This window comes from Mesorhizobium sp. RCC_202 (genome assembly GCF_041355295.1).
Lineage (GTDB): Bacteria > Pseudomonadota > Alphaproteobacteria > Rhizobiales > Rhizobiaceae > Mesorhizobium.
In genome coordinates this window covers 105,349-215,873 of record NZ_JBFUPO010000003.1, presented here as the reverse complement: position 1 = coordinate 215,873, position 110,525 = coordinate 105,349, and the positions used below count along the sequence as shown (strand labels likewise).

Below are 110,525 nucleotides of genomic sequence, written 5' to 3'. Positions count from 1 at the left end.
GCGAATGGCGCTCCGCCGTCAAAGGCCGGCGGACGGAGAGCGAGATTGTCGGAGCGCAGCGGCGGTGCGGCGATGCTTCGATTCTCGCCCGACCAGTGCCGACCACGCGAGCGAAGATTCAAAGACTTGTCCGCCGCAGCAACCCGCTGGCTAGACTGCCGGCGTACCTTCGCCATGGAGCCAGCGCTCCATGGTGCTGAAGGCGCGATCGCCGACCAGATCGGTTTCGTACAACTCGCCGCCTAGCGCGGCGGCGCGCAATTCTGTCGGCGACATTGCGTAGGCCTGGCGAAAGGCGCGGTTGAAAGCCGAAACATTGCTGAAGCCGCATCGAAGGGCGATGGCGCTGATGCGCTCCTGGGCAAAGGCCGGGTCGACGATGAACCGATAGGCGCGCATCAGCCGCCGGCGTTCGATATAGAGGATGACGCCGCCCAGTTGGTCGAACAGGCGATAGAGCTTGGCCCGCGACACGCCGAGCTGGTCGCACAGGAACTCCGGCCCCAGCCGCGGATCATGGAGATTGGCGTCGATCAGCTTCCGGCAAGTTTTCAGGGAGGCATCGGCCGCGACCTCAGCGATCAAGCCTCGTCCGTCGCTCGATGCCCCGGCGAATGCCGCGATCATCGCCGCCGTTGCGTGAGCGGCCGCATGAATCTCGGATGGCGTGAGCGCGGGGGCTTGCTCGTAAAGCAAGCGCATATGGGCGGCAAGCATCGTGTTCAGCGCGCTGCCCCTTGGCAAAATCCTGCCGTGCAGCGCGTCGAGATCGGCGACATGCGGTTCCAGCAGCGTTCTCGGCAAAACCAGTGAGAAGCTTTTGTAGTCGGTCGAGCGCAGCGTGCTGCGGCGTGTCATGTCGAGGACGCATATATCTCCGGTGTGCACCTCCGTCGTGCGTCCCTCGGCGTCGAGGCCGAACCCGCCCTGCGAGCGGACCGTCAGGCTGGTGTGGTCGATGCTGCTGCGCGCGATGGTGCGCGCCGTGCGCTGCAGCGTCTCGGCTGAAGAGTAACCGTCGATCATCACGAGGGGCGCCAGGTTATAGCTCGTCAACCCGGCGCTGAACGACGAACGGGCCGCCGGGCTTTCGGCGTCCATGTCATAGAGCGGCGCATAACCCGACCGCCAAAGCTCGAACTCGCGCGTATTGCCGGCCTGGGTGGACAGGTTCAAGCGGTTCGGCGCGCGGCGGGCGGTTTGTGGCGCTGGCGAATCCATGGGGCGGCTTGCTCCAGAAGCTGGCGAGCCAGCGTGCCTAACATGCCCTGTTTTTGCAAGGCATCCATCATTCAGTCTGTCTTGGCCGTCTGTTCTTGGGCCGTCTGTTCTTGGGCCATATGTTCCCTGGTCGCATGTTCCTGGGTCGTGCTCCTGGGCGGAGCGCGACGCCTTGAATCCCGGCGACGGTAAGCGAGATCTCCGCCGACCGGCTGATGAACGAGGCCACATGCGACCCTTAATTCCGCGCCAGGCTGAATATCTCGGACGCACCCGGCGTGCGAGCCGGCAGCTCTACCCCGGCACGCCGGTCGAGGCCTTCATCAGCACCGGCTGCCGGACTTTCCTCGACCATCTGGCGCGGTCGATGCTGGATTCTTTTGCAAGGGCGTTCACGGAGCGGCAGCGGGTGCCGACGCGAGCAAACGCTTCAGCTTGGAGAGCCTGGCACGCGCCAGTCGCCGCGCCGGATGCTGGAATGCTTCCAGACCAGCCTCGACGAGGAAGGCCACCGTCATCAGGTCGACGAGGAAATCGTCCACGGCCTCGACGGTGGCGCATGACCGGCCTTCAACATGCCGCAGCAACGCCCGCGCCTCGACCACCGCATCCGCGCCGCCGGCCTCGATCAATGCTTCCAGCCGATTGATGAATTCCAAATGAGACTCTCCCCGCCATTCGCGGGGATACGTCCATCTTTCGAGACAAACAGCTACATATGTTAATCGACTTTTTTTGGTATCGCCTGGGCGGGCGTTGCAGTCGGACCGTCAACTCTATGGCTGTGCCCTGACATTTGCATTAGCGCAGGCGAATATTTGCCTGCTCGCGAATGGCGAGCGGCTCACGCGTTACAAACGCTGGCTTCGGCACAGATCGGGTCCGGTCTATATCCGCCCCGCGACCGCGCTGGGCTTCATCAGCGTCGCCAGCACGATGCCCGCGATGATGAAGGCCGCGCCGACCAGGTCGTAGTCGTGCAGGCTCTCGCCGAGCAGCAGATAGGCGAGCACGGCGACAAACAGGGTCTGCAGGTAGAGCAGCATGCTTGCCCGGCTGGCGCCGAGCATCTCCACGCTTTTGTTGTAGAGGTAATACATCAGGGCGCCGCCGGGACCTGCCAGATAGGCGAGCGCGAGCAGGCCGTGGAAGTTCATGGCCGAGCGCTCGTCGTTGAAGATTTCCCAGAGATGGAAGGGCAGCGCCACCAGCGCGCCGGCGCCGAGCAAAAGCACGACCAGCGGCAGGAGCTCGAGGCCGAATTTGGAGCGGCGCAAAAGCACCGTGTAGAGCGCCCAGCAGAAGGCGCTGCCGACGATCCACAATTCGCCGGCATTGAACCGCAGGTGAATGAGCGCGGTCAGGTCACCATGCGCGACGATCACCAGCATGCCCGCGAGCGCGGCAACCGCGCCAAGCGCCTTCCACAAGCCCAGCGCCTCGCCAAGCACGAGACGCGCCAGCACCATGGTCATGATCGGCGACATCGCCATGATGATGCCGGCCGTGGTCGCGTCGGTGTCGTTCAAGCCGTGATAGATCATGCCCTGGCAAAGCGTCAGGCCGATCGCGCCGACGGCGACGAGCTCCAGCGGCCGCGATTTGAGCAGCGAAAGCATTGCGCCGTGATGGCGGTGCACGATCGGCAACAGGATGGCGCAGGCGAGCGCCAGCCGCCAGAAGCAGAGGCCCCAGGGCGGCATCTCGGGCGCCACCCATTTGGCCGCGATGTAGACGCCGGCCGAAAGCAGCCAGCACAGCACCGCGGCCGGATAGCCGGAAAGCGACGCCATCGCTGCGGCCGCCGGCGTTTCCGGCCGATGCGTTATCGGTATAGCCTGCATCGCCTGCTCCCGTTCTTATGACCTCCAGACACGGGGCGAATCTACCTCATATTGCCGGCGTTACCTATCCGTGGCCGGACGCCGCTGAGCTCAATGCGCGGTGTCGGACATGTGCAGCAGATCCCAGGCCGAGCCGAGACGACCGCTGAACTGGGAGACGCAGTGTTCGGCCTCGCTGTCGTCCAGCCCATCGTCGACCAGCGCCTCGATGCTTCGCTGCATCAAAGCAAGCTGCATTTGCCGCGCATGGCTCTTGTCGGGTTCGCGCATGATGGCGGTGACGTGATAGGCGACGACAGGCTGGCCAAGACAGGACAGAAGCGCACCCGACTCCGCCGTCGCTGCAGTGACTGCTTCCTCGATTTTCATTGCGGCGCTCCTCATCAAAGATGCTGGGGCGCCTCCCCGGCAGACCGCGACGTTTCCCGCCGCTTCTTTTCCCGGCCGCGCTTGATCGCGACCAAAATCAGTATCCTCCAGAACCCTATTAAAGGCGAGCGGATAGTTAATCGATGGTTAACGAGAACGATCGTGTTTTAAAGCAATTCCAGGAAAAGTGTGAGCGGTTTTCCGTCCGGAATTGCGTCAAAACAAAGAGTTAGAGCGCTTCGCCGTTTCCATGAAACGGTGAAACGCTCTAGTCGTTCAGCGGCCGGGTCTGTTTCGCTCGGCCGAGGGCGCCAGGGCCTCCGCACCGGCCACGGAGACCGGCGCGCCCTGGAGAACCCAGTCGGCGGCGATCTGGCCGATCACCGGGGCGAGCTGGATGCCGTAGCCGCCGGCGCCGGCTGCGGTGATCAGCGACGGTTGCGACGCATCGATCGGTCCGACGAACGGGCGATGGTCCGCCGTGACCGGATAGAGGCCGGCCCAGCCCCGGCCGAGCCGCGCGCCCGGAAGATCGGGCACGCGCTCCAGCAGGAGTTCGGCCAGATCGACCTTAGACTGCTCCTCGCACTGGTCGTTGTAATTGTCCGGATCCTCCGGCGCGATCGCATCGACCTTGTGGACCTCGGCGATCAGCTCGCCCGGCTTTTCGTGGCGGAAATTGAGGCCGCTGCCTTCGCCGTTCACCAGGTCCATCACCATCGGCATCGTGTAGGCGAGCGGCTCGTCGAGATGGATGACGATCGCCTCATGGCGCTCGGGCCAGATATGCAGGCGCTGTCCAAGGAGCTCGGCCACTTGCGGCGCCCAGGCGCCGCCGGCATTGACCACGACATCGCAATCGACAAGTCGTCGCTCGCGATCGACAGGGTCACCATTGGTTTCCAGCCGGTAGCCGCCCGGCCGCCTCTGCACGCCAAGCAGCTTGCGGTACTGGCGCACTTCGCCGCCCTTGGCGCGGACCATGCCTGCCAGCAGATTGCACATGTCGTGCGGGTCGAGGAACCCGTCGTCGGGCCCGAATAACCCGCCTTCGAGGCCGTCGGGATTGATGTGCGGCACGAGCTCCCGGAGTTCGTTGGCGCGGACAAGCCGTGACCGCAAACCCACCTCGCGCTGGATCTCGACCGATCGCGCGAAAAGCGCCATCTGCGCCGATGTGCGCGCCAGCCGCAGATAGCCGATATGGTTGAAGCGCAGCCCCTCGCCTTCCCACTGTCGGAAGCGGCGCAGCGAGTGCACGCGCAACGCAACCTCGAACGGATCGGTCAATTGCGATCCGACAACGCCGACCGATCTGCCGCTCGAGCCCGAAGCAATCGACCCCGCATCGAGCACCGTCACGCGCGCACCCTGCTCGACCAGGTTGAGCGCCGTGCACATGCCCAACGTGCCGGCGCCGATCACCACGACATGTGGAGAAGCTGTCATCCTATCGTCCACCCCAATCAGGATTGCGCGGCGATCTCGCCCAGGGTCTCGTCGATGGCCTGCAGAATGGCGCCGGCGTCCGCCTCGGTCATCGGCGTCGACAGCGCGAACAGGCCGTAGCTGGCCGAAAGCACACCACGACCGAGCAGGCCCTTGTGGAAGGCATCGAGCTTCCCGCGCTCGGCCTGGCCTGGATAGACGGAGCGGTAATCCGTGACCGGGTGGGATGTGAAATGGACCTTGAACAGCGAGCCCAGGCCGACGCATTGGCCGGCAAGGCGATGCTTCTCGAACGAGGCGGCGATGCCTTCGCGCAACAGACCGCCGAGACGGTCGAGATGGGCAAAGCTTTCCCTGGTCAGCGCCTGCATCGCGGCAAGGCCGGCGCGCATCGTCACCGGATTGGCGGTGAAGGTGCCGCCATGCGGAAGCGCCGGCTTGCCGGCGGTCGGATCGAACACCGCCATGATATCGGCGCGCCCGCCAACGGCGCCCACAGGGAAGCCGCCGCCGATGATCTTGCCGAGCGCCGTCAGGTCGGGCGCGATGCCCCACAAGCCTTGCGCCCCCGACCATCCGAGGCGAAACGAGATGACCTCGTCGAAGATGACGAGCGAGCCCGCCGCATGGGCGATCTCGACCATGGCGTCGAGATAGTCACGCCGCGCCGGGATCAGGCCCGCGCGGTTGGGCATCGGGTCGATCAAAACGCCGGCAATGGTCTCGCCTTGCGCGGCAAAGACCGCGCGCAGCGCCTCGATGTCGTTGAAGGGCACGGCGATCACGTCGTCCAGCACGCCGCGCGGCGTGCCCTTGGCATAGGCGGTCGACCTTGGCAGATCGCCCCAATTGGCGGGCGAGGAGTCCAGGCTCACTTCGGCGAAATCGTAGGATCCATGGTAGGCGCCCTCGATCTTGACGATCTTCGGCCGCCCGGTGAAGGCGCGCGAGGCCTTGATCGCCATCATCACGCCCTCGGTGCCGGAGTTGGCGAAGCGGATCTGCTCGACGGATGGCAGGCGGCCGACCAGGAGCTCGGCAAGCTCGATCTCGCTCAGCGTCGGGGCGCCGAAGGCGGTGCCGAACGGCAGTTGCTCGACCACCGCCGCCGCGACATCGGGATGCGTATAGCCATGGATCATCGAAGTGAAATTGTTGATGCAGTCGTAATAGACATTGCCGTCGACATCCCACACGCGGCAGCCCTCGCCACGCGCGGCGTAGATCGGGAACGGATCGACAAAGACCGTGGTGCGGGTATTGCCGCCCGGCATCACCTTCCTGGCGCGCTCGAAGAGGGTTTTCGATCCGGGCATGGCGTCGGGATAATGCGGCATGGATTTTCCAGGCGGTTTTGAGCGTTGAGAGAGCGGCGGCGGGAACCACCGCTCACCACGATGCTACGATCCGTTTGCACAGCAGCGCAATCGGCCAGGCAAGGCATCGGAGGCGACCACGATCGTCGCTGGCCACTATCCCCTCCCGACGGCTCCAGCCATGCGGTTGGGGTGCCGCAGATGCGTCGGCGTTATCCCGGTCTGCTGGCGGAAGACGCGGCTGAAATGGCCGGCATTGGTGAAGCCGCAGCGATAGGCGATGTCGCCGATCTGCAGGTCGCTGCCTTCGAGCAGCGATTTCGCGTGATGTACTCTTAACGCCAGATAGGCGGCCATCGGACCGATGCCGAGCTCGGCGCCGAACAGGCGCTCGAGCTGGCGGCGCGAGGCGTTGAGGCGGCTGGCGATCTCGGTGATCGACAGTGTCTCCTGCAGATTGCTTTCCATCAAAAGCAGCGCCCGCTTCACCGCGCGGCTGGCTGCGGCGGGAAAGAGGTCGCCGACCGGCTGCACGTCGCGGCTGGAGCGGATGCGGTCGAGCACGAGGATCTTGGCGGCCTTCTCGGCTGCCTTGCTGCCGATGAATTGCGAGACGAAATAGCCGGCTAGGTCGGCCGCCCCGGTGCCGCCGGCGCAGGTGGCGCGGCCACGGTCGACGGTATAGAGGCTGTCGGCGTGGGCGTTGACCTCGGGAAACCGGTTGCGGAAATCCTTGATGTGGAACCAACTGACGGCAGCTGAGTAGCCGTCGAGCAGGCCGTAGCGCGCCAGCGTGAAGGACCCGGTGCAGAGCGCCGTCAGCGGCACGCCCTTCTCGGCCGCGCGCAACAGGAACGCCTCCTTCTCGGAGCTCAGCGCCCGGTTGGTGTCGAGCAGACCGCCGACCACGACGATGTTGTCGAAATCCTCAGGATTGCCGATCGCCTTGGTCGGCAGCAATTCGACGCCGCAGCTCGCCCGGATCGGCAGGCCGCGCTCGCCCACGACATCCCAGTCGAACTCGATGCGGCGGCTGCGGTCGCCCTCGTCGCCGGCCAGCCTGAGCGTGTCGATGAACAGCGACAGCGGCGACAGCGTGAAGTCGCGCACAAGAAGAAACGCAAACCGCCTGGCCATGGTCTATCGCAGCCGTCCGTGAGGTTGTGGTGGCGAGAAGATTATCGCGCACAGTTGCAGTCTGGAACGAGAACCGGGTGGCGCGCGTGTCTGCAAAAGGCGCAAGACGTCGGAGATGAACAACGCGATGTCAGGCCACCCCTGCCCGTCCCGGATGCGTGGCGCGCGGGTCGGGTATCGGCACGGCGGCGATCAGCTCGCGCGTGTAGGCCTCGCGGGGCGAGGACAGCACTCTGCGGCGCGGACCTGCCTCGACGATGCGGCCGGCGCGCATGACGGCGACGTTGTGGCTCATGCGCTCGACCACGGCCATGTCGTGCGAGATGAACAGATAGGAGAGCCCGAGGGTCTCCTGCAGCTCCAGCATCAGGTCGAGCACGCGCGCCCTGACCGACACGTCGAGCGCGGCGACGCTCTCGTCGGCGACGATCAGTTTCGGCTCCAGCGCCAGCGCCCGGGCGATGCAGATGCGCTGGCGCTGGCCGCCGGAAAATTCATGCGGATAGCGGGTGGCATGATCGGCGGCGAGGCCGACGCGCTTGAGAAGCGAGGCCACCCGGTCGCTGCGGTCGCGCCTTTCGCCGATGCCGTGGATGACGAGCGGCTCGGCTATGGCCGCCCCCACGGTCATGCGCGGGTCGAGCGAGGCGTAAGGATCCTGGAAGATCATCTGCGCGGCGCGCCTTACCGGCCGCATGGCGCTCGCCGAGAGGCCCTGGATGGCCGTGCCGCCGATCGCCACCGCACCCGTGAACGGGACAAGGCCGAGCACGGCCTTGCCGGTGGTCGATTTGCCGGAACCGCTTTCGCCGACGAGGCCGAGCGTCTCCCCCGGCTTGATGTCGAAGGAGACGTCCTGCACCGCCGGCGCCTCGGCGGCGCGGCGGCTGAAAAGGTTGGCGGACGCGCCGTAGTCGACGACGAGGTTCTTGACCGACAGCACCGGAGCGCTGCCCTGTGGCGCGGGCGGCCGAACGGTGGCGGTGACCCTGGGCGGCGCGTCGGTCGCGGCCAACGCGCCGAGGCGTGGCACGGCGGCGAGCAGTTCACGCGTGTAGTCGGCTTGCGGCCGCTCGAAAATGTCGAGCACGGGGCCAGCCTCGACGATGCGCCCATCGCGCATGACGGCCACACGGTCGGCCATCTCGGCGACGACGCCCATATCGTGGGTGATGAGGATGATGGCGGTGCCGAATTCCTGCTTCAGCTCGCGCATCAGCTTCAGGATCTGCGCCTGCACGGTCACGTCGAGCGCCGTCGTCGGCTCATCGGCCAGAAGCACTTTCGGCCGGCAGGACAGCGCCATGGCGATCATGACGCGCTGGCGCATGCCGCCGGAGAGCTCGTGCGGATATTGCTTCATGCGCCGCGCCGGATCGCTGATGTGGACGACGTCGAGCATGGCGAGGGCACGGCTTTCGACGCTTGAACCCTCCGCGCCCTGATGCGTCCGGATCGCCTCGGTGAGCTGCGCGCCGATCGAGTGCACCGGGTTGAGCGACGTCATCGGCTCCTGGAAGATCATGGCGATCTCGCCGCCACGCACGTCGCGCATGGCGCGCTCGGACAGGCGCGGCAAGCTTTGCCGTTCGAGCCTGATGTCGCCGCCAGCGATGCGCAGCGAGGCGCGCGGCAACAGCCGCATGATCGAAAGCGCCGTCACCGACTTGCCCGAACCGGACTCGCCGGCGATGCACAATGTCTCGCCCGGCGCCAAGGCAAAGCTGATGCCGTCGATGACGCGCCTGGCGCCCTCAGGCGTCAGCGCGTCCACCGACAATTTGTCGACGGTCAGGACGGCATCGTGAACTTGCCGAGAATCGTCCGGCATCAAATCGTCCGGCATCAATTGAAGACGATTCTTGGGAAGTAGAACGAGACCACCCAGTTCGGCATGTCGACGATCTCGCTGATGCGCAGGTCGCCGCAGACCGAGCAGAGCAGGTAGGCGTCGACCGGCTTCAACCCATGCTCCGCGGTAAGCAGGTCGACCATGCGCATGACGCTTTCGCGCGCCGCGGTCATCAGGTCCGGCCCGATGCCGGTGGTGGCCTCATAGCCGGCCGCGTCGAGATGGCGCGTCACCGGCCCCGGCGTGGTGAAACGCGGGCTTTGCAGCCGCGCGTCCTTGACCAGCTCGATCGTCGCCTCGACATCCATGCGGCTCTCGATGGCGGTGCCGCAGACCTCGCCGTCGCCTTGAGCGGCATGGGTGTCGCCGATCGAAAACAGCGCGCCCTCGACCTCGACCGGCAGATAGAGCGTGGTACCGGCCGCAAGGTCGCGGATATCGAGATTGCCGCCGACACGGCGCGGCGGCACCACCGAGTGCAGGCCGGGTTCGGCAGGTGCAACGCCGATCGTGCCGGCGAAAGGTTTCAGCGGCACGCGGCCACCCGGACCATAGAGAGCCGGCGTCATCGCGGCGGCGTCATATTTCCAGATGTGCAGCGCCGGCTCCTCGAACTGGTCGGCAAGCAGGCCGAAGCCCGGAATGTTGGCCGTCCAGCCGAGGCCAGACGGCTCGAAATGGCGCAGCGTGATCTTCAGCGCATCGCCGGGCTTCGCGCCCTCGACATAGACCGGTCCGGTCACCGGATTGACCTTGCCGAAATCCATCGTCTTGACGTCCTCGACTGTGGAGCTGGCGTTGAACTGCCCGCCCGAGGAATCGAGACATTCGAAATGGATGGTCGAACCGGGCCTCGCCGTCAGCGCCGGCGCGAAATCGCGGTTCCAGCCGAAATGGTGGCTGGCGCGATGGATGGTGTAGTCGCACTTCACGCACATGGTTGCTTCTCGTTTTTCTTGGGCAAGCCGCCTCCCGTTTGGGCGGCATCATGGGAAGGTCCCGGCGGCGGGCCGAACGCGCGCCGCCGGGGCAGCGGCCTATTTGTTCACATAGATCGCTTCGTAATCGATGACGCGGGTGGGATCGATGTAGATCTCGTCCGGGCCGCCCATGCGCTTGGACTTGGCCACCACGCGGCGCTCGTTGAAGACCGGGATCCAGGGCGCGTCATTGGTCTGGATGTCGGTGAAGATCTGCGCCCAGGCCTTGTTGCGCTCCTCGGCCTTGGCCGGCACCGGCATGGCGTCGGCGGCCTGGCCACGGGCGTCGATGTCCTTGTTGCAATACCACGACCAGTTCCAGCCGCCGGCAACCGCGCTGCCGCAGCCCAGGATCGGCCCGTAGAAGTCGGACGGATCCGGGAAGTCGGCGATCCAGCCGAGGCCGCCCGACCAGACCATCGGCGCCTGCCCCTGCGTGCCGCCGGCGGCGATCACGTTCGGGTTGGCCACCGCCTTGATCTCGGCCTTGACGCCGATCGCAGCCAGATCCTGCTGGATCGCCTGGGTGATGCGCGGCTGCGGGTCGGTGTTGGAGGTGTAGATCTGCGTCGAGAAGCCGTCCTTCAAGCCGGCCTCGGCAAGCAGAGCCTTGGCCTTTTCGGGATCGTAGGCATAGCCCTTGTAGGCCTGGTCATAGCCCGGCATCAGCGGCGGCAGCACCTGGCTGGCGGGCGTGGCGCGGCCATTGATGATGCGCACGATGCGGTCCTTGTTGATGGCCATGTTGACGGCCTGCCGCACCTTGGCGTTGTCGAACGGCTTCACCTGCGTGTTCAAGGTGACGTAGCTGGTTTCGAGCTGCTGGCGGTCGACGATCATGCCCTCGAACTCGGCCGACTTCTTCATCTCCAGATATTTCGCCGGCGGGATACCGTCGCCGGCGATATCGACCTCGCCCTTCTGCAGGCGCAACAGCGCCACCAGCGGTTCCTGGCCGACCTCGACGGTGAAGCTGTCGACATGCGGCCGGTCCTTGATGAAATAGTCGGGGTTCTTCTGGAAGACGAGGCGCTGGCCGATCGTCCATTCCTTCAGCGTGAAGGCGCCGGAGCCGACCGGGTGCTTGCCGAAATCGCCATTGGCGGCTTCCACCGCTTCCTTCGGCACGACCGAAGCGAAGTTCAGCGCCAGCACGTTGAGGAAGGTGGCGTCGGGCTGCGACAGCGTGAACTTGACCGTGTGGTCGTCTATCGCCGTGATGCCCTCCAGCGTGTCGGCGGTGCCGGCGGTCATCTTGTCGGCGCCGACGATCGAGTGGAAGAATCCGGCGCCGGGGCCTTGCGTCTTCGGATTGACCGCGCGCTCGATCGACCATTTCACATCCGCCGCCGTCACCTCGCGGCCGTTGGTGAACTTGACGCCGGAGTGCAGCTTGAAGGTGTAGATCTTGCCGTCGTCGGAGACGTCGTAGCTGTCGGCAAGTGCTGGGCCCAGCTCCGTCGTGCCCGGCGTGTAGTCGACCAGGCGCGAGAACAGCGCGTTGATCATCGACCAGTTCTGCCAGTCATAGCCGACGGCCGGATCGAGCGTGGCGATGTCGTCCTTGTAGGTGACGATGATGTCGCCGCCGTTGGTCGGCGTGTCGGCGAAGGCGAGCTTGGCCGGCACCAGCGCCGAGGTGGCGAGCAAGGCCACCATGCTGATTCTCTTGGCGAATTTGTTCATTCCAGTTCACTCCTCTGTTGGTCTTGTTGTTTATTGGCTGCGGATGCGGGGATCGACGAACGGGGCGACGAAGTCGGCGAGCAGATTGCCGAGCACGATGGCCAGCGCCGAAACCAGGGTGACGCCCATGATGATGGGCACGTCGACCTGCTGGATGGCCTGCCAGGCAAGCTGGCCGATGCCGGGCCAGCCATAGACGGCCTCGACCACCACCACGCCGCTCATGAACTGGCCGATGTCGATGCCGACCATGGCGATGATCGGCAACAGCGCGTTGGGCAGCGCGTGGCTGAGCACGACGCGGCGGCCGCTGAGACCCTTGGCATGGGCCGTGCGCACATAGTCCTGGCGCAGCACCTCGATCATGGCCGAGCGCACCATGCGCGCATACCAGCCGGCGCCGAGCACGCCGAGTGTGAGGGCCGGCAGCACGACATGCCTTGCGGTGCCGAAGCCGGACATCGGGAACCAGCCAAGCGTGGCGGCAAAGACGTATAAAAGCAGCAATGCCACAACGAATTGCGGCGACGAGACGCCGACAAAAGACAGCATCATGATCGAGCGGTCGACGAAGCCGCCGCGCCAGACCGCCGCGATGATGCCGAAGGTCAGGCCCAGCGCCACCTCGACGACGATGCCGGCGGCCATCAGCACCAATGTCGCCGGCAAGCGCGCCAGGATCAGCGGCAGCACCTCGGTCTTCTGCGTGTAGGAGCGGCCGAGATCGCCATGCAGCAACGAGCCGACATAATGCAGGAACTGCATGACCAGAGGTTGGTCGAGGCCGAGTTCGTGGCGGATGGCGGCCACCATCTGCGGCGTCGCCGAGCGGCCGGCGATCAGCACGGCGGGATCAGCCGGCAGGTAATAGAGCAAAAGGAAGGTGATGGCGGCGACGCCGAGCAGGATCAGCACGGCCTGGACGAGACGGCGGGCGAGAAAGACGGCCATGGTCACAGCCTCCCGCGCTGGGTCGGGTCGAGGATGTCGCGCAACGCATCGCCGATCAGGTTGAACGACAAGGCGGTGGCCAGGATGATCGCGCCGGGGATGAACACCAGCCAGGGCGCATCCTGGAAATAGCTTTGGCTCTCGAAGATGATGTTGCCCCAGGAGGGCTGCGGCGGCTGCACGCCGATGCCGAGGAAGGACAAGGTCGCTTCCAGAAGCACCGTGGTGGCGATGCCAAGCGTGCCCCAGACGATCGCCGTCGGCATCAGATGCGGCAGGATGTGGAGAAAGATGATGCGGCCGTTGCCGGCGCCCAGCGAACGCTCGGCGACGATGAAGTCGCGTTCCACCAGGCCGCGCGTTTCGGTGTAGACGATGCGGGCGACCTGCACCCAGTTGACCAGCGCGATCACCATGGCGACGATCCACAGGCTGGGCTTGAGCAACGCCGCGAGCGCGATGGCGAGCAGCAGCGCCGGGAACGCCATCATCAAGTCGGTGAAGCGCATCAGGAGATTGCCGATCGCGCCGCGCAGATAGCCGGCGAGCAGCCCGACGAGAAGCCCGATGGCGACGGCGACGCCATTGGCGACGAGACCGATGATCAGCGACGTGCGGGCGCCGAACAGCACGCGCGAGAACAGGTCGCGTCCAAGCGTGTCGGTGCCGAACAGATGCTCGCCGCTGGGTGGCAGCGGCGCGCCTTCGAGCGACAGGCCGTCGGTGAGCTGGTTGTCCGGCGAGAAGTGCACGATCCACGGCGCGAACAGCGCCGCCAGCAAAACGATCGCGACCACGATCAGCCCGAACAGGGCGGAAGGCCGTCTGACAAGTTCGCGCAGGACCCGCATGCCTACATCGCCCGCGGCACGGGCTCATGCCCGGCGACGATGGCAGCCGCGACATGCTCGACGGTGAGCCGGCGCTGCATGGCGAGCCGGCACAGGGTGCGGTAGGCGCCGTCCTCGTCGCCGCCTTGGGCCGCCATGATGCTCCGCATCGCGTCATGGACGATCGGCCGCAGCCGCAGGCGCTCCTCCAGGCCGGCGATGCGTGCCTTGACCGCCGTGCGTTCGTGATGGGCGTGCGTGGCAAGCACCAGCGCCGGGTAGACCGAGGCGGCGACGACCGGCTTGGCCATGATCGCGCCGGCGCCCTTGGCCAGCGCCCAGGCAATGCGGCCCGGCGCTTCGGAACCGAGGAGTGCCACCACCGGAACCGGCGCGTCGTCGCCATCCCAGGGCAACAGATCGTCCCAACCCTGGTCGGCATCGACCAGGACGATATCGGCCGGCGTCTCGGCAAGGTCGAGCGGCTTCCACTGCACCAGGACGGTGACGCCGAGGCGTTCGAGCTGCCGCTTCAGGCGCTCGATGCTGTCGTCGGAGCGATGCAGGATCGCGGCGCGCCAGGAAACGAAATTGGGCGTGCGCGTCATTGCACCACCCTCAGATGCGGGGCGTGCTGGATGGGCAGCGTGCCGACGAGATAAGGGTCGGCGGCGATGGCGCCATGCGAGGCGATGATGTCGAAACCCGCCCGAGCATTGATGCGGCCGAGATGGAACGGCAAGGCGGCATGGTTGGTGCGCGGATCGATGGCGAGCGTGCCTAGCACAGTCTGCCGCGGTCGGGCATGCAGGAAGCCGCGCACGCTGGCGGGGTCGTCGCGGTCGGCCTCCGACACCGCCTCGGCCCACAGCTTCACGGCGGCGTAGGCGCCGGCAAAGAAGCTGGAGACGCGGCGCCCGGCGCCGAAGCGAGCGGCGACGCGTTGCTTGAAGGCGCGGTTCTCGAACGACGCCAGGCTTTCGAAATAAGAGGCCGTCGAGAGCTGGCCGACGGCCACGCCCGGCTCGATCTCGCCGAGCTCGCACTCCGTCAGGTCGCAGCTCAGCACCGGGCAGCGTTCCGGCGCGAAGGCAGGATCGCGCGCGGCGAGCTGCTTGACGGCGGCCAGGAAAGCATAGCTCGACGGGCCGATCATGTTGTTGAGGATGAAGTCCGGCCGATGCCGCTCCAGATCGGCGATCAGCAGGCCGACATCGGTCTCCTCGATCGGCAGGCAGCGCTCGCCCAGCACTTCGCCGCCGGCGCGCATGAGAAGCTCGCGCGCCAGCCGGTTCATCTCCCAGCCCCAGACGTAATTGGCGCCGGCGAGATAGACCCGCTTGCCGTGGCGCGGCAGCATATAGTCGAACAGCGGGATCAGATGCTGGTTGGGACAGGCGCCGGTGTAGATGACGTTCTCGTTGGCCTCGAAACCTTCATAGGGGCAGATGTACCAGAGCAGCCCGTCATATTTCTCGACCAGCGGGATGACGTCCTTGCGCGACAGCGAGGTGATGGTGCCGATCACATTGCGGCAGCCCTCGTCGCGCAGCATCGAACGGATCAGGTCGAGATAGCGTTCCGGCTGCCCGGCCGGATCGCCGAACACCGGCTCGATGCGCACGGGGCTGCCGGCCTTCTCCAGTTCCTCGATGGCGAATTCGGCGCCGGCGCGGCAATCGCGCCCGATCGCCCCGTAGGGACCGGTGGTCGAATAGAGGATACCGACCCTGAAAATCTTCACCCCGACCTCAAAAAACAAAGGCCCCACACGCACCCCATGCTCGATGAGACGCGGCGGGGCCATGCTGCCCTTGTCCGGCCTTGCCGGACGCGATGTGCTACGCGGAAAATTGTGCGCTTGCGAAATAGAACACGAGCAAACGCACGCTTGTCAACGGTCAGGCGCTTGAATCATGGGTTCCAGCGGTTGGCGGCCTATCCCCCTGCCCGCAGGGTTATGAGGTTCTTGCGAAGATTGCCGCCTAACCGTCCCCGGCCTTTTCGGCCCTGGCGCAGGCGCTCGGCAACGCGATCTTCGCCGCGACCGGAGAGCGCGTGCGACGGCCGCCATTGCGCGGGCGGTCTGACGGCCGGCAGGCCGCGCCCGCCGACCACGTACAGGTCGAGCTCGATCCTGCGACGGCGCAGTTCTGTCCTGGACACCGACAGCCTCGAAAGCGGCCATCCCGTGCCAGGCATGATTGTGATCCATGCGCCTTGAGATTCAGAACCTTCCTCGCGCTCGGGCGTTGGTGGAACGAACCAAACGCCGAACACCGCCATGACGCACTCGACAATTATCGCAATCGGTACCTCGGCGGGTGGGGTCGATGCGTTGCGCGGTCTGGTCGCCGCGCTGCCGCAAGCGTTTTCGGCCCCGATCCTGATCGTTTTGCATATCGGTGCGCATCGAAGCGAACTGCCCGGTATATTGAATGCCGCCGGACGCTTGCCGGCAAAACACCCCGACAACTCCGAAACGATCGCCGCCGGCCACATCTATGTCGCGCTGCCCGATCACCACATGGTCGTCTCGGATGGCAAGCTGCGTCTGTTGAGAACCCCGAAGGAGAACTGGGCGCGGCCGGCCATCGATCCGTTGTTCCGGAGCGTGGCCGAGGACTATGGTCCAAACGCGATCGGCGTGATCCTGACCGGGCTTCTCAACGATGGCTCGCTGGGGCTCGGCGAAATAAAGCGCCGCGGCGGTATTGCGATTGTCCAGGATCCCGACGACGCGGCATATCCGGAGATGCCGGGCAGCGCGGCAGCGCATGTGGCGCCGGACCGACTGGTGCCGTTGTCCGAAATGCCCGGATTGCTTGTGGAACTGGTCAACGGAAAGGATGGAAAGGATGCGCCCATGCCGAACAAGCCTTCTCAACCCGGGCCCGGGCTGACGTCTCCGACGATCGACCGCGAAAAATTCGATCGGCCGACGGCGCTAACCTGTCCGGAATGCGGCGGCGCGCTGCACAGATCCGAAGACGGAACGATCATCAAGTTCGACTGCCATATCGGTCACAGCTATACCGGCGAGGTGCTGGCCTCGGCTCAATTCGACGAAATGGAGCGGGTCATGCGGGCCGCCGTCAGATTTCTGAACGAGCGGGCCGAATTCTGCCTGGAAATGGCAGAACAAGCCCGCCTGCACGAGCCTGGCGCGGCTCCGCAATGGGAAGCCGCCAGCAAGCAGGCGCTCGACCGGGCCTACAAGCTTCGCGCTCTGGTCGAGCAAGACTGGCTCATGCCGGAAGCCTTCGGCGCAATGTCGGGACGGATGCGTAAAGTCAGCGGCTGAGCGTCAAGGTCGCCGCCATCACCCGTTCCAACTCCCGCGGGTCGTAGGGTTTGCGCAAAGTGGTGACGTGACGATATTTGTCGACAAGACCTTCGCTGCCGTACCCGCTCGCAAATATGAAAGGGATGCCGCGCTCGTGAAGAATATCGGCAACCGGGAAGGATTGGCTGCCGGCCAGATTGATATCGAGAACCGCGAAATCGATGTTTCCCTCGCGAGCGAATTTTATCGCTTCGGCCACGCTGGCGGCAGTGCCGACGACGTGGTGACCCATTTCGTCCAGCAAACTCTCAAGATGCATGGCGATGAGGAATTCATCCTCGACGACCAGAACGTTCCATGTCTTCCGGCTTGTCACTCTTGTCCCCCAAGAGATCTCGCCCGGCAGGCATAGGTGCGTCTATCACGCAGACGACGCCAGCGGATTCGTAAGCAACGCTTACGTTGCCGCCAAGTTCCATTGCGAGCGCCCGTTCGATCAGACGCGAGCCGAAGCCCTTGCGCTTTGGCTTGCCGACCGGCGGTCCGCCGCTTTCCTCCCAACGCAAGGTCAAGCGGCGCTTATCCCCCTCGCCTTCAAGTCGCCAGACGATGACGACACGGCCCCTGTCGTTGGAGAGCGCGCCATATTTGGCGGCGTTGGTCGACAACTCGTGCAATGCCATGGAAATTGCGAGTGCCACGCTGGGCGTCAGATGGACGTCGGGTCCCTCGATCCGAAAGCGGTTTTCTCCGGCGTGAGGCTTGACCGTATCGGCGACAATCTCGACGAGCCGCGCACTGGCCCAGCTTTCACGGGTAAGGACGTCGTGCGCCTTGGCCAGATTGATAAGCCGGGATCCGAATGCCTCTCGCGCCTCCGCCATCGTCGCGGAGCTGTTCAAGGTCTGGGAGGCAATGGACTGGATGACCGCCAACGTGTTCTTGACGCGATGATTGAGTTCGCCGATCAGGATTTTGCGGTGCTCGTCGGCGCGCCGGCGCTCGGTCATGTCACGCGCGATCTTGGATGCGCCGATGACCTTGCCCCGGTCATCCTTCAGCGGCGAAATCGTCAGGGAGACCCAGACCAGGCTGCCATCCTTGCGCCGCCGGACGGTTTCATAGTGGTCGATATGCTCCCCGCGACCAACACGTTCAAGAATACCTGCCTCTTCGCCGTGGCGACTGGGCGGGATCAAGGTCAAGATGGATTTGCCGATGATTTCGTCGGGCGCGTAGCCGAACAGGCGTTCCGCGCCCTTGTTCCAGCTCGTTATGATATCGTCGAGATCCTTGCTGATGATGGCGTCATCGGAGGATTGGACGATCGCCGCGAGCCGCTCCGCAAGCGCCTCGGCCTGCTTTCGCTCGGTGATGTCCACCAGCATGTTGACCGCGCCGGTGACTTCGCCTGAGGCATCGCGAAGCAGGGTCGGATAGGAGATGTAGGGGATGCGAACGCCATCCGGCCGCTCGCACACCGCCTCCGCTCCGCGCTTTACCTGCCGCTTTTCCCTCAGGGCTATGGCCAATGGGGTCTCGTCGTGCGGCAGCAGCTTTCCGTCGGGTGTGTATATCCGCCAGGAACCGTTCCATCGATCCGAACCGAGCTTCGGCTCGCGGCCCCAGAGTTCGGCCGCGGCCGGGTTGTAAAAAGTGATCCGGCCCGCGGCGTCGGTTGTATAGACCGCGCCCGGCAGCGCTTCGATCAGGTCCTTGAGGCGCTGCTGGTTGCGCAGGGTCTCCCTTTCGCTTTCCTTGCGCTCGGTGATATCCTCGATGGCGAGCAGGATCAGGTGACTGCGCCCGTTATTATGCCTCAGCTTGCTGGCGTTCAGCAGCATCCATCGCCGCCCTGTGTCCCGGAATTCGTGTTCGACTTCGAAATCGACGACCGCGGAACTCTTCGACAAGACTTCGTCCAGCAGCGTCCGCAGGGTGGGAATGTTCCATTGGCCATTGCCGAGCTCATAGATGAGCTTGCCTTCGGTTTCTGGCTTGCGGACATGGAACTGGTCGTAGAAGGCGCGGTTGGCTGACTTTACTTGCAGCGAGCCATCCAGGACCAGCAAGGGCTGCCGCGTCGTCTCGACGATGGTTTCGGCATAGACGCGCGCTTCATCGCTCGCGTCGGCGGCGTGCTTGCGTTCCGTGATGTCGTTGAACGTGACGACCACGCCAGCGATCCGGTTGTCGCGGGTGCGGTAAGGCAGCATGCGCCGCAAGAACCAGCGCCCGGCATCGCTGGGCACCTCGGCCTCGATGGGTGTAAGCTTCTTCAATACCGTTTCGGCATCGGTTATCAGGTTTTCGTCGGCGAACTTGCGGGCGAAGTGGGCGATCGGACGGCCGATGTCGGCCGAAACAAGATCGAAGAGCTCCCTGGTCGTGGGAGCGAACCATTTTACGCGCAACTTTTCATCCAGGAAAAGCGTCGCGGTTTCCGATCCGGTCAGCAGGTTGTTGAGATCGTTGGTGACCGCTTCCAACTCGCTGATCTTGTGTTGAAGCTGGTTGTTGACGGTGTTCAGTTCCTCGTTGAACGATTGCAGCTCTTCCTTGGAGGTTTCCAGTTCCTCGTTAGTGGACTGAAGCTCCTCATTCATCGAGGTTGCTTCCTCGTTGGAAGCCTTCAACTCCTCGTTGGCGGTTTCGAGGTGCTCGACGGTGCTGCGCAACTCGGCGCGCGTCGCTTTCAGTTCTTCCTGCAGCGCGCGCTCGCTGGAAGCGGCCTCCGTCGTTTCGTCACGCGCGGCCGGCGGACCCGCACTGACTTCAGTTCCAAGCGGCGTGAAGCTGACGAGCAGGTGGCCATCTTCTCCGGGCCGGCCGCTAAGCGGTATGACCGTCATCGCGACCGCGCCGCCGGTCTTGCTGGGCCGGATGCGGGCATTGACCGTTATGCTTCTGTTTTCCCTGGAAGCGTCGCGGATCGCGGACCGAAGTTTGAGAGCCAGCCCTTCGCGGACCATGCTCAGCAGGTCCCGTGTCGGCTCGCCGGGCGGCTGCTCCAGATAATCCCTCGTCGTTCCATGGAAATAGAGCGCGCGGCCTTTGCGATCGATCAGGACGGATGCCGGAGCGTAGCGCTCAAGCAGGGCGCGCCGCGCTGTTTCGGCGGCCGGCGCGGCCTGCTCGGCGGGGGTCAGCGCTGTATTGCCGGTCTGGTCTGGTCCCACGGGTGTGCGGTGCTCCCGATAGTCGATAAGGTCGTGCCGCGTCGGTCCGACACGGCGATATATGCGCCATTTTTTCGAGCGGGTCTCAAACAGATCGTCGTGGCGGCCAACCGTTTCGGCATTGCCAAGGAACAGATGCCCACCGCGATGCAGCGCAAAATGGCAGAGCGCGATAACGCGCTGCTGCGCCTCGGGTTCGAGATAGATCAGGAAATTGCGGCACGAGACCAGATCCAGCCGTGAGAAGGGCGGATCGCGCAGCAGGTTCTGTTGCGCGAAGACGATCGTGTCGCGAAGTTCCTTGGTGACCTGATAGTTGCCATCCAGCCTTTCGAAGAAGTGCTGGACGCGCTCCGGCGGGAATCCGACCAGGGCAGCAGCCGGATAAACGCCATCCCGCCCCTTGCGAAGATTGTCCTCCTGCGCGTCGGTGGCAAACACCTTGAGATCGAACCGCTTTCCAACCGCCGCCGCCTGCTCCATGACCAGCATGGCAATGGAATAGGCTTCCTCGCCCGTCGAGCAGGCGGGAACCCAGACCCGGATCGTGTCGCCAGACTCTCTTTTGGCGACCAGCGGAGCGATCACCAGATCCGACAGCGTCTTCCACGCCTCGGCGTCGCGGAAGAACCCGGTCACGTTGATCATCAGGTCCGAGACAAGCGTGGCGATTTCCTCGGGGTTGGCCCGCAACTCGGTCAGGTATTCACTCAGCGTCTGGATGTTCCTGAGACCCAGGCGGCGATGAATGCGCCGCCGCTGGGTGCTGCGCTTGTAATTGCCGAAATCATATCCGGTACGGGCGCGCAGCAGCTCGCGAACCTGCTCGATCTTCGCCTCGCCGCCGCCCAATGCGGTGGGGGCAGCTTCCGCGGGCACGGCGACGTAGTCGTGGCGCGTGTAGGCAACTACGATTTCCGGCATCTGTTCGGGAGCCAGGACGTGGTCGGCCAAATTCGCGACTATTGCGCTCCTCGGCATGCCGTCGAATTTCGCGGTTTCGGGAGCCTGGATGAGGCTCATCCCGCCTTCTGCCCGGATTTCCTTCAAGCCATCGGTGCCGTTGCTGCCGGTTCCAGACAACACGATGGCGACGGCCCGTTCGCGCTGATCCCTCGCAAGCGAGCGGAACAGCGCATCGACCGGGTGGCGATGACCGCGCGCATCCGCCGGCCGTGAGACGTGCAGCAGGCCGTCGCGAACGGTCAGTTCGGTGTCGGGAGCAATGACGAAGACATGATCGGCAACGATGCGCATGCCGTCCTTGACCTGCGCGACCCGCATCCTGGTATGCGACGCCAGCACGCGCGCCATCTCGCTTTCGTGCTTCGGGTCGAGATGCAGAACCACCACGAAAGCGCAACCGCTGTCCGACGGCATGGCGTCGAAGAAACGGCCAAGCGCCTCGATGCCGCCGGCCGACGCACCGATGCCGACGACGGAAAGGGCAGGACGCTCAACACTGCCTTCCCTGAGCGTGTCGAGGCCACTCCGGTCGGACGTCTCCGGTTTGGTGGCTGCGTCAGCTTCCGGTCTTGAACGCCGTGAGGGCTTCCCAGTCTTTTTGCCTGCCATCGATCCCCACGTGCCACACCCGCAACGCGACCACGGACCCTGTCCGGAGCGTCGATTTTCGCACTCCACCCCACCCTCGGCAACTTCTATTTGGACCGCCGGCGCGATCGCTCGCCAAGCCACCTGCCGATCGCCGCCAGGGCCATCGCATAGGGATTCATGTGAAGAGCACCCCACCCTAACCTTCCCCAAAAGGGAACGCTGCCGCGCCAGTCGCTCTTGACGGTCATGGTCGAAACTTCGGTAATCCTGCCGAGACCGGCGCCGGCGGAGTCTCCCTGCCCCTCCCGATCGCCGGGTGGCGAATGGCCTTTCGGCTATTTCCCGCGCGGCGCCTCCGGGCGGGAGCCACTGCCCCATAGCGCGCGCTGCAACAGGCCGCGCTTCTTCTTGCCCGGTATGAGGTCGACGTCGCTGACCAGCCTGGCGCCGCCCTTTTGCCGCTCCAGCGTGATCTTGCGGGTGTGGAAGGCTTCGAGCTCGGCGCGGTGCGCGACGCTGACGATGGTGACGTTGGGCAGTTCGCGGATCACCGTCTGCATCATCTGGTCCTGGCTCTTCTCGTCCAGCGCCGAGGTCGCCTCGTCGAGCACGACGATGTCGGGAGCGTGCAGCAGCAGGCGCGCGAAGGCCAGGCGCTGCTTTTCGCCGCCCGACAGCGTCTGGTCCCAGGGGGCTGCCTTCTCCAACTGGTCCTTCAGGTGGCCAAGGCCAACCTTGTCCAGCGCCGCCTTGATGTCGGCCTTCTTCCACTTGTCGGCGGCGGCGGGATAGGCTGTGGCGCGGCGCAGCGTGCCGGACGGGATGTAGGGGCGCTGCGGCAGCATGAAGAGCCGCCTGTCGGGATGGAAATCGACGCTGCCGCTGCCCCATGGCCACAGACCCGCAATGGCGCGGACAAGCGTCGACTTGCCGGAGCCGGATTCGCCCGAGACCAGCACGCGCTCCCCGGGTTCGATCACCACCTCGGTTTCCTTGACCACGGAAGTGCCGTCGTCGAGGGTGACGGACAGATCGTCGAGAACAAGCATCGCGCTGCCTTTGGTCTCGCCATGCTTGATACGGCCGAGCTCTTGCGATTGCTCGGCGCGCTCCAGCCCGTCGAGCGACATCATCAGCGAGGCGATACGATGGGCCGACGCATTCCAGTCGGCGAGCCGCGGATAATTGTCGACCAGCCAGCCGAAGGCGCCCTGCACGATGGCGAAGGCGGACGCGGCCTGCATGACCTGGCCGAGCGACATCGAGCCATCGAGGAATTTCGGCGCGCACAAAAGCACCGGTACGACAGGCGCGAACAGGCTGGAGCCCTGTGAGACCAGCGCGGTACGCATGTGCTGGCCGGTGAGGCTCGCCCAACGCTTCAACACGCCGGAAAAGGTGCGGTCGATGCCGGCGTTCTCCTCCTCCTCGCCGCCGAGCAGCGCGATGCTCTCGCCATTTTCACGCACACGCGTCAGCACGTAGCGGAACTCGGCTTCCGCCTGGTTCTTGTCCTCCGAGAGGCGGACGAAATGGCGGCCGATAAAGAACATCGAGGTCGAGGTGATCGCGGCGTAGATCACCGCGGTGACGACCAGAAAGCCGGGAATGGTGATTGCCCGGCCGCCCAGCGTGATGCTCAGCGCCCCGCCGATGGTCCACAGCACCACGATGAAGGTCGAGGCCGCGAGGAAGGCGTTGAGGACGCCGGCGACGAAATCGACCGGCGACTCGGTGGCGATACGCAAATCCTCCGTCAGGCGAGCTTCCGGGTTTGCGTGGTCGCCCTTGACAAGGTTGAGTTGGTAGTAGCGGCCATGGTCGAGCCAGCGCGCGATGACCGAGGTGGTGACCCAGGAGCGCCAGCGCCGCTGCATGGTCATGCGCATATAGACCTGCGCGACCACAAGGCTGATGCTGCCGGCGACCAGCGGCAGGAAGACGGCGCTCAGCCAGTAGACTGTGTGGGCGTCGCGCTGTTCGATGGCGTCGAAGATGGCGCGATTCCAGCGGTTGATGCCGTATTGGAAGCCGACATTGGTGACGATCATGACCAGCAGCCCGATCGTCAGCGGCCAGGCGAGTTTGTCGCCATGCAAGCCCCAGTAGCCGCGACCGCTGATCCAGAAACGCCTGAGCAGATACTTCTTGCGCGCCCGCTCGGCCTCTTCGGGGGTCAACTCGGGATCGGGCTCGATGGACTCCGGCGGCGGCGGCGCTGCCTGGCCGACGACTTCCGAGGCGGCTTCGAGAGTTGATGGCTGCCCCTCAAGCTTGTTTTCGGACGGCGGGTGCGCGCTCTTACGTTGCGCCTTGCTGTTTGGCGCGTTGTTGTCCTGCGCCTTTTCTTCTGGCGCTTCGTCTCGTGCCAGCCGGCGCGGCTTCGCGGCGCCAGGCTGCTTCACCTGGCGCGGTTTCTGATGACGCGCCTTCGGGCGCGGCTTATTTGCACCGCGCGGCGTGGCGCTATCGGCCGGTTTGGGTTTGGGCTTGGCCGGGGGCATCGCGCGACAACGGCCAGCAGGTCAAAAAGTTTCATGGAGGCGGCTCATCCAACCATGAGACGTAAAGCCGCCATCCGGTTCGGTCCTGTTGCGGCTGGTACCTGTCGATGCATCTCAAACCGCAAGATCGGTCGATCACGCGGGCGTAATCCCCGGCGGGCGCTGCGCGGCGCTGCGCGTCAACGGCGCATCCCACAATCTGGGAACTCCCGCGCTCTACCTTAATCGCGACCGGCTTCCGGCCAGCGGCGAGGAAGCGCGCGACTTCCCGATTTATTGCTAGCGACGGCTCTCCCTGGGCGCCCGCTCCACGACGTGGTCGCGGAACTGTTCCTGCCGCTGAAATAGCATTTCCTGACGGTGGCTTGTTCGATCGCGCCGCCAGTCAGGCGGCGCTGCCACTGCGGGGGCTGGGCAGCGGCTCGAAGAAGGCGTCGGCGGCGCTGCCGCCAGCCGCTTCGAAAGCCAGCGCTTCACGCATCGGGAGTGCCGCCGAGAAGAGAAAGCCCTGTGCGATCATGCAGCCCAGCGAGCGCAGGATCATGCGGTCGGCGTCGGTCTCGACGCCTTCGGCCATCACCTCGATGCCGAGCGTGCGGCCAAGGCCGATGACCGCCTCGACGAGCGCCTGGTCCTCGACCGACTTCGCCAGGTCGCGGACGAAATCCTTGTCGATCTTGATCTTGCGGATGCGGCTGTCCTTCAGCGACACCAGCGTCGAAAAGCCGGTGCCGAAATCGTCGAGCACGATCGAAATGTCGGCGTCGGCCAGGCGGCCGACCTTTTCGTCGACCCGGTCGCGGTCGACCGGCGCTTCTTCCGTGATCTCTATCTCGAGCATGGCGGCGGGCACGCCCCTCGCCTTCAGCCCGTCCAGGATCATGTCGTCGACATTGCCTGCTTCGAGCTCGCGCGGCGACAGGTTCATCGCCACCCGGATATCCTGACGCCCGTTCTTCACCAGTTCCGTGATCATCGAGCAGCAATTGAGGAACACTGTCTCGGTGAGCAAGGACAGCAGGCCGGTCTCGCGTGCAGCGGTGACGATCTCGGGTGGGGAAATCGACCCATGGACGCCATGCTGCCAGCGCAGCAGCGCTTCGAAGCCGACCACCGCATTGCTGTCCAGCCGCACGACGGGCTGGAACCAGGAGCAGAGCGCGCCGGCCTCGATGGCGCCGCGCAGGTCGCGCTCGATGCACTGCTTGCGTTCGAGCGCCTGGTCGAGCTCGGCATCGAACAGACAATATTCGTTCCTGCCGCTGCGCTTGGCCGCGTAGAGCGCGAAATCGGCCCGCAGCAGCATCTCGGTCAAGCGCGGTTTCTCCGACACATAGATGCCGATCGACGCGCCGACACGCACCGATTTCAACGCCGGATCCGGGCTGGCAATGGCGGCGATGATCGCGGAGGCAAGCGCGCTGGTCGATTGCAGGAACCCGCCGGTCGGGAAAAGCAGGACGAACTCGTCGCCGCCGATGCGCGCGATCGTCGCGCCTTGCGGGGCATGGTCCTCGATCCGGCGCGCAACCTTGACCAGCAGGTCGTCGCCGATGTTGTGGCCATAGGTGTCGTTGACCGATTTGAAGCCGTCGAGGTCGATCAGCATGGCCACGAACGGGCCGTCGGCAAGTCCGAGCCGGCCAATCGCCTGATCGAGCCCATGCCGGTTGAGCAGGTTGGTCAGCGGATCGCGCCTGGAATTGCGCTCCATCTCGGCGGCGAACTCCCGCGCCTCGTATTTGAGACGGCTGGTCTCGCGAAAACGGTCCTGTCCGATAAGCGCGCTTCTGATCATGCCGCCGAGGAAAAGCGCGACCGTGAAGGCGAGCACATAGTTTTCGAGACCGCCTTTCGCAGCCAGGCATCCGGCGGCGATCAAAAGCGGCAGCACGGTGAAGTTGATCGAAGCCCGCGCGTAGGACGGGCTGTAGGTCACCGAACCGGCCGATATGCCGGCAAGCACGATCAGATAAAGCGGCGCCTCAAGCGTGGTGTAGCCGTCCGACAGCATGGCCAGGAAAGACCAGGCAACGCCCGACGCCAGCGCCAGCAGGCCATAAAGCGAAAGCCGGGCGCCGACGGCTCGCGGGCTCATGTCGGCGGTGTCCGGTTGGGTCGCGGCCAGCGCCACGCGCATGATATTGATCGCGCTGATCGCGGCGAACCACGGCACCGCGGCAAGGCCGCCGCCCGAAAGCAGTTGCACGGCCAGGATCAGTGCCGAGAGCACCGTGCCGATGGGCATCGAGATAAAGATGCCCTTGCGCAGATCAGCGAGTTGATCCCTTGAAATTCCGGCGGCCACGGTTTCGCTTTGCTCCCGAGGATCGGGGCCAGCGACCTGCCGCTCATAGTGTCTCGCCATGCCATAGTGGTTAGGCGAGCGGGATGAAAATCGTGTTAAGGATTTCAGCGCTTTACGGCGGATTTCCGCGATCGGGGGCAACGCGCGGCCCGATGTCAGGCGAACACCTCTCGATAATGTGTATGGCCGCCGTTTAAGAATTCGCTTATGAATGATGCAACATTGCTCATCCATAGCTCTCGGACAGCATCGTCCGGGAAGAATTGTTATTGACGAATTGCGGGAGGGGATGCTTCAGGGCGGCACATTGACGCTCCGGAGCGAGTGACGGCGATCTCAACATCTTGAATCCGGCAATCAACACGGGCCACTTCGTGGGTTCGGGTTTTTATCTTTTGCCTTATATTCCGATTTGATCAGGTTTCCATGTCGCATCTCATATTTATACTTGCCCTCGCATTCATAGCCTGGCGTTGGAGCAGGCGCCTACGCCCGAAGAACGACATTCGACCGAATGTCGACCGGCCTGGGTCGCCGCGGGCCGCATCCAACGACGATGACGACGATGATGTCGAAGACATCGCCACCGATGTCGCCGGGGTGGTCTCGACCCTGTTTGGCGGGAAAAGCCCAGAGCTGATCGAACAGGCCGTCGAACGGGTCATACGCGAGTCCAGAACTGGCTCCAGCCGCGCATACCCCGAGGCGATCGCGCCGATCGTGAAAGCAGTTTCATCGACGAGATCGGCGTCCAAGGCGCGCGACAAGAAGCGGGTCAAATATCTGCTCGACAGCGATGCAGGCTACCGGCAGCGCACCGACCGCACCGCGCGGCTCGAGCAATCCTTCAGGGGCAAAGGCCTCTGTTCACCGCGCTAAGCGCAATCCACGGGTTTTGGATACAACGGAGGGGAATTCAAAATGGCTATCACCAGGCAGGTCATCACGTCGCTGCAGCGCGACGGCACCGACGCGCTCGGCACCAGGACGGTGGCGATGAAGATCGTCGACGAAAGCATCGTTTCAGGCTCGCTGCTGACCGTGGAAAGCAACCATTTCTGCATCCTGAAATCGCGCGGCGCGGTGCTCAATGTCTACGAGACCGGCCAGTATGCGCTGCAGACGCCCGACAAGCCGTTGATCGGATCGGTGGTGCAAGGGTTCTTCGGCGGTTCGTCGCCCTGGGTCTACGAAGTCATCTACATCAACCGCTCCAAGCTTCTGGTGCGCAACGAGGGCATCGCCACCAGCGCCGAGATGGCCGAGATGTCCTATGTCGTGGACTATTATATCCACATCGACAGCAAGGAAGAGGCGCTCGATCTCATCACCCACATGCCGTTCGCCGGCGCGGTGATCGATACCAAGGAGATCGCCGACTATGCCGGGCCGGCCATCGAGCAGGCGATCAACCAGATCATCCAGGTCACCAAGATGGAGCACATCAACGAGCGCATCAGCGATGTGCGCGAGGCCGTGAAGGTGCATCTCACCGATTTCCTCGCGGTCTACGGCATCATGCTCAACGACCTCAAAGTGCTGATCACGCCGCGCGACGAACGCATGCGCGAGCTGATCTCGCTGCAGGCGATCGGCCTCAGCCCGATCGAGGCGGTGCGCTATTACCTGGCGTTGCGCATGGCCGACAAAGGCTTGGTTTCCGCGCCCAACGCGGCGGCCGGCGTGCCGTTCCAGATCGGCGGCCAGCCGACGGGCTTCTATCCGCTCGGCGACGAAGTGGGGGCGACCAGATGAGCCGCTTCTACGATGCCGGACCGCTCGCCAAGGTCGGCATCAACCTTTTCTACGGCTACGGCTACAATTTCTACCGCCTGGAGAACCAGTTCCGCGCCGACGATCAGCGCGTGCGCCAGATGGCGTGCACGCTGCTCGGGCGGGCGCGAGCGGGCATCGACGCGGCCGAGAGCCGCTACCGGCGCGAGAACATCCAGGCGCCCACCCGCGCCAACCCGTTCCCCGACGCGGCAATCGTCGCCAACGCCCAGGCGCTCGAGCGGCTGGGCGGCGAGATCGGCAGGCTCGAAGGGCTGATCCGCCACCAGCCGGTGCCGGAGAACGACCGCATGACCCAACGCTACCGGCAGGAGGGCAACACGCTTGCAGCACTTGCCGAGAAGGACGCGGTGCTCGTCGGGCAGGCGGAGCTTTTGCGCTCGATCGTCGAGGGTGCCGCCAGCGACAAGATCCTGGCCAGCAAAGGCGAGATCGAGGAAGGCATTGCCGCAATCACGGCGACATTGCGTGAGAGGCAAACCTTCTTGTCGTGAGCCGTTGATGGAGGTGCCGTCCCTTTCCTATGGCGCACCAGGCCTTCACGATGCGGACGCAGCGACCTTGGGGGACACACCGCGTCCGAACTCCACATCCCAGCTGCGCTCTGCCAGCGCGGCTTCACCGCTCAGTCCGAGTTTCGGGAAAAGCAGTTCGGCGACGTTGAACGCCTCTTCCAGGTGTGGATAGGCGGAGGCGATGATCGTTTCGATGCCGATCCCCTGATATTCTCGAATGCGTGCTGCCACATTGTCGGGATTGCCAACAAGGGCCGTTCCCGCGCCGCCACGCACCAGCCCCGGTCCCGCCCACAGGTTCGGACCGACAACCAGTCTGTCGCGCCGACCCTGATGCAGTGCCGACATGCGCTTTTGGCCAACCGATTCCGAGATGTGGACAAATCCGTTCTGGGCTTCGGCGATCAAGTCGTCGGTGACGTGGCTGATCAGCCGGTCGGCCGCGGCCCACGCCTCGTCCTCCGTTTCGCGCACGATCAGATGAATGCGCAGGCCGAAGCGCATCGTGCGGCCTTGCGCCGCCGCGGCCACCTTGACGCGGCCGATCTTCTCGGCAAGCTGGTCCACCGGCTCGCCCCAGCTCAGATAGGTGTCGACGTGCTTGGCGGCGATCGCGATGCCGGCGTCTGAAGAACCTCCGAACCACAGCGGTGGATGAGGCTGCTGAACCGGCGGGAAGGAGATGTCAATGCCGTGCGCGGATAGGTACTTGCCCTCGAAATCCGCCGGCTGGCCTGAAAGGATGCGCCGCCAGATGGTCAGGAACTCGTCGGTCTGCGCATAGCGCTCGTCATGGCTGAGCTTGTTGCCGTCGCCGGCGAGGTCGGCCGGATCGGCTCCGGTGACGACATTGAGCAGCACACGGCCGCCGGAAATGCGGTCCAGCGTGGCCGCATGACGGGCGAACAGCGCCGGTGTGCCGCTGCCCGGCCGCAGCGCCACGAGGAATTTCAGCCGTTCGGTGAGCGGGATCAGCCCCGCCGCCACGATCCAGGCGTCCTCGCACCGCGTGCCGGTCGGCAGGAGCACGCCCTTGAAGCCAAGCCGGTCGGCGGCCTGGGCGATCTCCTTAAGGTAACCGAAGGTCGCCGGGCGGTGCCGTTCGTCCGTACCGAGATACGGTCCGTCGCCATGGGTCGGCAGGTACCAGTAGAGGTCGAGCGGGTTGCTTGACATCGGTTTGTTCCTTCAGCGATTGCGGAATTGGGCAAGCGTCAGATCTTGCCCTTCCAGGGGATGAGGCGGTGCTCCAGCCAGCGCATGCCGCTGGTGAAGGCGAAGGCAAGGACGGCGATGACGATGAGGCCAACGAAGACGACGTCGGTGGCGAGGAAGTTGGCGGCCGACATGATCATGTAGCCGAGGCCGGACTGGGCCGCGATCAGCTCGGCCGCGACCAGCGTCGACAATCCGGCGCCGATGGCAATCTTCAGGCCGGTCATGATTTCCGGCAATGCGGACGGTAGGATGATGCTGGTGAACAGTTGCAGTCGGCTGGCGCCAAGCGACAGCGCGGCATTGATCCGTTCAACGGGCACCGACCGGACACCGGCCTGTGCGGCAAAGCAGATCGGGGCAAAGGTCGACAGCGACAGGAGCACGATCTTGGAGGTCTCGCCGATACCCAGCCAGATAATCAGCAGCGGCAGGTAGGCCAGCGGCGGCAAGCCCCAGTAGAGGTCGATCGGCACGCTGAAGATGCCCTTGACCCAGCGATTGAGGCCCATCAGCAGGCCGAGCGGAATGCCCAGGAAGACACCAACGCTGAGCGCCGCGGCGATGCGGCCAAGGCTGGCCAGTGTGTGCTCGAGAAGCGTGCCGTTGGCATAACCGTCGACCCAGACGGCGCTGAACTGGGTCAGCACCTCGGCCGGCGACGGCAGGAACAGTGGCGATGCCCATTCGAAATGCGCGGCGAGGAACCACAACGCGATCAGCGCAGCCAGCGTGACCAGGCTGATGGCGAGCGTGCTTGTCGATGCTGACCGGCGCCGCCGGGACGTCGCGCGATTGGCTGTCGAAGAAAATGAAGTACCCGAATTGGCGGCAAGCGTCATTGCAAGGTTCCTGTGCGGGCGCCTTCCGGCTGATGGATGAGCGAGCGGATTTCCTGACGCAGTTCGATGAAACGCGGATGGGACTGGATCGGCCCGATGTCGCCACTCTCAGCAAACTCCCGAACGAAATCGACGTCGAACCGGGCGACGATGCGGCCCGGCCGGGGCGACATCACGACGATGGTCGTGCCGAGCGTCAGGGCCTCCTCGATGGAATGGGTGATGAACAGGATCTGCTTGCCGGTCTTGGCCCAGACCGAGGCCAAAAGCTGCTGCATCGTCTCGCGCGTCAGGCTGTCGAGGGCGCCGAACGGTTCGTCCATCAGCAGGATCTTCGGATCGGTGGCCAGAGCCCGCGCGATACCGACGCGCTGGCGCATGCCGCCGGAGAGTTCATAGGGCGGCTTTTCGGCGAAATCGGCGAGCCCTACCAGTTCCAGCAGACGCCGCGACCGCTCATGGCGCTCGCCACGCGGCACGCCCCGGTATTTCAGCCCGAGAGCAACATTGTCCAGGACATTGGCCCAGGGCAGCAAGGTATCCTTCTGGAACACGACGCCACGATCGCCGCCCGGCGCGACGATCTCCTTTCCGTCGAGCGTGATCGAGCCTTCGCTAAGCGGCAGGAAGCCGGCGATCGCGTTTAGCAAGGTCGACTTGCCGCATCCGGAGGCACCGACGGCGACGACGATTGAATCCGGAGCGATGTCGAGCGAGACGTGATCGAGCGCGTGTACCTCCTGGCCGTCCGAGGCTGGAAAGGTGACGCTGGCGTCGCGAATTCGAAGCATGGTGGCCTCCAAGCAGTCTGGCCGGCGGGATTGCCGCCAGCCAGAACCGAATGTCGTTCAAGGATTTCTAGTTGGACGCCTTGGCGGCCTCCGCATATTGCGGATCGGCGGCCACGGCGTAGCTGTCCTTGATGGCGGTGATCTTCTTCTGGTCCTTCAGGAAGCCGGCGGTGTCCTTGAGGATTTTCGCAACGGCGCTCTTGTCGCCACCGCCCAGCCATTTGTCGGAAACCTGTTCCTCCAGCGGCGGAACCACCGTGGTCTTCAGCTGCTCCGAATTCTCGGCCGCCGTGCCGCCCTGCAATTTGGCGATCGCCTTAGCGTTCTCGGAATCCGGTCCCCAGGCAGCCGGATTGCCCAGGTAGGACGTGGTGTAGCCGTCGATCAACCGGACATACTGGCCCAGGAAGTCGGGATTGGCCTTGGCGAAATCGCCGGTCGCCACCAGCGCGCTGAAGGTCGGCGCGCCACGATCGGCAACCTGGCCGGCCGTGAGCAGCACCTTGCCGTTCTTCTTGAGTTCGGAGAGTGCCGGATCCCAGACGAACGCCCCATCAATGTCGCCGCGCTTCCAGGCAGCGACGATCTCGGGCTGCGGAATTGCGATGACCTGGGTTTCCTTTTCGGAAATGCCTTCCTGCTTCAAGACTGCGAGAAGCTGGTAGTGGTCGGTGGAGACTGGTGCGGCGGCGAGCTTCTTGCCGCGCAGGTCGGCCGGCGTCTTGATCTCGGGCCGCACCACCAGGGCTTCGCCGTCACGCGAGACTGACGAGATGTAGAACGCCTTGACGTCGATACCCCTGCTGACGGCCGCAGCGAACGGGCTCGATCCGACATCACCGATCTGGACGTCGCCGGATGCGATTGCCGCAAAGATGTCGGCGCCGGAATTGAAGCGGCGGAATTCGATGTCCCAGCCGGTCTTCTTGGCAAGATCGCCATTGGCGATGCCGAGATTATAAGGGTTGGCGCCGGTCTGGTAGGCGATGACGACTTTCTTGTCAGCGGCAAGCGCCGCGGCGGAGGAGGCCGCCAGGGCAAGCCCGACAAGGGCAACGGAAATGAGTTTTCGCATGGCATTCAATCCTTTTGAACAGAGGGCACAGCCTCGATTGCCAGCCCTGATCGAGGGGCCGACAATTAAAGTCCACTAATATTATAGACTTAGACAGGAATGAAATTCCGAAAGGCTGGTCCGCGATAAAATAGAATTTGGCTTCAACACGAACCGACCCCAAAGGATAATCCCCAGGCAGATACCCGAGGGTCGGCCGCGTCACGGCGACCTTGCACGATCGGCAGACCTTCTTGTCGTGAGCAGCATTTTGCGTCCACCATCCGACTCGCCTCGTCACGGTCGTCCCGCGACCGGATTTGGTTCGCCTGCCTGGAACCAATGACGGGCCATAACTGTTTACGCTGACCTGCCTGGACGACCGGGCATGCGGCCATCTTGAGGAGTTGCCATTATGAACCTTTCGTCCGGATTTCGTTCCATCGCTGTTGCAGCCATCGCCGCCGCGGGCGTCAGCCTTGCCAGCGCCGCGCATGCCGATTCAGGCACGATCCGTTTCGCCGTCTACAAGGCGGCCTTCTTCATCGGCGGCTCCGGCGGCGAAGGCACGCTGACCTTCCACGGCAAACGCTATCCGATCTCGGTCGGGGGCATCTCCGGCGGCCTCGCCTTCGGCGCTTCCAAGACCTATTTCCAGGGCACCGTGCGCCATATCCGTCGCGCCAGCGATGTGACCGGTGTTTATGGCGCGGCCGGCGGCGGCGGCACGATCGGCAAAGGCGCGCAGGTCATCGTCATGACCAATGACAAGGGCGCGCAGCTCGAGCTCTCCGGCCGCCAGGTCGGCCTGCAGGTCAACGCCGATCTCAGCGGCATCAGCATCGCGCTGAAGCGGTAATTCGCTTTAACGGTGGGGGTGGCCGGCATTTGTACAGCCGGCCCCCTTCACTCGTCTTCCGTAGCTTTGAACACCGCGAATTGGGCCTCGTACGCGCGTTTGAACGCTGGCCGCGCCTCGCCGCGGGCCACATAAGCGGCGAGGTTCGGATATTCTTCCAGCAGGCCTGACACGTTCAACCTGCGCAGCACCGTCACCATCATGACGTCTCCGGCGCTGAAGCCGCCGTCGAGCCATTCGGCATCGCCGAGGCGCGTGGAAAGCGGACCGAGCCTGTCGCGGATGCGGTCCTTGACCAGGGGCATGCGCTGCGCGGCCCGGCTCTCATTGGCCTCCGCGAATTTTGCGACCTGCAGTTCGAGGATCGGCGCCTCGATGGTGTTGACCGCGCAGAACATCCAGCTGATCGCGCGTGCCCGGGCGTTAATGTCTTGCGGCAGCAGACCGGGGTGTCGCTCGGCGATATGCAAGACGATCGCACCTGTCTCGAACAGGACGAGGTCGTCCTCCTCATAGGTCGGGATTTGCCCGAAAGGCTGGAGCGCCAGATGCGCCGGTTCCTTCATCTGCCTGAACGAAAGCAGCCGGACATCGTAGGGCTGGCGCACCTCCTCCAGCGCCCAGCGGACGCGCATGTCGCGCGCCTGCCCCTTGCCGCGATCGGGCGAACGTTCGAAGGCGGTGATGGTCGGGGTCATGGGAAGCTCCGTCTTGGCGATCTGGTCGGCGGCTTGCGCCGTTCGTGCCCAAGGACGGGCGAGCGTAGGCGATCCCGACAAATCCAGCTCCACTATTTTCGGCCGCGCGGTCCGGACTGCCGCGCTGATTTGGACTACCGGCCCAGAACAGCAACGCCCGGGCGTTGGGAGGATTGTGTATCATTTCCCCGCAGCCTGCTCGATCGGGTCGGCGTGGGGCCGGCGCCGGAGATCGCCGATGAGGTGACCGGCGCGAAGCGGCTGGCGGGGCTGCCGCAGTAGCGTGACAAGCGCCCGGCGGACCGCCCTGTTAATGGTGCATTAGCCCGCGCCGCCCAGAATAGGCGGATGAAGGCTTCCGACCCGTCCAATGCCGCGTTCGGTCGACGCGGGCGCCCTGTCGGCGCGCCGGCGACGACGCCTGTCCGCGCGCCGGAGAAAGCGCGCGGCAACGGCTTTGTGCTCAGCCTGGCCGGCCTGGCGGGCATTGCGGTTGCGGTTGTGTTCGCTTTTTTATGGACGCTGCCGCATATCGAGGCGCTCGATGGTGAAACCGCGCAGGCGCAACAAAAGATACTCGCGATCGTCAATCAGCCAATCACGCATCTCGCCCGCTCGGGGCCGGTGACGGTGTTCTCGCCGGGCTGGTTCCACGAAGGGGCGATCAAACCTGACTTCAACACTGTCGATATCCGCGCCACGCAGGAACTGAGCTACCAGGGCAATGTCTCCTCGGACATCGACCCCAAGGAGATGTTCATCGGCAGCGAGCTCGAATTCAATGCGATGACCAAATATTTCTACATCGACCGCGGCCTGCCGAAGAAGCGGCTATCCGAGCGGGAGATGGTCGAGATCAACAGCCTCTACCGCGTGCTCGGCCACAATGAGCGGTCCGTGATGATCCAATGGCTGATGCTTGGAGGCCTGCTCGTGTTCGCCATCCTCGGCCTGGCTTTACCGCTGGTGGCGCGCCAACGGCCGGAAAACCCTAGGCCGATGGCCTAGCGGAATTGATCGGCATGGCACGGCGCGAGAAAAACCCTGTCGTGTTTGTGTGATCGGCAAGCGAATTGGAGTCCCGCCTATGACCCTCACCAACCGAGACCTTGTCGAGTTGACGCAATGGCGGCGCAAGCTGCACCGGCGGCCGGAGATTTCCAATGAGGAGGAGAAGACGGCCAAGGAGGTCGTCGCCTTTCTCGCCGATACCGGACCGGACAAGGTGCTGACGGGGCTCGGCGGCCATGGCGTGGCGGCGGTCTATGACAGCGGCCAGGCAGGGCCGACCGTGCTGTTCCGCTCGGAGCTCGACGCGCTGCCGATCGAGGAGCTTTCGGGCGTCGAGCATTCCTCGCAAGTGCCGGGGAAGTCGCATATGTGCGGCCATGACGGGCACACCGCGATCCTGGCGGCGCTCGGCCGCCAATTCGGACGCGAGCGGCCGGCGCGCGGGCGCGTGGTGCTGATGTTCCAGCCGGCGGAGGAGACGGCAACGGTGCCGCCGGCGTCGTCGCCGATCCGCGTTATTCGGAGATCGCGCCCGACTTCGCCTTTTCGCTGCACAATATGCCGGGCGTGCCGTTCGGCGAGGCGCGGCTGAAGGACGGCGTGGTCAACTGCGCCTCGCGCGGCATGCGCATCAGGCTGCAAGGCAAGACCGCGCATTCCTCGATGCCGGAAACCGGCGTCTCGCCGATGCCGGCGATAAGCGAGCTGATGCCGGCGCTGCCCGCGCTCGGCCGCGGCACCTTCGCCGACGACGATTTCGGCATGGTTACCGTCACCCACTGCTCGATGGGCGAAGCCGTGTTCGGCATCGCGCCCGGCTACGCGGAAGTCTGGGCGACGCTGCGCACCCGCCGCGACGAACGGATGGCCGAACAGGTCGCCGCAGCCGAAGCGCTGGCGAAAGAAATCGCGACGAAGCATGGCCTGAAGGTCGCCTTCGACTATCACGAAATATTCGTCGCCAGCGTCAATGCGCCGGACGCGGTCGAGCACCTCAACCAGGCGCTCGACGAGGAAGGCGTTTCTCGCAGCGAGGCGGCGCTGCCGATGCGCGCTTCCGAGGATTTCGGCATTTTCGGCCACAGCGCCAAGTCGGCGATGTTCTTCCTCGGCGCCGGCGAAAAATATCCATCGCTGCACAATCCCGACTATGATTTCCCCGACGACCTGATCCCGATCGGCGCGCGCATCTTCATGCGTACGGCGCGCAATCTGTTGGGATGAATGGCTTCCAACGATAATCGTCCGTCCCCAAGGGACCGGTAGCCTCAAGGCAGGCGTATGCCGGCGGCGGTTGGACCGCTCTTTGCCGCCTCTGGCCCAATCGCGCCATGCCACGTAGCGGGTGGCCATTATAAACAGAGGCTTTATAACGGTCGCTATAACCCGGCCCCTCATAACGGTCGGCGACATTGCAGATACCTAAGGGGAGACGATGCGTTACATACGTCCGCTTTCAATCGAAGATGCCGTTGGCGAGCTTGCCAAGGCGGTTGGGCCAGCCGCGATCCTTGCCGGCGGCAGCGATCTTCTGGTCCGCATGAAGGGCGGCTTCATCGAGCCGGAGCTGATCGTCGACATCAAGCGCATCGGCGGCTTCAGCGACATCACCGAGACGGCCGAGGGTTTCAGGATCGGCGCCGCCGTGCCCTGCGCTGTATTGGGCGAGAACGCGGCGCTTAAGAAGGCCTGGCCGGGCGTCGTCGAGGCTGCCAAGCTGATCGGCTCCAAGCAGGTGCAGGGTCGTTGTACGATAACCGGCAATCTGTGCAACGCCTCGCCCGCCGCCGACAGCGTGCCGGCTTTGGTGGCCGCCGGCGCCAGGGCGATCGTCGCCGGGCCATCGGGCAAGCGCACCATTGCGGTGGAGGCTGTGCCGACGGCGCCCGGCCGCACCTCGCTCGCCAAGGGCGAGATCGTCGAGGCGATCCTGCTCGACAAGCGGCCGGCGCATGCCGGCGACGCCTATCTGCGCTTCATTCCGCGCACCGAAATGGACATTGCGGTGGTCAGCGCCGGCATCAACCTGACGCTGGACGAGCAAGGCGCGATCAAGACCGCCCGCGTGGCGTTGGGCGCCGCCGCACCGACCGTGCTGCTGGTCGAGGAAGCGGGAGAAGTGCTGATCGGCTCCAGGCTCGACGAAGCGACGCTGGAGCGGCTGGCCAAGATCTGCGCCGGCGCCTGCCGTCCGATCGACGACAAGCGCGGTACCATCGAATTCAGACGAAAAGTCGCGGGTGTGCTGGCGAAACGCGTCGCCGCTACCGCTTACAAGCGCGCGGGAGGCAAATGATGGCCGGCATAGCGGTTTCAACGACGATCAACGGCGACACGGTGGAGTATCTCTGCCAGCCCGACGAGACCCTGCTCGACGTGCTGCGCGACCGCCTGGGCCTGACCGGCGCCAAGGAGGGCTGCGGCACCGGCGACTGCGGCGCCTGCAGCGTCATCCTCGACAACCGGCTGGTCTGCTCCTGCCTGGTGCTCGGCGCGGAAGCCGAGGGCCGCAAGATCGAGACCATCGAAGGCATGGCGCATGGCGAGCAGTTGCATCCGCTGCAGCAGAAGTTTCTCGAGCATGCGGCGCTGCAATGCGGCATCTGCACGCCGGGCTTTTTGATCGCGGCCAAGGACCTCTTGGAAAAGAACCCCTCGCCCACCGAGGAGGAAATCCGCTTCGGGCTCGCCGGGAACCTGTGCCGCTGCACCGGCTATGACAAGATCGTGCGCGCCGTCCAGGACGCGGCCACCATGATGAAGGGAGCCTGAGATGAATTTCGATCCGCGCTTTTCAGGCCGCAAATTCGCCTCCGTCGGCACAAGGCCGATTCGCCCCGACGGCGTCGACAAAGTCACGGGACGCGCCCGCTACGGCGCCGATTTCAACATGGCCGGCCAGCTGGTCGGCCGCGTGCTCAGAAGCCCGCATGCCCATGCGATCATCAGGAAGATCGACACGTCGAAGGCTGAAAAGCTCAACGGCGTGAAGGCGGTGATCACGGCGAAAGACCTGCCCGACCTCACCGACGGCGATGCCGGGATGTACGACATCCTCGACAATTGCATGGCGCGCACCAAGGCGCTCTATGACGGCCATGCGGTGGCTGCGGTCGCCGCCGTCGATGCCCGTACCGCCCGCCAGGCGCTGAAGCTGATCGAGGTCGAGTACGAGGTGCTGCCGCATGTCACCGATGTCGACGAGGCGATGCAGCACCACGCCCCCCTGATCAACGACACGGTATATACCGAAGGCCTCGAGCAGAAGCCGGCAAAGCCCTCCAACGTCACCAAGCGCAGCCAGTTCGGCCATGGCGACGTGCATGCCGGCTTCGGCCACGCCGACCACATCATCGAGCGCTCGTATAAAACCGAGCAGACGCATCAGGGCTATATCGAGCCGCATGCCTGCGTGGCGAACGTCAATCTCGACGGCACGGCGGAACTGTGGGTGTGCACGCAGGGCCATTTCGTCTACCGCCAGCATTGCGCCCAGTTGCTCGGGCTGGAGGCTTCCAAGCTGCGCGTCACCTCGTCGGAGATCGGCGGCGGTTTTGGTGGCAAGACGCATGTCTGGGCCGAGCCGGTGGCGCTGGCGCTGTCGCGCAAGGCCGGCCGTCCGGTGAAACTGGTGATGACCCGCGACGAGGTGTTCCGTGCCTCGGGCCCGACCAGCGCCACCTCGATCGACATCAAGATCGGCGCCCGCAAGGACGGCACGATCACGGCCGCAGAGGCGACGCTGCGCTACACCAGCGGCCCTTATGCCGGCACCTGGGCCGAGATCGGCGCCATGACGGCGTTTGCCTGCTACAAGCTCGATAACGTCAAGACGGTCGGCTACGAGGTGCTGGTCAACCGGCCGAAGACCGCGGCCTATCGCGCGCCCTCGGCGCCGATGGCGGCCTTCGCGGTGGAAAGCGCTGTCGACGAGCTCGCCGATGAGCTCGGCATCGACCCGGTCGAGTTCCGCATCAAGAACGCCGCGCAGGAAGGCACCCGCTCCTCCTACGGCCCGGTCTATGGCCCGATCGGTATCGGCCCGACGCTGGAGGCGGCAAAGCACCATCCGCACATGAAGGCGCCGCTGAAGGCCAACCAGGGGCGCGGCATGGCCTGCGGCTTCTGGTTCAATTTCGGCGGCCAGACCTGCGTGGATCTGAACATCGGCATGGACGGCTCGGTGTCGCTGGCCGTCGGCACGGTGGACGTCGGCGGTTCGCGCGCGTCGCTGTCGTTGGTGGCGGCGGAGGAGCTCGGCATCGACTATTCCCAGCTCAAGGCGATCGTCGCCGACACTTCTTCCCTCGGCTACAACGACATGACCGACGGCAGCCGCGGCACCTTCTCGTCCTCGATGGCGACCATCTCGGCCGCCCGCAACGCGATCAAAATCCTGCGCGACCGCGCCGCGCAGATGTGGGACATCCCGGTGGACGACGTGGTCTGGGAAAAGGGCCATGCGATCGCCAAGGGCGACAAATACGGCAACCTCTCGCCGCTGTCGCTCAAGGAGATCGCCGCCCAATCCGGCAAGACCGGCGGGCCGATCGCCGGCCATAGCGAGCTGGTCGCCGACGGCGCCGGCGTCTCCTTCGCCACCCATATCTGCGACATCGAGATCGACCCCGAGACCGGCGCGACAAGGGTGATCCGCTACACGGTGATCCAGGACGCCGGCAAGGCGGTGCACCCGACCTATGTCGAGGGCCAGTACCAGGGCGGTGCCGCGCAAGGCATCGGCTGGGCGCTCAACGAGGAGTATATCTACGGCAAGGACGGACGGCTGCAGAACGCCGGCTTCCTCGACTACCGCATCCCGGTCTGCTCCGACCTGCCGATGATCGACACGCAGATCCTGGAAATCCCCAACCCCAATCACCCCTATGGCGTGCGCGGCGTCGGCGAAACCTCGATCGTGCCGCCGCTGGCGGCGATCGCCAACGCGGTGTCCAACGCCGCTGGCGTGCGCATGACCCACATCCCGATGTCGCCGCCGAGGATCCTCGCGGCCATCGAGGCGGAACGGGAAGGCTGAGGCTGAAAGGTGCGCAGCAGCTTTCGGCTCACGCCACTGCCGTATGGGAATTGTCCCCCATGGTCCAGGTGACACTTTGGGGCGCGCTCGGCCAGCTTGCCGGGGGGCAAAGCAAGGTCGAGGTCGAGGCCCGGGATATCAGGGAGCTGTTCAGGAAACTGGCTGAGCAGTATCCGGGGATCGAGCCGTGGATCGACAAGGGCATTGCCGTTTCGATCGATGGGGTGATTTATCGCGATACTTGGGGGAAGGAATTGCCGGAGGGGGCGGAGGTGTTTCTGCTGCCGAGACTGGCTGGGGGGTGAGTGGGGGGCTTCACTCGACGCCGGACACCCTCGATTGCGCTGATTAATCGTTGTGAGAGAATTTGGGGATGTTTGGTCTGGCATTCCCAGACCGTGATAGTTTGCCAACCTCTCTCTTCGAGAGCGTGAAGCGCCCGAGCGTCCCTCGTTATATTGGCCTCAAATTTCGCGCTCCAGAAATCCTTCCGGGTCTTTGGCATAGTGGTTTTTGGACACCCTTCGTGCCGATGCGAGAAGCATCCGTGGACGAATATTGCCACGCCATACCTAGGTAGCACAATGTCTGGTCGGCCCGGCAAATCCTGACGTTGAAGCCGAAACCGATGACCAAGAGCGTGCAGGGCACGACGAACCGCCATCTCTGGCTTTGTGTCCGCGCGCCTCACAGCTCGCATGTTAGCCGATCTTCGGAGGCTGATCTCACCCGCTTCTGTCACAGGCATCTATATCCATATCCATTCAATTTTTTAGTGGCAAGGATGCCACAACTCGATACATGTTGTTCCCGGCAGCTAAAGGAGCCGCGAAATGGCGGATCAACAGCTAGCACTTCATTCACTGGCTTGCGATAATGATTCTAAACTGATTGCTTTGTGTTCATAATTTATGATCCTCACCGAAATCACTTCAGTTGGTCAGCAGCTAAGGGCCGTAGATTTCTTCTGCGGCGCCGGGGGGATGTCCCTGGGGCTTACACAGGCTGGAATTCGGGTCCTAGGCGGAATCGACAACTCCGTCGATTGCAAGCGTACATATGAGGCCAACGTTCCAGGCGCAAAATACATTCGACGAGACATTACCCGCCTATCGGCCAAGGAACTGGGGAAGCGATTGGGCATCGAGCCCAACGATCCAAATCTCGTTTTTTGTGGCTGCTCGCCATGTCAATTTTGGTCGAAAATCCGGACGGATCGGAGCCGCTCGGTTCGGACGGCTTTTCTTTTGAAGCAGTTCCAGAAGTTCCTTCGGGCCTTCCGCCCGGGCTTTGTCGTAGTAGAGAATGTACCGGGCCTGTACCGTCGAAAAGACAACGCTATCTTGCGTGACTTTATCGCGTTTCTAGCAGACGAAGGCTACAATTTTGCCGATGGCATAGTAAATGCCAACCACTATGGCGTGCCTCAGAATCGCATGCGCTACTTGCTCATAGCGTCCCGGGTAAAGACAGTGACGACATTGCCCGCGCCCAGCGAGAGCGGAAGTCTCAATGTTCGCGACTTTCTAGGGCTTCATAATGGTTTTCCATCTATTGCTGCCGGGCACCGTGACCAAACGAAGTTCTTGCACACGACGCTTGGATTGTCCGAGAAGAACCTACGTCGCATTCAGATGACGCCTCCAGACGGCGGCGATCGCAGCTCGTGGGCCGATGACCCCAACCTTCAAATCGATGCTTATCGCGGACGCGACAAGATCTTCAGAGATGTATACGGCCGCATGTCATGGAGCCGGCCGGCACCAACTATAACGACAAGGTTCACCAGTCTTAGCAACGGTCGCTTCGGCCACCCTGACGAACCGAGGGCCATTTCAGTACGGGAAGGAGCAACGCTACAAACATTCCCGAAAGATTATCGATTTGTTTCTAGTAGCCTGGAAGGTCTTGCGCGGCAAATTGGTAATGCCGTTCCTCCCGCTCTCGCGCGCCATATAGGGGAGCATCTTCGCGCGGTAAACGATGGCTAGGATACAGACCCGCGCACGTGCGGTTGACATGTTGGGCCGGCAGCAGATCGCCGGCGTTCAGAACGCCTTGGTCGAACTATTCAAGAACGCCCACGATGCCTATGCAAACCGTGTTGCCGTCGACCATTTTGAAGACTTCGGCGCCGAGGGCGAAGGCTTCCTGATCGTCCGCGATGATGGCGTTGGGATGACACAAGCCGACTTTATCAACAAATGGCTCGTGCTTGGCACGGAAAGCAAGGCGATCACGGGGTCTTTGCCATACAAGCCTGCGGACGTCGAACTTCGTCCTATCACCGGTGAGAAAGGTATCGGACGCTTGGCGATCGCTCTGCTGGGTGAACAGACACTGGTCCTCACCCGTGCTGTCAGGGCCGAAGGCGTGCATGACCTTGTCATCGGTCTTGTTCACTGGGGCCTGTTTGAAATACCAGGCCTGAATCTGGAAGAGATCGAGATACCTGTAGAGACAGTCGCCGATGGAGCGCTACCTGGCGCGGAGATTTTGGAGCGAATGCGCGGACAGCTCAAGGCATGTGCCGCAAGGATCCATGCCGATCACCCAGAGGCCAATGTTGACCGTATCATTGCGCAGATAGACGCTTTCGAGCCGGACCTGGCCAGCATTTACGGCTTCCTTAAGGGAACCGAAGAGGAACACCTTGCGCTCGATGGCAGCGGCATCGGTACTCACTTCCTAATCGCTCCCAGTAACCCGGTTATCAAGCTGGATCTGGCGAACGAGGATAGGGAAGACGACTACGGGTTCCGTAAGCAACTCCTCGGGTTTTCCGACGCGGTCTTTGGCGAAGACAGTTCCCCTCGACTGACGACCTCATTCCGCCGTTGGAGAAGCGGCGACACCATCGGAGAGGAATTACTCGATCCCGCAACATTCTTCTCCAGAAAGGAGTTGATAGAACAGTCTGATCATCTTCTAGACGGAGGTGTCGACGAGTTCGGGCAATTCGCCGGCAAGTTGCGCGTTTATGATAAGGATTATGATCTCGTCATTCCCTGGGGCGGCGCCAACGGCAAGCAGACGAAATGTGGTCCTTTTACCATCAATTTCGGTTACCTGATGGGACGATCGACCGAGTCTCTACTTCCACCGGACATGTATCACCCGCTTAATGACAAGCTGGACCATATTGGTGGACTGTACGTGTACCGTGACGGCGTCCGAATATTACCTTATGGCGATTACTCCTTCGACTGGATCGACGTCGAAAAACGTCGCAACAAGGGTGCAGGCTACTACTTCTTCTCGTTTAGGCGCATGTTTGGTGCCGTGCTTCTCACGCGCGCGAGCAATGGAGAGCTCCAGGAAAAAGCGGGGCGCGAGGGTTTCCAGCAAAACGAAGCTTACCGGCAGATCCGCGATATCCTCATCAACCTGTTGGTGCAACTGGCAGCCGAGTTCTTCCGGAAATCTGGTGCCAACACGGAGGCGTTCGAGACTGCCCAGGCAGAGATCCGGAAGCGGTCTGCGGCTTTGGAACGCCAACAGAAGCAATCCGCGACTAAGAGACGAAACTTCGCAGCGTCGCTGGACTCATTTGGGGAAGATCTCCGGGCCGGGTTGCCGACGACGGAAGTAGCCAACCTGATGCGTCTTACGCAGTCGCGGATGGATTCTGCCGCCAAGCTCCCGGACCAGGATAAGGCCGCCGCTGCCCTCATCCGGGCCGAACAGGAGGCAATTAGCGCGATCGCCGGGCTTCGGCAAAAGTATACTAAGAAACGTCCTTCCGGCGTTGCATTGGGTAAGGAGCTTCAACGCGACTGGGACGCGTACGTTCTTGAACGGCAGCGCCTGGAGAATGACGTTTTCACTCCGTTTGAACACCAGGTGGCTACCACACTCGGTACGGTGGCCGAGCAGGCCCGCGTGTATGTCGACCAGCGGAGGCGGCTGGAGGAGCGCATCAAGTCCCTCGCCAACGAACGCAAGAAGGATTTGGCAGAGGCGGGTCGCCAAGCGAACGCCACGGCTGCCGATACGAGGCAGACAGTTTTCACGATCACGGAACGGGCAAGGCTTGCGCTGGACGAAACCGTCAAGTCGATTCAGGCAGACCTCAACCGAACCGACCTAGCCGGTATGGATCCCGACAAGATCGATGGAATGCGACGGCGATGGGAAGACCAGCTCACTGAAATCGAGAGTCGCCATCGCGAAGCGTTGATGGCGGCGCGCGACATGCTTGCCTCGCTGGCAGAGAACCTTCGTGCGTCCGACGGTGACGGGCCTGCGCAGATCATGCAAGCCATGGAAGAGCGCATGATGGCGCTCGAAGAGCAAGCCGACGAGGACTTCGAGATGGTACAGCTCGGGCTTGCGGTCGCGATCATCAATCACGAGTTTGCCGCTTCCATAAAGCGTGTCCGGAGGAGCATTCAGGAGCTTGGCCAGATATCTCGAAGGAGCGACGGATTGCGCCCGCTCTACGAGTCGATACGTGCCAATTTCGAGCACCTGGACGGACACCTCAACCTGTTCACGCCATTGCAGCGTCGCCTTCACCGCTCCGCGCTCAAAATCGATGGCCGCGAAATACTTAACTACTGCGGTGACCTGTTCTCCAATCGGTTCGAGCGTCACAAGGTAGACTTGCTGGCGACCGACGATTTCATCGAGGCCGTGGTCGAATGCTATCCGTCCACTCTGTTCCCTGCTGTCATCAATATTGTCGACAATGCCCTGCATTGGCTCAACACGGTGCCGTCTGATCGACGGATCGAGCTGCACGCCGACCGGGAGGGACTCTACATTTCGAACAACGGACCAGGGATCGAGCCGTTCGATGCCCAGCGCATTTTCGAGCGTGGTTTCAGTCGGAAGACCGGCGGGCGCGGCCTTGGGTTGTTTATCTCCGCCAAGGCGCTTGAGGCGGAAGGTTTGTCCCTCACTCTCGGGATGCCGCCGCGCCCTGGCTTTGCGGTGACCTTCGCGATCCTGATCCAGAATATCGGAGCACAAAAGTGACGTCAGTCCAGGAATTTGCTCTGACCGCGGCGCGCAAGTACCTGCAGAGCGTGGTTTTTGTTGATGACGAAATCTACCAGCAAGTTCCGGTAACGGCGGTCAAGGCGAATGTCGGCGGCGCGGTCACAGCGATGCGAGTGTATGCGAAGCCCCGCGAGCCCAAAGTAGAGGAAGTGATTGAGCCGCTGGCCGCAGGCGCGCCTGACGAGCAGAATGAGGAGGGAGACAGCGGCGCGCTCTATCACCCCAAACATTTGGTCGAGAGCTTCGCTCGGGAGCGGATGGTCTGTGCGCTGTACGAGCCCAAAAAGGATTTCTCGACGGGGCCCGATTCGGAGCTGTTCAAGCTTTGCGAGAGGGCGGATGTGGTCATCCTCGATTGGGAGTTTCATCGCGAGCCAGGCAAGAAGGTCATGGAACTGGTGACCAACCTAGTTACTGCCGCTCAAACGACAGTGCCACATCACGTCAGGCTCTGCGCGATCTACACGTCCACGCCAAACCTCAAGCACGTGGCCTCTCAATTGTTCGACCATCTCAAGGGTCAGCAGCTGGAGATAGAGGCCGACGGCGACTACAACATCAGTGCAGGCTCTTCCCGTATCATCGTTCTAGGAAAGCCTTCGACCGGCCGGCCCAAGGACCAGGAAACGACCGCCGGCGTCGCCGAAGCCCACCTGGCTGAGCGGATTATCAAGGAGTTTGCGACCATGCATGAGGGCATACTGCCCTCAATGGCACTGCACGGGTTGGCCAGCGTCCGGACCAACACCAAAAAGATCCTCGACAAGTTTCGCAAGGAGATGGATGGCGCATTCTTGGCCCATCGGGGCCTGATTCTGCCGGGTGACGATGCCTTCGAGCAAGTGCCGGAGTTGTTGGCGGAAGAAGCGTTTGCCGTCATGGTCGACAACAGGATCAAGACGGACCAAGCCAAAAAGCTGGCGGAAAAGGCGATCGATGCGCTTGACGTGAAAACCGCATGGCCGACCAAGGGGAACGCCGCAGTTCAGCCCGGCGAACTTGCGGTCAAGCTGCTGAAGGAGGGGCCAGCCAAAGTCAGCAAAAAGGTTGACCTAAACGGCAAAGCCCTAGGTGACCTCTATAATGACCTGGACAAGGGCAAGGCGTCGGCCAAGGAGCGGCTTGCCGCACTTTATACGTCAAGAACTCAGTATGGCCATGAGCGCGCACTCGAATTCGGCACCATAGTTCGGTACGCTCCGGCGGCCGCGCCGCCAGAATATGCAATCTGCCTCATGCCACTTTGTGATTGCGTACGGCTCAAGCAAGCAGACTGGTATCAATTTCCTTTTTGGAAGTTGCGCGTCGACAATAGCGGCGCCTCCGCAAAAGGGCTTGTGGTCGAGTTGCCGGCAAAGGCAGGCTTCGCTGAGCTATTCAGCATGGGGAAGCCGCGAGACCAGTTGTGGCTAGAGGAATTTCAGGCGGGCGCTGCTAAGATGGTCATGGCGGAAAAGGACGGCGACGGATTCGTCTTCAAGGGCAAGTCCAAGCCGGTTGAGTGGATCGCTCAGCTCAAACCCAGTCACGCCCAACGTATTGCCCAGGATATTGGCACCTCTTTTTCCCGTATCGGTGTCCTTGAGGCCGAGTGGCTTCGCCTAAAGGCGGACCGTCAGTCCTAGCTCGATCAGGTCGGGAGGGACTAACCTTGAACAAGGAACCGGCGGCGAGAAGGTGTGGCGAAGATCTCCGTAGCGACGGGTGTCTGGCCTTGCTCATGCGGTCCGACCGGCGCGCGGCGCCAACTGCCCAGGCGCATGCGCAAACGCTCACCGTCGCGTGTCGCCGAACCGAACCGCCCCAGCCTCTCACCTCATCCCTCGGTCGCGTCTTCATAGATGCCGGTGACCAACAACCAGGCGCCTGAGATGAGGAAGGCGAACAGGACGATGGTGGCGATCGCTGCGATGTAAAGTCCCGTGCCGCGTCCGAGAATGAGGAACAGCGCGCCGAGAACTTCGGCGAGGTAACACAGCGTGCCGCCGGCAAGTCGCGGCAGGGTCAGGCCGATGTAGCTCATCCCCGACGATAGCGCGACGACATAGCCTCTGATGAAGATATATGTCGCTATCAGCCAGAGGAAGAACCATTCGAAGCCGAGTGCGGGAAGATATTGATTCCCCAAAAGCGCAAGGCTGCAGGCCATGAAGATCGCGCTGAAGCCCGACAGCATGTTGATGGCCCGGTTCTTATGCGTCGTGTTGCGGACGATACGTTCGGGATTGATCGAGATCGCGACGAAAATCAACCCGGCAAGTGCTGCCGCGCCGCCGCCCACCATGACGAAAAAGTCATGCCACTGATCCAACATAAGATGCCCCTCCGGTCCTGTTCATCCAAGCGCCTCAATCGCACAGGTGGTTCCCCCACTCCGTCTCGGCTTCGCCGAGCCACCTCTCCCCCCTCCGGAGGGAGAGGAAATGCCAGTTGTCGAGGTCGCGGCCCGGTTAGCGTTTCCGCGACGCGAACGGTGGGGGCGCCACGGTAGGCGATGGCCCTGCCTCACACCGCCAGCGTCGGCTCCGTGTTCACCTCCAGCGCTTCTTCCGCCTCGTCCTCCTCGCCCAGCACCTCGCCATGCACTTCCAGCGCGCGGCCGATCCAGATCGGGTCGATCAGATGGTCGCGTTTGGGGTTGGTGGTGTTGGGGTGGATGAGGATGCTCAAGCCGCCATGGTTCAGCATCAGCCAGGGCACCAGCGTGGCGAAGATCTCGGTGGCGAAGGAGACCTGGTACATGGCCTTGGCATGCGGGCCGACCGGCTCGTCGCGCCAATTGCCCAGGCGCACGCGGAAACGCTCCGCGATGCACTGGCGCAGCCATTCGGCGCGCCGCCGCTCGGCCGGCCCGTCGTAATAGATATGGGCGTGGTAGCTGGCGATTTGCGAAAGCGGTCTCGGGCTGGCTTCGGTCATGGTGCTCATCCCCTGCTTGCCATCCAGGGATATTCGCGCCGGGCGCGGCCGTTGCCTAGAGCAATTCCGGCAAAGGCGGTTCGTCGGGGAAAGAAAAGTCCGCCGAGCGGCGGGCTGTCGATCTTCAAGCGGCCGGGCTTCTCGTGTTGGTCGGTTGGCGCCGGCCGCTAGCCAGGCCGGCATTGGCGCTGCTGCTTCAGGCATTGGTAGCCGATGTCATCGGCAACGCAATTGGACAGTACCTGGAAGGGCGGAAATTTTGCGCCGTGGACGTATTGCAGGCACCACCGTCTTTTGTCCGGCGGCACGGTCGCCCAGTATCTGCCCAGGCTCGCCTTGCGCTTGTTTTCCGCATCGATGCAGTCGCGAATTTCATTGGCCTTGCCGCCGAATTTCACGGAACAGAAGTCGTCGCTCCGCAGGGCCGCAAACAGGCGTTCCGCCGTCGGCTCGCCGGGGCTGCAGGAGACGCGGCCGTCGGCGCAGGCCTTTCCCAGGGCCGAGGCAACGAAGGAGCCGACGGTGAAATAGGTCTGGTACCGGACCTCCTTCATGTAATCGCGCAGCAGCCTCTGGTTTTCCTCCGGCGCGACGAGATACCAGTAGGGCTCGAGACTGGCCCGCATCGCGGTTTCATCCGCCAGGCATTTTTGCCGCTCGACCTGCTGCTCGGCCTTGACCAGCATGGCCGAGACAAGCGCGGTGCAATATCCGGGCGTATCCAGTTGCGGAAACGGCGGGCCTTGCCCTGCATGGGCAAGTCGCGACGCCAGAACCATTGCTACGATCAGGAAAAACCGCACCGCGCCCCGCTTTGCTTGACGGCAACGAACCGGCGGCAGCCTATACGCTATCGCGCTGCCCGGCCAAGTGGCTCGGCGCGCCGCCTCTTCCCCTCGGAGGGAAAAGGTTGCCGCCTAGCCCCATCCGATTACGCAATTCCGGACCGAAACCGCTCACACTTTTCCTGGAATTGCCGTAGGCGATTGTCCTGCACGAGGATGCGATGACAACTGACCCCCTGCACGACTTCTTCGCCCGCAACGCGCTGGTGGTGGCGCGCGAGCTGATCGGCGCGCGGCTTGCGCTCTCCGGCGTCGGCGGCATCATTGTCGAGACCGAGGCCTATCGTCCGGACGATCCGGCATCGCACGCCTTTCGCGGGATCACCCCGCGCAACGCGCCGATGTTCGGCGAACCCGGCAGCGCCTATGTCTATCGCAGCTACGGCCTGCACTGGTGCCTGAACGCGGTGTGCCTGCCGGGCAGCGCGGTGCTGATCCGCGCGCTGCAGCCGACCACCGGCATCGCCACGATGCGGGAGCGGCGCGGTGGCGAGGACGAGCGGCTTTACTGCTCCGGCCCGGGCAAACTCTGCCAGGCGCTCGGCATAGACGGCTCGCACAACAGGCTCTCGCTTTTCGCCCCGCCCTTCGCCTTCGCACGTTCCGAGATCGATCCGGCGGCGGTGGTCAGCGGGCGGCGGATCGGGCTGACCAAGGCGGTGGAGCTGGAATGGCGGTTCGGGCTTGCCGGGTCGCGCTATCTCAGCCGGAGGTTTTGAAGCGAAGTCATATCCGCTCCCGCCGATGGATCAATCGACCGCCGCGCGCGTTGGGGGAGATGTCGGAGGAGCAGACGATGGCAGACGACAAATACGAACGCATCCAGCGCCGCGCCTATGAGATCTGGCAGCGCAGCGGCGCGGCGCACGGCCAGCACGAAGCGCATTGGCACGAGGCCAGCGCGGAGATCGAGCGCGAGGATAACGGCCTCGGCGAACAGCCGGGCGCCGCGATGCCCGGCGCGGTGACGATCCCGGCCGGCGTGCCCCACCCGCTGGCGGCCGAGGCGCTGGCGCGCAGGGCGACCGGCGTTGAAAATGCCGACGTCGAAGCGCTCAGGAAGCGCGGCAAGCGCAAGAGCTGAACGGCATGGTCGTCACCGTCGAACAGGCGCTGGGCGACGCGCTGCTCGCCATGCGCATGGTGCGCAAGTCGATCGTCGATCACGGCCATCTGGAAGCGATGGCCGACCTCGACGCGGCGATGGAAACCGCGATCGCCGTGGCGGAGCGAAAGCTTACCGAGATCGAGCGCGAAAAGCCCGCGTGAGCGTTGCCACGGTAGATCAGACCTCAATCATGGTCCGGGTGCTAGCGGCTGGCGTAGGTCTTCAGCGCTTCCGCCGGCGTCGTCGCCTCGGTGGTCGAGCGCGGCAGGGTGCCCAATCGGTCCAGCCAGGAGAGCCGGCTCTCGCAGCCGAACTCCTGTTGCGGCGCGATCGCCTCCGGGTCGTCGAGGCTCACCAGCGCCACGTCGATCCGGTCGACGCCGACATAACGGAAATGCAGCGAGGTGCCACATTGAGCGCAAAAGCCGCGCTCGACCGCGGCTGAGGAGCGGAACCAGGCCGGTGCGCCGCGTGTCCACTCGAAGGATGCCATATCGGTTTCCGCCAGCGCGAAGAACGGCGCGCCGACCGCCTTCTGGCACATGCGACAATGGCAGACATGCGGCTTGGTCAGCCGCCCCGAGACGCGATAGCGGATGGCGCCGCACTGGCAGCCGCCGGTCAGGCCGTTGTCGTCATTCGCCAAAGTCATTCCTCTCACCGGATCCACCGTTGCGGGCAAACTAAGCTGTCGGTGGTGACGGGCAAGGTCCAGCGGAGCCGAGCGGTGGGCCACGTCCCTATACGGCATCCATACCAAAGCGTAAGCTTTACGCCACAATTCCGGGAGGATTCCCGCCCAAATTCGCCACCATTTCCCGGCCTATTCAATATTGCGAGGCGTGGGACGCCGCTTATTCAGGGGAATGTTTATGACTGATACCAGAGTTGGATATTCAACTTATCAAATAGCGCTGCACTGGATCATCGCCGCGCTGGTGTTGTTTCAGCTTCTCTTCGGCGAGAGCATGAAAATGGTTGTCGATGCGGCCGAAAACGGGCAACAGCTTTCGGCGACGGACCAGACGATGGGCTCGGCCCATTACTGGGTTGGCATCGCGATACTTGCGCTCGTCGTGCTGCGGCTCGCCCTGCGGCTTGCGACCGGCGCGGCGGCGCCAGCAAGCGAAAGCCCAAAGTGGATGCATCTCGCCGCCAAGGCCTCGCATGCCCTGTTCTATGTGCTGTTGCTGGCCACGCCGGTGCTGGGGCTGCTGGCCTTCTATGTCGGAGACCCCTGGGGCGACATCCATTCGCTGAGCAAGCCGGCGTTCATCGTGCTGATCGCCGTCCACGCGCTGGCGGCGTTCTACCACCAGTTCTGGCTGCGCGACGGAACGCTGCGACGGATGCTTTCGCCGGCGCGCTAAACCTTGCCGCTTCAGGGCGATCTGGTGCTTTAGCGTCCAACCTTGATCCGCGGCAGGTCGCGGCCGATCGGACGGAAGCCGACGCCGAGATAGAGGTTGCGCGCCACGGGATGCGCCGGCGCACCGAGGCAGGCGACCAGCATGCTTATGGCGCCGGCGGCTTTTGCCCGTTGCATTCCGTGCAGCAGCAAGGCGGTGCCGAGGCCCTGCCGGCGGAAGGCGCCATGCGTGCCGACCGGCTCGAACTCGGCGGTGCGCGTCGCCTCGTCCAGCCAGATGATCGCGCCTGCGGCCAGCGTGCCATCCGCCGCTTCGACCAGCACATGCAGGTCGGCCCGGTAGGGCCAGGTCCGGCGGACCCGCTCAAAGGCCGTCTGGGTGAAGGCGGAGGTCGGCCAGGCGTCGCGATGCGCCCTCACCGCCCGCGCCGCCGAGACCTCCGCCGCCGTGCGGAAGCGGAAGCCCTCGGGCAGCGCCGGGTCGGGCAATTCGGTCAACGCACGCGCGTTGAACTGCACCCAGGAACCATCGTCGGCGCCGGCTTGCGTATCGAATGCATAGCCATGCGCGGTGACGATTGCCTGCGCCGGCGTGTCGGCGGATTGCACGGTCAGCAGGCGGTCGATGCCGGGCGCGGTTTCGTCGTACCAGTCGAGGATCTCGTGCAGCAGCTCCGGTCGTTCGGGATGTGCCTGCCAGGTCAGGTTGGCGCGATCGCTCTCGCGAAACGTGCCATCGCCGCGCGGGATCAGATAAGGCAGGCACGCCCAACCCCAGGCGGCAAGCGCGCCATCGGCGAACCACAGCCGGTGGCGCCAGAACGGATGCAGCGCGTCGTAATCCTTGGCCCACACCCAGGCCAGCTCGCCGATGGTGGCGTCACCGTTGAGCAGCTCCGGCCGCCAGGCTGTCACCTGCTGCGCCAGCCCCTGCATCAGCCGCAAATCGGTGATCTCGAGAGTCGCCATCAAGACACCTTGGCAAGGCCGGGCGGCGCTGTCGAGCGCGGGCCGGCCGTTGTCGAAGGCGACCACCCGTCGCGGTTGCGGGACGGCGCGTTCCGTGTAGTGTGCGGCCTAATTTAGCGGGAACTTGAAGATGCGAGTCGCAATGATCGTCGCGCTCGGCGCTGTACTGGCGGGATGCGTTGCATCTCCGGTCGACTATGCCGGGTCGCTCTCGCAGCAAGACCCGAAATGGGCGACGCCGCAATGCCAGCAGGCCCGCGTGGCCGCCGTCGACTACGAACAGCGCGAGAAGCAGCATCCCGGCTGGGGAATGGGCGTGCTGCTCGGCCCCTACAGCATGGGGATGGTGGCGGCCATCAAGCAGCATGAGCAGGACCAGCGCCGGCTGCTTGCCCGCCAGGTGCATCTGCAATGTTCGAGCCGGCCGCTGCCCAAGGACCTGGACTTCGACCCGGCGACCTACGCGCCGAAGAAGACGCAGTATCCGTAGCATTCGCTTTCGGTTCAAGTCTGCGCCGCCTGGATGTCGAAGCCGTAGGTCAGGATGGCGACGCCGGTCGCGGTCACGACCTGGCTCGCCAGTTTCAACCGCGAGAACCCCTGCCCGGCCTCGAAAAGGCGTGCGCCATCGCCCAGCACCAGCGGGTGGATCATCAGCACCAACCCGTCGACCAGCCCGTGCCGCATCAACCCGCGCAGCAACGCGCCGCTGCCGAACATGATGAGCGACTTGTCATGGCGCTGCTTGAGCTCACGCACAGTCTGCGCTGCCTCACCGGCAAGCAGCGTCGAATTTTCCCATCAAGGCGCGTAGGCGCGATCACGAGAAATGACGAACTTGCGCACACCGGTCAATGCCTTCGTCATCGGGCTGGCAGGCTGGCGGACAACCCAGCCTTCATAAAGGTCTTCATACGTCGTGCGGCCGGCGAGCAGCGACCATCCGCCAGCCATGGCGCTGCCGATAACCTCCTGCATCCTGGGGTCGTCGCCGGCATTGCCCCAACCGCCATGCCGAAAACCATTGCGCGTGTCTTCATCGGCGCGCGCCGGCGCCTGGAACACACCGTCCAGGGTCAGATGCTCGATCGCGATGATCCTGGCCATTCAGCCTTTCTCCCAAGCCTTGAGCAGCGGACCATCGCCGCCATAGACCGGATCCGTGTCGGGTCGGTCAACCTTCGGAACGGTGCGTAACGCTCCGGCGTGGTCGGCGGCACTTCGGCAGAGATCATACGTGCCGAAGGGCGGATAGGCGCCGACAACCAGCAGATCGGCGGAAGCGGACAGACGCTGGTGGCCGGTGCCGGCCGGCAGGACCGCGACGTCGCCGGCCTTGACCTCGAGCACCTTGCCTTTGTCGCCGCCGAAGCGGACCTCGGCGCCGCCACGCGCGATGCCCAGCACCTCGTGGATGCGCGAGTGGTAGTGGACATAGTCGAAGATGCCGTTGCGCCAGCCGTCACCCCAGCCATTGGCGCTGAAGATCTCCTCGAAAACGGCGGCCGGATCGACATCATCCGGCAGCTTTACCGCGCCGGGATAGACGAGCATCGGCCAGCGCGGATGGTTGGGCACCAGCCCGTCATCGGCGAAGCGGAAGGCGAGCGGCTCGATCTGTCTTGCGCGCATCGTTGTCACCGTTCCGCTCCTTCGAGGTCAGCCTGTTAAACGCCCTCGTGCCGATTTTGCTCCGGCCCGTTGCGCGTGGCGACGGCGCCTGGTTCGGCGAAAGCCCGGCCACCCTGCGCCTCGGCTTCGGCTATCTGCCGATCGATGTGCTTGCGGCCGCGCTCGACCCGCTGTCGCGGGCGATAGAGACGGCGCTACTTAGACGGTGATGAAGGCGCATGGCGGATTGCTGTGCCCGCTCAAACCAACCGCTGCCCGCCGTCGATGTGGATGGTCTCGCCGGTCATGAATTCGTTCTGCATCAGATAGAGATAGGCCGGCGCGATGTCGGCGGGCTTTGCCACCTTGCCGGCAGGCAGCCGGGCGGCCATCTGGTCGAAGTAACCGGTCTTGGCCTCGCCAACGATCTCGTCCCACATCTCGGTGTCGACCCAGCCTGGCGAGACGATGTTGACGCGCGTCGGCGCCAGCTCCAGCGCCAGCGCGCGGGCAAAGTAGGTGAAGGAACCGGCGACCGCCGCGACGACCGAGCCGCCGGGGACCGGTGGGCGGTCCTTGTTGATGCCGGAGGTAAAGATCATCGAGCCGCCCTTGTTCAGCGTCCGCACGGCATGCTTGGCCAGCATCACAGCGCCGGTGAACTTCGAGTCGATAAAGCCGCGCACGAACGCCATGTCGGCCTCGCCGATCGGATAATTGGGCGGCGGCGTGCCGGCGGTCGCCACGAGATGATCGAAGGCGCCGGCCTGATCGAACAGGCGCGCGACATCGGCCTCGTTGGCCATGTCGGCTACGATGCTCCGCGCTGCGCCGCCAAGCCGCTTTTCGGCGGCCTTGAGTTTTTCCGCCGAGCGGCCGGCAATCACCACCTCGGCGCCGCTCTCGAGCGCGGCGGCCGCGACACCGAAACCAATGCCGGAGCTGCCGCCGACGACGATGATCTTTTTACCGGTAAGCGTGGTCATGGAATCCTCCTCGCAGGTTTCAAGTGAGCCTTGATCACAAATGCTGTGAGGATTTTTGGCTGGCAAACGCTCGACAGACAAACCAAAATTTGGCAAGTATTTGTTACCAACACTCACAAATCGATCTTGGCCATGGTCCGCAGACTGCCGCCGCTCAACGCCTTGCCGGCCTTCGAGGCCGCCGCTCGCCACTTGAATTTTTCGAGGGCCGCGGACGAGCTCAACCTCACCCATGGCGCCATCAGCCGGGCGGTGAAGCATCTGGAGGAGCAGCTTGGCGTGCAGCTGTTCGAGCGCGCCACGCGTTCGGTGCGGCTGACGCCTGTCGGCGAGCCTTATGCGCTGGTGGTGCGCGAGGTGCTCGACCAGCTGGCCGTCGCCACCCAGTCGGCTACGTCACGCCATTCCAACGCGACGTTGAATGTCAGCACTTCGGACGGATTCGCCGGCAAGTGGCTGGTGCCGAGGCTCTACCGTTTTCATCGCGCGCATGGCGACATCGACGTGCGCGTCTCGACCACCGGCAAGCTGACCAATTTCCTCGGCGACGGCATCGATGTCGCGATCCGCTATGGCGGCGGAAACTATGCGGGGCTGACGTCGGAATTCCTCACCGGCGAGGAAGTGTTTCCGGTCTGCAGCCCGCGCCTGCTCGAAGGGCCGCATCCGCTGAAGCGGCCTGAAGACCTCAAGCATCACACGCTGATCCGCGACGGCTACCGCATCGACTGGGGGGCGTGGCTGGCGAGCGCCGGCGTCGAGGGCATCGATCCGAACAGCGGGCTGACCTTCGATTCCGCCACCTTCGCGGTCGAGTCGGCCGTGCAAGGCGAAGGCGTGGTGCTCGGCCGCACCATGCTGGTGTCGGCGGACCTTGCCACCGGCCGGCTGGTGCGGCCGTTCGACCATGCGCTCAAAGCCGTCTCCAGCTTCTATCTCGTCTATCCGCCCGAAGCGATCCGCCAGCGCAAGGTCAAGGCGTTTCGCGACTGGCTGTTTGCGGAGATGGGGGCGGGCTGACAGGGCAGGATTGCGTCCGTACCCGCCAAGCGCGACAGCTACTTCACCTTGACGACGACCTTTCCTTTTGCGCGGCCCGCCTGCATGAATTCCAACGCCTCGTTGGTTTGCTCGAATGGAAAGATCCGATCGATCACCGGGCGGATTGTTCTCGATTCCAGTAGAGGCGTGATCTTGTCCAACTGATCGCCCTGCGCCCGCATGAAAAGAAACGAGTAGCCGACGCCGGCCTGTCGAGCCTTCTTCCGGATACCACGGCTGAGCGCGCGCATGACCAGCCTGAGCACCATGTTCAGGCCCAGCTTTTCAGCGAATTCCGGATCCGGCGGACCGGAGATGGAGATGAGCTGCCCACCGGGTTTCAGCACGCGCAGCGATTTCTCAAGTGTCCTGGCGTCCTGGCTGTTCACCACGACATCGTAGTTGGCGAGCACCTTCTCGAAGTCCTCGGTCCGGTAGTCGATCACGATATCAGCGCCAAGGCCCTCGACCAGACCGGTGCTCGCCGCGCTCGCCGTCGTCGCAACCATCGCGCCGAGATGCTTGGCCAACTGGATGGCGAATGTGCCGAAACCGCCCGACCCGGCCTGGATAAAGACTTTTTGGCCTTTCTTCAGCCTGGCTTTTTCGATGAGCACCTGCCACGCGGTCAAGCCAACGAGCGGGATCGAGGCGGCTTCTTCCATGCTGAGGTTTTTTGGCTTCGGGGCCACGTCGGCTTCGTTCATCGCGATGAACTCGGCGAATGTCCCGATCCGGCCGTCGCGCGGCCGTGCATAGACCGCATCGCCGGGTTTGAACTTGCGGACTTTCGATCCGGTACGAACGACGATGCCGGCAACGTCGTGCCCGAGGATGAAGGGCGGACGATAGCGCAGGAAGGGCTTGAACTCGCCGTCCCGGATCTTGGCATCCAGAAGGTTCACGCCGGCCGCATGGATTTCGACGAGGACATCATCGTCCCGCAGATCAGGAGCCGGTACTTCGGCAAGCCGCAGAGCTTTCTTCTTCCCGTACTTATCAACGATAAAGGCTTTCATCAGACGCGCTTTCTGAATTGTTTTGCTGCCCGGCAAACCGGCTGGGCTTTCGGACAGGCATTGAACCCGCGGACTGTTCAGACCGGCAGGCGGAACTGCTTGCGCAAGGCCTTGTCGAACATTTCGGCAGGCGCGAAGCGGCGCAGCAAGCTCACCTGCCGTGCCGCCCTGCCGGCCGTGTAGCGCCGTCTTGGGTGCTTGTCGGTCGTCGCCTTGAGGACAATTTTCGCCACGATTTCCGGCGGATCGGCCTTGGGCATCACATCACGCAGGAGCGCGGCGACGCCGGCCCTGGCCCGATCGTATTCCGTCTTCAGCAAATCCGGCTCGATCCCGTTCTGGTCGAAGACCGTGCGGACGAATGCCGGTTCGATGACCGAAACACGGATGCCGAAGGCACGGACTTCGTGGTCGAGCGACTCCGAATAGCCTTCGATGGCGTGCTTGGACGCCGAGTAATGAGCGGAGTACGGCGCCGGGATCACCCCCAGGATCGAGCCGATGTTGATGATGCGGCCGCCACCCTGTCGCCGCATCGCCGGCAACACCGCGTTCGTCACCCGCATGGTCCCGAACAGGTTTACGTCGAACAGGGCCTGAACCTGCCCGATCGACGATTCCTCGGCGCCGGCCTGCAGCCCGATACCGGCATTGTTGACCAAGAGGTCGACCCGGCCGGTTTGTGCGAGCACGGCTGAAACGAGGGCGTCGACGGACCCGCCATCGGTCACGTCGCAGGCCAGCATGGTTACCTGGCCCGGGCCGGTGCCGGTCGCCCGCCGGTTCGTTCCGAAGACCGTGAATCCCGCGCGCGCCAGGGCCTCGGCGGTGGCCAGACCGATACCCGAGGAGGCACCAGTCACGATAGCGGTCTTTCCAGAATGTGCGTTCACTTGTTCCAACTCGGCTAGCTTTCTTCCAATAATTAAATTATGATCATACTATCACATTATGATCATAATGCAATACCGAGTCCGAAAGGAGAATTCATGCGTTACGAAAAAGGCCGCAAGGATGCGTCGCGCGGCCGGATCATGGAGGTTGCCGCCGATCGTTTTCGGGGTGACGGCATCGCGGCGTCCGGCCTCGCAAGCATCATGAGCGACGCCGGGCTGACGAACGGCGCATTCTATTCGCATTTTCAATCCAAGGCGGCGCTGGTGCGGGAATGCGTGGCGGCGGCTCTGGAGGGGCAGTCAGGCCAGATCGCGGAGGCCTTGGCCTCCGGTGGCCTGACGATGGCGATCGATGCGTATCTGTCGGCCGGTCACCGGGACAATCCCGAGAAAGGCTGCGCTTCAGCCGCGCTTTTGCCGGAAATCGCGCGTGAGCCGGATGAAACGCGGCAAATCTACACAGAGCGCTTCATGGCTCTGGTACGCCAGGTGTCGGCGGCTCTTCCGCCGCGGACCAAGGACCCGGAGAGCGTCGCGCTCGGCATTTTCGCCACCCTCATCGGCGCCCTGCAAATGGCTCGCGCCGTGGATGGGGCGGAATTGTCGGATCGTATCCTTGCGGCGGGAGCAGACGCGGCGCGGGCGTTGATCCCGCGGCAATAAACGAAGGCGCAGGATCCGGAGGCGGATTGCTCCGGCTTCTGCCTCGTCCAGACGCCCGAGGCGATCCGCCAAGGCAAGGTCAAGGCGTTTCGGATTGGCTGTTAGCGGAGATGGAGCCAAGCTGAGGCGAGGGCTTGTCGAAGTTTCTAACTTGCGAAGCCGTACCGATTGCGCGATGGTTCGCAACCATGGCCGGCGAGTATCTGAATCACAAACTGGAGTGCCCATTCTGCGGCACCATCCGTTTACAGGTTCCGGCCGATGCTCAACCCACAACGGCGATCCACTGCGCCGAGTGCGGCAAATATCTCGGCACATGGGATGAGCTTCAGACTGATTTCGAGATGCAAGGCGGCACTGACGGGGTGTTCCGTTTGGACAAGGGACGCATTCAGAAGCTTAGTTCCAGCTGATGATGAGCGGCCGCGCCTCAGGGCCGGCCAGGTCTGATGCGGCAATTCCATGCGCCAGAAACGAAGGTGCTGCCGCGCAAGCAGTAGCCTGGTCCGTCCCAATCGAGCTGCGGATCCATCCGTTTCAAAGACATGGATGGTCGACAGCAATTGGAGGCAAAAAGCACTCCTTGGCCGGTTGCAGGCCACGCTTTCGCGGGTCTTCAGTTACCGCGCGGTCGGCATGCGCATCCGGTCTTGACGGCTTTGATTCATAAACCCATATCGCAAGGAGGCGCGGGCCGTCGTCGGTCCCGCCTATCCCAAAACTCAAATTGTTCGTTCGACTTGGAGGATCTCATGAACGATCGGATGTTTGACAGCCCTGTTTTCGTGAAGAGCGGAAACAGCCTCATCCAGGAAATCGCCTGCCTCGAGGACGCCCTGGAATTTCTGTATGAGTGGCCCCGGAACCGACGTGGCGCCATTTATGAAACAGCCCTGCGTGCCTGCCAGCGGGCATTCGATAGCAACTATCCGCTTACGGCCGCCAGGGGTGCCTTTTGCGGGTTCGCAAAGTCGGCCAAAATCCTTGAGGAAGTCACCACCATCTTGCCGTGGATGCTCGGCAAAGGCGGCCGCGGCGGCGGGCTGGTTGCATAGCGTCTTCAGGCAAGGAGGCAATTTGCAATGCTCGCAAAACCGTTCGAAACGCCCATCCGCGTCTGGGTCGGACTTGGATTCCCGCGCCAATTGAACACTGTCGTCGACGCGTATCAGTTCGCCGTCGACTGGTGTGGCAACAGCCCCGAGCAGAAGGCGGCAATCCGTGCCTGCAAGGCGGCGTTGGCCGGAGATATCGATGCGGAGACGGCGAAAGGCATCTTCCTCGCCTTTGCGCGCAGGAAGGACATTCTGATGGAGGATGGGGCAATTCCCCGACACATGGGAACAGCCCAGCCGAACCATGCCTGAGCAGGCGTGCTGACAAGGAAGAGGCGGCGGCCGGCGCCGCCACCTCTTCATAGCGTCCCCCGAATCTGTGCTGTTCGACCTCTTCCTCGCTGCGCTGGCCGACAGGAACCAGATCGATGCTGCCGCGTCATAGAGGCAGGCTCTCGTCTGGCTTCGGAGTGACGTGATGGTCAGGTTGCTTTTCGTGCTTGTGGTCGCGGCCTCATTCGCATGCGGCGCGAGCCAGGCTGCCAGACTGGACGTCGCCGCCGTCAACCAAGCACAATTCAGCGACGGCGAACCGAAAAGTGTCAGCCCGCTGCTGCTCAAGGCGCAGATCCTGCTGGATCGCGCCCGCTTCTCTCCCGGCCTGATCGACGGCCGCCTTTCCGACAATTTTTCGAAGGCAGTCGCGGCGTTTCAGGCGGCGAACGGACTGCCGTCGGACGGCAAGCTGACGCGCGAAACCTGGGACAAGCTCTCGGCAACCTTCGCCGGCCCGGTGCTGACCACCTATGAGGTCACGGCGAAAGATGTGCGCGGCCCCTTCACGCGGCGTATCCCCAGCCGCATGGAAAGCATGGCGCATCTGAAGCGGCTTGGATACCACAACACGCAGGAGAAGCTGGCGGAGCGTTTCCATGTCAGCGAACAATTGCTGCGAATGCTCAATCCTCGAACCGCGTTCAGGAAGGCCGATACGAGTCTGGTGGTGCCCGATGTCCCCCGGGGCGATCCTCCAGTGGCCGTCGCCAGTATCGAGGTCGACAAGAGCGCCCGGCTGGTGCGCGCGCTCGATCCGTCAGGCAAGCCGGTGGCGGTCTATCCGGCCTCGATCGGCAGCGACGAAAAGCCGGCGCCGAGCGGCGCGGCTGAGGTCAAGCGCGTGGTGCGCAACCCGACCTATCGCTACAATCCGAAATTCGCCTTCAAGGGCGTCAGGAGCAAGCGGCCGTTCACCATCGCCGCCGGGCCAAATAATCCAGTCGGGGCCGTCTGGATCGATCTCTCCATCGAGAGCTACGGCATCCATGGCACGCCCGACCCCGGCAAGATCGGCACGACCTTCTCGCATGGCTGCATCCGGCTGACGAATTGGGATGCCGAAGACCTTGCCGCCATGGTCAAGCCGGGCACGAAAGTCGACTTCAAGGACGAGACGGCGCAGGACGGGCAAGCCCAGTGAATGCCGGCAGGGCGGCTGCATAAATCCAGCTTATCATGACCCCCAGTTTTTGAAGACGTTACACGGCGTTTTGCCGCTTGTAGCTTCGACGGCAATCTTCCTCGGAACAGTACGGAATTGGTGGCTTATGCAGGCACATGCGCGGGTGGTGGTCGTTGGCGGCGGGTGCGTTGGCGCGGGCATCCTCTATGGCCTCGCCAAGCGCGGCTGGACCGATGTGGCGCTGCTCGAACGCACCCAACTGACCGCGGGCTCGACCTGGCACGCGGCCGGGCTGATCCCGTCCTATGCCCGCAACGTCAACATCGGGCGGATGATCAACAAGACGATCGAGATCTATGAGGGTCTGGAGGCAGAGACTGGCCAACCTGTGAGCTGGCACAAATGTGGTCAGCTGCGCATCGCTAACAGCCGCGCCCGGCTCGACGAATACAAGAGCTACATGAGCGTCGCCGAGGTGCAAGGCATGCGGGCGCAATTGCTGACGCCGGATGAAGCGCGCAAACTTTGGCCGCTGCTCGACAACAGGGAGATGCTGGGCGCGCTCTATCATCCCGATGACGGCCATATCGCGCCGGCCGACGTGACACACGCCATGGCCAAAGGCGCGCGGGACCTTGGCGCAAAAGTCTATCTCAACACCGAGGTCATCGGCTTCAGCCGGACGCCGGGGGGCGAGTGGCGGGTCGCGACCAACCAGGGCGAGATCACCTGCGAGCATCTTGTCTGCGCGACCGGCAATTACGCGCGCCAGACCGGTGCGCTGCTTGGCCTCGACATCCCGGCGATCCCGATCCTGCACCAGTACTGGATCACCGAAGCGGTGCCCGAGGTGATCGAGCGCAAGCGCGCGGGACGGCCAGAAATGCCGATCCTGCGCGACGAAGGTTTCGAAGGCTATCTGCGCGAGGAAGGCGATGGCTTCATGTTCGGGCCTTATGAGCGCACCGAGCATTTGAAACTGTTCGCCGAGGACGGCGTTCCGGCATGGTTCGGCGCCGATCTGCTCGAAGAGGATTTCGACGCGGTGGCGTGGAACTGGGAGCAGGCGTTGCGGCTGGTGCCGGCGCTCGGACAGGTCGGCATCAAGGCCAATGTGCGCGGGCCGTTCCAGATGACGGCGGACGAACTGCCCTTGATGGGACCGGCCTGGGGCCTGCCAAATGTCTGGCTGGCCGAAGGCGTGCCGGGCGGCATCCTGTGGGGCGGGACGATCGGCTACTATCTGTCGGAGCGCATCGTCGAAGGCGCCAACAGCATCGACACCTCCGATCTCGACCCGCGCCGCTTCGGCGACTACGCCAACAAGGAATGGATGCGCGCGAAAGTCCGCGAGGCCTGGGGCACCCATGCCGAGCAGAAATATCCGGGGCAGGACATGCCCGCCGCCCGGCCGCAGAAGACCGCGCCTTCCTATGACCGGCTGACGGAGTTGGGTGCGGTCTGGGGCGTGCTCAATGGCTGGGAGATGCCCAATTGGTTCGCGCCGAAGGGCGTCGAAGCCAAGGATCAGTATAGCTGGCGCTGGACCGCCAAGGGTGTGTTCGTCGGCGAGGAAGTGCAAGCGGTGCGCAACGCCGTCGGCTTGGTCGAGATGACGCCGATGACCAAGTTCGAAGTGTTGGGGCCAGGCGCTGCCGCGTGGCTGGACGGCATCCTGGCCAATCGCCTGCCGGCGGTCGGCAAAGCGGTTCTGGCGCATCACCTGACAGCCGCCGGCGGCGTGCAGGCCGAATACATGGTGGCGCGGCTGGCGGAGGACATTTTCTACCTGATCTCGACGCCGCGCGCGGAACGCTGGAATTTCGACGACCTCTCAAGACTGCTGCCCGCCGATGGCAGCGTAACCCTGAAGAATGTCACCAACGAGCGCGGCTGCTTCACCGTCGTCGGGCCGAAGGCGCGAGACGTGCTGCAACCCCTTACCGAGATCGATCTCTCCAACGAGGCCTTTCCTTGGTTCGGCGTCAAAACCGGCAGCGTGGCTCTGGCCAGCGACGTGCAGCTGCTGCGCGTCAACTATGAAGGCGAGCTCGGCTGGGAGCTCTACCATCCCCTCGCCTACCAGCGGCAATTGCTCGACGCGATTCTCAAGCAGGGCGAGAAGCACGGCATGCGGCTGGTCGGGCTGCATGCGCTGGAGTCGCTCAGGCTCGAAAAATCCTACCGCACCATGTATCGCGACATGAACCCGGAGCTCAACGCGCTGGAGAGCGGGCTGGAGCGCTTCATCCGCCTCGACAAGGGCGAGTTCGTCGGCCGCGACGCGGTTCTGAAATACCGGGAGCGCAACGACCAGCGCCGCTCGGTGACGCTCAGGATCGACACCGATGGCGCGAGCACGCTCGCCAATGAAGGGCTCTATGTCGACGGCGCGCTGGTCGGGCGCATCACGTCCGGCGGCTATGGCTACACCCTTGGGCACGACATCGCGCTGGCGCTGCTGCCGCGGCATCTGAGCAAGCCCGGCACGAAGCTCGACGTCGCCATCCTCGGCGAATGGAAAATTGCGGAAGTGATCGCGGATTCGCCTTACGATCCGACGTCGGCCAGGGCGCGAAGCTGAGCGATGCGCGTCGACCGGATCAACGTCTACAGCGCGCGACTGCCCGTCAAAGGCGGCGCCTACCGGATGGCGAGCGACGACGTGCGGTCGCTGGACTCGACGCTGGTCGAGATCGTCACCGATGACGGGGTGACCGGCTGGGGCGAGACCTGCCCGATCGGCCCGGTCTACCAGCCGCATCACGCGCTCGGCGCCCGCGCGGCAATCGCCGAAATCGCGCCGGGGCTGATCGGCGCGGAGATCGCCTCGATCCGGCTCTTGGCCAAGCGCATGGACGAGCGGCTGAACGGCCATGGCTACGCCAAGGCCGCGTTCGACATGGCCTTCCTCGACCTGCTTGGACAAAAGCTCGGCGTTCCCATCTCGACCCTGCTCGGCGGCGCGCTGACCGACCGCGTGCCGAGCTATTATTCGCTGATCGTCGGGGCACCGGACGAGACTGCCAGGATAGCGGCCGACAAGGTCCGGGACGGCTATCCGCGCCTGCAGGTCAAGATCGGCGGGCGCAATCTCGAAGAGGATGTCGCCACGGTCCACAAGGTCTGGGAAGCGGTCGGCTACAAGGCTCGGCTGGCGGTCGACGGCAACCGGGGGCTGACGGTCGCCGCCGCGATCCAGCTCGACCGGCTTTGCCAGGCGATTCCCTTCGTCTTCGAGCAGCCCTGCAACACCATGGACGAGATCGCGACGCTGAAGGGCCGCGTCACGCATCCGGTCTATCTCGACGAGAGCACCGAGGACCAGAATGCGGTGCTGCGGGCCATCTCGCTCGGCATCGCCGACGGCTTCGGCTTCAAGGTCACCCGCCTCGGCGGCCTGACCAAGATGACGACCGTGCGCGACCTCTGCGCCATCCGCTCGCTGCCGCACAGCTGCGACGACGCCTGGGGCGGCGACATCATCGCCGCCGCCTGCGTGCATCTTGCCGCCACCGTCGAGCCACGCCGCATGGAAGGCGCCTGGATCGCGCAGGAATATATCGACGGGCATTTCGATGCGAAGCACCCGGTCGTCATCGAAAAGGGGCATATCGCGGTGCCGCAAGGACCGGGGCTGGGTGTGAAGCCGGAGCCCGGCATGTTCGGCGAGCCGCTGGCGATATACGGACGCTGAACGGGAGCGGCCGGGACAAGGGGGTAATTTGGGATCTGAGTGGTGTAGCCGATAATCACCAGCGCCGCCCCCCACTCCGATTGGTCTTCAGCCAAATGCTTCAATCAACTGGCCCACGCCGATCACTTCGCCGACACCGTGGATCGTTCCGCCCTGCCTCGCGTTGGTTTTCGAAACCCACGGAGGAACGACAATGAGCGAAGAGCGGCACGAGAAAATCCAGCAACGAGCCTATGAGATCTGGCAGCGCGAAGGCGGCCTCGACGGCGACCACGAGCGGCACTGGCACCAGGCGGAAATGGAGATCGACCGCGAGGCCGCGCTGCCGCTGACGGCGGACGATGCGCTGCCCGAAACCCGCGAGGTCGCCAGTCCGGACGTATTGACGGTCGAGGCTTTGGCGGTGCGTACGGGCATTTCCGGCGACGAGGCGCAGGGGCTGCTCGACCGGCTGGGCGATGACCGCGCGGCGGTTGAGGATGCGGCGCGAAGCTTGAAGGCGAAGAAGCTGAGCTGATCCAAGACATCCTTGGCGGATCGATGACGTCGCTTGGCGGCATGCATTGCCGAGCTTCAGTCGGCCTGAGCAGAAAGCGGTGACCAGACCACTTCCCATTCCCGAACCAGACTGGCGGCAAGGTCTTCTTGGCCGGGCATTCTGCGGAATTCGGCCCGGTAAAGCGATGGCAATGCGAGAAGCTGCGCTATCTGCTCGTCGAGCCATGCGTTGAGTTCATCGTGTTCAGCATCGACCCCACCGTGACCGGGATGAGATTTAAGATCTGCTTCGCCGGCGCGGTACTTACGCTCCCAAGCACGATAGATGGACCAATTGCGCTTGGCGCGACGCATGAATTCCGGCCCGACAGGTATCAGCTTGAAATTATCGGGCCACTCGTCGGCCTCATGGTCAAACTGGGACGCGAAATAGTGCGGGCTTCCGTTCAGATCCGCGATGCCGGTCCGAACCCCGTCCCAGCAATCCCAGACGATGTGTACCGCATCACGTCGCATGGCCGATGATAGCTGGTGCCGGGACAAACTCCATCCCCGGCCGCTCGATCCGGCTTTGTCGACGCGCCCGCATGCATCCAGGAGGTTGACAGGGAAAGCACCTCGCCCTAGTTTCGCGTTAGTGGCCACTAACGCGAAATACTGGACGGCGCTTGGCGATCCGACGCGGCGCGCGATCTTCGAACTGCTCGTCGAGCGGCCCAGCTCGGTCAGCGGGCTGGCCAGTGTGCTGCCCGTGACCCGGCCGGCGGTCTCGCAGCACCTGAAGGTCCTCAAGGAGGCCGGGCTGGTGGCCGATACGCCGTCGGGCAAGGAGCGCATCTACCGCATCGACCCGGATGGGCTCGCGGCGTTTCGGGCCGAGATCGACCAGTTCTGGATGAAGACGCTCGCCGCCTACAAGCTGGCGGTCGAACAACCGACGAAGGACGAGACATGATCAAGCAGCCAAGACCCGCGCCCGTAAAACATTCCATCGTTGTCGAAGCGCCGATCGCGCGCGCCTTCAAGGTGTTCAGCGAGGATTTTGGCAGCTTCAAGCCGCGCGAGCACAATCTGCTTGCCGTCCCGATCGCCGAGACGATCTTCGAACCGCGGGTCGGCGGTCATGTCTACGATCGCGGCGTCGACGGCAGCGAATGCCATTGGGCCCGCGTACTCGCCTACGAGCCGCCGAACCGGCTACTTGTGAGCTGGGATATCGGCCCGCGCTGGCAGATCGAAACAGACCCGGCCAGGACCAGCGAATGGGAGGTCCGCTTCACGGCTGAGACAGAAGAGCGGACCCGGGTCGAGATCGAGCACCGCAACCTCGAACGGCACGGCGAAGGCTGGGAAGGCATGCGCGGCGCGGTCGACAGCGACCAGGGCTGGCCGCTCTATCTGCGGCGGTTCGAGGATCTTTTTGCCAAGGCGGCCTGACAACGACAAGGAGCGGAGACCATGGACGCCTATTGGGTGAGCATTCTCGGCATGCTTGCGCTCTGTTTCCTGTCGGTGGCACTGGCAATCCTCTCAGGCTCGTCGAAAGGATTTGCCGGCGCGTTGTCGGGCCCGGTGGTGCCTGCCGACGACAACAACCGGCTCTACCGGATCGACCGCGTCCACATGAATTCGGTCGAGGCGCTTGCCCCCTTTGCCGTGCCGGCGGTGCTGGCCATGATGGTCGGCGTCGGGCCGGTCACGCTCGGCATGCTGGTCTGGGCCCACCTGGCGATCCGCCTTGTCCATTTGGCAGTCTACCTGCGCGGCGGCAATGCCGCCAAGGGCGGCAACATCAGGACGATCCTGTATGTCTCAGGCGCGCTGATCACGACCATCCTCATCCTCGTGACGGGATGGGCGGCGTTACATTGAGCAGCACCGGCTTTTCAACCTGTCGGCGGAACCCTCGCCCCCACCAGCGGTTTGTTCCTGATAGCAACAGGAGACCGATCATGGACCACACCAGCCACGTCAGACTGACCAACGCCGAACTCACCCCCGACATCCTCGACGGCGCCACCATCTACGGCCCCGACAATGAGAAGATCGGCTCGGTCGACCACCTGCACGGCAGCCAGGTCGTCATCGATGTCGGCGGCTTCCTCGGCATCGGCGCCAAGCCGGTCGCGGTCGCTGCCAGCCAGCTCGATTTCATGCGCGACGAGGACGGCGACGTGCATGCCGTCACCAGCTGGACCAAGGACCAGTTGAAGGCGATGCCGGAGCATCGCGACTGAGGCTGGAAGCGCATCGCTCACTCTCGACGAAAAACGGCCCGGCGATCTGCCGGGCCGATTATTTCCGGATTACACGCCAAGCCGAACAAACGCGTGAGCGGTTGGACCTCTATCCTTGCGCGGAGCGCCTTGGAATATGGCCGCCGCCATCGTCTGCGGACCAATTGGCGCGGAGGCGATCGCTCGCTTCGAGGTAGGCCATGTCGATCAGGTCAAAAGCGTCTCGCCATCGGCTTCCGCCTTCTGGCGAAGCTCCCGCAACATGGCCTGCGTGAACCTCAGGTTGCGTCGTTTGCTGTCCATTCTGCGAAACTCCCGAACCCGGAAAAAGTTCGACAGCCTGGTGGCTGGGGCGAAATCGTTCTCCAAACATGAGCTCCTTCATGTTTGCGTCACACGCTTCCATTGTACTTGCCTGTCGAGACTTCTGCTCGCGAGGAGGCAAGGCGATGACTTGGAAGACAGCGACGGCTTCTTTTCTGCTGAGTGCGGCGATGTGCGGCCAGGCGCTGGCCTGGGGCCAGGAGGGCCATGCCGTCATCGCCGAGATCGCGCAGCATCGGCTGAGCAAGGATGCCTATGAGGTGATCGAGCGGCTGTTGCGCAGCCATCTCAAGCTCGATGAGCCGGCGACCGTGTCGCTGGCATCGGTGGCAAGCTGGGCCGACGATTATCGGCCCGCCCACAAGGAAACGTCGAACTGGCATTTCATCGACATTCCGCTCGCCTCCAAGCCCGGCGACGCCACGGCCAACACCACCACTTACGATCCAACGCGCGACTGCAAGGACAATACGACCTTCGGCTTTTGCCTGATGAAGGCATTGCCGGCGCAGGAGAAGATCCTCGCCGATCCGAAGAAGAGCGACGAGGAGCGCTGGATGGCGCTCGCCTTCGTCACCCACCTGGTCGGCGACCTGTCGCAGCCGCTGCACTGCGTCGAGCGGCTGGACGGCGCCCAGGGCGACCAGGGCGGCAACACGCTGACGGTGACCTTCAACGTCTACCGGCCGAAGCCCGACGGCTCGACCTATCGCGACCTCACCACTTTCCACGCGGTCTGGGATTCAAGCCTGATCCTGTTCAAATATTACGACTGGGGCAATGTGGCGTCGGACATCGAGACCGACGTGATCCCGAACTTGCCGCCGATGCCCGCCGCCGACCAGACGCCGGAGAAATGGCTGGCGGAATGTCACGGCAAGGCCGAGGACGCCTATCGTGCGCTGCCAGCGGGCACGGTGATCAAATCCGACAACCCGCATGCGGTGATCCTGGACCAGGCCTATTTCGAGCGGTTCTCGCCGGTGGCGGTCGAACAGCTTGCGCTCGGCGGCCTGCATCTGGCCGCCGTGCTCAACGAGACGCTGGCGGTGGACAAATAAGCAAAGTCAGCGGCGCAGAATCGACACCAGGCCAGCGCAGAGCGCCACGTTACCTATCGCCGCTATGGCCAGGACTTGCAGGAGAAGATTGCCGCCGCCGGCGTGCAAAAGCAGGGCTCCAATCGATGGCGCCGCCGCCTGGACGATCAGGCTTGGCATGGCAAGCCTGCCCATCAGCGCCGCGTATTGTTGCGGGTCGAACAGCACCAGCGGCAGCGCGCCGCGCGCGATCGTATAAATGCCGTTGCCCGCACCGTAGAGGATCAGTCCTACGGCGATGAAAGTCTGGCTCACGAAGAGCAGGCCGACGCCGGCCGTGAGCAGCGAAACGGAGGTCATCATCGTCCAGATCGGATGATGCCGGTTGCGCCCGATCAGCATCTCGGCGACCCGGGCGCCCACCTGCGACGGGCCGATCAAAGCTCCAAACCCCACGGCAACCGTCAAGCCCACTCCGCGTAATTGCAGCAAGGTGAGCAGATGCACCGACAGCATCGACGAGATCAGCGCGGCCACCGTCTGGATGGATGCAAGGAGGATGAAGCGCGTCCGCATTTGGCCTGAGGCGGATTCCCGTTTCTGTTCGCCTGTCGCCGGTCGCGGCGCTGCAGCCGGCGGCGGCGGGAGGACCCAAAGGTGGATCGGCAGACAGACCAGCAGATGGATCGCCGCATAGGCCAAACAAGCAAAGCGCCATCCTTCGTGCTCGACGAGAAAGGCGCTGAGCGGCCAGCAGACCGTGCTGGCAAAACCGCCGAACAATGTCAGGCTGGTGATAGCGCCACGCGCGTCGCGCCCATAGAGCCGGCCAAGCGTGGCGAAGCCGGCATCGTAGAGGCCGCTCGACATTCCAAGCCCCATCAACAGCCAGGCCAGCAGATAGATCGGGTACGCCGTGGCAGTTGCCATCAGGCCATGCGCGGACGCCAGGAGGAGCGAACTTGCCGCAAGAATGGGCCGGCCACCGTGGCGCTGGATCAGCCGTCCGGTGATCGGCGACACCAGCCCGGCCAACAGAAGCCCGCAGGACAGCCCGGCCACGACCGACGCCAGCGACCATCCCGTCTGCGCCGCGATCGGCGCGGCGAGCACGGCGGGCAGATAGAAGGACGATCCCCAGGCAATAATTTGGGTGATGCCGAGGGCAGAGACGAGGACATGGCGACTTCGAGCGACCGGCGCGGGCGCTTCCACTCAGGCCTGCCCGGGTCCGTAAGCCACCCGCTCACCGTCCTCCTTGATGAATTCACGCACAGGATTGTCGAGCAAAGGCAACACCGCTTCCGAGGGACGACAAAGCTGCGTCCCTTTGGGTGTCTCGACAATCGGCCGGTTGATCAGGATCGGATGGGCCAGCATGAAATCGACGAGTTCCTCATCCGACCATTTGGCATTGCCTAGATCGAGCTCGGCGTAGGGTGTTCCCTTCTCGCGCAGCAGATCGCGAACCGGGATTGCCATCGCGGCGATCAGCTGCTCCAGGCGATCGCGGCTTGGTGGCGTCTTCAGATATTCGATCACGACAGGCTCCTCGCCGCTGGCGCGGATCATTGCCAGCGTGTTGCGGGACGTGCCGCAGGCCGGGTTGTGATAGATGGTGATGGTCATGACTGCGCCTTCGCTGACTGAGACTGGTGAGCAGGTTGCGGCCGCAGCAGCCAACCGATGAGCATCATGGCGATCAGTGCGCCCGCCAATTCCGCGCCGATGAAGCCAGGAACATCGACCGGCCGTATGCCGGAGAAGCTGTTGGTGAATGCGCGGGCGACTGCAACGGCCGGATTGGCGAACGACGTGGAGGCCGTGAACCAATAGGCGGCTGTTATGTAGAGGCCGACCAGCCACGGCACGGCCTTTTGCTCGAACCGGACGCCGGCAAGAATGACGGCGACAAGGCCGAACGTCGCGACCGCTTCGGAGAACCACTGCGCGGGCCCGGCGCGGACTTTCATGGCCATGTCGAGAACCGGCAGGGAAAACATCAGATGCGCGGCCATCGTGCCGGCAATGCCGCCGACAAATTGCGCGGCGAGATACGGCGCAAGATCGGCGGCCGCGAGCGTCCTGCCGAGACACGAGGCCAGCGACACGGCCGGATTGAAATGCGCGCCGGAGATCGGCCCCAGGATGGTGATCAGAACCACCAGCATGGCGCCGGTCGCCAGGCTGTTGGCGAGCAGCGCCAGCGCGATGTCATGCGTCAGCGTCTCAGCCATAATGCCCGAGCCGACCACCGTTGCGACCAGCAGGCCGGTGCCCAGGGCTTCGGCAACGAGGCGCCGCGAAAGCGTGTAGGCGGTCACTGGCGGCCGCCAATGGCAGGCTGGCAGCAAGGCGCCGCAAGCGCCGGCGCGCAAATCTCCGGCAGACCGGAACAGCAATCTTCCATCAGGAAGCGGATAAGGCCGGACAGCGCATCGTATTCGGCGCTGTAGACGATCGAGCGCGCATCGCGCCTGGTCGTCACCAGGCCGGCGCGCTCCAGCTCCTTGAGATGGAAGCTGACATTGGACGGCGAGACATCGACTTTCTCGGCCAGAATTCCGGCGGCGATGCCGTCCGGTCCGGCAATGACCAACAATCTCAGCAAGCGCAGCCGGGTTTCCTGCGACAGCGCGCCAAAGGCGATGAGGGCTTGACGTTCATCCATATTTCAACAATCCTTGAAATGTTGAAATGAGGAATAACCGACATGCTCTCCAGTGACAACCAGAAAATCTCGCCTGTCCTGCCGTTGGATTCCTCCGACCTGACCATCGGCGAGTTGCTCGAGGCTTTAGCCGACCACAAGGAGAAGCCGCTCGTGTTCCGTTACGACGGCCGTCCGGTGAAGCCGGGCTATCACGTCACCGAGGTCAAGGCCGGCCATTTCTCGGCGCTGGATTGCGGCGCCAATCCCGAATCGTGGACGGAGATCTTCATCCAGCTGTGGGACGTCACCGACGGTGGACCCGTCCATATGCCAGCCGGCAAATTCGCGGCAATCGTCCGCAAGGTCGCCGACCATCTGGCGCTCGACCGGTCGGCCAAACTGACCTTCGAAGTCAGCGACGGTGTACGGCCGATGGAACTGCACCGCGCGGCTCAGCCGACCCTTGCCGGCGATGCCATCGAGGTCGAGCTTTCGCCACGGCCGGCAAGCTGCAAGCCGCGCGACCGCTGGCTGGAAGACCAGAAAGCGGCGGGTGCGGCCTGTTGCGGCGGCAACCGCCCGTGCTGAGGCAGCGCCCCCTCACCCGCGCCAATGCGACGGGCGCATGATGTCGGGCTTGTCGCGGCGTGATCAGAGTAAGCTGCTGAGACAGGCACTCTAGAAGCGAATGATGCCCTGCGCCTGCAACAGGTAAAGAGCCACGAGAACGATGGCGACGATCGCCACCCATACGGCAGTCCTGCTCATGCGCGAAACCCGGTGTCTTGTTAATCGGCACAATGTAACGCGCACGCCGCGGTTGCGTTCCACGTGTATTGGATTGCAAGCAAATGGCGCGTCTTTTCGAAGCGTCAACCCAGGCAGCGCAGCACCGCGATCCAGGGCAGGACGCCGACGCTGTCGCTTCGCGTCTTCAGCGTGCCGTCGCCATTGAGCTTCAGCCGCTTCTGCGACACCGATTGGCTGACATTGCCGCCAAGGGTTATCGCCACGCCCTTGGCGAGGTCCACCTGCACAACCAGGTCGGAATGCGAAGCGTAGCGCTTGTCGGCCTTGAAGGCCGCCCGAGCGGCGTCGAAATCGTAGCGCTTGGCGCCTTCGCGTCCGGCATGAACGAGATCGCCAGGCTGAGGCGCGTAGTGCTCGGGACGCATCGCCTCATAGAGCCCGCCTGGATGTCCGGCGACGAAATCCTGGACGTAGATCGAATGCGCCTGGGCATAGAGGAAGCGGTCGCCGCCGCCCGATATTTTGACGATGTAGGAGATGAAGGCCGCCGACCAGGCGGGGTTGATCAATTCGCCCGGCTTGCTGCCGGGGATCAGCGACCTGCCGTCAAAATTCTCCCCGACAGCCTGCCAATAGGTACCGATGCGGCGGAACTGCGGATCGTCGGTCTCCACGCGCTTGCCTTGCTCGAAGAAATTCCATTCCGCGATGGCGTTCTCGATCATGCGCGCCTGGATGGTCGCCGCCTGCGAGGCGCCGGTGGCGGTAAACGCGCCAACGGCGGCAAAGGCAGTCGATGACGCCGCGGCGGCGGCCGGCGTGACCCGCCGTCCGTCGGGTGCGAACTGGGACGATTGTGCCCCCCGCTTCAGCACATATTCCCGCGGCTGGCCGTAGCCAGGCGCCGTGCCGTGAAAATGGACGTCGTGCTTTGCCGCGTTGCCGAATTCGGCGACGGCGTGATCGACAACGAACTGTCCCCATTCCTTCATCGATTTGGCGCTGGAAAAGAACGGATTGAGGAAATTGACGGCGCCCTTGATGATGCTGACCTGGCCGCCGGCGCGCGCCTCCACATGCTGGCGCACGATATCGGAGTTTGCCGGCGCCGCCATCGGCAGCTTCATCCATGTGCCGAGCTTGTTGATCGCCGAAAACTGGTTCTTCTGATCGATCACCTGCTGGATGCTGCCCGGAAACGAGGCATGGGCGACGCGGTTGAAAATGGTGTCGACAACCGCCGCGAGCCCGCCCTGCAACTGGTCCTGGCCATATTTGCCGAAATGGCCGACCTCGCTCTGGGCGACGCGCGCCAGCGCATCGAGGTCGGCGTCGGAGATGTCGATCAGCTTGCCCGTGCCGGTAGCCGTGCCGGCGTTCGCCGGGTCGCCGCTGTCGTTCACCGTCGAAGATCCGGACCCATTGTCGGGCACCAGCGCCTGGATCAGGGCGCGCGTCGCATCGGCCGAGGCCTGCAGTTTGACGGCGATCTTCTCGGTCGCGCTTGCGGCGGTCTGGCCATCGACGAATTCGGAAAACCGCGCCGCGATATTGGCGACGTCGACGCCGGCGGCATCAGCGGCAACGGCACCGGTGACCTTGCTTGCCGGCGCCTTGATGGCGGCGGCGACGGCGTCCGGTCCGCACATCAAAGCCAGCGCGACCTCGGCCCAGCTCGGCGCACGGCCGGCGGCGTCGGTCAACTGGTTCTGCACCAGCATCAGGCGCGCCGCGGACACCAGGCTCTGCGAGCGCCATTCGGTCAGCGCTTCGGCGGGAAGCTCAATGCCGAGATCGTCGCGGGCGCCATAATAGGCCCACTCCACGGCGCTGAGGCCGAAAGGCCCCTGCTCGCCGCCGGGAAAACTGCTTGGCTCGAAGCCGCTGCGCATATGCGCATAGGCGACAAGGAAGTGGGCGTTGACGCCAAAGGCGTCGGCATGGGTGATGACGACGCTTGCCAGTGTGGCGCCATCGACCGGCGGCAATTCGCCGGCATTCTTGTCGACGGCACTGTCAGTGACCCAGCCGGTCGGCTGGCCCGCCATGTCCAGCACCTTGATTTCAAGGAAGCGCGGCGGAAGTTCGCTCAGGACCTGCACCTTGGCGCCCGTTTTCACGAATATGCCCAGTGACGGGCCGGCCAAATTACCCACCGGCTTGCCGCCCAGCGTGCGCGAGTCGATCATGACAGCCATGCGTGTTCCCCCCGTGGGATGCGTGTCGTGTCTCAAATTTCAGGCGATCGGCACGAAGCCGGTCACATAAACTGTCTGCCGATTTCAAAGGCGCTGGTGTCACGTGACGGAACACAGGTTCCCACTGTCTTTTCCGCTTTCAGCAGCATCGCATCGTGCACACTGCGGATGCCATTCTGGCGTGCGCTGGGATAGGTAACGCCACTGGCGCCCTGCTGAACGCCGCGGAAGAATTCGTCGACCGCCGCCCGCGTGGCGTCATTGAGGATACCGTCGGCCGGCGAGACGCAGAGCGCGCGCTGGATGCTTGCCACGCGAACATGGCTTAGCTTCGGCTCAAAGGACCCGATCGTATTGGTCTGCTCCACTACACGCTTGATTACGGGCTTGGCGGGCTGGCGCACTTCCTGGATGATTTCCGGCTTGCGCGGCAACGGGGAGTTGGTCCTCACGTCGATCTCGATGTTCGAGATCGAGCCGCCCTTGACCGGGGTCGCCGCCGCGTCCGCCACATGCTCGACGAGCTTCGCCTCGATCACCGGCGGCAGGCACAAAGAGAGATAGTCCTGGATCAGATGGTACGAGGCGGTCGGTGTGTCGATCTGGCTGGCCTTGGCGGCAACCGCGTCGCGATAGGCGCCCTGCAGCTTGCGCACGAAGGTCAGCGTCGTGGCGGGCGGCAGCTGGTAGAGATAGGTGCCGGCGGCGATGTCGGTGAGGTTGGAAGCGAGCCCGAAGGCCTGCGTCACGGCGACCATCGAAAGGCTCGAGGCGCCTGTCGCCGCGAGAATGGCGTTGGTGGTCTGGCTGAAAGCGCCGAGGCCGGCCTTCGTCGCTTCGCGGCGGCGATCCAGGTAGTAGAGCTCGCTGAAATACTCCATGCAGCGATCGTCGACATAGTTGAACCCAGCTTCGGTCAGGTCATAATAGGTGCCGCCGCCAGTATCGCGCGCCAGGGCATTCATGATCCGGCTGATGCGATTGCTCGACTGCTCGACGCTTGCCGCATCGATGACCGGCGGAACGCCGACATAGTGCTTTGTCGGATCGGCCATGCAGCCTTGAAGCGCGGCCATGAAAACAATGAAAAGCGAACGAATCCAAAGGAATCGCTTCACAGGCCAGCCCCCCGGCAATTATTGTATTTTTACCCTCTCAATAAGGATAACCTAACCTTAGAGGAAAACCTATAGGCATCATTGAATTGTCAACTGAGAAGTATTTCACACTTCGCGGCAATTGTTTCGTTCAGCCGGCGACGATCCCGCTCGCGCGCAAGACCCAGCGGCGGCCGTCGCTGCGTAAATCGGTGAGCGACAGCGGCTCGATGTCGATCTTCCACACCGACGACGACGGCGCGCCCAGGACATGGACGATGGCCGCGCGGATCACCACCGCATGGGTCACCGCGATGGTGTGACCGCCCTCGCCGGCCAGACGCTCGACCAGCGCGGCGCCACGTTGCGCCACGGCACTGAGCGTTTCGCCGCCATGCGGTGCCGCGTCCGGGTCGGCAAACCACGCCGCCATGCCATCGGGGTTCTCGGCCTGGACTTCCTCGAAGCTCCGGCCTGCCCAGCGGGCAAAATCCTGTTCGGCAAGCAGGGGCTCGACGCCCGCCTGGAGGCCAAGCGCTTGCGCCGTCTGCCGGGCGGCAAGCGCGGGGCTCGTCCAGACGCGGTCGGCGCGGCGAAGCGAAGCGGCCATCGTCCGGGCGCGCTCCACGGCTTGTGGCTCCAGCGCCTCGTCGTTCGGGAAACGGCCCTTGCGCATGCCGGGCGTAGCGCCGCTTGCGATCATCGTCAGGCGTGCGACCATGCGAAAAAGCCTCTGTGGATAGGCGTGGACCAGTGAAATTCGGGCTCACGAAGCCGTGCCGACAGCACATGTCGTTGACAGGCGAACGAAGTGCTGACAAGTGTTTTAGTGTGATACGAGATTGGAAGCCGGTGCGAATCCGGCACGGTCGCGCCACTGTGATCGGCGAAAGCCGAAAGTCAGGCCTTGTCTCGTAGCCATTTGTCGATCAACGGGACGCAGGATCCCAGGGGAGGTCAATATGTCCAACACCACTTTCGCACCCGGTTACGGCGCAACGCCAATTCCGGTCCGCGAACTTCTGCCCTGGGCCATCTTCGGCGGGCTGCTCTTGATGCTGGCGATCTACTTCGTCGGCGCGGAAGAAGGCGCGACATCGCTGATCCGCGGCATGTATGTGCACGAATTCGTGCATGACGGCCGCCACCTGCTCGGCTTCCCCTGCCACTAAAGCGGTTCAGCATCGCTGAAGGGGATTTGACATGGTTGGAAAACTTTTGCTGCGCGGCATGCTCGTCGGGCTTGTCGCGGGGCTGATCGCGTTTGCCTTCGCGCGCGTCTATGGCGAGCCGCAAGTCGACAAAGCCATCGCCTTCGAAGAATCGCAGGCCAAGGCCGCCAACGAGGCGCCCGAAGAAGAACTGGTCAGCCGGCCGACGCAGGCGGGCATCGGCCTTGCCACCGGCGTGCTGATCTATGGCGCGGCGCTTGGCGGGTTGTTCTCGCTGGTCTTCGCCTACGCCAACGGACGGCTGGGCTCGCTCGGCCCGCGCGGCACCTCGGCATTGCTGGCCGTGCTCGGCTTCCTCGCCGTGATCGTGGTGCCTCAGCTCAAATACCCGGCCAACCCGCCGGCGGTCGGCAACCCCGAAACGATTGCCTACCGGACGGAATTGTTCTTCATCATGATCGCGATCTCGATCGCGGCCATGGTGGCCGCGGTCGGCCTGGCGCAGCGGCTGTGGAGCCGGCTCGGCGGTTGGAACGCTTCGATCGTCGCGGCGCTCGCCTTCCTCGTCGTCTTCATGCTGGTCAAGGCGGCCCTTCCCGACATCAACGAGGTGCCGGAGAACTTCTCGGCGATCGTGCTGTGGCAGTTCCGCATCGCGTCGCTCGGCATCCAGCTCATCCTGTGGGCCGTGGTCGGACTTGTCTTCGGGGCCGTCGCCGAGCGTCAGCTTTCGGCCGGCAAGCAAGGCGGCGCCGCGCGCCGCTACGCCTGATATCCCGATGTATCGGCCGCCATGGTTTCGCGCCCTGGCGGCCGTTTTGTTTTTAACGGTCTGGCCCTCGCTTGCGGCTGTTTCGCCGGCGCAAGCCCATAGCGGTTCCTCGGCGCCGCCTCCTCCCGGCATCCAGATCCCCAGCCTGACGCATGGCCAGATGGCGGTGATCGCGCGTTATCGCAGCGACATCCTCGCGCTGGCGCGAGCGCAGACCGTGACCGACCCGACCTTCCGGCGGCTCTACAATCACGGCAATCTGCAATTCACCTATTGCCTGTGGGGCCTGATGCCGGGCAGCCTCGGCGACGAGCAGAGCCCGTTCAACGAGTGCAGCCACGCTTATCTCGCCACCGCCAAGGCGCTGCTCGCCTATATGGCGACGATGCCCGCCGCCGAGCGCGACGCCAAGGCGCTGATCTCCGACATCGACGCCGACATGGTGCGCAGCGGCGCCTCCTGGATCCTGTGCCAGTTCAGCGGCGAGAGCTTCAGCACCGGCGGGATCATCGAGCCACGCTGGAGCGACATGGTCTTCCACCTGCCGAGCCTTGCCGTGCTGATCGCCATGGGCGCAGCGCTCATCGCCACCGGGTGGTCGATTTTCGGTTCGCCCTTATCGCGCACGCGCGCGGTCTGAGCGACGGCCGGCCAGCCCAGGGCCTACCAGCGGCGCCACCGCGTCGGGAATTTCAGAGATTGCGGACGCGCGTCGGCCCGGCGCTGGTGCCGGCGACGACGGCCAGTAAGGTGCGCAGCCGCTGCACGTCGGGATGCAGCGAGCCGCAGCGGTCGATCAGCGCGACCTTGCTCAGCGCCGCCGCTTCCAGATCGGCCTCATGCGGCACCGACAGCAGCCAGTCGGCGAACACTTCTTCCGGCGGCGGCAATGGCGAAACGGCGCGCATCGTCGCCGCGTTGGCCCGGCGCATCCTGCGCGGGCGTTCCGGCCTGCCGGGCGCGAGCCCGGGTATTTCATTGTGCGAATCCATGTTCGTCCTTCTTTCGCAAGGACTGAACCTGGTGGTGATGGAGGAAAGTCACGGGCGGCACTGAGGCCGATCCGTATCCGCCTCTTGACCGCCCACCGCGATCAGTCGAGTTCAACTCTGCTCGAGGCTGGTTTCCGGGCTCCGAAGCTGTCCGTTGCGGGACCTGTCCCGACACCTTCCCAGGCTTGTCACCCAGTGGCTTGTTGTCGGAACGCAAGCTTCGCTACCGTTGCGGGGGCAGCGCCGGAATCGCACCGGCTTCCCAATTATCCCCCAGGCCGACTCAGGCCAAAGGGCACCTTGAACGTGATGATCTAACCATCCGCCGATGACAGGCGTCCACATGAAAGCGACGCGAGCAAAGCGCAAAGGCGACAACTGGCCCAGAGCGCTTCACCGTTTCGCGGAAACGGCGAACCGCTCCGGCTTTTTGTCTACGCAATTCCGGACGGAAAACCGCTGCCACTTTTCCTGGAATTGCTCTAGCGGCGATCGTGCCAGCGCCGCCTATCGGAGCGCGGCAGGCTGGCGTAAGGATCGGGAAATCGCCCGGCCTCCGGATTCGCAACGGCCAACCATGCTCCTCCCCGAAGCCCTCGCCGTCACCGCCGCCTGCTGCAGCGCGCTGAGCTCGATGTTCCTCAGCGAGCTCAAGGGCCGCGTTCCCCTCCTCCAGCTTGCCCGCTGGCAGATGCTCGCGACCTTCGTGATGACCGGCTCGGTGTCGCTGGTGATCGGCGGCTGGCATACGATCGGGCCGAGGGAGTTCTGGCTGCTTGCCGGATCGAGCTTCGCCGGCATCAGCATCGCCAGCACGGCCTATTTCGCCACCATCTATTCGGTCGGCCCGCGCATCACGGCACTGCTGTTCTCGCTTACCTCGCCTTTCGCCCTGGCGCTCGGCTATCTCGTGCTCGGCGAAACGATCAACCACTGGCAGGCGCTGGGCGTTCTCCTGGTGCTTTGCGGCATCGTGCTGGCCATCGGCATGCCAAGACGCTTCCTGAAAGGCGGCGACAAGGCGCCGCCGATGCCGGCGGTGACACCAGGCACGGTGCCGATCAGCACGGCGCCTGCCCCGCCGCTTACCGGACGATTGTGGCCCGGCATCCTGCTTGGCGTGATCACGGCGATCGGCCAGGCGATCGGCACCCTTTTGGCGCGGCCGGCGATGGCTGCCGGCGTCGAGCCGTTCACGGCCATGGCGCTGCGCTCCGGCCTCGCCGTGATCCTGTTCATGGCGCTTGCGACGACGCCGTTCGGCAGGGGCAAGCGCGAGGCCGTCCAGTTCGGCACGGTCGGGCTTGCCGTCCTTTCCGCCTTCGTCGGCACCTCGCTTGGCATGTCATGCCTGATGGCGGCGCTACGCACCGGCAATGTCGGCATCATCTCGACGCTGTCCTCGGTGACGCCGATCATCATCCTGCCGTTGGTGTGGCTGCGCAGCGGGCAAAGGCCGACCACCGCCGCCTGGGCCGGCGCGCTGCTGGCGATCGTCGGCACGGCGCTGATCAGCGTGAGGTGAGGCAGGCCTGGTTCTTCGCTGGCGACCAGGGCAGATCATTGCCCCAGCAGCAGACTTAGGCTCGGCGGGTAGCTGCGCCTACAACAACCGGAACAAGCTTAGCCCATGCCCCGATCCAATAGCTGACCAGTTGCCGTGAGGGCTGACATTCCTTCGGCGGCAGCTTCGTGTCAGGCAAAGGTCAGGCAAACAGCTCGCGATCGCGGATCTTGACCGGATCGGTGTAGTCTTCCAGCCACCAAGGCTGCTCGCCGGCATTGGCCGGCGGCCGGGCGAGCGACAAGGTTTTCTTCGCCTTCGCGGCGTCCTGCTGCAGGACACGGAAATGATAGGTGTCGAAGATCCGCAGGCCTTCGACCATATAGGCTGTGGCGACCGCACGGTCGCGGATGAGCAGCAGGTTCTCGCCGTTCTTGGTGTCGGCGGTAGGGCTGAAATTGTAGGATCCCGTCCAGACCCGCGCGTCGTCGGTGTTGAAATCGAGCACAATGAACTTGTGATGCAGGTTCGTGCCGCTGCCCGAATAGGGCTCGGGCTTGAAAGGCGCCGGCAGGTTCTTGGAGAGGCGCGAGAAATAGACGGGCGCAAGATTGCCGTCGGGCTTCTGGACGATGATGCCGGTCTTCTTGTCGGAGATGCCATAGGTGAAGATATCGCTGTTGGTAGCCTCGATGACGGCATCGGTGACCGGGCCCGTAACCTGGTACAGGAAAGCCAGCGAATAGAGCACGCTCGACTGCGCCTTGCCTATGTCCTGGCCGATCTCGGCAAGCCGCGCGCGGGCGCCGTCATGGGGCGAGAAGCTGACCTTGGCGTCGATGCCCTGCAGGCCGAGATCGTGCCAGTCCGGTGATTCACCGGCGCTGAACCCGTTCTTCGTCCAATAGGCCTGGAAAGCCGACTTGAGCGGGGCGACGGCGTTCTGTCCGGTCAGCACGACCGCGTTGTTGGACTGGACATAAAGCCCGCGCCAGCTGAAATTCGTCGATCCGCAAATGCCGCGCGTCTCGGCCCCCTCGACGATGATCATCTTGTTGTGCTGAAGCTGGCCCATATGCTCGCGCTTCACATTGCCTGCCCCGGCCGAGGCCGCGAGCAATTCAGCGGCCTTGTTCTCGGCGCTCTCCGCTTTGCCGTGGTCGGCGCTGTCGTCGATGATGATTTTGAGGCGCGGACCGAGCGCCACCAGCCGGTCGACGACCTCCTTGGCGTTCAGGTCGTAGGCGACGACGCTGACGGCGGCGCCGGGATCGGCGAGCGCTGCATCCAGCATGCCGAGCACTTCCTTGCGTGCCTCGAAACCCATCCACTCATAGGCTTCCGTCGCCTTGGGATGAGTGGCCACGAAACTCAGCCCGCTATCGGCGTCGGCCGGCAGCAGGGTGCTGATGGGCCCTGCGCTCTGATAGCTGTCGACGAATGCCTGCGAGGAGATGTAGCCGCGGGTGAAGGCGATGTTGAGCTGGCCGGGATAGGTTTCGGCACCGAGATCAACCGTGGCGGTCTGCGCCTCCTCCCCGAGCGACAAGGCGCCGGCGGCGTCCATGAACACGGCGCTGACCTTGACGTCAAATGGACCGGCGGCCGGCGCGTCATGCGGGAACACCACCCAGCGAAATTTCTGGATCGGCGCGGTTGTGGTTGGGAAGGTCGGGTAGGCCTTGGGGTTGGGCACGCCGACGAAGTTGAGCCGATTGTAGACGGTCGAGAAATGTGTCGCGCCGGGCGCTTGATATTGGATGGCGAAGCCCACGAAATTGTCCGGCGGCCGCCCGTCGCGCCAGTTCATGGCGGCCAGCGCCATGCGTTCGCCTCGATGCACCTTGAGCGTAAACGGCGCGTTGGCGTTGGTGCCGACTGCCTGATAAACAATTGCCATTGGCTGCCTCCCCCGAGACGCAATAGTCTTACGCTCTATCTAGCCCACAGCATCTCCAGCTTTGTCAATGGTGAACGACAAATATATATTCGGAATCGCTGAAATCACTATTTCGTTACATATGACAATATGATGACGATGTTTTGCCGCGAAATAACTCCGGCTCGGACCGAGTGTATCGCCGGTCGAATGCTCCGGCGTGGGTGTATCCGGTGGAACACATCGCTGTCTCAGTTCGGCCGGTGCACGGTCTTCGAATAAGCCCGGCGGCTGGCCGACATGGCCCTGCGGCCTATGCCGATTTCGCCAAGGCGATCTTCGGCGACCTCGACAAGCCGGCCATGACCGTGCCGCTGACCACGAAAGAAATCGACGTCGCCCGAAGGCGTGTGGCGCGCCGTCAACGACACCACCGGCACGATGCGCTTTCCCGCCGGCGCGGATGCGGTGGCGCTGGCGGCTGCGGCTTAGGATTTATCGTCGCCTTGGACCATACGCGAGCCACCAGCGCCAATGCCGATATTGGTAAATCGCGTCTTGGTGACGCGACGGAGGTCGGGGCGTTTCCCGACCTATGTGTGGATAGCCATGAGAACCAATCCGGCCAGCGCGGTCCCGGCCAAGGTCGGCAACATGCCGATTTTCAATCTGAAAATGGCAATCATGGCGGCTACCGACAGCAGTGCGGCCCGCCAGTCGAGCGAGGACAATACCGGTACGTTCATTCCCCAACCGACGTTGCGCACCTGATGGAACACAACGTGGAGCGCAAACCAGAGCGCCAGATTCAGCACAACGCCGACGACCGCCGCCGTGATGGCCGTGAGGGCGGCCGACAGAGCCTTGTTCCCGCGCAGGGCTTCGATGTAGGGCGCGCCGAGGAATATCCAGAAGAAGCACGGCGTGAACGTCACCCATAGTGTCAGCAGGGCGCCGAGAGCGCCTGCCAGCAGCGGATCAAGCACGCCAGGTGCGCGGAAGGCGGCGATGAAGCCGACGAATTGCAGCACCAGGATCAATGGTCCCGGCGTGGTCTCGGCGAGGCCGAGCCCGTCGACCATCTCGCCGGGAGCCAGCCAGGCGAAAGATTGCACGGCCGCTTGCGCGACATAGGCGAGAACGGCATAGGCGCCGCCAAAGGTGACGACCGCCATCAGGCTGAAAAAGCCGCCGATATGCGTCCAGACACTCGTCAAGCCTGTAGCCAGCCCTATCAGCAGCACCGGGCCGAGCCAGATCGGCAGCCACAGAGCGATCGTGCGCGGCGCGTGCCATTTTGTCGGTCTTGTATGGGCGAGTTCACCACGCTCGTACATCAGGTCGACCGTGCCCTTGAAATCTGCAGCGCTGCCCTTGCCATGACCGGCGCCGGAAAACAGCGCCGGCGCCATACGGTTGCCCACCCAGCCTGCAATGCCGGCGATGAGCACGATCAGGGGAAACGGCAAGTTGGCAACGTAGATGGCCAGGAAAGCGATGGCGGCGATCGCCACCATCGCCTGATTCTTGAGAGCCCGCCGGCCAATGCGGATCACCGCCTCGACCACGATCGCAAGCACCGCGGCCTTGATGCCGAAGAACAGCGCCTCCACCGCCGGAACACCGCCGTAAAGCGCATAGAAGGTGCTGAGTATCAGCATGACGATCGCACCAGGCACGACGAACAGAACGCCGGCGACGAGGCCGCCGGCGGTCTTGTGCAGCAGCCAGCCGATGTAGATGGCGAGTTGCTGGGCTTCGGGACCGGGCAGCAGCATGCAGTAGTTGAGGGCATGCAAGAATCGCTGCTCACCGATCCAGCGCCGCTCCTCGACCAACTCCTTGTGCATGAGCGCAATTTGCCCGGCCGGTCCGCCAAAACTCAGCAGACCGATTTTGGCCCAGAGCCGCGCCGCCTCCTTGAACGTCGGCGGTGGCGGGGGAGCGGTCGCCGTGTCGGCCGCGATGGTCGATGCGGGGATGGCGCTCATGACGGCTTGCCGCCGGCCGGCCAGTTGTGCGTTTCTTCGACCGCGTCACGGCACCAGCGGAAAAACGCATCGTAGAGCAGCATCCCTGCGTCGAGCTGTTCGAGGTCGTTGCGGTACATGCGCGAGAGGCCCAGTGACGCCGCCAGGAATCCGGCCGCCTGCGGCACCAGGTCGAGGCTTGCCGTGTCGGCCGCCCGCACGATCAACGCAAGGCGGTCGAGCGGTTCGGAGGCAAGCCCGAACTCCTCGATCATCGTATCGAAGGTGCAGCGCCCTCCCCGGTGGCTCCAGAACACGCCGTCGATGTCGAACGGTGTCGCCTTGAAGCGATCAGCGACGGCCGGTACCTCGGCCGCCTCGACAAACAGGAACACGGCATGCGGGTCGACGAAGCGCCGGATGAGCCACGGGCAAGCGATCCGGTCGACCTTCGGCCGGGCCCGCGTGACCCATATGGTGCGGCCTTTGTCGTCTGCGATCGGCATGCTTTCGGTTTTGACCAGCAGCGCGCTGGCATCGCGCCAGGCTTCAAAACCGCCTTCCAGGGATTCGGCGGCGATTCCCGCGTATCGCAACCAAGCGGCGACGCCCTGGGAAAGTTTTTGACCCTTCTGGCAGATGACGACGACCTGCTGGCCGGCGAACTCCCCGGCCCAGTCGGAGACTGTCTTGAAATCGCGCCGGCACGAGGCCGGCACCAACCGGGCGTCTTGCTGGTAGTCGTCCGGGATCCGGACATCTATTAGCGTCGGCGCGCTGGGCAGGCCGACGAGACGAGAAAGCTGGGCAACTGTGATTGTTGACGGCATGGCGTCCACCTCATGAAACAGTGAGTTTGGACGCGACCATTGGGCTGACGCCTCACGGGGTCGTCGCGAATGAACCCCTGCCGGAATGCTTGTCTTCAACAGGGGTCTTTGTCAATCCGAAACCGGCAAGGCTTCGTCGACCGCGATGGCGATGCCTGCGTGAAGTTTGTGGCCAATCCAACGAGCCTCGGGCGAGACCCAAATCTTTCACCGCTGGGCACAGGGAGCGGAACTATTTCGGCCGCACGCCATAGGCGGCAAGGAACGCTTCGACCGAGGCATCGGCGTGGCGCTCGAGGTCGGCCTTCGAGCGCGGGTTGCGCCCGGTGAACATGGCTTCGTTCATGGGGATCCAGAGCACCATTCCGAAGAGATGGCTGGCGGCCATGCGGGGATCGCTGGTCTGCAGCAGGCCTCGATCGGTGAGCTTTTGAAAACATGACGCCACCGAGGCAAGCATGCGCTCAAAGCCTTTCTCGTACCAGCTGCGGCCAAGTTGCGGCATTCGGTCCGCATTAGCGATGATCAGGCGGCGCAGCCTCAGAAGCTCATCGTCCATCAGCGCCGCTATCATGCGCCGGGCGAGCTGCTGCAGGCCGCCCTCCATGAACTTCGCCTCGGAAAGCAGCATTGTCACGGCTTCGACAATGTCGTTGGTCTGGCTCGCGGTCGCTTCGACGACTTCGGTAAAAAGCGTCTCCTTGTCCTTGAAATGCTTGTAGACGGTCTGCTTGGAAGCCCCCGCCTTGGTGGCGATCTCCTCCATGCTGGTGCCGTCATAGCCTTTGGCGATGAAAGCAGCCGTGGCCGCTTCGATGATCTCGCGATCCTTACGGGCCGACCTGGTCTCGACATTATTTTCCATAGCGCTTCTCGATCAGTACTAGACGGTACCGTTCCCGTATGATAGCCATCGCCACAGTACTAGACTGACTAGTACCCGTCAACGAAACAAGGCTCCAACCCAATGCTCAAGATGGTCTTTCTCAATCTGCCGGTACGCGATCTGCAGGCGGCGACCAAGTTCTATCTCGCGATCGGCGGCACGCTGAACCCGCAATTCTCCAACGACCAGGCCAGCTCGATCATGTTCTCCGACGCGATCGGGGTCATGCTGCTGACCCACCAGCATTACAGCCAGTTCACGGGCCGCCCGATCGGCGACGCCAGGCGCGACAGCCAGATGTTGATCGCACTCACCGTCGACAGCAAGGACGAGGTCAATGCCGTCATCGACAAGGGTGTGGCAGCAGGCGGCCGCGCCGATCCCAACCCGGCGCAGGACCTCGGCTTCATGTTCAACCGCCACATCGAGGATCCGGACGGCAATGTGTGGGAGTTTCTGTGGATGAACCCCGCCGCGATGCAGTAACGCATCGAAGCACCCGATGCAGCGGTCACCAGAGAGAAGCGATCGGCGCATGCCTGTCGCTTTCATCAGGCGCGCTTGCGTTCCTTGTCTTTCGCAAGGTGGTAAGGTCGCACAAGAACCTCCGCCGGGATATGCCATTCCTTGTTGAGCTTGAAGACCATGTCCATGGTGAGGGCGCGCTTCCGGCTCAACACCTCGGTCGCGCGAGGCGAGGACCCGATTACATCGGCCAGGGCTTTGCGCGGAAGGTTGAACAGGTCCATGTGAGAACGAATGGCTTCGACAGGATCCGGCGCCTCGATCGGATAGTGCTTGTCCTCATAAGCCTCGATCAGGGTTGCAAGGACGTCGAACCGATCGCCGTCGGCGGAGCCCACCTCGGGTTCATTCTCAAAGTATTTGGTGATCTCGGCAATCGCCCAATCGTAGTCGGCTTCGGTCTTAATGGGTCGAATGTTTTCCATCACACCTTCTCCGGATCGTTCCGGTCATCATCCTTGTGCGTCGCGGCCTTTGGCTTCGTCAAGCCACCAGAGCATCAAGTCCTACTCCGCCGCCTCCGCATAGTGCGCCGGCACATAGTTGAGGATAGGCCCGAGCCAGCGCTCGACCTCGGACAAGGGCATGCCCTTGCGGCGCGCATAGTCCTCGACCTGGTCGCGCTCGACCTTGGCGACGCCGAAATAATAGCTTTCGGGATGCGCGAGATAGATGCCGGAGACCGACGATCCAGGCCACATCGCGTAGCTTTCGGTCAGGCTCACACCTGCACTGCGCTCGCCGTCGAGCAGCCTGAACAGCGTCGCCTTTTCGGTGTGGTCGGGTTGCGCTGGATAGCCGGGGGCCGGGCGGATGCCGCGATAGGGTTCGCCGATCAGCTCGTCAGGCGCCAGGTTTTCGTCAGCCGCGTAACCCCAGAATTCCTTGCGCACCTTCTCGTGCATGCGCTCGGCGAAGGCTTCGGCGAAACGGTCGGCCAGCGCCTTGACCATGATCGAGGAATAGTCGTCATTGGCGCGCTCGAAACGCTCCGATATCGCCACTTCCTCGATGCCTGATGTGACGATGAAGCCGCCGATATAATCGGGCTTGCCGCTGTCGACAGGCGCGACGAAATCCGCCAGCGCGACATTGGCCTTGCCGTCGCGCTTGGTCAGTTGCTGGCGCAGCGTGAAGAAGATCGCGAGTTCCCGCGAGCGCGCCTCGTCGGTGAACAGCCTGATGTCGTCGCCGACGGCGTTGGCCGGCCAGAAGCCGATGACACCGCGCGGCGCGAACCATTTCTCCGCGATGATTTTTTTCAGCATCGCCTGCGCATCCTCGAACAGCTGGCGCGCTGCCGGTCCCTGCGCCTCGTCCTCGAGGATTTTCGGATAACGACCCTTCAGTTCCCAGGTCTGGAAGAACGGCGTCCAGTCGATGTAGCGCGAGAGATCGGCCAGGTCCCAGTCCTGGAAAACCTTGACGCCGGTGAAGGACGGCTGCGGCGGCTGGTATACCGACCAGTCTACCTTATGCGCATTGGCCCTCGCCTTGGCCAGCGGCAGGCGCTGCTTGTCGGCCTCGGAGCGGGTATGCGCGTCGGCGACCTTCTTGTACTCGGCGCGCACGGAGTCGACATAATCGCCCTTGGCCTCGTTGGACAGCAAAGCCGAGACCACGCCAACCGCCCGGCTGGCGTCGTTGACATAGACCGTCTGCCCCTTGGAATAACGCGGGTGGATTTTTACCGCGGTGTGGACGCGGCTGGTCGTCGCGCCACCGATCAAGAGCGGAATATCAAAACCTTCTCGCTCCATCTCGGCGGCCATGTGCACCATCTCGTCGAGCGATGGCGTGATCAGGCCGGACAGGCCGATGATGTCGACTTGTTTGTCGCGCGCCGTCTGCAGGATTTTTGCCGCCGGCACCATGACGCCGAGATCGATGATCTCGTAATTGTTGCAGGCCAGAACCACGCCGACGATGTTCTTGCCAATGTCGTGGACGTCGCCCTTGACCGTCGCCATCAGGATTTTGCCCGCCGTCTGGCGCTCGCCATTGTCGACGCCGTTGGCGGCGTTGGCCAGCTTCTCGGCCTCCATATGCGGCAACAGCCCGGCCACCGCCTGCTTCATCACCCGCGCCGACTTCACCACTTGCGGCAGGAACATCTTGCCCGCGCCGAACAGGTCGCCGACGACATTCATGCCGGCCATCAGCGGGCCTTCGATGACATGCAGCGGGCGCTCGGCGGCGAGCCGCGCTTCCTCGGTATCGGCGTCGATGAATTCGGTGATGCCGTTGACCAGCGCATGCGAAATCCGCTGCTCGACCGTCCATTCGCGCCAGGCAAGGTCGCGCTCCTTGCCTTCCTTGCCGGCCGCGCCCTTGAAGCGCTCGGCGATCTCCAGCAAGCGTTCAGTGGCGGTACCGCCGGCCCTGGGCGCGCGGTTGAGCACGACATCCTCGCAGGCCTCGCGCAGCTCCGGCTCGATCGTGTCGTAGACGGCAAGCTGGCCGGCATTGACGATGCCCATATCCATGCCGCGCTGGATGGCGTGGTAGAGGAACACGGCGTGCATGGCCTCGCGCACCGGCTCGTTGCCGCGAAACGAGAAGGACAGGTTGGAGACGCCGCCGGAAATATGGACATGCGGCAACGTCGAGGTGATCTCGCCGGTCGCCTCGATGAAGTCGACGCCGTAATTGTCATGCTCCTCGATGCCGGTGGCGACCGCGAAGACATTGGGGTCGAAGACGATGTCTTCGGGCGGGAAGCCGGCCTGTTCGGTGAGCAGCTTGTAGGCGCGGGTGCAGATCTCGACCTTGCGTGCCTTGGTGTCGGCCTGGCCCGCCTCATCGAAGGCCATGACGACCACGGCGGCGCCATAGGCGCGCACCAGCCTGGCGTGATGCAGGAACGCTTCCTCGCCTTCCTTCATCGAGATGGAATTGACCAGCGGCTTGCCCTGCACGCATTTGAGGCCGGCCTCGATGATCTCCCATTTCGAGCTATCGACCATGACCGGCACCCGGGCGATATCAGGCTCAGCGGCGATCAGGTTGAGATAACAGACCATCGCCTTCTTCGAATCAATCAGGCCTTCATCCATGTTGATGTCGATGATCTGCGCACCATTTGCCACCTGGTCGCGCGCCACGTCGAGCGCGGGTACATAATCGCCCGCCGTGATCAGTTTTCGGAACTTGGCCGAGCCGGTGACATTGGTGCGCTCGCCGACATTGACGAAGGGAATCTCGTCGGTGAGCGTGAACGGCTCCAGCCCGGACAGGCGCATCTTGCGCTCGATCTCGGGAATGGCGCGCGGCGGATATTTTTTCACGGCCTCGGCAATCGCCCGGATGTGCTCCGGCGTCGAGCCGCAACAGCCGCCGACGACATTGACCAGCCCTTCCCTGGCAAAATCCTCGATCTGCGCGGCCATGAATTCGGGGCTCTCGTCATAGCGGCCGAATTCATTGGGCAGACCGGCGTTCGGATAGGCGCAGACGAAGGTGTCGGCGGCGCCCGATATCTCGGCCAGGTGCGCGCGCATGGCGTTGGCGCCGAGCGCGCAGTTGAGACCGATGGTGAAGGGGCTGGCGTGGCGCACCGAGTGCCAGAAGGCCGTCGGCGTCTGGCCAGACAGCGTGCGGCCGGAGAGATCGGTGATGGTGCCGGAAATCATCACCGGCAAATGCACGCCCTTCTCAAGAAAAATCTCGTTGCAAGCGAAGATCGCCGCCTTGGCGTTCAGCGTATCGAAGATGGTCTCGATCAGGATGATGTCGGCGCCGCCATCGATCAGGCCGCGCAGCTGCTCGCCATAGGCAAGGCGCAATTCGTCGAAGGTCACGGCGCGATAGCCGGGATTGTTGACGTCGGGCGACATCGAGGCGGTGCGGTTGGTCGGCCCCAGCCCGCCGGCGACGAAGCGGCGCTTGCCGTCCTCCTGCGCGGCACGAATGGCGGCGCGCCTGACCAGCCGCGCACCGTCGCGGTTCAGCGCGTAGACGGCATCCTCCATGCCGTAATCGGCTTGCGCGATCGAGGTCGAGGAAAAGGTGTTGGTCTCGAGAATATCCGCACCGGCAATGGCATATTGATAGTGGATTTCCTCGATCGCCGCAGGCTGGGTCAGGATCAGCAGGTCGTTGTTTCCCTGCTGATGGCAGGCGCAGCCGGCGAAGACCTCACCGCGGAAATGGTCCTCGTCGAAGCCAAGCCCCTGGATCTGCGTGCCCATGGCGCCGTCAAGGATCAGGATGCGCTCGCGCGCTGCGGCGGTGAGCGCGGCAAGCACTTCCGAACCATCGGGCTTTGCCGTGACAGGGCCGAACAAGGCGTCCAGCGATGCGGAATCCTGCGACATTTTTTATCCTCGGAGCGACAACCTTCTCCAGGTCACATAAAGACATCTTTATGTCAACATACGCCTTGATGGCGTTCTTGTCACGCCCCATGCAAGCGGGCGACGGCTTCGCCCGCTTGATGCAGTTTCCGGTCGGTTGGATGCCTCGGCGCGATCATGTCAACGGTCGTATGTCGCTTCAGCAGCCTGAGAACATTCCCCGGGCGCGCAGCGGGATTTCCAGCAGCCGGTTGATCGCCCGGCTCTGCCAGCTTCGGCCGAGCGTCGTTGGCAAGCAGGGCTCGCGGCCGCGCTGACGATTTCGTGGCGATGCTGATAGTCAAAGTCCTTCCGCGTTGATCACGCCCCGCCCGACCTGCCGAAAAGGGCTGCGACCATGACGAGCGGAAGCGCTGGCTTGTGATATCGCTGTCCAGGCTTTTGCGCCCGGCAATGCTGCGCGCGGCCACGACCGCAACCAAATGTTTGTTTTCGCGTTTGTTTTAGCGGTGCCGGCGTCCCGCTACGCGGCAGTTCCTTTTTTGTCTTTGCAGTGACTGTCGCTTGACGCGGAAAGGAGCTCGCCATGACACATGAAACAGTGGGGATCGGAGACAGGGTCGCAATCGTTGCTACAGTGATCGAGCGTGTGCAGAACCGCGTGATCCTGTCGCTTGCCAGCGACACCCACAGCTATTCGATGGTCGAACCCAATGCCAAGCCGGGCGACAAGCTGCGGCTCGAAGGCGAGGTCGTCCATGTCGACGAAGATCTCGGGCGCACGACCGTGCAGGTGCTGGGACGGGTGACCGTCGATACCAGATCAGTCGAGATCGTGACGAGGCGTTGCGACCGCGACATGAGCGGATCGATCATAAAGACGGCCCTACCGGGCCACGCTCGGCCAAACACACCACGCAAACCGCAAGGCGGCCGGCATCACTGAAGGTCACGACGAAGTCGCCGAGCCTAGCCGCTACCCACTTGCGTGGAATTGCGCTAGTGCCGCTTGAAATACTGCACTTCGCGCTCGTGCTTTTCGGCCGCCTCGCGCGATTTGAAGGTGCCGAGGTTGCGCCGCTTGCCGGTCCTCGGATCGAGCTTGCGGGAATAGAGCCGGTATTCGCCGGTTTTCAGCTTGCGGATCATGGCGATCTCCTTCGCGGTTCCGAAACTTTAACCTGCTTGAAGCGTCGGGGTTCCAAGCTCGAGGTCAAACGACCCGGATGACAAAAGCCATCAATGTGTCCGGGCCGGTGAATCTGCGGAGATCAAAAAAGCACCACCCTCGGTGAACCATTTCACGGACGGGAACGACCCAATGTCGGAAGCGATGAGGCAACGACACAATTCGGTCGGATTATTTGCACTCAAATGACTTTCGCGACGTTATCAAAGGTTGCGAGCATGCGGACTGAGGAGGGTGAGATGGTTAAGGCGAAGCTTCACGGTGTTGAGCTCGTCAGCGGCCAGAAGTGGACGGTGCGCGTCACCGCCTACGGCACCACGCTGATCTTCCCGTTCGAGGCCGAGCAATATGCCCGCTCTTATGCCGACGGCCAGGCCTTTCGCCTCGGCGTCGAGGTGGTCGAGCTGAAGGGTTACGCCTGAGGGCGTTCTTGCAAGGAAGACCTTCCATCAGCTATCCCTTCCCCTGCGGCCGGACCAAGGTCCATGTCGCCATACTGTCGCCGGCCCGGTAGTCTCACCAATCGGCAAAGCGGGGAGATGTTGAAGCGTCTGGTTGAAATCTGGAGCGGGCTGTCGCTGGCGCTGCAGTTCCTGATCGCCGGCGGCATCGGACTGCTGGCGGTCATGCTGGTGGTCGGCCTATGGGTGACCGCGCAGATCCGTGAGGGCGTGATGCACAACGCCGCAGCCACCACCGCGCTCTATGTCGACAGCGTGATCGCGCCGTTGCTGCCCGACATGCGCAAGAGCCGCGAGCTCGACAGCACGGTCAAGCGGGCGCTGGACGAGACGCTAGGCCAGGGCGCGCTCGGCGAGAAACTGCTGTCGTTCAAGCTGTGGCGACCCGACGGCACGGTCCTTTACGCCAAGGACGCTGCCGAGATCGGCAGGCAGTACAAGATCAATCCCAATCTCAAAGCCGCCTTCGCCGGCAATGTGGTGGCTGAATACAACAGTCTCCAGGACGACATCAAAGCCGGCGAAGAAGAGGATGTGAAGGTTCCGGTGCTGGAGATCTACAACCCGGTGCGCGAGCCGTGGTCGGGCGACGTGGTGGCGGTGTCGGAATTCTACGAGGCCGCGACCGACTTCCACGAAACGATGACGGCAGCGCTGCGCGGGACCTGGCTGGTGGTGGCCACGGCCACCGCGACAGCGCTCGCGCTGCTTTCAGGCATCGTCTTTCGCGGCAGCCGCACAATCCAGATCCAGCGCGCCGCGCTCGAGGCCAAGGTCGCCGAGTTGCAAGCGACACTGGCGCAGAATTCCTCGCTGCGCCAGCGCGTGCAACGCGCCTCGCGCCGCGCCACCGCGATCAACGAACGCTATTTGAGGCGCATCGGCGCCGACCTGCATGACGGACCGGCTCAACTGGTGGCGCTGGCGGCGCTCAGGATGGACAGCCCGGCGCTGGTCGAGGCCTCGCGCGAGGCACGCGAGGCCGAGATCGCCGGCATCCACAAGACGCTCGGCGAGGCGATGAGCGAGATACGCGGCATTTGCAATGGGCTGGTGCTGCCGCAGATCGAGACCCAGGCGATCGCCGATATCCTGCGGCTTGCGGTTGCCGAGCATGAGCGCCGCACCGCGACCGAGGTGGCGCTGACGCTGCCCGAACGCCTGCCCGAGCTCGGCACCTCGGAGAAGATCAGCATCTACCGCTTCGTGCAGGAAGGGCTGAACAACGCCTACCGCCACGGCAAGGGCCAGGGCCAGCAGGTGCGCGCCACCATGAGGGCCGGCAGGCTTGTGGTCGAGGTGCTGGACACCGGCCCGGGCTTCGATCCGGCGCGAAGCGAAGGCCTCGGGCTGGCGGGCCTGAGGGAACGCATCGAAAGCATCGGCGGGCAGTTCGATACACTGTCCGGGCCGCAAGGAACCAAGCTGGTGATCCAATTGTCCGTTGAGGAGCAGTCATGAACGCCCCGATCCGCATCGCCATCGTCGATGACCATCCGCTGTTTCGCGAGGGCGTGACGCGCAGCCTCGCCGAGATCGGCGGTTTCGAGCTTGTCGGTGAAGGCGCCAATGCCGACGATGCCGAGCAACTCGCTCGCGCGGCGCCCGACATCCTTTTGCTCGACATCAGCATGCCGGGTGGCGGGCTCAAGGCGCTCGGCGCTATCCTTGCCGCGCGGCCGCAGCAGAAGGTCGTGATGCTGACCGTGTCGGAAGCCAATGCCGATGTCGCGGAAGCGCTGAAAGTGGGCGCGCGCGGCTATGTGCTGAAAGGCGTCGGCTCCAAGGCGCTGGCCGAGATCCTGCGCGATGTCGCCGACGGCCAGAGCTATGTTTCGCCGATCCTGTCGGCGCGGCTGTTGTCGGACCTCTTGAAGCCCGCCGGCAGCAAACCCGACCCGCTGAGCCTGCTCACCGCACGCGAGGCCGACATCTTGAAGCTGGTTTCGGAAGGCCTGAGCAACAAGGAGGTCGCAGCCCGCCTGTCGCTGCAGGAAAAGACGGTCAAGCACCACATGACCCGCGTGCTCGCCAAGCTCAACGTACGCAACCGCACGGAAGCGGCGCTGATTGCGCGGGAGGCGAGGGAAATCAGGAACTGAGGAATTGGGGAACTGGGGAACTGGGGAACTGGAGAATTGAAGAACTGGAGAACTGGAGAACTGAGGAATTGGGGAACTGGAGAATTGAAGAACTGGAGAACTGGAGAATTGAAGAACAGGAGAGTCGATGGAAGCGGACCGGCTGGGGAAGCTTCCTCAGTTCCCCGGTTCCCCCAGTTCCTCAGTTCCTCAGTTCCCCAGTTCCCCAGTTCTCCAGTTCCCCAGTTCCTCAGTTCTCCAGTTCCTCAGTTCCCCAGTTCCCCAGTTCTCCAGTTCCCCAGTTCCTCAGTTCTCCAGTTCCCCAGTTCTCCAGTTCCCCAGTTCCCCAGTTCCTCAAAAAAATACCCCCGCCACGAGGACGGGGGCAGGTGAACAGCGGATGTTCCTCGAAAGACCGATCAGGACTAAAGGCGGCGAAGCAAAAGGTGGCAACCTGTCTCGCGGCGCCGGCGCTTCAATCCCTGACGATCTGATCTCCCGATAAAACCTCGCTCTCACAAATTCTTCAAACGATCGACGTCGGCCGCGGTGGCCTTACGATCGACGATGGTGCGGCCGTACTTGTCTTCCATCCGGAAGCGTCCCTTCTCGACCTTCTCTTTCATGCCGTTGGGGTGCGTAACCTCTACTGCGCCGGCGCCGACTTCGACCGTGTCGCCGGTCGTGGTGTTCACATGAGTCTCGGAATTGCCCGGGTTGTTGCCGTTGCCGTTGCCGTTATCGCTATTGCCGTTACCGCTGTTGCCGTTCCCGTTACCGCTATTGCCGTTACCGTTGCCGCTGTTGCCGCCCCCGCTGTTGCCGCCGTTGCCGCCCCCGCTGTTGCCGCCGCCCCCGCTGTTGCCGCCGCCGCCGCCCTTGCCGGCATAGGCCTTGGCAAACTGAAAGCCGTCGAGCGAGACATGCAAAGGCGCAACGGCAAGCGCCAGTGAGGCCACTGCCCACAAGGCACGCAAACGACAGCCGCGCACTATGCGCATGCATTTCTCCTGAGCTTTGTGCTTGCCCCCAAGCCCTGCTCGCCGTTGATAACATTGGTCAAATCGTGGCACGGCGGATAGCGGCCCCCGACCGATAACATGGTCAATCAGACCTTTGCGTTTCATCAATAGGACCTTGGTCTATCGTTTTTGAGGATGTTTCAGGCCGGCAAGGGCGCCGGCCGGCGCGCGGTGACCGCCGCGCCGAAAGCGGCGGCGATGACCGCGGCGATGCCGGCGCATTGCAGCAGGCTGAGCTTCTCATGCAGGAACAGGAAGCCGGTCAGCGCGCCGCCCGCCGGCTCCAGGCAGACGATCATGCCGTAGACCTTGGCCGGCATCCTGGCCAGAACCATCATCTCCAGCCAGAAGGGCAGCGCGCTGGAGAACAGGCCCACGACCACCGCGCCTGCCATGATATGTGGATCGGTGAGATGAGGTGCTGCCGCCGAAAAGCCGAAGGGCAGCGCGACAAGTGCCGCGATCGCCATGCCATAGGCCGATGTGCGCGCGCCGAGCTCGGCGCCGGCTTTCTGCGCCAGGATGATGTAGAGCCCCCAGCAGGCGCCGGCGGCAAGGGCAAGCAGCACGCCGAGCGGATCGAGCCCGCGGCTGACATCGGCAAAGGGCGACAACAGCACGATACCGGCCACCGCAAGCGCCACCCACACGATGTCGAGCAGCCGCCGCGAGCCCAGCGTGGCGACGAACAGCGGTCCCGTGAATTCGAGCGCCACGCAGATGCCCAGCGGAATGCGTTCGAGCGCGGCATAGAAAAGCAGATTCATCATCGCGACCGTGACGCCGTAAGCGGCGAGCCAAGGCAGCGTCTTGCGCGACGGCAGCACCTTCCATGGCCTCAGCGCCGCCGCCAGCATCAGCGCGCCAATGGCGAGCCTGAGCATGGTGGTGCCTTCCGAACCCAGCACCGGGAACAGACCCTTGGCGAAGGCAGCGCCGACCTGCACCGACAGGATGGCGCCGAGCAGGCCCATGATGGGCAAGGTGCCGGCATGGGCCGGCGTTTTTGCAATCGGCGTCGACGTCACTTCCTCTCCATCCCCTCGCCCGCGTGGCCGAGGGAGATAAAGCCTGCCGATCGCGCTGTCGTGTGGCACGAGCCGACGGATGGTGGGACAAGGCGCCCATCGCTCTGCCGGCGAGCCTATTGCACCGCACAAGACGCTGAAATACAAGGCGCTTTTCGCGAAAGCCCAAAGAAATCAGGGAGCACAAAGCCACCTATTCGATACTTCCAATGTACACGCTATGGTTGCTTGTGCAGTCTATCAACGTCTTTTGCGTTAGCTGCCAATTCAAAACATCAGACTAACTGCCTATTCGCACATAGGACTATTGGTCATCTCAAATAATATTTTAGTGAATTAAATATTACCTTGGATCCTATCCATCACATCTTTATTTCAAAGCCGTAAGCATTTTGTGTTGCGCTGCAATATGGACCGCGAGAAACCGTTGGCGGACATACGCAGTGGAGGATGCCGTTATAGCGACCCCGATGGGCATTCCGCTGAGCCGCAACGGCAGCCCGCCGCACGACAAGGCGTTGCGCAAGCCGCCGATGGCGGGCGCGCGCGACATCCAGTTGGACACTCTGCGGGCCGTTGCGGTGACACTGGTGCTCTACTCGCATTTCCTCGCGCCAGGCGGCTCGTCCTTCGTCGGCCATCTCGGGGTCAGGCTGTTCTTCGTGCTCTCCGGCTTCCTGATCACCCGGCTTTTGCTGGAGGCGCGCGAGGCCGCCCAATTCAAGGCCGGACCGGCGCTGCGCTCCTTTTATGCGAGGCGGGCGATCCGCATCTTTCCGCCCTATTTCGCCGTGCTGGCGCTGGTCTGGTTCACCGACCTGGAACAATCCAGATCCTCGCTCCCCTGGCATGCGCTCTACCTCTCCAATTTCTGGTATGCGCTGCGCAACGACTGGAACCCTTGGCTGCTCTGCCATTTCTGGAGCCTGAGCATCGAGGAGCAGTTCTATCTCGCCTGGCCGCTGATCGTGCTTCTGGCGCCGCGTCGGCGCATCGAGGCGATCACCATCGGCGTCATCGCCTTCTCGCTCGCCTACCGCTTCTACTGGCCGATCACCGCCAACCCGGCGCTCGCCCGGGACCTGCTGCCGCCGGCCTCGATGGATGCGCTTGGCTGCGGCGCCCTGCTTGCCGTGCGCCGCGCCAGGGGCGCGGATGCGCCGCAATGGATGCGGCGCGGCTGGCCGGTCCTGGCGGCGGTGTTCCTGCTCGTCGTCTGGTCCGACCCCGGGCCGGCGAACTCAGCCTGGGAGTGGCCGCGCTGGGCCCTGGTGCAGATGCTGCCGCTGGTGCCGCTGGCGGCGATCGTCGCCGCCTGCTCGAACGGCCTGGGCGGCACGCTGGGCAGGCTGGCCGAACTCCCTCCGCTGCTTGGGCTCGGCCGCATCAGCTACGGCGTCTACCTCTATCATCCGATCCTCCTGGCCTATGCCGTCAAGGCGCAGCCATGGATTCCGCTCAACGTCTCGGAGCAGGGGCCGGGGCGGTTCCTCGTCGCGGGCACTGCCACGCTGGTCGTCGCCTCGCTCTCCTGGGTGTTTTTCGAGAAGCCGCTCAACGGTCTCAAGCGCTATTTTCCCTATGTCGCGCGCTCACGTCCACGCGGCGCGAGCGAGGCCCGCCGGTTCGGCGCGGCACCGGCGCTCGACCTGCAGCAGACGGATCGGAGCCGACCATGACCGGCCCCCTCATCTCGGTGCTCTTGCCGGTCTACAATGCCGAGCCCTATGTGGCCGCGGCGATGCAGTCGATCCTGCGGCAGGATTACGGCCGGCTCGAAGTCATCGCTATCGACGACGGATCGACCGACGGGTCGCTGGAGATCCTCGAACGCTGCCGCCGAGGCGACAGCCGCGTATCCATCATTTCGCGCGAAAACCGCGGCCTCGTCGCCAGCCTCAATGAAGGGCTGGCGATCGCCCAGGGCGAGCTCGTCGCGCGCATGGACGCCGACGACTTCGCCTATCCCTGGCGGCTGTCGCGCCAGGCGGCGCTGTTTGCCGCGCGGCCGGAGCTCGGCTTCTGCGGCGCGCTTGTCGATACGCTGCTGCACGGCCGCATCGCCAAGGGCCGGCTCGATCCGGTGTTCCGTCTCGGCCTCCCCGTGCTGTCGAAATTCTTCACCATCTTCATGCACCCGACGGTGGTCTATAACCGCAAGGTCATCGACGAGGCCGACCTCCATTACAACGGCCTCTATCGCCATGCCGAGGATTTCGACCTCTTCCGGCGGCTCGCCGAGCGCTATCCAGCGGCGCTGATGCCGGAAAGCCTGCTCGTCTACCGCCTGCATCCCGGCAGCGTGACCAGCCTGCACGGCAAGGAGATGCGGCGCACGCATCTCAAGATTGTCGGCGAGAATCTCGAACGCGTGGGGCTGGCGCGCGACTGCGAGGACCTGAGCGCCGTCGGCGATCGCGTCACTGTCGACACAGTGCGCCGGGCGGCCGCTTTCATCGGCGCGCTAGAGCAGCGGATCGCTGCCTTGCCCGATACGATGCGGCCGAGCTTCGAGGCCGGCGCGCTCAACCTGTTCTATTTCCTCTACCAACTCGTCAACGACGAGGAGCGGCCGGCGCTGACGCATGAATTGTTGACGCTGACAGGGAAATGGAACGCGATCCGTCGCCGCGAGAAATACGCGCTCAGCCCCGGCACCTGGGCGCCCTGGCTGAGCCAGGCCTCGATGTGGGCGGGCAAACGCGCCGATTGGGTCACCTACCGCTTCAAATCGGCGCCGGCGGCGTCGGTGCTCGCGCCTTACAGTATGGGGGCGGCATGAACGCCGAGCCCCATCCCCTGCTGCAGCACCTTGGCCCGGCCCTGGCCGTCCCTCCCTGGCCCGGGCAGCGGCCGCAGGTCTCCTTCATCGTCTGCACGCGCGACCGCCTCGCGGTGCTCGAAGCCTGCATCGATTCGATCCGCGCCGCCTGCCTGGCGCATCCGGCCTTCGCGGCCGAGATGGTGGTGGTCGACAATGGCTCGCGCGACGGCACGGCCAAGTATCTTTCGGCGACCGCCGAGAGCTCCGACATCGCGCTGACCGCGGTCTCGGAGCCGCGGCCCGGATTGGCGGCGGCGCGCAATGCGGGAGTGGCGCGCGCGCGCGGGCAGGTGCTGGTGTTCGTCGACGACGACTGCAGGCTCGACCGCGGCTACCTCGTTGACCTCGAGCGGCACTATGCAAGCGGCGACAAATGGTTGATCCGCGGCGGCCGAGTCGAAATCGGCGACGCGCGCGACCTGCCCTTCACCATCAAGCGCTGCGACACGCGGGAGCGGCTGACGCCGGCCGTCCATCCGGGCGGCTTCGTGCTAGGCTGCAACATGACCATGCATCGCGATGTCGCCGCCCGCATCGGCCCCTTCGACGAGCGCTTCGGCGCCGGTGGGGCGCTGCGCTCGGCCGAGGACACGGACTATCTGGTGCGGGCGATGCTTGCCGGCATGACGGTGGAATACGTGCCCGACATGACGATCTTCCACCATCACGGCCGGCGCGACCGCATGGCGATCGACCGGCTGCATCGCGACTATCATTTCGGCAACGGCGCGCTCTGCCTGAAGCATCTGCGCCGCGCGCCCTGGCTGCTGCGCCATTTCTACTGGGCGGTCCGGTCGGCCATGCGCGAATTCGCCGGCGGCCCGCGCTTCGAGCAGGAGCTCAGGCTGTCGCACTGGCCAATCGTTGCCATGAACCTCGCGGGCGCGGCGAAATTCGTCGCTCTCGTGCTCGCCGGACGGCCGCAGCGGCAGGCGCGGCCGAGCCAGGAGACCACCGACGCCAGGGCGGAGGTCAGCGCGCGATGAGCGGGCGCAAGATCAGTGAGAGCAAGATGTCCGCGCTATCGATGCTGCGCCATGCGCTCGGCCGAGGGCAGTTCGGCCTGCTGCCGATCGTCGTCGCGCTCGGGCTTGCAAGTGCCGCGCTCGAAGGTTTCGGCATCGGGCTGATCATCCCGCTGCTCGGCATCATCATGGGGCATGGCGACTCCGCCAGCATGGCGGGCCTCTCGGCCCTGTTGCAGAAGGTTGGCGCGGGGCTTGGCGAGCGCGAGCGGCTGATCGCGATTGCGGCCGCGATCCTCGGCTCGATCCTGCTCAAGAACCTGCTCGGCTTCGCCAATTCGGTGCTGACCGGCCATATCTACGGCAAGGCCAGCCAGGCGATCCGCGGCGCGCTGGCCGAGCGGCTGCTCAATGTCGGCTACCCCTTCTTCCTGAAGGAGAGCCCCGGGCGGTTGCTCAACATCATCTCCAGCGAATCCTGGCGGGCGTCGGATGCCATCCAGGCGATGCTCGGCTCGATCGTCAGCGTCTCGGCGGCGCTCATCCTGCTAGCTTTCCTGATGCTGCTCTCCTGGCAGATGACGCTGCTGGTGGTGCTTGGGCTGGCGCTGGTGCAGATGGCGCATATGGCGCTGTCGGCGCATCTGAGGAAGCCGAGCCGCAGCGTCACGGCGCGCAACAGCGCTCTAGCCTCGCGGATGCTTCACCTCGTTCATGCCGGCCGCCTGATCCGCATCTTCGGGCAGGAAGCGCGCGAAAAGGCGGCATTCGAAGCGGCGTCGGACAGCCTGCGTCGGACAGCCTTCCAGCTCTCCAACCGCCAGGGCGCGTTGGGACCGCTGACCGAGGTGCTGCACGCCATGCTGTTCCTGACGGTGGTGATCGGCGCCTGGTTCGCGGGCTTGAGCTTTCCGCTGGTCGCGGCTTTCCTCATCCTGCTTTACCGGCTGCAGCCGTATGTGCGGGCACTGCAGATGACATGGAGCCAGTTGCAAGGGCTTTCCGGCTCGCTGGAGGAGGTGACGTGGCTGCTCGACCCGCAGGGCAAGCCGCAGGCGCCGCAAGGCAGTCGGCCATTCGCTGCCTTGAGCAAGAAAATCGCCTTCGAGGGCGTAAGCTTCAGCTATGCCAATGAAGAGCAGCGCGCGGCGGTGCTGCATGCCGCGAGCTTCGATATCCGAAGCGGCCGCTCCATCGCGCTGATCGGCCGTTCCGGCGCCGGCAAGACGACCATCGTCAACCTGCTCTGCCGCTTCGTCGAGCCGGACGGGGGCCGAATCCTCGTCGACGGCGCGGCGCTTGACGAGATCGACCCGGTCGCATGGCGGGCGCATATTGCCTTGGCGAGCCAGGAGCTGGAACTGGTCGACGGCACCATCCTCGACAACATCACCTACGGCAAGGACACGGCGAGCGTGGAAGAGGCGCGGCGCGCCGCCAAGCTCGCCGAGGCGCATGAATTCATCGAATCCCTGCCGCAAGCTTATGAAACCGTCGTCGGCTATCGCGGCGTCAATCTGTCGGCCGGGCAAAGGCAGCGCATCGCGCTCGCCCGCGCCCTGGTGCGCGATCCCGACATACTGATCCTCGACGAGGCCACCAACGCGGTGGACGGACTTTCGGAAGCGGCGATCGTGGAAACGCTGAAGTCGCGCGCGGGCCGCCGCACGACGATCGTCATCAGCCACCACCATTCGACGATTTCGTTCTGCGACGACCTGGTGATCCTGGAACACGGACGGGTGAAGAAGCAGGCGAAGCTCGCGGAGCTCGCGGCCCGCAGCATGGATGAGCTGTATCAACCGGAGTGAGCTGGGCGTCATCCCGAGACGCCGGCGAGACAGCGCCCCCTCTGCGGAGAGGGGCGCGAAGGATCGCGGCTCTGCCAGTCTGCGTTCCCCGCCCCCGCGAATGCGAGGACGAGGAAAGCGCGTCATCCCGCCATGGCCAGCGGCGTCGCGCTCTTGTTGGGGATCTGGATGTCGATTTCCAGCGTCGACATCGTCGCGCCGCGATCCATCGAGACCTGGAGGTAATCCTGGTCGATCTGCACATGCCTGGCGATGACCGCCATGATCTCCTCGCGCAGGACGGAGACGAGATCGGGCTGGCCGCGGCTCTGGCGCTCATAGGCGAGAAGCAGCTGCAGCCGCTCGCGCGCAACCGGCGCGCTGGTGCGCCGCTTGAAAAGGTCGAGGATGCTCATGCGGCCCTCCTTCCGAGCAGCCGGTCGAGGAAGCCCTTGCGTTCGAAGGGCACGACCACCGGCAGGTCTTCACCCTCCAGCCGCCGCGCCGCCTCGAGATAGGCTTTGGCGGCGGAATTGAGCGGTTCGGAAAGCGTGACCGGCGAGCCGAGGTTCGAGGCTCTCAGCACATCCTGGCTTTCCGGGATGATGCCGAGCAACGGCACCGACAGGATCTCCAGCACGTCGTCGATCGACAGCATCTCGCCGCGCGCGGCGCGGGCGGCGTCATAGCGGGTCACCAGCACATGCTTGGCGACCACCTCGCCCTGCTCGGCCTTCATGGTGCGGGCGTCGAGCAGGCCGATGATACGGTCGGAATCGCGCACCGACGATACTTCCGGGTTGGTGACGATGACCGCCTCGTCGGCGAAGCGCATGGCGAGCTGGGCGCCGCGCTCGATGCCGGCCGGGCTGTCGCAGAAGACATAGTCGAACACTTGGCGCAGCCGCGCGATGACTTCGGCCACCCCTTCTTCGGTCAGCGCATCCTTGTCGCGCGTCTGCGACGCGGGCAAGAGATAGAGCGTCTCCAGCCGCTTGTCGCGGATCAGCGCCTGCGACAGCTTGGCTGAGCCCTGGATGACGTTGACGATGTCGAACACCACGCGGCGCTCGGCGCCCATGATCAGGTCGAGGTTGCGCAGGCCAACGTCGAAGTCGACCAGCGCTACCTTCTTGCCGGTCTTGGCAACGGCGGCGCCGAGCGCGGCCGTCGAGGTCGTCTTGCCGACGCCTCCCTTGCCCGAGGTGACCACGACTACCTTGCCCATATATCCAGCCTCCGTTGGCATTTCTTATGTTGGGTCCAATCGTGCGAGGCACGACGGATTAGATCTTTGTCCGGTGCATGTCGTTTTCCCAAAACCGCGGGCACTTTTGGGCGACATGCACTTGAACTTTTGCACGCGAAACCGGTCCGAAGCTTGCGCCGCCGAACTAACCGAGCGGCAGCACGCACAACGCATCGTTTTCGAGGAAGGCCTGCACCGCCTTGCCGCGCGAGGTGCCTTCCATCTCTTCGGCCGTCGTGTACCAGCCGTCGACGGCGAGCAACTCGGCCTCGTTCTTGCGGCAGAAGATGCGCGCCGCGATGTTGCCTTCCGAGCCGGCGACCGCGCGGCCGCGCAGCGTGCCATAGACATGGATCGAGCCGCCGGCGACGATCTCGGAGCCGGACGCGACCGAGCCCAGCACGATGACGTCGCCATGCGGATGGAAAATTGATTGCCCGGAGCGGATCGGCGCTTTGATCATCAGCGTCCCGGCGGCAGCCATCATCTCCGCCGCGGCCTGCCCCGCATTTGTGGATCCGGGTTGGCGCGCTTCGGTCCGCGCCGGCTCGATCCTGACCGCTTCGAGCCTTGCCAGCTCGGGGTCGACCGGCTCGTCGCCGGACATTTCGTCCTGGGAAACTCCCACCTGCTCTTCTTGGAAAACTTCCGCCGGTTGGAAAGCCTCTGCCGGCGAGGCCTCTTCGGCTATCGCGGCCCGCTCCTCGGCGGCAACGGCTTCCAACTCCTCGGCCCGCGCCTTGCGGCCGGCCCGGCCGAGCAGCCCCTCGGCCGTCGCCTCCTTGGCGCCGGCAAGCAACGGCGGTAGCTCAGGCCCGAGTTCGGCGCCTTCGAGTTCGATCGCATAGACGCGGATGCCGCGCCGGGCGAGCGTGCCGACCAGGGCGGCGATCTCTTCCGGCCCCGGCTGCAAAATGTTCAGATCCAGCACCACCGGACGCCCGGCGAAATAGCCCGGCGAGTTGCCGATCCAGCGATCGAGCCCCTCCAGCCAGTCGGCGATCGGCGCCTCCGGCGTCAGCGTGAAAGCGACGAAGGAGCGGGCGCGAAAACGGATGGATTTGTTCTGCAAAGGGGCGGCGAAGGTCACGTCCGAGCGAATCCTTACTCAATGGTTAAAGGGTGCCCGGGCAATGGTTAACAAAAGGTTAATTTTGGACATTGGCGCCGTTAAGACGTGACACGGCTAACTTCTGTGGCGAGGTGGTCACAGGGAGCCTCTCGCCAACGGACCCGGCGCCAACGTATACGGCGAGCCTCGAACGTGGGCGGCAGGCGCGGGAAATTTGTTACATCGGGAGCAGGTTGGCGAACGGCCTACCCTTCCCCGCCCTTAAGCGCCTTCGCCTCCCGAACAAGCGATGCCCAATTCAGGCCGACAAAGTGGATGAGTTCAAGTGCCTGGGCTTCGGTGATGCCGGTCTGCTGCACCAGTCTCTTGACGATATCATCAGGGGCCGGCTGGCTGTAGTGGCTCATCATTGAGCTCCCCCCTTTGGTACTCAACGCCTCTCATTTGATAATGGTTCCGGTGGCAGGCGGGCTAAATGGGCACTTGGTGAAATCGTGATGAAGCGGCAGGAACAACCCGCTCGATCCTTGCCGGACGGGTCGGCCCCCCAGGAGATTCGCCGGCGTTTTCAAGGCGTTTCTTGCCGAGGTTATTACGCATTCGACAAGCCGATACCGGGAGGCCGAACCTCTGGCCGGCTAGTGCACGAGCAGTTGCGTCACCTCGTAGGTCCACACCCGGAATCCCTTCAGCTCGTGCGGGCCGAAAGAGTTGATGAGTGGGATGTCGGCGGCGTCGCGGCCGCGGGCGACCAGGATGCGGCCGATCCTCGGTTTGTTGTTGCGCGGGTCGAAGGTGTGCCAGGCGCCGTCGAGAAAGACCTCCATCCACGCGCTGAAATCCATCGGGTCGACCACCGGCACACCGATGTCGCCGAGATGGCCGTTGACGTAGCGGGCGGGAATGTTGAGGCAGCGGCAGAACGTCACCGCCAGATGGGCGAAGTCGCGGCAGACGCCGATGCGCTCCTGGTAGGCCTCGAAGGCCGTGCGCGTCGCCCGTGCCTGCAGGTAGTCGAACTTGATGTGATTGTGGACGAAATCGCAGATCGCCTGCACGCGGCCCCAGCCCGGCGCGACCTTGCCGAACAGGTCCCATGCGGTCTGGCTCAGCCGGTCGGTCTCGCAATAGCGGCTGCCCAAGAGGTAGACCAGGCAGTCGTCCGGCAGATCCTGGACGGCGATTTCGCGGGCCATCGGCAATTGCCTGTCCGGCTGGCCATCGTCCTCGATCGTGGCATCGCCCCACATGGTCATGTCGCCGGCGGGCGCGACCAGTCGCCGGCACAGGTTGCCGAACAGATCGCGGTAGGTGGACGTCGCGACGTCGGGCGTGATGAACAGGGTTTCGGGAACCCGGATATCCGCCGCGCGGTCTTGGTGCACCGATAGCAGGCAGACCAGCGCGGTCGGTTGCTGGCAGGTGAGCGTAATCTCGTAGCCGTAGCGGATCAGCATCTCTTTGCGTTACCGGAAATCGGCTGCGGTAAGCGTGTAGGAATCGTGTCGCCCGCGGGCATAGGCCTTGCTGGCGACGCGTTCGATCGACCCGCGCTGGGCGTCGAAGGCCGAAAGATATGTCGCTTCGGCGGTGCCCCTGCCGTTGGGCGCGATGCCGGACCGCGTCAGCGCCTCGGCCTCGACGAAGAAGCGGACCTTGAACATGCCGTCATGGGCGATGAAGCAGACGGCGTTGCGCGCTTCATCGAAGCTGCGGCTGGGGTTTGGAAAAGCGAGGGTCATGAGCAGCGAGCCTGTGTTTGGGAAGGGGCGCGAGTGAGTGGGCGCTCGGCGCCCCATTCATTTTGGCGGCGTGTGTTGCAAAAGTTGAGCGCCAACATGGATTGCCTCGCTACGGCGCGCGTCAGGCCGATCATGGCAGCGCCGTCGACATGCGCCGGAATGCCGCTGAAAACGTGATAGACGATCCAGGGGCGGTCAGCCTCGACGCGGCGGCCATATTGACGGTCATGCAAGTCGCCCCCGCGGCGGCGCTTTCGCAATCCAAGGTTCGCGATCCGGCGCCGCCGGCCCATTCGGTGATGCTTTTGCTGGCGATGATGCCGGTGCTGTTCATGCTGTCGGCCCCTCCCAGCCTGCTTGCGCCGCGATGGCGCCGCGGTAGAGCATCGCGCCGTCGGCGCCGGTTATCAAGACGGCGTCCGGCTGTTGCGGCATCTCCAGCGTCGTTGCCAGAAGCCGCGCGATCTCGATGGCGTCTTCGACATCGGCCGCCAGCGCCGTCTCGCGGCCGACGACGGCCTGCGCGTCGTCCTCGGCCCGGGTGCGATAGAATTCGATCACGATCTTCATCGCGAGCGCGCCTGCGCCGGCCTCAGACCTTGCCCTTGCCTTTGCCCGGACCGCCCAGGACGGCGGCGGCTTTGACCTGCGCGCCGAAGCCGGTCTCAGGCTTGGCCGGAGCTTTTGCCTGCTTCGGCTTCCTGATTTCGCGGTTCGAGTGTTTCTGTCCCTTGGCCATGTCCGAACGTCCTTTCGATGAGAGCTATGCCATTGTCCGACGTCGATGGGACGACGCGTTCCAAACTGTCCTCGGTCGCCACGCGGTCATAGGGCTCGCCGTCGCTGCGAATGCGATATTGCGGCGAGGCGCCTTTCGGCGGCAGCGTGGCGGTGACGCGGTAGATTTCGCCGGTCTTCGGACCGGTGCCAAAACCGCCCTTCAAGCGAACCGCCTGTCCGACATCGAACAGACGCAGCGGGGCTCCGTGCTGGATGGGGCGGGCATTGCGTTGCATGAGGCTTGTCATGATTGTCTCCGGTCCTTGTCGAGCGCGGCTTCGAGCGAGGCCGCGTCGATCGGCACCATTTGCCGCGAGAGCTCCCTTGCGGAGATAGCCGGCAGGTGAATGAATGTGGCGACGCGACGCCATGCGACGCGCGAGGCGCCTTCCAGGGGCTCCTCGTCGACATCGACGCGGTAGTCCCCGGGCGGCTGCGGCGCATCGAAACCCGGCAGCGCAAACGCCGCGTTGAAGTGAACGACGGTTGGCGTGGTGCGCGTGGTCATGGTTGCCGCTTCCCGCTGGAAAAGCGCGTCGCGCCTTTCCGCCCCTATTGCCGTCGAACCGCTGGAACGACCTGCCGGGCTGCCAGTACATCCGTGGTCAGCGCCAGTGTCATTCCAGGGTCCGAACGAAGCGAACCGCCGCGCCGGGTGGCGCCATGCATTCGCTATCGAGAATTCGGAAAGGATGGCGAGGCTCCGACGGGGCGAAAGCCAACTCGACCAAATCAACGAGCCTTTTATATGCGCCTCATTTACGTTTAAAACAAGCCGATTTCGTCTTTTTATTTTTTGTCAGGAAATAAAATTCCGGATTTTTGGCGTGAAAAACTGAGATAATACAATGAAACCATCGTATATATTTTTGCATCTCCGGTAATTATTTCTCGCGCTCCTATCCATGGCATCCGAAGCGGTCTATAGGGAGGCATGGCGCCACGTCGTCAGCCGCCGCACTGTTGCTTGCAGCCGGCATTGCCCCACACAATCGAGGTCGTACCCATGGCTGAACGGCCTCGCATTTTTGGCAAGTTTGGCGGCAGCGCGCCCGCCGCGGTCGCGACGGTGGCCGTGGGATCGACACGCACGGGCGGTGCGGTAGCGCGCATACGGTCAGCGCTTGCATCGCACGGGGCGCTCGCCTTGAAGGTTCTGGTGGTGCTGTGGGTCGTTGCCGTGTTGGCGTCGGTCTTCTTCGTGATGAAGGCCTGAACGATCGGCAAACGTCGGTTGGCGCAACCGAAAAGGAATGCCTCAATGGCAAAGCGCTACGCGCTGCGGCTGGACAAGCCGAACAGTTGGACCGTCTTCGACATCTTCACCGGCCAGCCCGTCGAGGCCGGGCACAAGATCATGGTCGGCATGAGGACGCGGCGGGCGGAAAAGATGGCCGCGCAATTGAACGAGCAAGACGACAAGCGGCGGCAGGAGACCGGACGCGCGATCTGACACAGCGCATAAGAATTGCCGGCGAAATAGCCCCGCGATCATTTCATGTGAAAGGATAACAACAATGAGAGACATGAAAACTCCGGACGCGGCCCCCGTCGCAATCAAGCCGCCATACAAGTCGTCAAAAGCCAAGTCGCCGCGACTGGCGATCCGGCATGACGAAGACGCAAGACGCAAGGTCGCCGATACGGTCGGCACCTTGCGACGCGCGCGCGTGCTCGCGGAGCGCAACCGCCTTATCTGAGGCGGGCCGACCAGCGCTGCAACGGGACACCACCCATGACGGCCTGGACGTACCCGCAAGTCCGAACGCCTATGTGGCGCGCATCGAGGCCGGGCTGAAGACGCTCGACGCATCCTACGCCCCTTACGTCTTCGGCCATGTTGCCGACGGCAATCTGCACATCTCGATCAACGCCGACGGGCCGCTTCCCGCCGACCGGCACAAGGCGGTCGAGGACGTGCTCTATAAGGGGCTGGCCGCCGCCGGCGGCTCGTTCTCGACCGAGCATGGCGTGGGGCTGGAAAAGCGCGCGGCCTATGAACGCCACGCCGATCCGGTGAAGCGGGACTTGGCGAGGATGATCAAAGAGATGATCGATCCGGGTAATGTGATGAATCCGGGGGAAGTCGTGGCCAGATAGATCGAGTGCTCCCGGCAACTATCTCGGAACATCCGCCCCGACAAACGCCAGGCCACAGGTCAATTGTCCCGCCAGAAATCGGAGGGCATGTCGTGGACGAGATCGCGCGTGAGGCGTGCAATCTCCTGTTCCGTGCGATTGTCGGATACGGTCTGGTTCTCGAGAGCCATATGCCGGCCAGCCGCGCCAATGACAGCTTGAGCTTTTTTTCGCGCCTGCTGGATGATGACGTTCTCGATGCTGCCCGGCGGTTCGAAGGCATAGACAAACCGGCAACCCATTGCCGCGGCCGCGGCTTGCATGGACTTCAGTGTGATGCCGCCGTCCAGTTCGGCATGCTCCGCCTGCGCGATGCGCGCGCGCGTCAAATTCATCCGCCGGCCAAGCTCGGCACCGGACATGCCGAGCGCCTTGCGCACCGTGCGGATCCAACCTTCCGGAGGGATCTCGATATTACCGCTCTGGGCGAGGTCCACTTTCGCCTGATATTGTCCGAGAACGGCTTGCCTGACACTCATTGTAAACTCCCATATTGACGTTTTAGGAAGTTACGTCAATATTTACATATACAATTGTGGCAACCATGTCAATCTTTATATTGACGTCTCTGCCGTCACCTCGCGATATTCGCGCACCTTTCCGTCCTGACCGCGAATGCGCCAGGTCTCCCCATCCCTGCCCTCGATGTGGCTTGCTGCAAGCGGCACCTTGCCGCCGCCGTCGGGAAGATCGATGACATAGGTCGGGTTGCAGATGCCGGAAAGGCGCTTGCGCAATTGCGCGACCAGCGCCTGGCCCTCGGCGATGGTGGTGCGGCGGTGCGCCATGCCGCGCGCGAGGTCGCCATGGTGCAGGTAATAGGGTTTGACGCCCAGCCGGTACATCAGCTCGCGGCAGAGCTCCTCCAGCACCTCGACCTTATCGTTGACGCCCTTCAAGAGGACGCTCTGGTTGAGCAGCACGAAACCTGCCAGCCGCATCGTGCGGCAGGCCACTTCGGTGGCTTCAGTGATTTCCCGCGCGTGATTGAAGTGGGTGACCACGGTGACCATCAGCCGGCCCTGCAGCGCCTCGACCAGGCCGGTGGTGATGCGCGACGGCAGCGCCACCGGCACGCGGGTGTGGATGCGCAAGAGCCTGAGATGCGGGATCGCTTCCAGCCGGGCGCGGATTTCGGCCAGCGCCTTGTCGGGCAGCGACAGCGGATCACCGCCGGTCAGGATCACTTCGCGGATCTCGGGACGGGTCGCGATATAGGCCAGCGCCGGCTCCAGCGCCTCGCTTGTATAGCCACGGCCGATCGATGTCAGCGATTCCTTCCTGAAGCAGAAGCGGCAGTAGACGGCGCATTGGTAGGTGGGAAACAGAAGCACGCGGTCGGCATGGCGGTGCGTCAGCCTAGGCGCCGGGCTGAAGGCATGATCGCCGATCGGATCGTCGAGCTCGCCGTCCGTCGCCACGACCTCGTCCGGCGACGGGATGACCTGGGCGCGGATCGGATCGTTGGGGTCGTTCCAGTCGATCAGATCGAGATAGGGTTTTGGCACGCGCACCTTGTGGGCCGCGGCGGCGGCCTGGGCAGCCTCACGCTCGGCGGGCGACAGCGGCAGCGAAGACAGGTCGCGGACATGGCGCACGCCGGCGCGGACATCGTCCTGCCAGGTGGGTTCGGG

The 110,525-nt window shown here is 63.8% G+C and carries 119 protein-coding genes, 2 pseudogenes and 2 riboswitches (2 of these 123 only partly in view); of the genes and pseudogenes, 53 read left to right on the top strand and 68 right to left on the bottom strand.

From position 1 onward, the window contains the following. The 16 genes from AB6802_RS08335 to AB6802_RS08260 all read right to left on the bottom strand — a co-directional run. Positions 1-176: the 5' portion of a hypothetical protein gene (locus AB6802_RS08335; protein WP_371009577.1), read on the bottom strand. 160 nt of this gene lie to the left of the window's left edge; 176 of the gene's 336 nt are visible here — the first part of the coding sequence; it begins with the start codon at positions 174-176; its stop codon lies off the left edge, out of view. Next, the gene (locus tag AB6802_RS08330) at positions 151-1,221 is read right to left on the bottom strand and encodes a helix-turn-helix domain-containing protein (protein ID WP_371009576.1); all 1,071 of its coding nucleotides are present in this window, start codon (positions 1,219-1,221) and stop codon (positions 151-153) included. The genes AB6802_RS08335 and AB6802_RS08330 overlap by 26 nt, the downstream gene beginning before the upstream one ends. A 392-nt stretch (positions 1,222-1,613) precedes the next feature. Further along, positions 1,614-1,880: a hypothetical protein gene (locus tag AB6802_RS08325; RefSeq protein ID WP_371009575.1), complete on the bottom strand. Its 267-nt coding sequence runs from the start codon at positions 1,878-1,880 to the stop codon at positions 1,614-1,616. Between the two features lie 228 nt (positions 1,881-2,108). Beyond that, entirely contained in the window at positions 2,109-3,065 is a 957-nt protein-coding gene (locus AB6802_RS08320; RefSeq protein ID WP_371009574.1) for a DMT family transporter, read from the bottom strand. Positions 3,066-3,155: 90 nt separating this feature from the next. After that, on the bottom strand, positions 3,156-3,434 hold the full coding sequence (locus AB6802_RS08315; RefSeq protein ID WP_371009573.1) for a hypothetical protein: 279 nt from the start codon (positions 3,432-3,434) through the stop codon (positions 3,156-3,158). A 276-nt stretch (positions 3,435-3,710) separates the two neighbouring features. Then, positions 3,711-4,883, bottom strand: a complete 1,173-nt coding sequence (locus AB6802_RS08310; protein WP_371009572.1) for an NAD(P)/FAD-dependent oxidoreductase — start codon at positions 4,881-4,883, stop codon at positions 3,711-3,713. A gap of 17 nt (positions 4,884-4,900) precedes the next feature. After that, positions 4,901-6,220 carry an aspartate aminotransferase family protein gene (locus AB6802_RS08305; RefSeq protein WP_371009571.1) on the bottom strand — a complete coding sequence of 440 codons (1,320 nt, stop codon included), beginning with the start codon at positions 6,218-6,220 and terminating at the stop codon, positions 4,901-4,903. A gap of 135 nt (positions 6,221-6,355) precedes the next feature. Continuing rightward, the gene (locus AB6802_RS08300; protein ID WP_371009570.1) at positions 6,356-7,336 is read right to left on the bottom strand and encodes a GlxA family transcriptional regulator; all 981 of its coding nucleotides are present in this window, start codon (positions 7,334-7,336) and stop codon (positions 6,356-6,358) included. A gap of 130 nt (positions 7,337-7,466) precedes the next feature. Next, the gene (locus AB6802_RS08295; RefSeq protein ID WP_371009569.1) at positions 7,467-9,167 is read right to left on the bottom strand and encodes an ABC transporter ATP-binding protein; all 1,701 of its coding nucleotides are present in this window, start codon (positions 9,165-9,167) and stop codon (positions 7,467-7,469) included. Positions 9,168-9,181: 14 nt separating this feature from the next. After that, entirely contained in the window at positions 9,182-10,126 is a 945-nt protein-coding gene (locus tag AB6802_RS08290) for an acetamidase/formamidase family protein (protein ID WP_371009568.1), read from the bottom strand. Between the two features lie 99 nt (positions 10,127-10,225). After that, complete coding sequence (locus AB6802_RS08285) at positions 10,226-11,827, bottom strand: ABC transporter substrate-binding protein (protein WP_371009960.1); 1,602 nt, start codon at positions 11,825-11,827, stop codon at positions 10,226-10,228. A gap of 57 nt (positions 11,828-11,884) precedes the next feature. Next, on the bottom strand, positions 11,885-12,805 hold the full coding sequence (locus AB6802_RS08280; protein ID WP_371009567.1) for an ABC transporter permease: 921 nt from the start codon (positions 12,803-12,805) through the stop codon (positions 11,885-11,887). Positions 12,806-12,807: 2 nt separating this feature from the next. Further along, complete coding sequence (locus AB6802_RS08275) at positions 12,808-13,656, bottom strand: ABC transporter permease (RefSeq protein ID WP_371009566.1); 849 nt, start codon at positions 13,654-13,656, stop codon at positions 12,808-12,810. Between the two features lie 2 nt (positions 13,657-13,658). Next, positions 13,659-14,243 (bottom strand): ANTAR domain-containing response regulator, encoded by a 585-nt coding sequence (locus AB6802_RS08270; RefSeq protein ID WP_371009565.1) that lies wholly within the window; start codon positions 14,241-14,243, stop codon positions 13,659-13,661. Then, complete coding sequence (locus AB6802_RS08265; RefSeq protein ID WP_371009564.1) at positions 14,240-15,379, bottom strand: transporter substrate-binding domain-containing protein; 1,140 nt, start codon at positions 15,377-15,379, stop codon at positions 14,240-14,242. The genes AB6802_RS08270 and AB6802_RS08265 overlap by 4 nt, the downstream gene beginning before the upstream one ends. 194 nt (positions 15,380-15,573) lie before the next feature. Beyond that, a complete protein-coding gene (locus AB6802_RS08260) occupies positions 15,574-15,921 on the bottom strand; it encodes a hypothetical protein (RefSeq protein WP_371009563.1) in 348 nt (115 codons plus the stop codon). Here AB6802_RS08260 and AB6802_RS08255 point away from each other — a divergent pair. Further along, complete coding sequence (locus tag AB6802_RS08255; RefSeq protein ID WP_371009562.1) at positions 15,920-16,939, top strand: chemotaxis protein CheB; 1,020 nt, start codon at positions 15,920-15,922, stop codon at positions 16,937-16,939. The two genes, AB6802_RS08260 and AB6802_RS08255, sit on opposite strands and share 2 nt — an antisense overlap. Here the strand turns inward: AB6802_RS08255 and AB6802_RS08250 are convergent. The 3 genes from AB6802_RS08250 to AB6802_RS08240 form a co-directional block, all read right to left on the bottom strand. Continuing rightward, positions 16,929-17,297: a response regulator gene (locus AB6802_RS08250; protein WP_371009561.1), complete on the bottom strand. Its 369-nt coding sequence runs from the start codon at positions 17,295-17,297 to the stop codon at positions 16,929-16,931. The genes AB6802_RS08255 and AB6802_RS08250 overlap by 11 nt on opposite strands. After that, the gene (locus AB6802_RS08245) at positions 17,254-21,675 is read right to left on the bottom strand and encodes a PAS domain S-box protein (RefSeq protein ID WP_371009560.1); all 4,422 of its coding nucleotides are present in this window, start codon (positions 21,673-21,675) and stop codon (positions 17,254-17,256) included. The genes AB6802_RS08250 and AB6802_RS08245 overlap by 44 nt, the downstream gene beginning before the upstream one ends. A 317-nt stretch (positions 21,676-21,992) precedes the next feature. Beyond that, positions 21,993-24,161, bottom strand: coding sequence for an ATP-binding cassette domain-containing protein (locus AB6802_RS08240; RefSeq protein ID WP_371009559.1), 2,169 nt, complete (start codon positions 24,159-24,161; stop codon positions 21,993-21,995). A gap of 139 nt (positions 24,162-24,300) precedes the next feature. Between AB6802_RS08240 and AB6802_RS08235 the strand changes: the two are divergent. Continuing rightward, a pseudogene (locus AB6802_RS08235) lies at positions 24,301-24,509 on the top strand (GyrI-like domain-containing protein); the annotation flags it as partial. A gap of 37 nt (positions 24,510-24,546) precedes the next feature. Here AB6802_RS08235 and AB6802_RS08230 read toward each other — a convergent pair. After that, positions 24,547-26,409, bottom strand: a complete 1,863-nt coding sequence (locus AB6802_RS08230; RefSeq protein ID WP_371009558.1) for a putative bifunctional diguanylate cyclase/phosphodiesterase — start codon at positions 26,407-26,409, stop codon at positions 24,547-24,549. A gap of 660 nt (positions 26,410-27,069) precedes the next feature. On the opposite strand from AB6802_RS08230, the gene AB6802_RS08225 reads away from it, so the two are divergent. From AB6802_RS08225 to AB6802_RS08215, 3 genes are read left to right on the top strand one after another with little or no spacing between them, the layout of a single operon-like run. Beyond that, positions 27,070-27,348 carry a hypothetical protein gene (locus tag AB6802_RS08225; protein ID WP_371009557.1) on the top strand — a complete coding sequence of 93 codons (279 nt, stop codon included), beginning with the start codon at positions 27,070-27,072 and terminating at the stop codon, positions 27,346-27,348. A 42-nt stretch (positions 27,349-27,390) separates the two neighbouring features. Continuing rightward, positions 27,391-28,224, top strand: coding sequence for an SPFH domain-containing protein (locus AB6802_RS08220; RefSeq protein ID WP_371009556.1), 834 nt, complete (start codon positions 27,391-27,393; stop codon positions 28,222-28,224). Next, positions 28,221-28,757: a hypothetical protein gene (locus AB6802_RS08215; protein ID WP_371009555.1), complete on the top strand. Its 537-nt coding sequence runs from the start codon at positions 28,221-28,223 to the stop codon at positions 28,755-28,757. Before AB6802_RS08220 ends, AB6802_RS08215 begins: the two co-directional genes overlap by 4 nt. Before the next feature lie 45 nt (positions 28,758-28,802). Here AB6802_RS08215 and ssuD read toward each other — a convergent pair whose 3' ends face one another. The 4 genes from ssuD to tauA all read right to left on the bottom strand — a co-directional run bounded on the left by ssuD (position 28,803) and on the right by tauA (position 32,701). Next, a complete protein-coding gene (gene ssuD / locus AB6802_RS08210; RefSeq protein WP_371009554.1) occupies positions 28,803-29,954 on the bottom strand; it encodes an FMNH2-dependent alkanesulfonate monooxygenase in 1,152 nt (383 codons plus the stop codon). 38 nt (positions 29,955-29,992) lie between these two features. Continuing rightward, positions 29,993-30,835 carry an ABC transporter permease subunit gene (locus AB6802_RS08205; protein ID WP_371009553.1) on the bottom strand — a complete coding sequence of 281 codons (843 nt, stop codon included), beginning with the start codon at positions 30,833-30,835 and terminating at the stop codon, positions 29,993-29,995. Beyond that, complete coding sequence (locus AB6802_RS08200; protein ID WP_371009552.1) at positions 30,832-31,626, bottom strand: taurine ABC transporter ATP-binding protein; 795 nt, start codon at positions 31,624-31,626, stop codon at positions 30,832-30,834. Before AB6802_RS08200 ends, AB6802_RS08205 begins: the two co-directional genes overlap by 4 nt. 67 nt (positions 31,627-31,693) lie before the next feature. Next, a complete protein-coding gene (gene tauA, locus AB6802_RS08195) occupies positions 31,694-32,701 on the bottom strand; it encodes a taurine ABC transporter substrate-binding protein (protein ID WP_371009551.1) in 1,008 nt (335 codons plus the stop codon). 394 nt (positions 32,702-33,095) lie between these two features. On the opposite strand from tauA, the gene AB6802_RS08190 reads away from it, so the two are divergent. Continuing rightward, positions 33,096-33,539 carry a hypothetical protein gene (locus AB6802_RS08190; protein WP_371009549.1) on the top strand — a complete coding sequence of 148 codons (444 nt, stop codon included), beginning with the start codon at positions 33,096-33,098 and terminating at the stop codon, positions 33,537-33,539. A 47-nt stretch (positions 33,540-33,586) separates the two neighbouring features. Here the strand turns inward: AB6802_RS08190 and AB6802_RS08185 are convergent, their stop codons facing one another. Then, positions 33,587-34,237, bottom strand: coding sequence for a glutathione S-transferase family protein (locus AB6802_RS08185; RefSeq protein ID WP_371009548.1), 651 nt, complete (start codon positions 34,235-34,237; stop codon positions 33,587-33,589). A gap of 348 nt (positions 34,238-34,585) precedes the next feature. Here AB6802_RS08185 and AB6802_RS08180 point away from each other — a divergent pair, with 348 nt between their 5' ends. The 6 genes and pseudogenes from AB6802_RS08180 (at position 34,586) to AB6802_RS08155 (ending at position 40,591) form a co-directional block, all read left to right on the top strand. Continuing rightward, positions 34,586-35,245, top strand: a complete 660-nt coding sequence (locus AB6802_RS08180; protein ID WP_371009547.1) for a hypothetical protein — start codon at positions 34,586-34,588, stop codon at positions 35,243-35,245. A 79-nt stretch (positions 35,246-35,324) separates the two neighbouring features. Beyond that, a pseudogene (locus AB6802_RS08175) lies at positions 35,325-36,472 on the top strand (amidohydrolase). 211 nt (positions 36,473-36,683) lie between these two features. After that, positions 36,684-37,544, top strand: coding sequence for a xanthine dehydrogenase family protein subunit M (locus AB6802_RS08170; protein ID WP_371009546.1), 861 nt, complete (start codon positions 36,684-36,686; stop codon positions 37,542-37,544). Continuing rightward, the gene (locus AB6802_RS08165) at positions 37,544-38,020 is read left to right on the top strand and encodes a (2Fe-2S)-binding protein (protein WP_371009545.1); all 477 of its coding nucleotides are present in this window, start codon (positions 37,544-37,546) and stop codon (positions 38,018-38,020) included. Before AB6802_RS08170 ends, AB6802_RS08165 begins: the two co-directional genes overlap by 1 nt. Before the next feature lies 1 nt (position 38,021). Next, on the top strand, positions 38,022-40,286 hold the full coding sequence (locus tag AB6802_RS08160; RefSeq protein ID WP_371009544.1) for a xanthine dehydrogenase family protein molybdopterin-binding subunit: 2,265 nt from the start codon (positions 38,022-38,024) through the stop codon (positions 40,284-40,286). Between the two features lie 59 nt (positions 40,287-40,345). Continuing rightward, positions 40,346-40,591: a MoaD/ThiS family protein gene (locus tag AB6802_RS08155; protein ID WP_371009543.1), complete on the top strand. Its 246-nt coding sequence runs from the start codon at positions 40,346-40,348 to the stop codon at positions 40,589-40,591. Here AB6802_RS08155 and AB6802_RS08150 read toward each other — a convergent pair. After that, positions 40,516-41,034, bottom strand: a complete 519-nt coding sequence (locus AB6802_RS08150; protein WP_371009542.1) for a very short patch repair endonuclease — start codon at positions 41,032-41,034, stop codon at positions 40,516-40,518. The genes AB6802_RS08155 and AB6802_RS08150 overlap by 76 nt on opposite strands. A 163-nt stretch (positions 41,035-41,197) precedes the next feature. On the opposite strand from AB6802_RS08150, the gene AB6802_RS08145 reads away from it, so the two are divergent. Genes AB6802_RS08145 through AB6802_RS08135 form a run of 3 tightly spaced genes read left to right on the top strand, consistent with a single transcriptional unit; the run spans position 41,198 to position 46,915 of the window. Further along, positions 41,198-42,277, top strand: a complete 1,080-nt coding sequence (locus tag AB6802_RS08145; RefSeq protein WP_371009541.1) for a DNA cytosine methyltransferase — start codon at positions 41,198-41,200, stop codon at positions 42,275-42,277. 28 nt (positions 42,278-42,305) lie between these two features. Further along, positions 42,306-45,266 carry an ATP-binding protein gene (locus tag AB6802_RS08140; protein WP_371009540.1) on the top strand — a complete coding sequence of 987 codons (2,961 nt, stop codon included), beginning with the start codon at positions 42,306-42,308 and terminating at the stop codon, positions 45,264-45,266. Beyond that, positions 45,263-46,915: a response regulator receiver domain gene (locus tag AB6802_RS08135; protein WP_371009539.1), complete on the top strand. Its 1,653-nt coding sequence runs from the start codon at positions 45,263-45,265 to the stop codon at positions 46,913-46,915. The genes AB6802_RS08140 and AB6802_RS08135 overlap by 4 nt, the downstream gene beginning before the upstream one ends. A gap of 191 nt (positions 46,916-47,106) precedes the next feature. Here the strand turns inward: AB6802_RS08135 and AB6802_RS08130 are convergent, their stop codons facing one another. The 3 genes from AB6802_RS08130 to AB6802_RS08120 form a co-directional block, all read right to left on the bottom strand. Next, positions 47,107-47,604, bottom strand: coding sequence for a hypothetical protein (locus AB6802_RS08130; RefSeq protein WP_371009538.1), 498 nt, complete (start codon positions 47,602-47,604; stop codon positions 47,107-47,109). A 191-nt stretch (positions 47,605-47,795) separates the two neighbouring features. Then, a complete protein-coding gene (locus AB6802_RS08125) occupies positions 47,796-48,209 on the bottom strand; it encodes a DOPA 4,5-dioxygenase family protein (protein WP_371009537.1) in 414 nt (137 codons plus the stop codon). A 167-nt stretch (positions 48,210-48,376) separates the two neighbouring features. After that, positions 48,377-48,988 (bottom strand): hypothetical protein, encoded by a 612-nt coding sequence (locus AB6802_RS08120; protein ID WP_371009536.1) that lies wholly within the window; start codon positions 48,986-48,988, stop codon positions 48,377-48,379. A gap of 227 nt (positions 48,989-49,215) precedes the next feature. Here AB6802_RS08120 and AB6802_RS08115 point away from each other — a divergent pair, with 227 nt between their 5' ends. The 3 genes from AB6802_RS08115 to AB6802_RS08105 all read left to right on the top strand — a co-directional run bounded on the left by AB6802_RS08115 (position 49,216) and on the right by AB6802_RS08105 (position 50,323). Beyond that, positions 49,216-49,773 (top strand): DNA-3-methyladenine glycosylase, encoded by a 558-nt coding sequence (locus AB6802_RS08115; RefSeq protein WP_371009535.1) that lies wholly within the window; start codon positions 49,216-49,218, stop codon positions 49,771-49,773. A 77-nt stretch (positions 49,774-49,850) separates the two neighbouring features. After that, on the top strand, positions 49,851-50,138 hold the full coding sequence (locus AB6802_RS08110; protein ID WP_371009534.1) for a DUF2934 domain-containing protein: 288 nt from the start codon (positions 49,851-49,853) through the stop codon (positions 50,136-50,138). Positions 50,139-50,143: 5 nt separating this feature from the next. After that, a complete protein-coding gene (locus tag AB6802_RS08105; protein WP_371009533.1) occupies positions 50,144-50,323 on the top strand; it encodes a hypothetical protein in 180 nt (59 codons plus the stop codon). A 41-nt stretch (positions 50,324-50,364) separates the two neighbouring features. Here AB6802_RS08105 and AB6802_RS08100 read toward each other — a convergent pair whose 3' ends face one another. Then, positions 50,365-50,814 (bottom strand): GFA family protein, encoded by a 450-nt coding sequence (locus AB6802_RS08100; protein WP_371009531.1) that lies wholly within the window; start codon positions 50,812-50,814, stop codon positions 50,365-50,367. A gap of 220 nt (positions 50,815-51,034) precedes the next feature. Here AB6802_RS08100 and AB6802_RS08095 point away from each other — a divergent pair, with 220 nt between their 5' ends. Continuing rightward, positions 51,035-51,532 (top strand): cytochrome b, encoded by a 498-nt coding sequence (locus AB6802_RS08095; protein ID WP_371009530.1) that lies wholly within the window; start codon positions 51,035-51,037, stop codon positions 51,530-51,532. Between the two features lie 29 nt (positions 51,533-51,561). On the opposite strand, the gene AB6802_RS08090 is transcribed toward AB6802_RS08095, so the two are convergent. Further along, positions 51,562-52,500, bottom strand: a complete 939-nt coding sequence (locus AB6802_RS08090) for a GNAT family N-acetyltransferase (RefSeq protein WP_371009529.1) — start codon at positions 52,498-52,500, stop codon at positions 51,562-51,564. A gap of 130 nt (positions 52,501-52,630) precedes the next feature. Between AB6802_RS08090 and AB6802_RS08085 the strand changes: the two genes are divergently transcribed. Next, positions 52,631-52,990, top strand: coding sequence for a hypothetical protein (locus AB6802_RS08085; RefSeq protein ID WP_371009528.1), 360 nt, complete (start codon positions 52,631-52,633; stop codon positions 52,988-52,990). Between the two features lie 14 nt (positions 52,991-53,004). On the opposite strand, the gene AB6802_RS08080 is transcribed toward AB6802_RS08085, so the two are convergent. From AB6802_RS08080 to AB6802_RS08070, 3 genes are read right to left on the bottom strand one after another with little or no spacing between them, the layout of a single operon-like run. Continuing rightward, positions 53,005-53,259: a dihydrofolate reductase family protein gene (locus AB6802_RS08080; protein ID WP_371009527.1), complete on the bottom strand. Its 255-nt coding sequence runs from the start codon at positions 53,257-53,259 to the stop codon at positions 53,005-53,007. 42 nt (positions 53,260-53,301) lie between these two features. Next, positions 53,302-53,607: a hypothetical protein gene (locus tag AB6802_RS08075; RefSeq protein WP_371009526.1), complete on the bottom strand. Its 306-nt coding sequence runs from the start codon at positions 53,605-53,607 to the stop codon at positions 53,302-53,304. After that, positions 53,608-54,132, bottom strand: a complete 525-nt coding sequence (locus AB6802_RS08070) for a cupin (protein ID WP_371009525.1) — start codon at positions 54,130-54,132, stop codon at positions 53,608-53,610. A gap of 47 nt (positions 54,133-54,179) precedes the next feature. Between AB6802_RS08070 and AB6802_RS08065 the strand changes: the two genes are divergently transcribed. Then, the gene (locus tag AB6802_RS08065) at positions 54,180-54,341 is read left to right on the top strand and encodes a hypothetical protein (protein ID WP_371009524.1); all 162 of its coding nucleotides are present in this window, start codon (positions 54,180-54,182) and stop codon (positions 54,339-54,341) included. Positions 54,342-54,371: 30 nt separating this feature from the next. Here the strand turns inward: AB6802_RS08065 and AB6802_RS08060 are convergent, their stop codons facing one another. Continuing rightward, on the bottom strand, positions 54,372-55,097 hold the full coding sequence (locus AB6802_RS08060) for an SDR family oxidoreductase (RefSeq protein ID WP_371009523.1): 726 nt from the start codon (positions 55,095-55,097) through the stop codon (positions 54,372-54,374). A 132-nt stretch (positions 55,098-55,229) separates the two neighbouring features. Between AB6802_RS08060 and AB6802_RS08055 the strand changes: the two genes are divergently transcribed. Beyond that, on the top strand, positions 55,230-56,117 hold the full coding sequence (locus tag AB6802_RS08055; RefSeq protein ID WP_371009522.1) for a transcriptional regulator GcvA: 888 nt from the start codon (positions 55,230-55,232) through the stop codon (positions 56,115-56,117). Positions 56,118-56,155: 38 nt separating this feature from the next. Here AB6802_RS08055 and AB6802_RS08050 read toward each other — a convergent pair whose 3' ends face one another. Further along, on the bottom strand, positions 56,156-57,157 hold the full coding sequence (locus AB6802_RS08050) for an NADP-dependent oxidoreductase (protein ID WP_371009521.1): 1,002 nt from the start codon (positions 57,155-57,157) through the stop codon (positions 56,156-56,158). Between the two features lie 77 nt (positions 57,158-57,234). After that, positions 57,235-58,050 carry an oxidoreductase gene (locus AB6802_RS08045; RefSeq protein WP_371009520.1) on the bottom strand — a complete coding sequence of 272 codons (816 nt, stop codon included), beginning with the start codon at positions 58,048-58,050 and terminating at the stop codon, positions 57,235-57,237. Positions 58,051-58,146: 96 nt separating this feature from the next. On the opposite strand from AB6802_RS08045, the gene AB6802_RS08040 reads away from it, so the two are divergent. From AB6802_RS08040 to AB6802_RS08005, 8 genes are all read left to right on the top strand, one after another. Next, complete coding sequence (locus tag AB6802_RS08040) at positions 58,147-58,716, top strand: TetR/AcrR family transcriptional regulator (RefSeq protein ID WP_371009519.1); 570 nt, start codon at positions 58,147-58,149, stop codon at positions 58,714-58,716. A 134-nt stretch (positions 58,717-58,850) separates the two neighbouring features. Further along, a complete protein-coding gene (locus AB6802_RS08035; RefSeq protein WP_371009518.1) occupies positions 58,851-59,129 on the top strand; it encodes a hypothetical protein in 279 nt (92 codons plus the stop codon). 339 nt (positions 59,130-59,468) lie between these two features. Beyond that, positions 59,469-59,771: a DUF982 domain-containing protein gene (locus AB6802_RS08030; RefSeq protein WP_371009517.1), complete on the top strand. Its 303-nt coding sequence runs from the start codon at positions 59,469-59,471 to the stop codon at positions 59,769-59,771. Between the two features lie 27 nt (positions 59,772-59,798). After that, a complete protein-coding gene (locus AB6802_RS08025) occupies positions 59,799-60,083 on the top strand; it encodes a DUF982 domain-containing protein (RefSeq protein ID WP_371009515.1) in 285 nt (94 codons plus the stop codon). Between the two features lie 166 nt (positions 60,084-60,249). Continuing rightward, complete coding sequence (locus tag AB6802_RS08020) at positions 60,250-61,248, top strand: L,D-transpeptidase (RefSeq protein WP_371009514.1); 999 nt, start codon at positions 60,250-60,252, stop codon at positions 61,246-61,248. 127 nt (positions 61,249-61,375) lie between these two features. After that, positions 61,376-63,814, top strand: a complete 2,439-nt coding sequence (locus AB6802_RS08015; protein WP_371009513.1) for an FAD-dependent oxidoreductase — start codon at positions 61,376-61,378, stop codon at positions 63,812-63,814. Between the two features lie 3 nt (positions 63,815-63,817). After that, the gene (locus AB6802_RS08010) at positions 63,818-64,927 is read left to right on the top strand and encodes a mandelate racemase/muconate lactonizing enzyme family protein (RefSeq protein ID WP_371009512.1); all 1,110 of its coding nucleotides are present in this window, start codon (positions 63,818-63,820) and stop codon (positions 64,925-64,927) included. A gap of 193 nt (positions 64,928-65,120) precedes the next feature. After that, positions 65,121-65,444 (top strand): DUF2934 domain-containing protein, encoded by a 324-nt coding sequence (locus tag AB6802_RS08005; protein WP_371009511.1) that lies wholly within the window; start codon positions 65,121-65,123, stop codon positions 65,442-65,444. Positions 65,445-65,500: 56 nt separating this feature from the next. Here AB6802_RS08005 and AB6802_RS08000 read toward each other — a convergent pair whose 3' ends face one another. Continuing rightward, positions 65,501-65,941, bottom strand: a complete 441-nt coding sequence (locus AB6802_RS08000; protein WP_371009510.1) for a hypothetical protein — start codon at positions 65,939-65,941, stop codon at positions 65,501-65,503. Between the two features lie 121 nt (positions 65,942-66,062). Here AB6802_RS08000 and AB6802_RS07995 point away from each other — a divergent pair, with 121 nt between their 5' ends. The 5 genes from AB6802_RS07995 to AB6802_RS07975 all read left to right on the top strand — a co-directional run bounded on the left by AB6802_RS07995 (position 66,063) and on the right by AB6802_RS07975 (position 69,047). After that, positions 66,063-66,380 carry an ArsR/SmtB family transcription factor gene (locus tag AB6802_RS07995; RefSeq protein WP_371009509.1) on the top strand — a complete coding sequence of 106 codons (318 nt, stop codon included), beginning with the start codon at positions 66,063-66,065 and terminating at the stop codon, positions 66,378-66,380. After that, positions 66,377-66,862 (top strand): SRPBCC family protein, encoded by a 486-nt coding sequence (locus AB6802_RS07990; protein WP_371009508.1) that lies wholly within the window; start codon positions 66,377-66,379, stop codon positions 66,860-66,862. Before AB6802_RS07995 ends, AB6802_RS07990 begins: the two co-directional genes overlap by 4 nt. A gap of 21 nt (positions 66,863-66,883) precedes the next feature. Next, on the top strand, positions 66,884-67,297 hold the full coding sequence (locus AB6802_RS07985) for an MAPEG family protein (protein ID WP_371009507.1): 414 nt from the start codon (positions 66,884-66,886) through the stop codon (positions 67,295-67,297). 80 nt (positions 67,298-67,377) lie between these two features. Further along, entirely contained in the window at positions 67,378-67,662 is a 285-nt protein-coding gene (locus AB6802_RS07980; protein ID WP_371009506.1) for a PRC-barrel domain containing protein, read from the top strand. Between the two features lie 449 nt (positions 67,663-68,111). Next, positions 68,112-69,047: a S1/P1 nuclease gene (locus tag AB6802_RS07975; protein WP_371009505.1), complete on the top strand. Its 936-nt coding sequence runs from the start codon at positions 68,112-68,114 to the stop codon at positions 69,045-69,047. A 6-nt stretch (positions 69,048-69,053) separates the two neighbouring features. On the opposite strand, the gene AB6802_RS07970 is transcribed toward AB6802_RS07975, so the two are convergent. From AB6802_RS07970 to AB6802_RS07955, 4 genes are read right to left on the bottom strand one after another with little or no spacing between them, the layout of a single operon-like run. After that, the gene (locus AB6802_RS07970) at positions 69,054-70,241 is read right to left on the bottom strand and encodes an MFS transporter (RefSeq protein ID WP_371009504.1); all 1,188 of its coding nucleotides are present in this window, start codon (positions 70,239-70,241) and stop codon (positions 69,054-69,056) included. Next, the gene (arsC, locus tag AB6802_RS07965; protein WP_371009503.1) at positions 70,242-70,655 is read right to left on the bottom strand and encodes an arsenate reductase (glutaredoxin); all 414 of its coding nucleotides are present in this window, start codon (positions 70,653-70,655) and stop codon (positions 70,242-70,244) included. It lies immediately after the preceding gene. Next, positions 70,652-71,350 carry an aquaporin gene (locus tag AB6802_RS07960; protein WP_371009501.1) on the bottom strand — a complete coding sequence of 233 codons (699 nt, stop codon included), beginning with the start codon at positions 71,348-71,350 and terminating at the stop codon, positions 70,652-70,654. Before AB6802_RS07960 ends, arsC begins: the two co-directional genes overlap by 4 nt. Beyond that, complete coding sequence (locus AB6802_RS07955) at positions 71,347-71,697, bottom strand: ArsR/SmtB family transcription factor (protein WP_371009500.1); 351 nt, start codon at positions 71,695-71,697, stop codon at positions 71,347-71,349. Before AB6802_RS07955 ends, AB6802_RS07960 begins: the two co-directional genes overlap by 4 nt. 42 nt (positions 71,698-71,739) lie before the next feature. Between AB6802_RS07955 and AB6802_RS07950 the strand changes: the two genes are divergently transcribed. Then, positions 71,740-72,267, top strand: coding sequence for a DUF6428 family protein (locus tag AB6802_RS07950; RefSeq protein ID WP_371009499.1), 528 nt, complete (start codon positions 71,740-71,742; stop codon positions 72,265-72,267). A gap of 284 nt (positions 72,268-72,551) precedes the next feature. Here the strand turns inward: AB6802_RS07950 and AB6802_RS07945 are convergent, their stop codons facing one another. The 3 genes from AB6802_RS07945 to AB6802_RS07935 all read right to left on the bottom strand — a co-directional run bounded on the left by AB6802_RS07945 (position 72,552) and on the right by AB6802_RS07935 (position 76,445). Beyond that, on the bottom strand, positions 72,552-74,627 hold the full coding sequence (locus AB6802_RS07945; protein WP_371009498.1) for a DUF2272 domain-containing protein: 2,076 nt from the start codon (positions 74,625-74,627) through the stop codon (positions 72,552-72,554). A 62-nt stretch (positions 74,628-74,689) separates the two neighbouring features. Then, positions 74,690-75,682 (bottom strand): hypothetical protein, encoded by a 993-nt coding sequence (locus tag AB6802_RS07940; RefSeq protein WP_371009497.1) that lies wholly within the window; start codon positions 75,680-75,682, stop codon positions 74,690-74,692. A 193-nt stretch (positions 75,683-75,875) separates the two neighbouring features. Continuing rightward, entirely contained in the window at positions 75,876-76,445 is a 570-nt protein-coding gene (locus AB6802_RS07935; protein ID WP_371009496.1) for a histidine phosphatase family protein, read from the bottom strand. Between the two features lie 96 nt (positions 76,446-76,541). After that, a riboswitch (adenosylcobalamin (AdoCbl) riboswitch) is annotated at positions 76,542-76,686 on the top strand. Here AB6802_RS07935 and AB6802_RS07930 point away from each other — a divergent pair. Genes AB6802_RS07930 through AB6802_RS07920 form a run of 3 tightly spaced genes read left to right on the top strand, consistent with a single transcriptional unit; the run spans position 76,687 to position 78,308 of the window. Next, positions 76,687-76,896: a CbtB domain-containing protein gene (locus tag AB6802_RS07930; RefSeq protein ID WP_371009495.1), complete on the top strand. Its 210-nt coding sequence runs from the start codon at positions 76,687-76,689 to the stop codon at positions 76,894-76,896. It begins immediately after the preceding riboswitch. Positions 76,897-76,927: 31 nt separating this feature from the next. Continuing rightward, positions 76,928-77,668, top strand: a complete 741-nt coding sequence (locus tag AB6802_RS07925; protein WP_371009494.1) for a CbtA family protein — start codon at positions 76,928-76,930, stop codon at positions 77,666-77,668. A 7-nt stretch (positions 77,669-77,675) separates the two neighbouring features. Continuing rightward, positions 77,676-78,308 carry a hypothetical protein gene (locus AB6802_RS07920; protein ID WP_371009493.1) on the top strand — a complete coding sequence of 211 codons (633 nt, stop codon included), beginning with the start codon at positions 77,676-77,678 and terminating at the stop codon, positions 78,306-78,308. Between the two features lie 52 nt (positions 78,309-78,360). On the opposite strand, the gene AB6802_RS07915 is transcribed toward AB6802_RS07920, so the two are convergent. After that, positions 78,361-78,660, bottom strand: coding sequence for a hypothetical protein (locus AB6802_RS07915; protein ID WP_371009492.1), 300 nt, complete (start codon positions 78,658-78,660; stop codon positions 78,361-78,363). Positions 78,661-78,767: 107 nt separating this feature from the next. Continuing rightward, positions 78,768-78,978: riboswitch (cobalamin riboswitch) on the bottom strand. Between the two features lie 259 nt (positions 78,979-79,237). Here AB6802_RS07915 and AB6802_RS07910 point away from each other — a divergent pair. After that, a complete protein-coding gene (locus AB6802_RS07910) occupies positions 79,238-80,185 on the top strand; it encodes a DMT family transporter (protein WP_371009491.1) in 948 nt (315 codons plus the stop codon). A gap of 181 nt (positions 80,186-80,366) precedes the next feature. Here the strand turns inward: AB6802_RS07910 and AB6802_RS07905 are convergent, their stop codons facing one another. From AB6802_RS07905 to AB6802_RS07885, 5 genes are all read right to left on the bottom strand, one after another. Beyond that, positions 80,367-82,064, bottom strand: coding sequence for a phospholipase D-like domain-containing protein (locus tag AB6802_RS07905; protein ID WP_371009490.1), 1,698 nt, complete (start codon positions 82,062-82,064; stop codon positions 80,367-80,369). Between the two features lie 230 nt (positions 82,065-82,294). Continuing rightward, positions 82,295-82,483, bottom strand: a complete 189-nt coding sequence (locus AB6802_RS07900; protein ID WP_371009489.1) for a hypothetical protein — start codon at positions 82,481-82,483, stop codon at positions 82,295-82,297. 153 nt (positions 82,484-82,636) lie between these two features. Continuing rightward, positions 82,637-84,034 (bottom strand): chromate efflux transporter, encoded by a 1,398-nt coding sequence (gene chrA, locus AB6802_RS07895; RefSeq protein WP_371009488.1) that lies wholly within the window; start codon positions 84,032-84,034, stop codon positions 82,637-82,639. Further along, positions 84,031-84,843, bottom strand: coding sequence for a chromate resistance protein ChrB domain-containing protein (locus tag AB6802_RS07890; RefSeq protein WP_371009959.1), 813 nt, complete (start codon positions 84,841-84,843; stop codon positions 84,031-84,033). The genes chrA and AB6802_RS07890 overlap by 4 nt, the downstream gene beginning before the upstream one ends. Positions 84,844-85,075: 232 nt before the next feature. Continuing rightward, positions 85,076-85,708 (bottom strand): TetR/AcrR family transcriptional regulator, encoded by a 633-nt coding sequence (locus AB6802_RS07885; RefSeq protein WP_371009487.1) that lies wholly within the window; start codon positions 85,706-85,708, stop codon positions 85,076-85,078. Positions 85,709-85,810: 102 nt separating this feature from the next. Here AB6802_RS07885 and AB6802_RS07880 point away from each other — a divergent pair, with 102 nt between their 5' ends. After that, positions 85,811-86,215, top strand: coding sequence for a VOC family protein (locus tag AB6802_RS07880; protein ID WP_371009486.1), 405 nt, complete (start codon positions 85,811-85,813; stop codon positions 86,213-86,215). Positions 86,216-86,280: 65 nt separating this feature from the next. Here AB6802_RS07880 and AB6802_RS07875 read toward each other — a convergent pair whose 3' ends face one another. Beyond that, complete coding sequence (locus tag AB6802_RS07875) at positions 86,281-86,679, bottom strand: type II toxin-antitoxin system HigA family antitoxin (protein ID WP_371009485.1); 399 nt, start codon at positions 86,677-86,679, stop codon at positions 86,281-86,283. Positions 86,680-86,760: 81 nt separating this feature from the next. Next, positions 86,761-90,570 (bottom strand): methionine synthase, encoded by a 3,810-nt coding sequence (gene metH / locus AB6802_RS07870; RefSeq protein WP_371009484.1) that lies wholly within the window; start codon positions 90,568-90,570, stop codon positions 86,761-86,763. Between the two features lie 565 nt (positions 90,571-91,135). Between metH and AB6802_RS07865 the strand changes: the two genes are divergently transcribed. Then, on the top strand, positions 91,136-91,495 hold the full coding sequence (locus AB6802_RS07865) for a hypothetical protein (RefSeq protein WP_371009483.1): 360 nt from the start codon (positions 91,136-91,138) through the stop codon (positions 91,493-91,495). A 53-nt stretch (positions 91,496-91,548) separates the two neighbouring features. On the opposite strand, the gene AB6802_RS07860 is transcribed toward AB6802_RS07865, so the two are convergent. Next, positions 91,549-91,698 carry a hypothetical protein gene (locus tag AB6802_RS07860; RefSeq protein ID WP_371009482.1) on the bottom strand — a complete coding sequence of 50 codons (150 nt, stop codon included), beginning with the start codon at positions 91,696-91,698 and terminating at the stop codon, positions 91,549-91,551. 279 nt (positions 91,699-91,977) lie between these two features. Here AB6802_RS07860 and AB6802_RS07855 point away from each other — a divergent pair, with 279 nt between their 5' ends. The 3 genes from AB6802_RS07855 (at position 91,978) to AB6802_RS07845 (ending at position 94,301) form a co-directional block, all read left to right on the top strand. Beyond that, a complete protein-coding gene (locus tag AB6802_RS07855) occupies positions 91,978-92,160 on the top strand; it encodes a hypothetical protein (RefSeq protein ID WP_371009481.1) in 183 nt (60 codons plus the stop codon). 117 nt (positions 92,161-92,277) lie between these two features. Further along, a complete protein-coding gene (locus AB6802_RS07850; RefSeq protein ID WP_371009480.1) occupies positions 92,278-93,660 on the top strand; it encodes a sensor histidine kinase in 1,383 nt (460 codons plus the stop codon). Continuing rightward, entirely contained in the window at positions 93,657-94,301 is a 645-nt protein-coding gene (locus AB6802_RS07845; RefSeq protein ID WP_371009479.1) for a LuxR C-terminal-related transcriptional regulator, read from the top strand. The genes AB6802_RS07850 and AB6802_RS07845 overlap by 4 nt, the downstream gene beginning before the upstream one ends. Before the next feature lie 494 nt (positions 94,302-94,795). Here AB6802_RS07845 and AB6802_RS07840 read toward each other — a convergent pair whose 3' ends face one another. Next, positions 94,796-95,281 carry a hypothetical protein gene (locus AB6802_RS07840; protein WP_371009478.1) on the bottom strand — a complete coding sequence of 162 codons (486 nt, stop codon included), beginning with the start codon at positions 95,279-95,281 and terminating at the stop codon, positions 94,796-94,798. A gap of 161 nt (positions 95,282-95,442) precedes the next feature. Continuing rightward, on the bottom strand, positions 95,443-96,330 hold the full coding sequence (locus tag AB6802_RS07835; protein WP_371009477.1) for a DMT family transporter: 888 nt from the start codon (positions 96,328-96,330) through the stop codon (positions 95,443-95,445). A gap of 533 nt (positions 96,331-96,863) precedes the next feature. On the opposite strand from AB6802_RS07835, the gene AB6802_RS07830 reads away from it, so the two are divergent. The 4 genes from AB6802_RS07830 to AB6802_RS07815 are packed head-to-tail and all read left to right on the top strand — an operon-like array spanning position 96,864 to position 101,930. Beyond that, positions 96,864-98,009 (top strand): acyltransferase family protein, encoded by a 1,146-nt coding sequence (locus AB6802_RS07830; protein WP_371009958.1) that lies wholly within the window; start codon positions 96,864-96,866, stop codon positions 98,007-98,009. After that, a complete protein-coding gene (locus AB6802_RS07825) occupies positions 98,006-99,112 on the top strand; it encodes a glycosyltransferase family 2 protein (RefSeq protein ID WP_371009476.1) in 1,107 nt (368 codons plus the stop codon). Before AB6802_RS07830 ends, AB6802_RS07825 begins: the two co-directional genes overlap by 4 nt. Further along, positions 99,109-100,140, top strand: a complete 1,032-nt coding sequence (locus AB6802_RS07820; RefSeq protein ID WP_371009475.1) for a glycosyltransferase family 2 protein — start codon at positions 99,109-99,111, stop codon at positions 100,138-100,140. Before AB6802_RS07825 ends, AB6802_RS07820 begins: the two co-directional genes overlap by 4 nt. A gap of 26 nt (positions 100,141-100,166) precedes the next feature. After that, positions 100,167-101,930 carry an ABC transporter ATP-binding protein gene (locus tag AB6802_RS07815; RefSeq protein WP_371009474.1) on the top strand — a complete coding sequence of 588 codons (1,764 nt, stop codon included), beginning with the start codon at positions 100,167-100,169 and terminating at the stop codon, positions 101,928-101,930. Positions 101,931-102,052: 122 nt separating this feature from the next. Here AB6802_RS07815 and minE read toward each other — a convergent pair whose 3' ends face one another. The 10 genes from minE to AB6802_RS07765 all read right to left on the bottom strand — a co-directional run bounded on the left by minE (position 102,053) and on the right by AB6802_RS07765 (position 107,260). Further along, positions 102,053-102,325, bottom strand: coding sequence for a cell division topological specificity factor MinE (gene minE, locus AB6802_RS07810; RefSeq protein WP_371009473.1), 273 nt, complete (start codon positions 102,323-102,325; stop codon positions 102,053-102,055). Then, positions 102,322-103,137, bottom strand: a complete 816-nt coding sequence (minD, locus tag AB6802_RS07805; protein WP_371009471.1) for a septum site-determining protein MinD — start codon at positions 103,135-103,137, stop codon at positions 102,322-102,324. The genes minE and minD overlap by 4 nt, the downstream gene beginning before the upstream one ends. Before the next feature lie 166 nt (positions 103,138-103,303). Continuing rightward, a complete protein-coding gene (gene minC / locus AB6802_RS07800) occupies positions 103,304-104,248 on the bottom strand; it encodes a septum site-determining protein MinC (RefSeq protein WP_371009470.1) in 945 nt (314 codons plus the stop codon). Positions 104,249-104,475: 227 nt separating this feature from the next. Then, the gene (locus AB6802_RS07795) at positions 104,476-104,637 is read right to left on the bottom strand and encodes a hypothetical protein (protein ID WP_371009469.1); all 162 of its coding nucleotides are present in this window, start codon (positions 104,635-104,637) and stop codon (positions 104,476-104,478) included. 231 nt (positions 104,638-104,868) lie between these two features. Further along, the gene (locus tag AB6802_RS07790; protein ID WP_371009468.1) at positions 104,869-105,687 is read right to left on the bottom strand and encodes a transglutaminase family protein; all 819 of its coding nucleotides are present in this window, start codon (positions 105,685-105,687) and stop codon (positions 104,869-104,871) included. A 9-nt stretch (positions 105,688-105,696) separates the two neighbouring features. Next, on the bottom strand, positions 105,697-105,972 hold the full coding sequence (locus AB6802_RS07785) for a DUF1488 domain-containing protein (protein ID WP_371009467.1): 276 nt from the start codon (positions 105,970-105,972) through the stop codon (positions 105,697-105,699). Positions 105,973-106,102: 130 nt separating this feature from the next. Then, positions 106,103-106,306 (bottom strand): hypothetical protein, encoded by a 204-nt coding sequence (locus tag AB6802_RS07780; RefSeq protein ID WP_371009466.1) that lies wholly within the window; start codon positions 106,304-106,306, stop codon positions 106,103-106,105. After that, positions 106,303-106,542, bottom strand: coding sequence for a hypothetical protein (locus tag AB6802_RS07775; protein WP_371009465.1), 240 nt, complete (start codon positions 106,540-106,542; stop codon positions 106,303-106,305). Before AB6802_RS07775 ends, AB6802_RS07780 begins: the two co-directional genes overlap by 4 nt. A 95-nt stretch (positions 106,543-106,637) precedes the next feature. Next, positions 106,638-107,000, bottom strand: coding sequence for a hypothetical protein (locus tag AB6802_RS07770; RefSeq protein WP_371009464.1), 363 nt, complete (start codon positions 106,998-107,000; stop codon positions 106,638-106,640). Continuing rightward, on the bottom strand, positions 106,997-107,260 hold the full coding sequence (locus AB6802_RS07765) for a hypothetical protein (protein ID WP_371009463.1): 264 nt from the start codon (positions 107,258-107,260) through the stop codon (positions 106,997-106,999). Before AB6802_RS07765 ends, AB6802_RS07770 begins: the two co-directional genes overlap by 4 nt. 498 nt (positions 107,261-107,758) lie before the next feature. On the opposite strand from AB6802_RS07765, the gene AB6802_RS07760 reads away from it, so the two are divergent. The 4 genes from AB6802_RS07760 (at position 107,759) to AB6802_RS07745 (ending at position 108,852) form a co-directional block, all read left to right on the top strand. Further along, the gene (locus AB6802_RS07760; RefSeq protein WP_371009462.1) at positions 107,759-107,968 is read left to right on the top strand and encodes a hypothetical protein; all 210 of its coding nucleotides are present in this window, start codon (positions 107,759-107,761) and stop codon (positions 107,966-107,968) included. A 45-nt stretch (positions 107,969-108,013) separates the two neighbouring features. Beyond that, positions 108,014-108,205 (top strand): hypothetical protein, encoded by a 192-nt coding sequence (locus AB6802_RS07755; protein WP_371009461.1) that lies wholly within the window; start codon positions 108,014-108,016, stop codon positions 108,203-108,205. A gap of 64 nt (positions 108,206-108,269) precedes the next feature. Then, positions 108,270-108,452 carry a hypothetical protein gene (locus tag AB6802_RS07750; RefSeq protein WP_371009460.1) on the top strand — a complete coding sequence of 61 codons (183 nt, stop codon included), beginning with the start codon at positions 108,270-108,272 and terminating at the stop codon, positions 108,450-108,452. A gap of 73 nt (positions 108,453-108,525) precedes the next feature. Next, positions 108,526-108,852 (top strand): FAD-linked oxidase C-terminal domain-containing protein, encoded by a 327-nt coding sequence (locus tag AB6802_RS07745; protein WP_371009459.1) that lies wholly within the window; start codon positions 108,526-108,528, stop codon positions 108,850-108,852. A 59-nt stretch (positions 108,853-108,911) separates the two neighbouring features. On the opposite strand, the gene AB6802_RS07740 is transcribed toward AB6802_RS07745, so the two are convergent. Both AB6802_RS07740 and AB6802_RS07735 read right to left on the bottom strand, forming a co-directional pair. Then, positions 108,912-109,370, bottom strand: coding sequence for a mobile mystery protein A (locus tag AB6802_RS07740; RefSeq protein ID WP_371009458.1), 459 nt, complete (start codon positions 109,368-109,370; stop codon positions 108,912-108,914). A gap of 75 nt (positions 109,371-109,445) precedes the next feature. After that, positions 109,446-110,525, bottom strand: partial view of a KamA family radical SAM protein gene (locus AB6802_RS07735; protein WP_371009457.1) — the 3' portion only. It continues 33 nt past the right edge of the window; 1,080 of the gene's 1,113 nt are visible here — the last part of the coding sequence; its start codon lies beyond the right edge, outside the window; it ends in the stop codon at positions 109,446-109,448.

Coding starts and splice junctions, on each gene's coding strand:
- AB6802_RS08330 (WP_371009576.1), bottom strand. CDS start 1,221: ATGGATTCGCCAGCGCCACAAACCGCCCGCCGCGCGCCGAACCGCTTG.
- AB6802_RS08320 (WP_371009574.1), bottom strand. CDS start 3,065: ATGCAGGCTATACCGATAACGCATCGGCCGGAAACGCCGGCGGCCGCA.
- AB6802_RS08315 (WP_371009573.1), bottom strand. CDS start 3,434: ATGAAAATCGAGGAAGCAGTCACTGCAGCGACGGCGGAGTCGGGTGCG.
- AB6802_RS08310 (WP_371009572.1), bottom strand. CDS start 4,883: ATGACAGCTTCTCCACATGTCGTGGTGATCGGCGCCGGCACGTTGGGC.
- AB6802_RS08305 (WP_371009571.1), bottom strand. CDS start 6,220: ATGCCGCATTATCCCGACGCCATGCCCGGATCGAAAACCCTCTTCGAG.
- AB6802_RS08300 (WP_371009570.1), bottom strand. CDS start 7,336: ATGGCCAGGCGGTTTGCGTTTCTTCTTGTGCGCGACTTCACGCTGTCG.
- AB6802_RS08295 (WP_371009569.1), bottom strand. CDS start 9,167: ATGCCGGACGATTCTCGGCAAGTTCACGATGCCGTCCTGACCGTCGAC.
- AB6802_RS08290 (WP_371009568.1), bottom strand. CDS start 10,126: ATGTGCGTGAAGTGCGACTACACCATCCATCGCGCCAGCCACCATTTC.
- AB6802_RS08285 (WP_371009960.1), bottom strand. CDS start 11,827: ATGGTGGCCTTGCTCGCCACCTCGGCGCTGGTGCCGGCCAAGCTCGCC.
- AB6802_RS08280 (WP_371009567.1), bottom strand. CDS start 12,805: ATGGCCGTCTTTCTCGCCCGCCGTCTCGTCCAGGCCGTGCTGATCCTG.
- AB6802_RS08275 (WP_371009566.1), bottom strand. CDS start 13,656: ATGCGGGTCCTGCGCGAACTTGTCAGACGGCCTTCCGCCCTGTTCGGG.
- AB6802_RS08270 (WP_371009565.1), bottom strand. CDS start 14,243: ATGACGCGCACGCCCAATTTCGTTTCCTGGCGCGCCGCGATCCTGCAT.
- AB6802_RS08255 (WP_371009562.1), top strand. CDS start 15,920: ATGACGCACTCGACAATTATCGCAATCGGTACCTCGGCGGGTGGGGTC.
- AB6802_RS08260 (WP_371009563.1), bottom strand. CDS start 15,921: ATGGCGGTGTTCGGCGTTTGGTTCGTTCCACCAACGCCCGAGCGCGAG.
- AB6802_RS08245 (WP_371009560.1), bottom strand. CDS start 21,675: ATGGCAGGCAAAAAGACTGGGAAGCCCTCACGGCGTTCAAGACCGGAA.
- AB6802_RS08240 (WP_371009559.1), bottom strand. CDS start 24,161: ATGCCCCCGGCCAAGCCCAAACCCAAACCGGCCGATAGCGCCACGCCG.
- AB6802_RS08230 (WP_371009558.1), bottom strand. CDS start 26,409: ATGCCCATCGGCACGGTGCTCTCGGCACTGATCCTGGCCGTGCAACTG.
- AB6802_RS08220 (WP_371009556.1), top strand. CDS start 27,391: ATGGCTATCACCAGGCAGGTCATCACGTCGCTGCAGCGCGACGGCACC.
- AB6802_RS08215 (WP_371009555.1), top strand. CDS start 28,221: ATGAGCCGCTTCTACGATGCCGGACCGCTCGCCAAGGTCGGCATCAAC.
- ssuD (WP_371009554.1), bottom strand. CDS start 29,954: ATGTCAAGCAACCCGCTCGACCTCTACTGGTACCTGCCGACCCATGGC.
- AB6802_RS08205 (WP_371009553.1), bottom strand. CDS start 30,835: ATGACGCTTGCCGCCAATTCGGGTACTTCATTTTCTTCGACAGCCAAT.
- AB6802_RS08200 (WP_371009552.1), bottom strand. CDS start 31,626: ATGCTTCGAATTCGCGACGCCAGCGTCACCTTTCCAGCCTCGGACGGC.
- tauA (WP_371009551.1), bottom strand. CDS start 32,701: ATGCGAAAACTCATTTCCGTTGCCCTTGTCGGGCTTGCCCTGGCGGCC.
- AB6802_RS08190 (WP_371009549.1), top strand. CDS start 33,096: ATGAACCTTTCGTCCGGATTTCGTTCCATCGCTGTTGCAGCCATCGCC.
- AB6802_RS08185 (WP_371009548.1), bottom strand. CDS start 34,237: ATGACCCCGACCATCACCGCCTTCGAACGTTCGCCCGATCGCGGCAAG.
- AB6802_RS08180 (WP_371009547.1), top strand. CDS start 34,586: ATGAAGGCTTCCGACCCGTCCAATGCCGCGTTCGGTCGACGCGGGCGC.
- AB6802_RS08170 (WP_371009546.1), top strand. CDS start 36,684: ATGCGTTACATACGTCCGCTTTCAATCGAAGATGCCGTTGGCGAGCTT.
- AB6802_RS08165 (WP_371009545.1), top strand. CDS start 37,544: ATGGCCGGCATAGCGGTTTCAACGACGATCAACGGCGACACGGTGGAG.
- AB6802_RS08160 (WP_371009544.1), top strand. CDS start 38,022: ATGAATTTCGATCCGCGCTTTTCAGGCCGCAAATTCGCCTCCGTCGGC.
- AB6802_RS08155 (WP_371009543.1), top strand. CDS start 40,346: ATGGTCCAGGTGACACTTTGGGGCGCGCTCGGCCAGCTTGCCGGGGGG.
- AB6802_RS08150 (WP_371009542.1), bottom strand. CDS start 41,034: ATGCCTGTGACAGAAGCGGGTGAGATCAGCCTCCGAAGATCGGCTAAC.
- AB6802_RS08145 (WP_371009541.1), top strand. CDS start 41,198: ATGATCCTCACCGAAATCACTTCAGTTGGTCAGCAGCTAAGGGCCGTA.
- AB6802_RS08140 (WP_371009540.1), top strand. CDS start 42,306: ATGTTGGGCCGGCAGCAGATCGCCGGCGTTCAGAACGCCTTGGTCGAA.
- AB6802_RS08130 (WP_371009538.1), bottom strand. CDS start 47,604: ATGTTGGATCAGTGGCATGACTTTTTCGTCATGGTGGGCGGCGGCGCG.
- AB6802_RS08125 (WP_371009537.1), bottom strand. CDS start 48,209: ATGACCGAAGCCAGCCCGAGACCGCTTTCGCAAATCGCCAGCTACCAC.
- AB6802_RS08120 (WP_371009536.1), bottom strand. CDS start 48,988: ATGGTTCTGGCGTCGCGACTTGCCCATGCAGGGCAAGGCCCGCCGTTT.
- AB6802_RS08115 (WP_371009535.1), top strand. CDS start 49,216: ATGACAACTGACCCCCTGCACGACTTCTTCGCCCGCAACGCGCTGGTG.
- AB6802_RS08110 (WP_371009534.1), top strand. CDS start 49,851: ATGGCAGACGACAAATACGAACGCATCCAGCGCCGCGCCTATGAGATC.
- AB6802_RS08105 (WP_371009533.1), top strand. CDS start 50,144: ATGGTCGTCACCGTCGAACAGGCGCTGGGCGACGCGCTGCTCGCCATG.
- AB6802_RS08100 (WP_371009531.1), bottom strand. CDS start 50,814: ATGACTTTGGCGAATGACGACAACGGCCTGACCGGCGGCTGCCAGTGC.
- AB6802_RS08095 (WP_371009530.1), top strand. CDS start 51,035: ATGACTGATACCAGAGTTGGATATTCAACTTATCAAATAGCGCTGCAC.
- AB6802_RS08090 (WP_371009529.1), bottom strand. CDS start 52,500: ATGGCGACTCTCGAGATCACCGATTTGCGGCTGATGCAGGGGCTGGCG.
- AB6802_RS08085 (WP_371009528.1), top strand. CDS start 52,631: ATGCGAGTCGCAATGATCGTCGCGCTCGGCGCTGTACTGGCGGGATGC.
- AB6802_RS08075 (WP_371009526.1), bottom strand. CDS start 53,607: ATGGCCAGGATCATCGCGATCGAGCATCTGACCCTGGACGGTGTGTTC.
- AB6802_RS08070 (WP_371009525.1), bottom strand. CDS start 54,132: ATGCGCGCAAGACAGATCGAGCCGCTCGCCTTCCGCTTCGCCGATGAC.
- AB6802_RS08060 (WP_371009523.1), bottom strand. CDS start 55,097: ATGACCACGCTTACCGGTAAAAAGATCATCGTCGTCGGCGGCAGCTCC.
- AB6802_RS08055 (WP_371009522.1), top strand. CDS start 55,230: ATGGTCCGCAGACTGCCGCCGCTCAACGCCTTGCCGGCCTTCGAGGCC.
- AB6802_RS08050 (WP_371009521.1), bottom strand. CDS start 57,157: ATGAAAGCCTTTATCGTTGATAAGTACGGGAAGAAGAAAGCTCTGCGG.
- AB6802_RS08040 (WP_371009519.1), top strand. CDS start 58,147: ATGCGTTACGAAAAAGGCCGCAAGGATGCGTCGCGCGGCCGGATCATG.
- AB6802_RS08030 (WP_371009517.1), top strand. CDS start 59,469: ATGAACGATCGGATGTTTGACAGCCCTGTTTTCGTGAAGAGCGGAAAC.
- AB6802_RS08025 (WP_371009515.1), top strand. CDS start 59,799: ATGCTCGCAAAACCGTTCGAAACGCCCATCCGCGTCTGGGTCGGACTT.
- AB6802_RS08020 (WP_371009514.1), top strand. CDS start 60,250: ATGGTCAGGTTGCTTTTCGTGCTTGTGGTCGCGGCCTCATTCGCATGC.
- AB6802_RS08015 (WP_371009513.1), top strand. CDS start 61,376: ATGCAGGCACATGCGCGGGTGGTGGTCGTTGGCGGCGGGTGCGTTGGC.
- AB6802_RS08010 (WP_371009512.1), top strand. CDS start 63,818: ATGCGCGTCGACCGGATCAACGTCTACAGCGCGCGACTGCCCGTCAAA.
- AB6802_RS08005 (WP_371009511.1), top strand. CDS start 65,121: ATGAGCGAAGAGCGGCACGAGAAAATCCAGCAACGAGCCTATGAGATC.
- AB6802_RS08000 (WP_371009510.1), bottom strand. CDS start 65,941: ATGCGACGTGATGCGGTACACATCGTCTGGGATTGCTGGGACGGGGTT.
- AB6802_RS07990 (WP_371009508.1), top strand. CDS start 66,377: ATGATCAAGCAGCCAAGACCCGCGCCCGTAAAACATTCCATCGTTGTC.
- AB6802_RS07985 (WP_371009507.1), top strand. CDS start 66,884: ATGGACGCCTATTGGGTGAGCATTCTCGGCATGCTTGCGCTCTGTTTC.
- AB6802_RS07980 (WP_371009506.1), top strand. CDS start 67,378: ATGGACCACACCAGCCACGTCAGACTGACCAACGCCGAACTCACCCCC.
- AB6802_RS07975 (WP_371009505.1), top strand. CDS start 68,112: ATGACTTGGAAGACAGCGACGGCTTCTTTTCTGCTGAGTGCGGCGATG.
- arsC (WP_371009503.1), bottom strand. CDS start 70,655: ATGACCATCACCATCTATCACAACCCGGCCTGCGGCACGTCCCGCAAC.
- AB6802_RS07955 (WP_371009500.1), bottom strand. CDS start 71,697: ATGGATGAACGTCAAGCCCTCATCGCCTTTGGCGCGCTGTCGCAGGAA.
- AB6802_RS07950 (WP_371009499.1), top strand. CDS start 71,740: ATGCTCTCCAGTGACAACCAGAAAATCTCGCCTGTCCTGCCGTTGGAT.
- AB6802_RS07945 (WP_371009498.1), bottom strand. CDS start 74,627: ATGGCTGTCATGATCGACTCGCGCACGCTGGGCGGCAAGCCGGTGGGT.
- AB6802_RS07940 (WP_371009497.1), bottom strand. CDS start 75,682: ATGGCCGATCCGACAAAGCACTATGTCGGCGTTCCGCCGGTCATCGAT.
- AB6802_RS07935 (WP_371009496.1), bottom strand. CDS start 76,445: ATGGTCGCACGCCTGACGATGATCGCAAGCGGCGCTACGCCCGGCATG.
- AB6802_RS07930 (WP_371009495.1), top strand. CDS start 76,687: ATGTCCAACACCACTTTCGCACCCGGTTACGGCGCAACGCCAATTCCG.
- AB6802_RS07925 (WP_371009494.1), top strand. CDS start 76,928: ATGGTTGGAAAACTTTTGCTGCGCGGCATGCTCGTCGGGCTTGTCGCG.
- AB6802_RS07920 (WP_371009493.1), top strand. CDS start 77,676: ATGTATCGGCCGCCATGGTTTCGCGCCCTGGCGGCCGTTTTGTTTTTA.
- AB6802_RS07915 (WP_371009492.1), bottom strand. CDS start 78,660: ATGGATTCGCACAATGAAATACCCGGGCTCGCGCCCGGCAGGCCGGAA.
- AB6802_RS07910 (WP_371009491.1), top strand. CDS start 79,238: ATGCTCCTCCCCGAAGCCCTCGCCGTCACCGCCGCCTGCTGCAGCGCG.
- AB6802_RS07905 (WP_371009490.1), bottom strand. CDS start 82,064: ATGGCAATTGTTTATCAGGCAGTCGGCACCAACGCCAACGCGCCGTTT.
- chrA (WP_371009488.1), bottom strand. CDS start 84,034: ATGAGCGCCATCCCCGCATCGACCATCGCGGCCGACACGGCGACCGCT.
- AB6802_RS07890 (WP_371009959.1), bottom strand. CDS start 84,843: ATGCCGTCAACAATCACAGTTGCCCAGCTTTCTCGTCTCGTCGGCCTG.
- AB6802_RS07885 (WP_371009487.1), bottom strand. CDS start 85,708: ATGGAAAATAATGTCGAGACCAGGTCGGCCCGTAAGGATCGCGAGATC.
- AB6802_RS07880 (WP_371009486.1), top strand. CDS start 85,811: ATGCTCAAGATGGTCTTTCTCAATCTGCCGGTACGCGATCTGCAGGCG.
- AB6802_RS07875 (WP_371009485.1), bottom strand. CDS start 86,679: ATGGAAAACATTCGACCCATTAAGACCGAAGCCGACTACGATTGGGCG.
- metH (WP_371009484.1), bottom strand. CDS start 90,570: ATGTCGCAGGATTCCGCATCGCTGGACGCCTTGTTCGGCCCTGTCACG.
- AB6802_RS07865 (WP_371009483.1), top strand. CDS start 91,136: ATGACACATGAAACAGTGGGGATCGGAGACAGGGTCGCAATCGTTGCT.
- AB6802_RS07860 (WP_371009482.1), bottom strand. CDS start 91,698: ATGATCCGCAAGCTGAAAACCGGCGAATACCGGCTCTATTCCCGCAAG.
- AB6802_RS07855 (WP_371009481.1), top strand. CDS start 91,978: ATGGTTAAGGCGAAGCTTCACGGTGTTGAGCTCGTCAGCGGCCAGAAG.
- AB6802_RS07850 (WP_371009480.1), top strand. CDS start 92,278: ATGTTGAAGCGTCTGGTTGAAATCTGGAGCGGGCTGTCGCTGGCGCTG.
- AB6802_RS07845 (WP_371009479.1), top strand. CDS start 93,657: ATGAACGCCCCGATCCGCATCGCCATCGTCGATGACCATCCGCTGTTT.
- AB6802_RS07840 (WP_371009478.1), bottom strand. CDS start 95,281: ATGCGCATAGTGCGCGGCTGTCGTTTGCGTGCCTTGTGGGCAGTGGCC.
- AB6802_RS07830 (WP_371009958.1), top strand. CDS start 96,864: ATGGCGGGCGCGCGCGACATCCAGTTGGACACTCTGCGGGCCGTTGCG.
- AB6802_RS07825 (WP_371009476.1), top strand. CDS start 98,006: ATGACCGGCCCCCTCATCTCGGTGCTCTTGCCGGTCTACAATGCCGAG.
- AB6802_RS07820 (WP_371009475.1), top strand. CDS start 99,109: ATGAACGCCGAGCCCCATCCCCTGCTGCAGCACCTTGGCCCGGCCCTG.
- AB6802_RS07815 (WP_371009474.1), top strand. CDS start 100,167: ATGTCCGCGCTATCGATGCTGCGCCATGCGCTCGGCCGAGGGCAGTTC.
- minE (WP_371009473.1), bottom strand. CDS start 102,325: ATGAGCATCCTCGACCTTTTCAAGCGGCGCACCAGCGCGCCGGTTGCG.
- minD (WP_371009471.1), bottom strand. CDS start 103,137: ATGGGCAAGGTAGTCGTGGTCACCTCGGGCAAGGGAGGCGTCGGCAAG.
- AB6802_RS07795 (WP_371009469.1), bottom strand. CDS start 104,637: ATGAGCCACTACAGCCAGCCGGCCCCTGATGATATCGTCAAGAGACTG.
- AB6802_RS07790 (WP_371009468.1), bottom strand. CDS start 105,687: ATGCTGATCCGCTACGGCTACGAGATTACGCTCACCTGCCAGCAACCG.
- AB6802_RS07785 (WP_371009467.1), bottom strand. CDS start 105,972: ATGACCCTCGCTTTTCCAAACCCCAGCCGCAGCTTCGATGAAGCGCGC.
- AB6802_RS07780 (WP_371009466.1), bottom strand. CDS start 106,306: ATGAACAGCACCGGCATCATCGCCAGCAAAAGCATCACCGAATGGGCC.
- AB6802_RS07775 (WP_371009465.1), bottom strand. CDS start 106,542: ATGAAGATCGTGATCGAATTCTATCGCACCCGGGCCGAGGACGACGCG.
- AB6802_RS07770 (WP_371009464.1), bottom strand. CDS start 107,000: ATGACAAGCCTCATGCAACGCAATGCCCGCCCCATCCAGCACGGAGCC.
- AB6802_RS07765 (WP_371009463.1), bottom strand. CDS start 107,260: ATGACCACGCGCACCACGCCAACCGTCGTTCACTTCAACGCGGCGTTT.
- AB6802_RS07760 (WP_371009462.1), top strand. CDS start 107,759: ATGGCTGAACGGCCTCGCATTTTTGGCAAGTTTGGCGGCAGCGCGCCC.
- AB6802_RS07755 (WP_371009461.1), top strand. CDS start 108,014: ATGGCAAAGCGCTACGCGCTGCGGCTGGACAAGCCGAACAGTTGGACC.
- AB6802_RS07750 (WP_371009460.1), top strand. CDS start 108,270: ATGAGAGACATGAAAACTCCGGACGCGGCCCCCGTCGCAATCAAGCCG.
- AB6802_RS07740 (WP_371009458.1), bottom strand. CDS start 109,370: ATGAGTGTCAGGCAAGCCGTTCTCGGACAATATCAGGCGAAAGTGGAC.